We start from the raw sequence: 91,421 nt of genomic DNA, 5'->3' as shown, positions 1-91,421 counted from the left end.
GTTGGAGTATCGCCAAGCGGTAAGGCAGCGGGTTTTGATCCCGCCATTCCCAGGTTCAAATCCTGGTACTCCAGCCAACATGCGGAAGTGGCGGAATTGGTAGACGCGCTGGATTTAGGTTCCAGTATCTTCGGATGTGAGAGTTCAAGTCTCTCCTTCCGCACCATGTTCTTCAAGTTAGAACTAAAACACTTGATTACGCTTTTTATTTCTGTAGTATCAAGCGTTAAGAAGAAGGATATTATCGATTTAGATTTATCTGGATTCAAGATTTGAATTATTGCTGGAGTATCGCCAAGCGGTAAGGCAGCGGGTTTTGATCCCGCCATTCCCAGGTTCAAATCCTGGTACTCCAGCCATCTCTTCATGAGATGAAAATTCAGTTAAATATACGATGCGGAAGTGGCGGAATTGGTAGACGCGCAGGATTCAGGTTTCTGTAACTTCGGTTGTGAGAGTTCAAGTCTCTCTTTCCGCACCATTTAACTCTCTTTTCTTGATATCTCCCTTCTTTCTTAAATCTAATATAATCAATGCAAAATTTCGAAATTCTCAGAATTGTTTGTTGTCGAATGAGATTCAGGTTTCTTTTTCATTGATGAACTAAATATACGATGCGGAAGTGGCGGAATTGGTAGACGCGCAGGATTCAGGTTTCTGTAACTTCGGTTGTGAGAGTTCAAGTCTCTCCTTCCGCACCATTTAGTTCTAATACACCCAAAATTCCATTTTTATTCCTCCGAAACATCCTAATTATTTTTCCATTTTCACTATAACTTCCATTTAGATTTAGTTTTATTGCTTTGTTATCGGTTGTTCCTATTATGAATGACGTCTAAACGACGCCACCCATTGCATGTTTCAATACTTCACGTTTAATTGGACCGGCATGATTAGCCACTTTTAACACCAGGTTGCGTAAATGCTTTAATGGTGCAATTTCGTTAGAGAAGCCAAAGTAACACGCATCCATCATGCTCATCATCATCAGATTATCGTTACGACGGCTCTGCTCATAGCGGCGCAGCAAGGCGGCGTTACCAATGTCGTCAGCGCCTTCCAGTACGCTTGCCAGCGCAGCCACATCTTTGAATCCTAAATTCACCCCCTGCCCAGCCAGTGGATTGATGGTATGTGCTGAGTCGCCAATCAAGACAACGCGCCCCTGATGGTATTGATTAGCATGTTGTCTGGCTAACGGAAATACCGCACTTTGCAACACCTCAAACTCACCGGGTAAATCGAAAAAGTGATTTTGTATTTCCTGCTTTAACTGTGCATTCGATAACGTCTTTATCTGCGCCAGCTCATTGCCATGGTGATACCAGATCAGATTGGCATACGGGTATTGCATAGGCAAAAAGGCAATTGGTCCGGACGGCTTAAACTGCTGCCAGGTTTTTACCTGCTGCGGCGCATCCAGTTTGATCAGCACACCCATACAATGCTGCTGATATTGCCAACCGGTCACCCCAATGCCAGCCAGTTTGCGTACCACAGAGCGTCCTCCGTCAGCTGCTAAGAGTAAATCGGCCTGATAACTTTGCTCCGGGTAAATCAACTCAACCGAATCAGTATCTTGCTTGATTGCCTGCGGCGTACCTGACACCTGCTCGACCTGAACGCCAAGGCGTTCGAATTGTGCCCATAAACTGGCCTGGATAAGACGATTTTCGACAATGTGGCCTAAATGCGTTGCAGCCAGCTCCTCGCAATCAAATAACAGGCTGTTATTTTCCTGCTCATACGCTTCGAGTTGTTGATACGGTGCCAGCCTGGCATTGCGAAGCAACGGCATTGCCTGTAGCTCATCCAGCAAGGCTTCTGAAAAGCGATTAATGGCAGAGACTCGAATATCAATGGTGTCGTCTGTCAGCACCTGCATGGCATCCAATGGGTGCGTTTCGAGTACTGTGACTGCCAGACCTTGCTGTGCGAGCTTCACAGCAGCTGCTGCGCCAACCATGCCACCACCGACTATCAGCACTTTGTTTTTCATACCCTTTTTCCTTAGTTCAGCTTGCTAAGTTATATCCCGCTATTGTAACCCAATTCGTTCTGAAAGGTTTATTGCCCTGCATATTGTAGCTGAGCAAATACAAGATGCCTTGATCTTGGTTTTTAAAGTTAAAAACTATACTTGGCTAGTGTCATTAGGTCATATAAAATACGCGTCCTTTAAACTAATTTCACGCAAGATCCTGGCAAGGATACAGACTATGCTCTGTATTGATTCAGGAGATGAGCGGGTCGGCTTAGTGACATTAGTTGTTTTAGCGTCGCACATCGTGCTATTCACCGAGTTGAAAACGAGGCATTATTTCAATGAGTAAAAAGTTGCATATCAAAACCTGGGGCTGTCAGATGAACGAGTATGACTCCCAGAAAATGGCGGATCTGCTTGACTCCACCAATGGCTATCAGCTAACAGAAGAAGCTGAACAAGCGGATGTGATCCTACTCAATACCTGTTCAATTCGTGAAAAAGCACAGGAAAAAGTATTTCACCAACTGGGTCGCTGGAAGTTGCTAAAAGACGATAATCCAGATCTGGTCATTGGTGTCGGTGGCTGTGTGGCCTCTCAGGAAGGCGACACAATCCGCCAGCGTGCGCCATTTGTCGATATCGTTTTCGGCCCGCAAACTTTGCACCGCCTGCCTGAAATGATTAAACAGGTCCAAAGCAAGCAAGGCTCTGTGGTTGATATTTCATTCCCGGAAATCGAAAAGTTCGATCGCCTGCCAGAACCAAAAGCAGAAGGCCCGAGTGCGTTTGTATCCATTATGGAAGGCTGCTCTAAATACTGTACTTTCTGCGTTGTACCTTACACGCGTGGTGAAGAAGTGAGCCGTCCTCTTGATGATGTTTTACTTGAAGTTGCGCAACTGGCAGAGCAAGGTGTGCGTGAAGTGAACCTGCTGGGTCAAAACGTAAACGCCTATCGCGGTGAAATGCATGATGGCGAAATTTGCTATTTCTCTGATCTGCTGCGCTTTGTCGCGGCCATCGACGGCATCGACCGCATTCGTTACACCACCTCACACCCGGTTGAGTTTACACCTGACATCATCGATGCATACGCAGACGTACCAGAACTGGTCGATCACCTGCACTTACCGGTTCAAAGTGGCTCAGATCGCATTCTGAACCTGATGAAGCGTGGCCATACGGCGCTGGAGTACAAGTCTACGATCCGTAAACTGCGTAAGATCCGCCCGAACCTGAGCATGAGCTCAGACTTCATCATTGGCTTCCCGGGAGAAAGCAAAGCGGATTTCGAAGCGACCATGAACCTAATCAACGACATTGGCTTTGATATGAGCTTCAGCTTTATCTATTCAGCTCGTCCAGGTACGCCGGCATCCGACCTACCTGATGACGTAACCGAGCAAGAAAAGAAAGAGCGTTTGTACTTGCTGCAAAACCGCATTAATCAGATGGCACAGGACATCAGCCGTAAAATGCATGATACTGAGCAACGCATCCTGGTTGAAGGTCCTTCGAAAAAGAACCCAATGGAATTACGTGGCCGCACCGAGAATAACCGAGTTGTGAATTTTGAAGGTCCACACTCAGTGATCGGTCAGTTCGTTGACGTACGTATCACTGAGGCGCTGCCCAATTCATTGCGTGGTGAACTGATCAGAACTGAAGCTGAGATGGACTTGCGCCGGGATGTTGCACCTTCGGATATCTTAAATCGTGCACCAGCAGAACCAGAAGCCAATGAACTGGGTGTTGCGACCTTTACACCTTAGTCTTGGAATTTCGACGCCAGCTGATGCTGGCGTCTTGTTATTAGGAAGTTGTTTTGAGTAACCAAGTCAAGAATATCGAATTTTATCTGGAACCCTCCGACAATCACCGCCTATCTTCTTTATGCGGGCCTTTTGATGACAACCTGAAGCAAATCGAACGTCGTCTGGGCATTGAAATTACCCACAGAGATAACTGGTTCAAAGTCACCGGACAACCGGTTGTGGCTAAGGCTGCGGTCGACATTTTGAAATCTCTGTATGTAGAAACTCAGCCCGTACGCGGCAAATTTGTCGATATTGAGCCGGATCAGGTTCATTTGGCTATCACAGAGGCCAACTGCCTGGAGCAAGAAGCCCCTGATGTGTGGGAAAAAGAAGTCTTTATCAAAACACGCCGTGGTGTGGTTAAGCCTCGTAACCCCAACCAGAGCCAGTATGTGGCCAATATTCTGACCCATGACATCTGTTTTGGTATCGGTCCGGCAGGGACAGGTAAAACCTACCTGGCAGTAGCGGCGGCGGTAGATGCCCTGGAACGTCAGGAAATTCGTCGTATTCTATTGACTCGTCCAGCTGTTGAAGCGGGTGAAAAGCTGGGTTTCTTACCTGGCGACCTGACACAAAAAATAGACCCTTACTTACGTCCGCTTTACGATGCTCTGTTTGAGATGTTGGGCTTTGAAAAGGTCGAGCGTCTGATCGAAAAGAACGTGATAGAAGTTGCACCATTGGCGTACATGCGTGGCCGAACACTAAACGATGCCTTTATTATTCTGGATGAAAGTCAGAATACCACCACAGAGCAGATGAAGATGTTCCTGACCCGGATTGGCTTTAACTCGAAAGCCGTGATCACCGGTGACATCACTCAGGTGGACTTACCACGCGGTGCGCGCTCTGGTCTGCGCCATGCCATTGACGTGTTGGGTGAGGTAGACGAGATTTCGTTTAACTTCTTTAAATCTCACGATGTTGTACGTCACCCCGTTGTGGCACGCATTGTTGAAGCCTACGAGAAAAAAGAAGAAGCCGAGCGAAAGGAAAAGTTTAATAAACAACAGGCAAGATCACAGGCACAAGCCAATTCAGCGCCTGCCAATACGCGATCAGACGCCAACAATGAGGAGCGCTCCTAATGTCGCTTGAGGTAGATCTACAAGTCGCCTGTGAATTCACCAACTTACCCTCTGCTGAGCAATTTCAGCTGTGGGCTGAAAAAGCATTGCTTGCGTATAAGGAAGAGGCCGAAGTCACTATTCGTATTGCAGATGAAGCGGAAAGCCAGGAGCTGAATAGCCAATACCGTGGCAAAGACAAGCCCACTAATGTGCTGTCATTCCCTTTCGAAGCACCGCCTGGGATTGAGTTGCCACTGGTTGGCGACCTAATTATTTGTCCTCAGGTTGTTTTTCGAGAGGCCGAAGAACAGGAAAAAACTTTCCACGATCATTTTGCCCATATGGTGGTACACGGGTGCTTGCATTTGTTGGGCTTTGACCATATAAATGAACAGGACGCCGATGAAATGGAAAGTCTTGAAAAAGAATTCTTAGCCGATCTGGGCATTGCTGACCCATATCGAGATGACGTTTAACCGACTGGAGTAACACACCGCAATGAGCGACGAAAACTCGCAAAGTAGTCAGGGTTCTTCTAGCAAGACCTGGCTGGGACGCATCACACAGATGCTGCAAGGGGAACCCCAAAACAAAGAAGAGTTGGTAGAGGTAATTGCCGACGCACAGGAAAGAGCCCTGATCGATCCTGAAACCAAAGACATGATGGAAGGCGTACTCAGTGTTTCTGAATTAAAAGTCCGAGACATCATGATCCCACGTTCACAAATGGTGACGCTGGATATTGATCAGGACCTGGAGTCGCAGTTACCCGCAATGGTTGAATCCAGCCATTCGCGTTTCCCGGTCATTTGCGAAGACAAAGATCATGTCGAAGGCATTTTGCTGGCCAAAGATCTGTTACCCCTGATTGTTCAGCGTGACAGTGAATTACCAACTATCCGCGAGTACCTGCGTCCGGCGGTTGTGGTTCCCGAAAGTAAACGTGTTGATGCACTGCTCAATGAGTTCCGGCAAAAGCGCTACCACATGGCCATAGTCATTGATGAGTACGGAGGCGTTTCAGGCCTGGTGACCATTGAAGACATTCTTGAGACCATTGTCGGTGAAATCGAAGATGAACACGATAATGAAGACGAGCAACAAGCTATTCGTCAATTATCTAAGCACGTGTTTAACGTTCAGGCTCTGACGCCTTTAGATGAGTTTAACGAGTACTTCAAAACAGAATATGACACGCAGGAAGCAGACACCATAGGCGGGATCATCTTGCATGCATTTGGCCATATGCCAAGCCGGGGCGAAACCATTGACATTGCGCCATTGCAGTTCAAAGTCACCAATTCGGACAATCGCCGCATTTTGCAGTTACAGGTGACGATGCCAAAAACCGAACATGTTGAAGACGTTCTCGAATAAACTCATCACCCTATTTACTGACAAGTTTGCGTGGCTGGCACTGCTTAGCGGTGCCGCACTGACTTTCAGTTATGCCCCGTTTGGGCTCTGGCCCATCACCTTTGCTGCGCTTGCAGTTGCGTGTTTTGTCACGGATCAACCATCTACTCAACAATCCGCTAAATATGGTTTTTTATTTGGCTTTGGCTGGTTTGCGGCCGGGATAAGCTGGGTGCATGTGTCCATTGCGCAGTTCGGTGGGTTGCCCTTACTTGCTTCGCTGTTATTAATGGGCCTGCTCTGTGCCTATCTGGCTATTTATCCTGCGCTGGCTTTTGCGCTGGCGACACGCTTCTCAGATAAATCCTGGCAACGTGTCGCATTGCTGCTCAGCGGGTTTGCGATATTTGAATATCTACGTGGCACTTTACTGACCGGGTTTCCCTGGCTCAGTTTTGGCTATAGTCAGACCGATTCACCACTGAACATGCTTGCCCCCTGGATTGGTGAGTTTGGCCTGACTCTGGTGTGTGTGTTGTTTGGTGCGCTGCTATATTATCTGCTCCGGCATAAGTGCTATCAATTAACTGTGTTCGCCCTGCTGCCTCTGTTAGTACTCTCTGTTGTGACTCGCACGACAAACAACCCGGTTGAATATACGGGCGAGCAAACCCGCATCTTATTGGTTCAGGGCAATATTCAACAAAGTCTGCGCTGGGAGCCAGAGCAATTCTGGCCGACCATGTCAAAATACCAGGATATGACCCGGCCACTGTGGCAACAAGCCGATCTGGTTGTCTGGCCCGAAGCGGCTATTCCGGAGCTTGAAGACTTAGCCTTCGACTTTTTACACAACCTGGATAAAGCGGCTGCTTTCAATCAGAGCGCGTTAATCACGGGCATTCCTGATTATCAGTTCGACACTCGCAATGTTTACAACACCCTGATTGTCGTGGGTAAGCAACAAGCAGACGACGAGCAGGGTCATTATCAGTACCTGCACACAAACCGCTATCAAAAACATCAACTGCTCCCCATCGGAGAGTTTGTTCCTTTTGAAAAGTGGTTGCGGCCGATTGCCCCCCTATTCAATCTCGCCATGTCTTCCTTCTCCCGGGGTGACGCACAGCAAGCGAACCTGATAGCCAATGGGTTACATGTTCTGCCTGCTATCTGCTACGAAATTGCCTTCAGTGAACTGGTCAGAAACAACTACACCAGTCAGTCTGACATTCTCTTTACCGTCAGCAATGACGCCTGGTTTGGGGATTCGCACGGACCGCATCAGCATATGCAAATAGCCCGCATGCGCGCGCTGGAACTACAACGCCCTCTGGTTCGGGTAACCAATAATGGGATCAGTGGGATTTATGATCCACTCAGTCAGACACAGCACACCTTGCCTCAGTTTGTTGAGGAGACAATGTTACTAGACGTGAAACTGATGCGTGGGGACAGCTTTTATAGTCAACATGGGAATAAGTGGGCTTGGCTCTTGGTAGCCACTTTGGTGGGGCTGGTGTTGCTTAAAAATAGTACCATCTGGCTAAAATTAAGAATGGAGCGTAATTACTTGTAGTTAGCGCACGCTCCGGGCAACGACCAGGGGATTACTGATTTACACGTAAATGATAAAGACCATGTCTGTGAAAGCTACTCCAGTTTGTGGCAGTACAACTATTAAACTCACCATCCTTAAACCACAGAGTGACTGTTTTATCGGCCATGCTTGCCGCCAACATTTGACTAAAAATGACACGACATGCTTCAGGTGTAAATGAGCCCGATTTTTGTGTCACGTTACATACATAGTTCGCTTCACCTAAGCCTGTCACACTCAGATAAACCGATCCGCCAGGCGTAATATCGACCGCTTTAACTTTTCCCCAACAGTCGTATGCCTGAGCAGATAAGCTTGCAACGGATAACGCTAGCGTTGTTATTATTTTTTTCATCTATGAACTCCTTGTTCTGATTTTTAGGGTTGCTGTAATAGCGAGCACATATTACCACACCTATCATGGAAACAAGCACACTCTGTTTGCTGACAAACCGACCGAAGATGACACCACACAAACTCAGCTCAGAAAACGCATCGAGAGACCAAAAGGTAAAGCAAGTCCGTCAGCTCCATGTGATTTGAATATCAGAATCAAACGCCACTATCACTCAGTACGATAAGGGCCTGCACCTTAACAAGAACCGATTGAGGCGTTTTCAATAAATCTGCGCCAGATAGGAAAGCGTGTGCATCTTTTCGGTGCAACCCAGCAATTTTTCATCCTAATAAAAAACCCAACCCTCTAATTTATAAGGAATTTAATTCTTGGCATGTAACTTTCTTACCCCTGTGCAAACAAGCGTAATAGGAGCATATGAAATGAAGTCCTGGTTAGACACACTCACCCTTATCTGGCGGATAGACTACAGCGTATGGCCACCCAGTGACTCTGTGTTCAATCACCGTTCGGAGCGTTAACATGGCAACTAAACTTTCCCCCACTCACCCCAGTGTCCAACGGGCTGTTCATATGGTGCAGAGTCAGCAGCTAACCATTCACGAAGCAGCTAGCCAGTTTGCCTTGTCGCAGCGAACACTCTATGCTGCACTGCGAAGCAAACAGCCCCAAAATCAGTCGCACTATGCGCTGCTTTTAGAACAAAAACAACGTCTGGAATCTCAGCTAAGCCAGATATGTGATGAGCTAGCAAGCATGAAGGAGTGTGACTATGCCACTCATAATTGAACCCCTTGCCGAGCTCACCCCCAAGCTGCAACAAGCACTTGCATGTCAGCTACAGGCCTGTGTTGCCGAGGGCGCATCGCTTGGGTTCTATCACCCAATCTCAGAACCGCAAATGGCCAACTACTGGTCCCAGGTGAACACTGAGCTGTCCGCCCACACACGCGTCTTACTGGGCGCTTATATAGATCAACAGCTGGTTGCTTCTGTACAACTGGTGCCTTGTCAGAAACAAAATGGCCGACACCGGGGCGAAGTTGAAAAGCTGCTGGTACACCCTGACTATCAACGCCAGGGGATTGCCCGTCAACTCATGCAATATCTTGAGGCATACGCAAGCCAGGCCGGCATTTCATTGTTAGTGCTGGATACGCAAAGTGGCGATAAGTCGGAGCAGTTTTATCAGGCCACTGGATTCAACAAAACCGGGGAAATTCCGTTTTACGTCAGCAACCAGCGGGGTGAAAAATTCGCTACAAGTTACTATTACAAGCAACTGTGTTAATGCGATAGAGTTTTGACATTTAGGTGTTTTGCCTAACCAGGTAACGGTTATCAGTCGCTCAGGCAAAGCCGGTGTCTTTCGAGGTTCCCATAAAAAATGCCCCTGTTAACAGAGGCATTTTTAGTTTCGCTAAGTGTACTCAATCAGCGGTAAGTATGTGTACTTGCGTACCTAGTGCTCAAGCGGAATGCCCATGCCAATGATCAGTCGCTCTTGATCAACAGATGGATAGATACTCCGCCATGACTGTTTATTCACCGCCAGAATATGCTTGTTATGCTTATCTATATACACATTCAGTATGTTCGGCGGCTCAGGTGAGTCAACTAAGGCAACAATCTCCATTAACTTATCGCTAAATTCGTCACCGCACAAAGGCTGCTTGTAAATTTCCGATATGCTTGTAAGCAAAACATTGAAGCTCCCCTTCCCCTTGCTGGAAAAAGGGGCCGGACTCACTGAATAGCTCAGCTCATATTTCGGGTGTGCATAGATACTGGATTTATAGACTTCCTCAGCAACCGAGATCTCTTCTGATTCCTGTAAGTCTGCCTTCGCCATTAAGACTTCTTTTCCAAACAGTCTGGCTCTGACAGTCTCAACCCCAAGTTGCTGATAGGGAAATGCCTGCTCGCTCACATAATGAAAGCGAATATATTCCAGTTGATTTAGTTTTTCCTGGCAGGCTACGCTTTGGAACGCAGCCATGCCAATCAGAAAAGTAATGCTTCTTACCAGCATCGCATGGTTTCCCCACATTTCGGTGCGACTTCATTGATATAAGACGTTTCGATATCGTGAATCACCTGCATGAAACCATTCGACTTATTGTAGTATTGATCAGCAGTCAACGTTGCATCCCAGACACCCAGTATACCTCTTGCTTGTCCAAAGAAACCCGCTTGTGGGGCAACCGGACCAACAGCCGTTGCAAGGGTACCCAATGGGTCTCCTGTCATAGTCGTTCCTCCACTGATGATTTTCGTAGCGTACGGCATCATTTCCTTTATCAATCCAGGTTCAAGCGCTTTCATCATAGCCAGTTTGTGAATGTTTGCAGTACTTGCACTACGAATAGTTTGTGCACCATCGCCTTTGATGTAGCCAAACTCTTTTGCAAGTGCCGCAATGCGCGCTCTATCAACTCGATCCTTAGTATTAAGGTTGCCTATATGCTCCCTGAGGGCCCGAGCATTCTTTTTGGCCTCTTCAATTAAGCCACCTTTCTCAGCATTGTACCACCACTGCATAGCTGAAGTGACCGCACCGTTAGCAAACTTACCACCGGTTAGTTCAGACACTGTGCCCCCTACCAAGCCTGCGATGATGGTACGGGTATAAGCATTACCAAAATTCGAGGTCTTAGGGTTCATAAAGCCTTTCATACTCGCCGTGACCATTGAGCTGACAAAACCATGACCAAATTTCCCACCTTGCAGAACAGAGGTGATACCACCAACCATGGCATGGGAAGCCACATTGGCCAATGAGGTTAGCCCTCCCGTCTCAAATGGCAGGGCAGTACCTATGGCCTCAGAAATCCCAATCGTAACACTAGAGATAACATAGGCCTTGAGTGCCGCACCAAAACTCCCCGTTACTGCATAGGTTTTCAGTCCCTGATATAACGGCAATGCCCAGGGCGCATATATCCCCAACGCAATACTGACTGCCGCATCCAGAATTGGGATCTTCGCGATGGCCTTGAGCAGAGAGCTCAGCCCCGTGATCTTCATTAACTTCTTCAGGAAGTAACCGCTTGGGTCGTTGTAAGTCAATGGGTTATTCAACACATAGCTGTAACGGTTATGGCTTTGCGTTACGCCCGGAAACTGAATAAACGGATCGGCCTGCAGGAATCGACCCAGATTGGCATCATAGATACGTCCGTTCATATGTATGATATCGAGCTGATCTACCTGCTCGTGCCCGGTAAAGGCGCGCATCTGTGTCAGTGGTAGCAGGCTGCTGCCCATTTCAGAGGCCGCATACACCCGCTGCTGTTTACCCCAGGGGTCATAAATATACTGCGCAATTGCACTGCCGCTGTCATTGGTCACCAGCACGGTTGAGCCCAGCATATCGCTGTGTGCAACCTGGGTTTTTTGTGCCTGACCCTCAACCTGACTGATCACCACACCACCAGCATACCAACGATGCTCAATTTGTGATGGCAAAGCACTACCACTGCTGTTTTTACCGCCTGACTGTTTGATCAGCTCATAGACCTTACCAACATAGTACACCTGTTTCGTTTGTGAACTGCCATTCACCAGTTGTACGTCTTTACGGTAATAGCGATGACCCGCTTCGTCATACCGGAATTCAGTAAAGGTATTATTGTCCTTTGTGATCTTATAAGGCTTATCAAACTGGGTGTAGTAAAAACGACGCTGACCATCATTAACAATGTTGCCATGGCTATCATAAGACATACTGTAGCTGCGCTTACCACTTGCCCCGGAAACAGACGTCAGCTGATACGGATTATTGGTATTCGTATAGTTGTAAGTGCCTACATTGGTGTTGGTTTTGATATTGCCATAGGCATCATAGCTGTAGGTTTGATTGGCCAGGCGCAATGAAACACCATAACGGGTGCTGGCATGGCTTACCGTACGGGTTTCGAGACGCTGCAGACCGTTATTTTCATAACCAAAAGACTCGGTAAATTTGAACGAATCATTGCCGACGCCCGGCTCATAATACTGACTGATACGATGGCGTGTGGTGCCACGGATATCATGCTTATAATTCACCGTATACAGCGTCTGAGTCGTATTTGAAATAGAAATTGAGTCAATAAAGGCACTGTCGTTTTCAAACGACTGAGTCCGGGATACCCCACCTGCAAACGTCTGCTGTGTCACCCGACCTTGTGCATCAACGCGCTCAATTTTACTCAACAACTTATTAGTGGCGGCATCATAGTTACTGCGCAACTGACCATTTGTGTAATACGATTTCACAAACATGCCGTTTGGCAATGCCATCTGACTAACCTGACCCAGGCTGTTATAGCTGGAAACAGTCTTAAACTCACCACCGGCATTTTTAGTTACACTGCTTTCAGGGCGACCTAAGTCATCAAAGGTATAGTGCTTACTGATACTCGCCGTGTTGTTGGCAATTAAGTTTTCGCAGCTTGCCGCTGAGCCTGTCATACGAAACTGATAAGCGTCGGTCAGTTTACCAATGTTATGCGCAGATTTGCTGTTGCCATACACATTACAGCTGACCAGTGAGCGGCCAGATACGGTTTTATCCAGCTGAACAGTGCGTGATACCTGGCCCAGCTTAGTATAGAAAGTCTCTTTTGTTTCAGAGCGACCATTGACCTCTTTAACCACTTCCCCAAAGCCGTTGTAATACAACTGCCAGGTCCCCCGGCTGGGATCTTCCACCTTGATTTTTCTACCATAACGGTCGTAGTGCGTTGTGGTTACGGTGTTTTTAAACTGCCGAGTGCTGCTATTGTAGACCGCATTCGTCGTGCTCACGATATCGCCAAACGCGTTATAGTCAAATTTGACACGATTTACGTTGTCAGAGCTGGAACCTGTATAAGGATCTGTATTATATAGCGTTCTGCCTAATACATCTTGTAACTCATCACGTTTATAGCTAACTGCGCTGTAGCCATCATTACTGCCGCCCACGTCCGTGGTACGAGTTAAATGACCCAGATATTCAACATTTGTTACTTTACCACTGGGCATAGTGGTTTTTTCTAACCGGTTGTAACCATCAAATGCGTATCTGATCGTGTACTTAGTCTCTCCCGATTTATATGGCAATGTCTTGGTTATCGGGTTGTTGTGCTTATCGTAGGTAATATCCTCGTACGCCACACTGCCATCGACCAGTGCTTTGGTATTACGTACATTGCGGCCATATCTATCAAACACCTGATACTGCGCAGCAATGCCAGACTGAGTTGATTTTGTATAGTAGTGTCCACTCACCGATGAGCACAGCGAGCTGCTGCCACAGGATAAGGTTTCACTCTTCTGATAAGTCCCGTTCGCAAAACGGGTCTCTGCCGCTTCTCCCCACTGGTTCAGAAGCTGTGTTTTAGATACACCGTTAGCGCTGGTTTCTGTGACAGACTCAATGCGCCCATCCGGATTACTGACACCGTTATACAGATACGTAACAGCCTGATTCAGCGCATTCGTCTTTCTGACTACCAGCTCGCCCGTGCTGTCATACTGGGTATAACTAGAGCGAGTCTCTGAGCCCACAGTGACATCAATTTGCTTCACATTACCAAACGCATCGTAGTGCTTTGTTTTGGTGTACTTATTACTGGCATCACAGTGGTTTACATTATTACGGCTAGTGGAGCTGCCAGAACAGTCAGGCGCAACGGTTTCGCTTTTCAGCATCAAGTTATCGTAGTAAGTAAACTCCGTTTTACGAGTCAAATTAGAATAAGACAGACCCTGCTTAGCATATTGCAACTGTCTCACCGAGCTCGACTTTAAGCGCCCATATCTCAGATAGTCCGCTCCTGTGTAATAGGCATTGGATGAACTGGTGATGTGCGCCACGGTCCAGCTATCCTGGCCACTTCCCGTTGGCATATAGGTCGCCGTAGTATTGCTCGTCAGGTTACCCCACTTGTCAGTCAGTCCTGAGTCATAACTGTTGGTTACCATAATACGCTTGATGGGACGGCGAGTACCGTCAGAGCCTACCTGCCAGCCCTTTTCATCACTGTGGCGAAGGTACACAAATAGTGACCCCAGCTTATCGGTATGCTGTCTCCAGGTCGAGGTTGCATGCGTGATCAGATTGTCGCCGGCATAAGATTTGGTGAACTGAGGTTTGCCCGTCAGTGGCCAGCTCTGATGATAGCGCGTCGTCGTTTTGATGTTCGTTTGTGGATCGGTGGTTTCTATTTCATAGAAGCCCTGAGGCCCGCGCCCCAGTTTATCAATCTTAAACCCTGAGTATTTATAGTTAACACCCACTTGCTGGGCCGATGAGCCACTGCCATTAGAATCTGAATAGACACTGCTAACCAGCCACATACCAAATTTTGGTGAGAAGAAGTTCGCATTCACCTTACCTAAGGTATTAAACGCCGGTAAATGGGTGTACACCGCGTCGTCTGATATTTTCTTATAGTTAATATCGGTTTCAACACCGAAACCTGTGGTGACTTTAGTCAACTTATGCGAGGCGACACTGGCGCTCAGCATTGTATTACGATAGTGCGCAAAGGTTGCATTGGACGTGGCAGCTGTACTACTGCGCAACACATCAACCAGACCATCACCATCTATGTCACCAATTTTAAGCGTATGGCCAGTGCCTTTTAATTCACCACCCAGTTTGATTGCAGTGTAGCCAATACTCGTGGCGCTGGTTGTTTTCCCTGTCCAGACGGTGGCCTGCACCCCATCGGTATAGGTTGTATCGACCCAGACATAGCCCGTACCACAATTTTGCCACGAAGAAGTTCCCACCTCCTCTGCCAATGCCGGTACTTCAGGTTCAATGCCATGGGGAAGACCATCCCCTACCCAGCGGCAATATCCTTCACGATCCACCACTTGAGCATGGTTAAGCGCGATGATATCAGCAATATTATCCTGGTTTACATCAGCAAAGTGGACATTCCCACGGTAACTCTCAGTGCCCATTTTTGCAGAGAGGATCGACAAGCTTTTTGCCGACTGTAGTGGTGCGGTCGCATTACCAGTACCCAGGCGATATTGCCAGCCACTGTTTTTAGCAAACACCAGATCAGACAGACCATCACCATTTAAGTCTGCAAACCGAATGTCTTCAACATCACTGAAGTCATAGTCGAACTTACTATATTCATCCGTGCCTTTACTCAGCAGCAGCTTATATTTATATGCCTCACGAGAACCCGGACACCCAGCCTGACTGTGCATAGGGTTATAACTGGTTTTCAGCCTGACAATAAAGTCTGACACACCATCTGCGTTAATATCCGCACTTTTGGTAAATTTACGCTCTATTGAATGAGATGAGTAGCACCCTTCGTTGTTCCGATCAGGAGAAAAGTCTGCGGTACTAAACTCATAGAAATAATCAAGTGCACCGTAATCCCGGCCCAGGGCGTTATTGGATTCTATGTTCTTGCGGTAAGCCAGCTTTCTACCGGAGCTAGATAGCCAGTCAGACAAGCCATCACCGTCAATATCAACAAACATCGTGGAGCTTGAATATCCCGGAGTCAGTGCTACAGCCGAGCTGAACGAAAGCCTTTCTACATACTCATGTGGATAACAAATGCCTCTGCCTTGCAATTGCGTAGGGCTCAGGCTGGCTGACTGGGAAAACGCTTCGCTACTTACGGTATCTGCCGACTGGACTTGCTCCAAATAATCGTCATGCATCAGATCTGCGCTGTAAGGCTGTACCCCATCATCACAGATCATATCCGACACCGTTTGCGTAGCAGGCTGATAGGCCTTTGCATACCACTTAGTTGTCGAGCCCGACGTTTGTGCGTAGATAATATCGGTATAACCATCCCCGTTCACATCCGTCAGTTTAAAATCATTAACCGACTTCAGGTTTGAGGTGATCACGTCTGTATCATGACCTGCGATCTTAACGCTCAGTACTTTCCCCGTACTGTTGGTATATAAGAAGTCTGAGCGACCATCGCCATTAAAGTCGGTCAGTAAGGTCGTTGTTCTTATTCCTGAAGTTTGATTTGCTGCCACAGCAAACCCAACATCGCTGGTGTCTTTTTTATAGTCGAAGGTAAGTGCATACTTACATGATTTATCTGAACTGCTTGAGGTACATTCCTGAATGTTGTCAATATAATCATGCTTACTGCCATCACCGTTGATATTGTAGTAACGATATGCCTCACCGCCGCGTGTGACCTCAATCCCAGAGATACGTTTTACATTCGCCACCTTACCCCCATGGGCGTAACCATACTGGCGGGTATTACGGTCGGTGTAATCAAAGTCAACTTTGACCTTTCCGTAAGAAATGTAGTTCAGCAGGTGATAGCCAAGGCTGGTATTAGTGGTGTAGTGATAAGTAATTTTATTGCCGAAAATATCACTGACCTGCTTCAGTGCCCAGGTGTGTGCACCTTTCGCTGAGCTGCCAGCCGGTTTAACAAACGCATCACTGTCATTGCTTAACGACGTGTCGCCGTAATATTTTGTATCACCATCTTTGGATTCAACAACAAAACCTTTAGGTCCGGTGTTACTGCTATCTGCACCGATTGCTTTAATCGTCATAAAATTAGACAACTCGGTGCGATAGGTACTGTTTGCCGCACCATAACTGCCACTGACCAGGATCAGGCGATTACCATCTAAACAATAACCGTCGCTCTTTTGCATTCTGACTGCTTGCTGTTTACCGTCTGTTGCAATGTTTTTTGTACATCGAGTGATGGCTGAAGCGGCTGCGACATTCCATCCATACCCGGCGTTGCCGACGCCTGCAGCTGAGCTATAAGAGATAGAAACCGACGGTTTAATGCCACCAGGTCCCTTAGGTAAAGTCACGGGTACTGTGTAGGTTGCCTGGCCCGTCTCATCAACTCTAAAGCTGCCTGCAGTTGTATCTATTTTGCTGGCCGGCTCTACAACACCTTGCCCGGTATATAAGAAAGTACCATTTGCCGATGCCAGGAAGACCTCAGAGCCCGACTTTACATCTAGTCGGCCGTCACCGTTAACATCTGTAAGTTGATAGTTGTTAGCCAGATTAGTACCCGACGGCAACTTAAGTGCACGGATCGCGCCCGACTTAGTGCCAATCGAAATGAGGCTCGCATCATGATAAGAGGATGCATCAGTGAAGAGGACATAATCTCTGATCCCATCACCATCTATGTCTTGCCAGCGCAGACGCTCTGTTAGCGAGGCACTCAGCTGCAGCTGAGATTCTATGGCTCTAAACTGTGATTCAGAGAGAACTTCACGGGTCCACTGACCGTTACTGTATCTCAGTTTGAGTAGCCCCAATGTGGGGTAGACATGCAAAGGCACATTTATCTCACCGGCAATTAAAACAAACTGCTTAGGTGATTCTATATAGATATTTCCCGAGTTATCCTCATAGACACTGGGCGACTGTGCAACATTCGCCTGTGCCAGTGAGGAAAACAGAAATAATAAACTTATTATTTGTATTATCGTTTTCATGTTTTCAAAATCCCTGACTGATTTTATTTGCCTTAGCGCAACAAAAGACAATCTCTCTGAACAAAATTCAGGCTGAGATTATACCTAAACCGGGAAAATGAACAAATGATTAATAACAGATTAAACTTCACCTATAGAAGTACACGAGAACTAAACCTAACAGACACAAAGCGGTAATGTGTTTGTCATGAAGCGCTTCCGGCTTCCAAAAGCTGAGAAACAGAACCCACAAAACCAGCAGAACAATGTACACACTCGTTTTATCCCTTTGTTATCCGGGCTTTTAAGTTACTCACTGCCCCGGCTGTCGCTTTACGCTACTTCCCACCGGCTAAATCAATAAAGGTGCCTGTCGCATAGCTTGCCTGTTCACTCAGCAACCAGGTAATCGCATTCGCAACTTCTTCAGGTTTACCCCCTCGTTGCAGTGGCAAGTAAGAAGCCAGCCTGTCGACTCTGTCAGGTTCACCGCCATCAGCATGAATGTCGGTGTAAATACACCCCGGACGAACACAATTCACACGGATCCCATCTGACGCGAGCTCCAAAGACAGGCCACGCGTGAAGCTGTCAATGGCGCCTTTTGCTGCCGCATAGTCAACATACTCATTTGCGCTCCCAAGATACGAAGCCGCCGATGACACATTCACAATGGCACACTTGTCTACCTGATGATATGCACGGATCTGTTTAAGCACCTCTCTGGCGCAGATAAAATAAGGCGTTACATTGGCGCACAACATCTGGTTAATACGTTCAGCGGTCATGTCTTCCACGCGCATTTGGGTAGCCAGCACCCCGGCATTGTTGACCAGGTGTGAGATAGGCCCCAATTGCGATTTGATGTCTTCGCACAGCTGAATCACCTGTGCCTCGTCGCAAATATCAGCGGCAAAGCTATCTGCAATCCCCCCTTGTGCGCGGATCTGCGCAACCACTTGTGCAGCGGCAGCATGGTTAGATTTATAATTAACGGCTACCTGATAGCCCTGCCTGGCAAGCTGAATAGCGCTTGCGGCGCCAATTCCCCGGCTGCCTCCCGTGATTAAAACGACTTTTTTCATTGTTATTATTTCCCATATAAAAAGGGGCGCTTTGCACCCCTTTAAATTCATTTTTAACGGCCTGGACAGTTGTCCAGACCTGGTAAGTGCAGCCGTTACTGACCAAATTCAGTTGGCGCTGGCGGCACAGTGAGTGGCTTCTTCGGGTTTGCTTTCATTTCTTTTAGCAATTCCTCAACAGCACGCTCTACTGACGGATCTTTACCCGCATGGATCAGCTCTGGACGATCTATGACTTCGATATCCGGACTCACACCCACATCTTCAATGATCCAGTTACCCTCATTGTCCAGAATACGGAAAGTCGCAGCAATCACCTGACCACCGTCGACCAAACGTGGATTACCTGATATACCGATCAGGCCACCCCAGGTACGCGTACCAATGAGTTTACCTAACCCCGCCTGACGGAAGTAGTAAGGTAACGCGTCCCCGCCCGAACTCGAGTAACCATTGATCAGCATGGCTTTCGGTCCATCATGGGCGAACTGTGGTGTTTTGGTTGGCTCAACACCACGGCGTTTCCAATAGTTGAGAGGCTTACGAGCCAGCCAGGTGATCATGTGCTCAGGTATAAAGCCACCACCATTGTAACGGTCGTCAATGATCAGGGCATCTTTGGTAGTTTGTGGCATAAAGTGCTTAAACATGGCACGGTTACCTTCAAACAAAGTATTTGGCAGATGCACGTAACCGATACGGCCGCCAGACAGTTTATCGACATATGCCATGCGAGAGTGAACCCACTCAAGGTAACGCAGGCCACCTTCACTGGCACTTGGCTTCACTGTTACCTGCCACGCACCATCCAGGCTTGGTGTGTTGTTAAGACGCAACTCAACCTGAGTCCCTTGGGTATTTTCCAGCAGCTCGTAGAAGTTACTCACGGAATTAACCGCGCGACCATTCACCGATACAATGTAATCGCCCACGCTGGCGTTCACACCCGGCTCATCTAACGGCGAGCGGAATTCTTCATGCCAGTTCTCACCCTGATAGATTTTTTCAATGCGTACAAAGCCTGAGCTGTGGGCACTGATCTGAGCCCCTAACAAACCATGCTTCTTACGTTTGGCTTTCGGCTCATCACCAGACTGAACATAAATGTGACCCGCATTGATTTCACCGGCGATTTCACTCAAAACGTAGTCCAGATCGTTGCGATGCGCCACGGCGTCGGCCATTGGCTGATAACGTTTCAGGATCGCATCCCAATCCTGGCCATGGTGATTTTCATCATAGAACCAGTCTCTGAGCGTCCGCCAGCCCTCAACATACATTTGTTGCCACTCAACTTTCGGATCAATCTTGAGCATCATGTTGCTCAGGTCAAGTTGTGTCGCTTTCAGATCTTGCTTGGCTTTAGGCTTAATCACACTGTACTTGCCACCAGCACGGACAATCAGGTGTTCACCACCAGCAGCCAGCTTGTATGCCTGCACACCCTTAGCAACCGTTTGTACTTTGCCATCTTGTTTGTTAGGGATCAGCTTTAGTGTGCCTTCAGAAAGTGTCAATACGCCGTCCTTAACGCCACTCAGGTCAGCATAGCTACCCGCTTTCGCCGGTAATGCAACAACCCGTGACATAAAGCCTTCAACCTGCAGTTGATTATCCGCCTTACTGTTGTCGGCCTGCTCGTCTTTCTCTTCACTGACGATTGCCGCTTCATCACTGTTAAACGCACTCAGTGAAGCAACCTGGTCGTTCACAGCTACAGCATACAAACGGGTTGCATTGTTGTATAAATAAGCAAATTCATACGAGCTGAATGTCAGATTGAAATCGCGCTCTGACGTAAAATACAGGTATTGGCCATCCGGTGAGAATGCCGGGTTCTGCTCGCTGGTCATGTCATCTGTCAGGCGACTGAGTTTTTTACTCTGCGTGTTGTAATGCCAAAGCGATGCATACCTGTTGGCATTGTTCTTCACAAAGATCAGATCTTCGCTGTTTGGAGACCAGGTATACTGAGTGATGCCATCGTCATCATATTTACCGGTATCGATTTTATGCAGTTCACCCGATTTGGCATCCAGCCACCACATAGTGTGGTTTTTATCCGCAAATAACAGCTTTGAACTGTCGGCAGACCAGATTGGGTCAAATCGCCAGATAGTCCCGTTACTGGTAAGTTGTGTTACCTCATTATTATTGGCGCGATCTTTAAGATAGATCTCATATTCGCCCGACACATCGCTCATGTAAGCAATATAACGGCCGTTTGGCGACCAGCTGGCTGCAATTTCACGACCCTTGTCCGTCATGCTCAGGTTGCGGGTCGTACCTTGCTCAACTGGCACCGAAAAAACTTCACCACGTGCAGTAAATAAGGCACGTTTACCATCATGAGATACATCCATTGAATCAATGAATTTGCTAACATTTTTGGTATAAGGCATAGCGTACTTGCGTACCCCGGGCACATTAATGGTCAGCTTTTCAGTGGCTTTGGTTGCCTCATCAAAACGATACAGATAACCGCCATTTTCATACACGATGGCATCAGGACCAGCTGATGGCCACAGCACATCATAATCACTGTGGTTGGTCATTTTAACCGGCGCTTTCCCTTCACGATACTTATATAAGTTCAGGGTGTAATCGCGGTCAGAGACAAAATAAATGCTATCATTCACCCAGGTTGGCTGCTGATCTGTTGCTCTGTGCTCAGTGAGCTGCTTAGAAGTATTATTCTCTAAATCATACACCCAGACATCCTGCGCACGACCGCCCCGGCTGCGTTTCCAGGTTCTGAATTCACGATCTATCGGAGTATAAACAAACTGCTTGCCATCGGGTGACAGCATACCACCACCACTTTCAGGGATTGCCAGCGGCTGCTCCAGGCCACCATCCGCCGGGATCATGAAAGGGCGACCCATACGTTTACCCCAGGGAGTACGATTGGCACGGAATACGATGTGTTTGCCATCCGGCGTCCAGTCAAAAACCCGGTAGTCAAAACCGCCGCGCGGTGGCATTGGGCCCACATCATTGTAATACGTCAGCTGCTTAAGATTGGAACCATCCGCATCAATCACATAGATTTGTCGACTACCGTTGTACTCGGCAGCAAAGGCGATGCGCTTGCCATCGGGAGAGAATTTGGGAAACGTTTCAAAGCCAACGTGGTCAGTCAGACGCGTGCTGTTACCTGATTTTGTGTCGGCAATGTAGATATCGCCGCCATATACGAAAGTGACTTTGTCCTGGTGAATATCAGGAAAACGCAGTAAACGCGTGTCCTCTGTCTGGTAGGCAGCGGCCAGCGGCGCTGCCACAGCCGCAATGGCGGCAACTAGGTGCTTGAGTTTCATAAGCCTCACAAGATAGTTTTGTTATTTTATCGCATAATAACAACTCTGTTCCTAATTACAGCTAACTTGCGGCCAAAAGCTTGTTACAAAATATGAAACCCCAATGATATGGTCCAATTCAGCGAGTATCACTGAAAGTTCAGTACCTCAACCCCCATGTCTTCTTTAACATGTTCAATCACCATATAGGTATGATTGGTGCCAACACCGGGGATCTCAACTATCTGCCCCAATACTTCACGATACTGGCGCATATCCTGTACCCGAATCTTTAATAGGTAATCGAACCCACCAGCCACCATGTCACAGGCCACCACATTGGGGAGCTCCAGTACATGCTCTTTGAACGTTTCAAAGACCGATTCTGTCGAGCTTTTCAGTGTGATCTCGACATGGGCCACCAGGTGCTGACCCAGCTTGGCGGCATTTAACCTGGCAACATAGCCCTCAATATAACCTTCGGCTTCCAGTTTCTTCACTCTATCGAGACACGGACTGGGACTCAGATTAACCGCTTTGGCCAGGTTTACATTGGAAATACGGGCATTCTTTTGCAGGATATCCAGGATAGCTAAATCAATCCTGTCGAGCACCCGCGTTTTAATTGAAGTGGTCATTCAGCATAAAATTCTGCACAGCTTGGCAATTACCCGCAAATTTACCGTAATCCCAAAAAATAAGACAGCATATTCTGCTGTCTTTTCGATAGAATGTCCCCGAAATTTGACGTAATCGCCACACCAGAGACTTAACCGTGGCAAACCATTTTTTAGAACGCGAGATTGGCTAAAAGTTGAACACCCCTAAAGGTGTGTTAAGGTTAGCACTATGACCGCATCATATTGTCGTAATTGACGCTTTATGCAATGGCCTACCGATATTAAAAGGCCAAACACATAGCAAGCACTTACACACCACTTGCTATCCCTGCTCTAAGCTGTTCAATTTACAATCATTTTTGACTCTTATTTTATGAGGCTGAGTTATGCTTTATAACGGCGATTTGACAACCACCTGTCCTATCAGACAGAAGATCCGCGATTTTTACCGCATCGATGAAAACGAAGTTATCGACCATATTTTGCCTCTGGCAGAAGTTGGCGTAACGGCCCGTAGCCGTGCCTGGGAAAGAGCCCGCCAGATAGTCGTGAACATCCGTCGCGATCAGGATGGTCAAAATGGGGTAGACGCGCTGCTTAACGAGTTCTCTCTGTCATCAGAAGAAGGCGTGGTCTTGATGTGTCTGGCAGAGGCCTTATTGCGTGTGCCAGATAAAGAAACTCAGGACCAGCTGATCCGCGATAAACTCGCTAAAGGTGACTGGAGCTCTCACTTAGGTAGCAGCGACTCTCTGTTTGTAAACGCGTCGAGCTGGGGTTTGCTGGTCACCGGTAAAATGGTCAACTACAGTGACAAACAACAAGAAGAACAATTTGGCGTCCTGAAGCGCACCATTGGTCGCTTAGGCGAGCCTGTGATCCGTAAGTCTGTTAACTTCGCTATGAAGATCATGGGTAAACAGTTCGTCATGGGTGAAACCATTCAGGATGCGATTACCCGCGCAGCAGAAAAAGAACAAAAAGGCTACGTTTACTCGTACGATATGCTGGGCGAAGGTGCCCGTACCATGGCAGATGCCGAGCGTTACTACCAAAGCTACATGAATGCAATCCACGCCATCGGTAAAGCAGCAGCCGGTCGTGGTCCAATTAAGAGCCCGGGTATTTCTGTTAAGCTTTCTGCAATCCACCCGCGTTATGAGTTTTCTCACAGCGACCGTGTGATGGAAGAGTTGGTGCCCAAGCTAAAAGAGCTGGCGATAGCAGCAAAGCAGTATGATATTGGCTTTACAGTAGATGCTGAAGAAGCGGATCGCCTGGATATCTCTTTAGACGTGATTGAAGCGGTCTTCTCAGCACCGGAGCTGGATGGCTGGAATGGCTTTGGTCTGGCAGTACAAGCATATCAGAAACGCGCTATTTTTGTGGTGGAATGGGTTGCTGATCTGGCTCGTCGCGTAGGTCGCAAGCTGATGGTCCGCCTGGTAAAAGGTGCTTACTGGGATACCGAAATCAAGACCACACAGCAAGACGGTTTAGACCACTTTCCGGTATTTACTCGTAAAGCGACCACAGACGTCTCTTACAAAGCCTGTGCAATCAAACTACTGGAAGCACGTGATGTGCTGTTTCCGCAGTTTGCAACACACAATGCCTATACCGCCGCTACCATTCTCGAAGTGGCTAAAGGCGACAACACAGGGTTCGAATTCCAGCGTCTGCATGGTATGGGTGAATCTCTGTTTGACCAAATCGTAGAAAGCGAAGGGATCCAGTGTCGTGTTTATGCGCCGGTTGGTCATCACGAAGACTTACTTGCCTACCTGGTGCGTCGTCTGCTTGAAAACGGTGCCAACTCATCGTTCGTTAATGCCATTGTCGATACCACTAAGCCAGTAGAATCTCTGCTGCCTGATCCGGTTGAAACCTTGCAAGGCCTGCGTAACAAATATAACAAGCAGATCAACCTGCCTATCGAGTTGTACGGCGATGAGCGTCCGAACTCAAAAGGGATGGACCTGACTGACATTAATGTACTCACCCCGTTCAAAGAGAACCTGGATAACTGGTTCAACGAACATCGCATTGAAGAAAGCGCTGTGCCTGAGGGTCGCATGGCGGTACGCAACCCGGCTAATCACACAGAGATTGTGGGCCATGTACCTGTGCATGACGAAACGTACATGCAAAGCATTCTGAGCAACGCAGAAAACGCCTTTGCCGAGTGGTCTCAAACGCCGGTTAAAGAGCGTGCTGACCTGCTGCGCCGTGTGGGTGATATTCTTGAGCGCCACCACGACGAACTGGTTGCAATCTGTATTAAAGAAGCCGGTAAAATCACCCAAGATGGTATTGATGAAGTACGCGAGGCCGTAGATTTCTGTCGTTACTACGCTGCACGCGCCGAAGAGCTGTCTAAAGACGAGCGTTTTGAAGCCCGTGGTGTGATTTTGTGTATCAGCCCGTGGAACTTCCCACTGGCGATCTTCCTGGGTCAGGTTGCCGCAGCCATTGTGACGGGCAATACCGTTATCGCTAAGCCAGCTGAGCAGACAAGTATGATTGCCGTTCGTTGTATCGAACTGATGCGTACCGTTGGTCTGCCTGAGCACGTTGTTCAACCGGTTATTGCGCGCGGTAGTGAAGTGGGCAAGCACATTGTTCCAGATGAGCGTATTCAGGCCGTGATGTTCACCGGTTCAACTGAAACCGGCACATTGATTTCACAAATTCTGGCTGAGCGCAACGACATCCAGGTCCCGCTGATCGCAGAGACAGGTGGCCAAAACTGTATGGTTGTGGACTCAACAGCCCTGCCTGAGCAAGTTGTTGACGACGTCATTTCTTCTGGTTTCCAAAGTGCTGGTCAGCGCTGTTCAGCCCTGCGGGTACTGTTCCTGCAAGAAGACGTCGCGGATGGCATTATCAAGATGCTGCAAGGCGCGCTGCAAGAACTACATGTTGGTGATCCGGCGTTGCTGTCTACAGACGTAGGCCCAGTGATCGATGAGAAAGCACTCAATGCCCTGACTAAACACGTTGAGTTTATGAAAGGCAATGGCAAATTGTTGTTTGAAGCTAAGATCCCGGACAACAGCGAAAATGGTGCTTACTTCTTTGCACCGCGCTTGTATGAGATCTCTGACTTGTCAGTACTGAAACGCGAAGTGTTTGGCCCGGTTGTTCACGTCATCCGCTTCAAGGGCGAAGACCTGGACAACGTCATTGACCAAATCAATGGCACGGGATATGGCCTGACTATGGGTGTTCACTCTCGTATCGAAGCGCGTTGTGAATATCTGGCGAAAATGTCTCGCGCAGGTAACGTCTACGTCAACCGTAATATGATTGGTGCCATCGTAGGTGTGCAACCGTTCGGTGGTCGTGGTTTATCAGGCACAGGTCCTAAAGCCGGTGGTCCAAACTACTTGTTGCGCCTGGTGAAAGAAAAAGCGTCTCCGGACAACGTGCAGATGACTAACCTGACACCAGATGAGTTAGAAACACACCACTTCCCGGGTGCGGTTGAGCAAGTTGAAGCCCTGATGCAAAACTCGCTTCGCGATGAAAAAATCTGGCGTGCAACTCCGCTTAATGACCGTGTGTCTGCGGTACGTCAGCTACTTGCCAAAGTGGCGACGGTTGAAATCATCGATGACCTGGCGGACGATTTAGCCCTGACACTGGCAGATGCCCGTGCCCAGCTTAACCGCCTTGAAAAGCGCATGCGTTCACACATTGTGTTACCTGGGCCAACAGGTGAATCTAACACCTTGCACCTGGAAGCGCGTGGTTGTGTTGTATGCTACGCCGATAAGAGTACCTCGTTTAACTTCTGGGCGCTGTCAGTCATCACCGCATTGGCAGCAGGTAATACCGTGATCACTGTGGCATCTGAGTTATTCTATGAAGAAGCACAGGCATTCCGTGACAAGTTCATCGCCACTGGCGTTGCCGAAGGCGTATTCCAGGTTGCTAAACCAAACCAGCTACAAGCTATTCTGGCGCACCCGCACCTGTCGGGAGCTGTGGTTGCTGCACGTTCGTCACGTCTGGGCTACTTCAGTCAGCAGCTGGCTGCACGTAAAGGTGCGATCCTGCCAGTGATCAGTGCTGAATACTACGACACACTGATCAGCCGTCTCGTTACGGAGAAAACAATCAGTATTGATACCACCGCATCGGGTGGTAATACATCACTGATGACTCTGGTAGAAGATGACGAATAACCGAATGTGTTAAATCTCATTCAATCTAAGCCGGCATTCGCCGGCTTTTTTTATGCAATTTCAATCACCTTAAACAGTGCTGTAATGCACAAATTACAAGCCTGTACCTTGATTTGTAGCAAAACTATTTCATTTTTTATTGAACCGTTATATTGTGCCTGCTTCTCTCACAAAGTTAGGGGCTATGTGTGCAAAAGAACAAAACTATCGGCAGCATGTTAATTGTCGCCGGCACCACCATCGGAGCAGGTATGCTGGCGCTGCCGATTGCTTCTGCAGGACTAGGATTCACCACCGCGTTACTCTTAATACTGGCAACCTGGGCCTTGATGACCTATACCGCCTTACTGATGCTAGAACTGCATCAATACGCCAACAAAGAAGCCACTCTCAATACGCTGGCTAAACGCATATTAGGTAAAAAAGGCCAGTATGTGGCAAACTTTTCCATGGTATTTTTGTTTTATGCACTCTGTGCGGCCTACATAGCAGGCGGCGGTGCGCAACTCCAGGAAAAGCTGACGGCTTTAACCAGTATGGATATTGCCCCTCAGGCAGGCTCAGTACTGCTGGCCATCATGGTCGCAACCATTGTGACTTTGGGTACCAGCACCGTCGATAAGCTCAATCGCGTTCTGTTCACGATCAAAATCCTGGTACTGGCCAGTTTATTCTTTGTTCTTACACCCTATGTACGCGGTCAACACTTGCTGGATATGCCCGTCGAGCAAGGACTCATCATCTCTGCACTGCCGGTCATCTTCACTTCATTTGGCTTTCATGGCTCTATTCCTTCTATCGTTAAGTACGTTGGTCTTGATATCCGTACGCTAAGAAAAGTAATGATAGTAGGTGCTTCACTCCCTTTAGTGATCTACATAGGCTGGCAGTTGCTCAGTCAGGGTGTGATGGCACAAAGTGCGTTACTAAATAGCGAAGGGCTGCCTGGGTTTGTAGCCAGTATCTCCAGTATTGCGCATAGCCCGCAGGTAAGTACCTTTGTGACACTGTTTGCCGATCTGGCACTGGCGACCTCATTTTTAGGTGTCAGCCTGGGCCTGTTTGACTTTTTTGCAGATGCCTTTAAAAAGCGTAATACCGTGTCAGAGCGGGTAATCACGGCACTCATTACCTTTTTACCGCCGCTGGGGTTTGCCCTGTTTTACCCGCAAGGGTTTATTATGGCGCTGGGATATGCGGCTATTGCACTCGTCGTACTAGCAATTTTCCTGCCTGTCACTATGGTTTGGCAGCAGCGTAAAACGCAACAAACGGACGGCTACCAGGTCGTTGGTGGTAACCTGGGTCTGGTGTGCGCAGGGCTTTGCGGCGTGCTAATCATTTCAGCACAATGTTTGCAGATGCTCGGAGTGATCCCGCCACTTTAACAAATCACCACACTTTTTGCCTCGATTTAACTACGGCTGGCGATATAATGCCCGTATGAAGACATTATCAGCCGTAGTTAAGAAGGACCGTATGAAGCACCTGATCCCCCTTATTCTTCCAGCCACTTTACTTATCGCCTGTGGCGGAGAGAATAGTGAACCATTAAAAGCAAACCCGGACTCTTCCACAGATAATAATACCCAGGATACCAGCAACCTCACACCTAGCTGTGGCAATAATTTCAACGCACAACGGTCGCTGAACAAGTTTGAAAGCACCGCGGTCTTTTGGCAGATTGAAGGAGCCCGCTTGCAGTCCAAGCCCCAACTCACGATATTGGCCGACAAGTTCTCTCTCTCTGCGTCCCATGAACTCAGCTCAGATGACACCTTATGCCTGCTGGCCGCAAATATTTTTGGTTCCAGTGGTGCACAGACCTGGCAAGGGGATGACAATGGCTCGGTAAAACCGGGTGAGCTTTACTATTACAGCCCCGCAATTACCTTTACAGGGGCTTTACCATCGCTCACGTCACTGGATGACTGGCGCAGCCAGGGGGCCCCGGCACAAACCGCTATCACGACCCCAAGCAGCGAGATCACCATTTGGTATCGCAACCGGGATGAAAACCGCTTTACTTTAGGAACGGCACAAAGCAATCAAAATCCGGTCACCCTGAGTTGTGACCAAAACGGATTTGCATTGTCTTACTCTTTGTCTCAGGTGGCGCAAAGCCAGGTAGATACCCTCAACCCCAGCTTCTGTGAAACTCAAGGCACCGGAGAGAACGCCGTTACTCAATGCCTGAGTGTGGCACTCACCACCACAGACAAACTGGAATCCTGTACATTTGGCACAACCAGCGTGGCTTTACCTGACAACACAGGCAACAAGACATCAGTCAAAGTGGCAGGTGAACTAAATATAATGACAGCGAACGCTGAACTGAAGATCACTCAGATTGATATTCGCTAGCAAAGGGGTCCTGCCAGCGGTGGGGCCAGAAGAAAGATTCTTTACCCTAAATCTTGATTGGTTTGCGAAGGTGGACTGCCTTTCGCTTTGCGGCCAATTACGTAAATTAAGGGAGCAAAGCACAAAAAAACGGTCGCATAATTAACCAATGGCAGAATTGTTTTATACAAATAGCCAGAATAGCTTAGATCCATCAAATGTCGGTCAACCAACCGGAATAACTGAAGTAAGGGTGCAGGGATAACAACCAACTGACAGATAATGCTCTGCCACATATACATTTTATCTTTCAATGCCCAGTAAGCCACTATGGCAATAAAGAGAATGTCTGCAGCAGCCCAATAAATGTAGCGATAAACCTTGCCGCTATCCAATTCCCTTACTAGTTCATGGGTCAAATAGCCATTAACGAAAAAGATAAGGCACAATAACGAATATCGCAACGCTTGCCTGTCTTTCAAAAAATAAAACAGAACAACAGCAAAAGCGACCATCACCATCTGACTGTCAAAAATAGCATTAAGGACAGGTCGAAGACTGGAGCTGTTGATATCGATATTCGTCATGATATTTAGTCGAGATGCCTACTTAACTTTCTCGTCACCATCGTCACCGCCACCATTAGACCCTGGCATATAAGCATATTTATTAAGCATTGTTTTCTCCATTAACATTGTCAGATTAAATTCCGCTGAATAGCCTAGCCCAAGAATCGGTACCACGCAATACTTCTAGTTGTTTCCGCGTACATTAATTGGGTCAGATTCCTTAGCCTTACCTTGCATAATAGATATTTCGACACGCCGGTTGCGACGACGGTCTTCATCAGTTTCATTAGGCACCAGAGGGCGGGTATCCGCATGCCCAACCACCACCATACGGTTTTTGTCAAATCCAGTGACCGTCTGCATTTCTGACGCGACGGCAACCGCCCGGGTCGCTGACAAATCCCAGTTATTGCTATATAGCTCATTCGAAAACTGGAAGTCATCCGTATGCCCGGACACCGTTATTTCACCAGGCACATCTTTGAGTAGCTGAGCAATATCCTGGATCACGGGCTTAAACTTAGGTTGTAAGAATGCACTGCCAGAAGGAAATGAGCCATTCTCCTGGATCCGTATAATAATTTGCTGTCCCAATGACTCCAGTTCAATCGCACCATCCATGATTTGCTTTTCGAGCTGCTGGGCGATTTTCTTCACCAGCTCATTAACCTGTTCCTGCTCCGCAGCCGCAATGGCCTGTGTCATCGACTGTTCCTGTGCTGTGCTGGAAGACTCACCACCACGCTTGTTACCGCGCTGCTCCTGTCGTCCACCCGCAGAGCTCTCATCACCCGCCTGAAATTCCAGCATCTGTTGCGTCATTTCAACCGTCTGCTGCTGAATAGTTTCTATCGGAGTAGGCTCAGGCTTACCCGGCGTGAACTCCATGGCAATCACACTGGTGCCTTTAGGAATATCTTTTACCTCAATCTTGTTTTGCACACCGAATGCAAACTTCATCGAGCCCGCGATCTGCTTAAATTTGAGTACATCCATTTCTGAAAACGCCAGCAGCAGTACGAAGAAACACATCAGCAGAGACATCAGATCGGCAAAAGTCCCCATCCAGGCTGGTAAGCCTGGGGGGGGACATTTGCATTCGTTCTCGTCAGACATAATTACTCCTCGGCCTCAGCACCCCGTTTGGATTCAGGCAGGTAGTTTTTCAGGATACCTTCTATCACTTTCGGGTTCTGGCCGTCCTGAATGCCCAAAATGGCGTCCAGGATCAAACGTTGGTTGCGTTCTTCTTCATCTTTACGCAACTCCAGTTTTACCTGAATAGGGATAGCCACAACGTTGGCCAGGAACGCACCATACAATGTCGTCAATAGCGCAACGGCCATCGCAGGTCCAATCGCTTTTGGGTCATCCATGTTTGATAACATGGCTACCAGACCAATTAAGGTACCAATCATCCCCATTGCAGGGGCAATGTCCGCCAGAGACTTAAACAACCCAGCACCCATTTCGTGACGCGTTGAGGTCAGCGCAATGTCTTTTTGCAGGGTTGCCCTGACCACATCCGCATCGTGACCATCCACCAGCATGTCAACGCCTTTACGCATAAAGGAATTGGGAATTTCAGCCTCTTCTAATGCCAGGAAGCCACCTTTACGCGCAGAATCTGCCAGTTCAACCGCTTTTTCAATCAGCTCTTCCGGGGTCTCCAGCTTAAACATAAAGGCCTTACCGGCCACTTTACCAATGCCAAAAAACTGGCTCATGGTAAAGTTCGATAGCACGATAAAAATCGAGCCACCAAATACAATAACCACTGATGGAGTGTTGTAAAACATGGCAATCTGGCCATCACTACTAAGTACCATGGACATCACAATCAAGCCTATGGCCCCTAAGATACCAATTACGGTTGCTAAATCCACACACCCTCCAAAGGAAATTACCCGTTATCTATCACGCAGTTATTATTATCGACAGAGTTATCGGCCAGTTTTGCAATAACTTAACTCAATTATATTAAATTGCCTTGAAATTGCGAATCCATAAACCAATGGCAAGCCATTCAGACTGTATAACGCAAAAATTCTGAGAGATCTTTGACCTCAATCTGTAATACTCATAAAATTAGGCGTTTTTTAATTTAGCTCAAAGTGAATACTGCACATGGCGACAAAAAAACCGGAAAACATGAGCTTTGAAGAAGCTGTTGATGAGCTTGAAAGCATTGTACAGGGCATGGAACGGGGCGAACTCACCCTGGAACAGTCGCTCAAGCAATTTGAACGCGGGATAAAGCTGGCCAATGCTTCCTCGCAAAAGCTGCAACAGGCAGAACAGAAAGTGGCGATTTTGCTCGGTAATGACGAGCAAAGCCCGCTAAATGAATTTACGGACGAGCTGGAATAAACTTTGGATTTACAAGCACAACTTGCCCATGCCAGAGCGCAGGTCGAAGAAACTGTAGCGGCGTATTTCGCTCAGGAACTGGACAGTGACGACACAGCCATTGCTGCAGCGCGTTACAGCATTAGTAATGGTGGTAAGCGATTACGCCCGTTTCTGGTCTATGCAACCGGACAAATCTTTGGTGCCGCGCATCGCGATCTCAATATCGCCGCAGCGGCCGTCGAATGTATCCACAGTTATTCGTTGGTTCATGATGATCTTCCGGCCATGGACGATGATGACCTGCGTCGCGGTAAACCAACGTGCCACATTGCATTTGATGAAGCACAGGCAATCCTGGCTGGCGATGCACTGCAAACTCTGGCTTTTGAGCTGTTATCAGCACATACGTTTTCCGTTGCGGCAGCAAATCAGATTGCGATGATCAAAACCCTTGCAAAGGCATCTGGCTTACAAGGTATGGTTGGTGGTCAGGCACTGGATTTGGCAGCAACGGATAAGTCTGTCAGCCTGGCTGAGCTGGAACGGATCCACCGCTTAAAGACAGGCGCACTGCTGACTTGTGCTATTGAGCTCGGCGCGCTGTGTGCCCCTGATGTGTCACCACATACCCTTGCCCGACTGCGTGACTATGGTCAGAGTATTGGCCTGGCATTCCAGGTTCAGGATGACATTCTCGACATAGAAGGTAACACTGAGGTACTGGGCAAACCTCAGGGGTCTGATCTGGAACACAATAAATCTACGTATCCAGCACTATTAGGATTATCAGGTGCAAAGCAAAAAGCGCAGGCACTCGTAGAAGAAGCTAAGCGGGCACTCAAGGATATTGATGCAGACACACAAACCCTGGCTTTGCTGGCTGATTATATTATTGCCAGAGACCATTAATGGCTGTAAACCGACTAGCAATCAACTGATAAGTCGCTAAATTAATAACTAGTTAAGTTATACTGTGGTGCATTGCACACTGCACGCCGAACAAAGCGCCGAGCACCCAGCACAGAATTTATAAATTTAATGGCGGACAACAATGACAACCAAGTCAGCGAACTCTGCCCAGGATAACGTAATCAATATGAGTCTTGATAACAGCAAGTATCCCCTTTTGGCATTGATAGAGCAGCCTGAGCAGCTGCGCACTTTGCCACAACATAAACTGACCGAGTTCAGCGATGAGCTTCGTGACTATCTGCTCAATTCGGTCTCACAAAGTAGCGGTCACCTTGCCTCCGGCCTAGGCACGGTTGAGCTGACGGTGGCGCTGCATTATGTGTACAATACGCCGGACGATCGTCTGGTGTGGGATGTAGGCCATCAGGCCTATCCGCATAAAATACTCACGGGTCGCCGCGATCAAATGCATACCATACGACAAAAAGATGGCCTGCACCCCTTCCCATTCCGTGAAGAGAGCGAGTACGATACATTCAGTGTTGGCCACTCCAGTACCTCTATCTCAGCAGCACTGGCTATGGCGATTGCCGCAGAAAAAGAACAGCAAGGGCGTAAAGTCGTCGCTGTTATAGGTGATGGCGCAATGACCGCAGGTATGGCTTTTGAAGCCATGAACCATGCCGGTGATGTAAAATCAGATATGCTGGTGATCCTCAACGACAATGAAATGTCTATTTCAGAGAACGTGGGCGCACTGAACAACCACTTTGCACGGATCTTATCAGGCAGCTTCTATACCAATATCCGCGAAGGCGGTAAAAAACTCCTTTCCGGTGTCCCCCCTGTTAAAGAGCTGGCGAGCAAAGTTGAAGAACACCTTAAAGGCATGGTTATCCCAGGCACCTTCTTTGAAGAACTCGGCTTTAACTACATAGGCCCAATCGACGGCCATGATGTCAATATGCTGGTGGATACGCTCAGAAACATGCGCAACCTCAAAGGTCCGCAGTTGCTGCATGTTAAGACCCAAAAAGGTAAAGGTTACCAACCCGCTGAAGCTGATCCAATTGGCTATCATGGCGTGCCAAAGTTCGATCCTAGCGTGCATAGCCTGCCCAAATCAAAACCTGCCGCGCCAACATTTTCTAAAGTATTTGGTGACTGGTTATGTGACATGGCAGAACAAGACAATAAGCTGATGGCCATCACGCCAGCCATGCGCGAAGGCTCAGGCATGGTGCGCTTCTCAAAAGAGCACCCAAACCAGTATTTTGATGTAGCAATTGCTGAACAGCATGCCGTCACTTTAGGTGCCGGTTTTGCCTGTGAAGGGCTCAACCCCGTCGTCGCCATTTACTCCAGCTTTTTGCAACGGGGTTACGATCAGCTGATCCACGATGTGGCATTACAGAATCTGCCTGTATTGTTTGCCATAGACCGCGCAGGCATTGTCGGGGCTGATGGCGAAACGCACCAGGGTGCATACGATCTAAGCTTTATGCGCTGTATTCCCAACATGGTGATTATGGCGCCGAGCGATCTGAATGAATGTCGCCAGATGCTCTATACCGGTCATCGTCTGCAACAACCTGCCGCCGTGCGCTATCCGCGAGGCTCGGCAGGTGAAGCAGAGATTGAGGCACAGATGACTGAGCTGGAGGTAGGCAAAGCTAACTTGCTACGCACCGGTAAAAAAGTCGCCATTCTTAACTTTGGTACCTTGCTGCACAATGCAAAGCCGGTCGCAGAGGCACTGGATGCAACTTTAGTTGATATGCGCTTTGTGAAGCCACTTGATAGCGACATGGTTACTAAGCTGGCAGCCGAGCATGACCTGCTGGTGACATTGGAAGACAATGCCATTGCAGGCGGTGCAGGCAGTGCGGTCAGCGAGCACCTGGCCGCTGCGCAGATCCTCAAACCCATTTTGCATCTCGGTATCCCGGATGAGTTCATCAAGCATGGTACGCAAGACCAGATGCACACCGAAATGGGCCTGGATGCTGCCGGTATCCAGCAACGGATCGAAGCTGTACTTTAATTTTTGAACCACCTTCCTTAAGCCACTGTCATCACAGTGGCTTTTTTATTTCACTCTATTCTGATGGTCACATCAAAACGCCGCGCCTTGCGCCATATCAAGAGACAGCGCTTTTGTACTGGTCAATCACCATCAACTCACGGACAATACAGGGGTGATTAAATGGAATTAGCTTGCCCCGCCGGGTCAAGTCTTCACGGAACCAAGTCCACTCGAGTACCCAAAGCAAGAGTGAATACTGCTCTATCAAAGTCCTCTCTTCGTTTTTCGGGTTAGTGGTTCTTTGCTGCCTGACCACACCATACCGGCAGCACAACAGGAGTTTCCTATGTCTTCAATAACACGCAAAGAAGCCGCACAGCTGGCACTGAATTGTATGGATTTGACCAGCCTGAGCGGCACAGAATGCGACCAAGATATCATCCAGCTTTGCCAGCAGGCCAGCTCAGCGGTGGGCAATGTAGCTGCGATTTGTATTTACCCCCGGTACATTCCATTAGCCAGACAACATCTGGCGGCTGGGATCCGCGTTGCGACCGTCGCAAATTTTCCACACGGCAACGACAATATAGCCAGAGCGGTTGAAGAAACCCGCACGGCTGTTGCACTTGGCGCCGATGAAGTAGATGTGGTCTTTCCCTACAGCGCCCTGATGGCAGGTAACCCTGACATCGGCCAGCAGCTTATTGAACAATGCAAGCAAGCTTGTGGTGCACAAGTACAACTCAAAGTGATCATTGAATCCGGTGTACTGGCAACCCCCAAATTAATTGAACAGGCGTCGCGCATCGCAATCAACGCTGGCGCGGACTTTATCAAAACCAGTACCGGTAAAGTTGCCGTGAATGCCTCCTTAGAAGCCGCACAGGTGATGCTCAATGCCATCAAAAGCAGTGGTAAACAGGTTGGTTTTAAAGCCGCGGGGGGTGTGCGCACGGTTGCCGATGCCCAAGCCTACCTGATGCAAGCCAGGCAAATTATGGGTCCGGACTGGATGAACAAGCAACACTTCAGATTTGGTGCGTCTGGTTTGCTCAGTGATGTACTCGCAACTCTGACAGGCTCTGTCTATGACGCTCAGGGAGGGTACTGAGAATGCAGGCCAACCATCATGGTACAGTCCACATCAATGCGCCTGACGATGCCTTCGCCGATACCGTATTACTGCCGGGCGACCCACTGCGCGCCAAGTTCATTGCGGAGCACTTCCTGGATGATGTTACTGTTGTCAATACGGTGCGCAATATGCTTGGCTACACTGGCTTTTTCCAGGGCCGCAGACTCTCGGTGATGGGCACTGGCATGGGGATCCCCAGCTGCTCAATTTATGCCAAAGAGTTAATCACAGAGTACAAAGTGAAAAACCTGATCCGTGTGGGCAGCTGTGGGGCCGTTTCCAAACACGTGCAACTGCGCGATATTATTATTGCCATGGGTGCCTGTACCGACTCAAAAGTAAATCGAATGCGCTTTAAAGATCATGACTTTGCGGCCATTGCCGACTTCAGCCTGCTCAACGCCTGTGTTCACACAGCCTCAGCACTCGCCCTAAAAGTACAGATTGGCAATGTTTTTTCATCCGACCTGTTTTATACGCCACAGCCAGAGATGTTTGAGCTGATGGATAACATGGGGATCCTGGGAGTAGAAATGGAAGCAGCCGGGTTATATGGTGTTGCTGCACAATATGGTGCCAGGGCACTGACCATTTTAACGGTTGCTGACCACATCACTCTGGACACGCATCTGAGCAGTGACGCCCGGCAATCTTCCTTCGAAGAGATGATCCAACTAGCACTTCTGACAGCAAAAACAATGTAACCCCCTTCCATTACCGGGTGTGCCAAAGGCACACCCTGACAGCCTGCTCGTTGCCATAACTTTTTGTGTAACGTTAAACGGTTCAACGGCTATTTTCCCGGTAAAGATAAAGCCCGAGCCAACGGCTCAGATACCATCCATTGCGAACTACTATTCGCGCTGTTACTATCCCCGTGTAAGGAACAAACACAACCACAATTTGGGAGTATTACCATGAGAACACTTTTACCCATTGCCGCCTTACTCTTCTCAGGCTCAGCATTGGCTAGTTTCGAAATGAGCGGCAAAATCATCAGACTTTTTGCCAGTGAAACAGGCAGTATTGCTGTCAGACTAGACAAAAATTACAATGACTCTGCCAGACAAGAGTGCCCTGGATTTAATGGCTGGGCAGGTAATGTATCGGCAGATCCAATTCTTAAGTCCACCTTGCTTGCCGCACATGCAGCTAAAACGAATGTCACACTCTCGATATCGGGATGCACAGCAGGCGGAGCCTGGGTAAAAATTGCCGCCGTTTATTCTGACTAGTAAAATACGATGTACTTCAGGAAGCCTGCTGCGGCAAGCTTCTTTGACTAAAAACAGCAGACTTCGGAGTGTTTGATAACCAGATCATGATACTTTTTTACCCCGACCTGTTTTATACTCTCCCCCCTGAGCCGGGGCTTTATCGCTGATATCTAAAATGCACCGCGCTAGCATAAAACTTAAGAGCCCGTTTTTTCTTTAATTACATACTTTTAAAATTATGACCAAAACCCGACAGATCATTTATGCGGTTGTACTCAACCGGGGATTTTTATTGTTTCCACTGGTGCTGATCAGCCTGCTGGTTGGCAGTATCACCGCTGAAGACATTCGCTATCTGCTGGGTCATATGGACCAGCACGGCTATCAAAAAGTCATAGATAACGAATCGACCATCACCATTTTGCTGATTGGGTTTGGGGCCATCATGGATGGCCGGAAAATTTTTTCAAAGCGCATGCTGGAAAGTAAGAACGACCCCACACTGGAACAACACAGCGCCCTGAATGCTACGTCTGAATACTATGGCTTTATGCTGATTGTGATAGGCATTGCTATCGAGATTGTTGATCAAATCACAAGGTATTTGAGCACATTCAATATCGATATTTTGGCATTTGAAGCCATCTTCAGCCTGGTATTTAATGTGATTGCACTCATTGTGATGCTCAAAGCAGCCTACAGAATCGCGGCCATTGACATCGAAAAGCACCAGCTTTAGGCCGCTTAACACCGCGTCGAGTTCTGTTTTAGCGCTGCTCGTATGGCCGCTGTAATATAAAGTAATATACTTGCAGCGTTCGAACATGTAGGATAAAAGCTGGAGTAATTATTTAATATCAATGAGCTAAGGGCTGCTTTATGTCAACACAATCGTATATAGGCGAACTCACCCCCTTTTTAGGCAACTTTGTTATGCGCGAATATCTGAGGTGTCACGGTCAGGTTGAGTCCATTAACCTGTACAGCTCCCTTTTCTCAATATTAGGTACAAATTATGGCGGTGATGGCCGTATCACATTTGCCACCCCCGAACTACGTGGCCGCAGTATGGTCGGTCGGGGACAGGCACCTGGTTTTGTATATAACTACCTGTTAGGCATGGAATATAACGTGGAAACACACACTCTGAACTATAACCTGTTACCACAGCACCATCATACGGCATCGCTACAAATGCCAGATCAAACGTCAACAGTCTTTTCCACTTTGTCTGTTGCGCAAAACAACGCGAACCAGCCAGTACCAAGCAATAACGCCCATATTGCCGCACCCAGTTATGACAACTTCTTTACACAATCACCCACCAGCGGGGCCGTAACCCCCGTAGCCATCAAAGGGCTTAGCGCTGATGTTCAAAGTACAAGCCAGGCAAACATTAGGCTCAATGTCACCAATAATAATACGCAGCCCTTTGATTCACGCAACCCGCTTCAGGCAGTGAACGTGCTCATTAATGCAGAAGGTCTCTACCCGCCACGCTCCTAGTCTCGTCTCAGCCAGGTTAAGAAAACATAAAGCAGTATCTGGCTGCTTTATGTTCATACACATGATGGAATCATGTGCCACACACCTCATTCTCAATCGCCCAATTGGCTTCTCTGGCACTAAGATCCAGCATCACTTGATCACGTTTACACGGTGTACTGAGCTGTAATATAAAGTAATATACTTCTGAGCCGGGATCAGGTATGGTTCAGATAACTATAACGTTTTTCACAACAATATTTTAGGGAGTGAGTATAATGGCTGCCGATTCGTTTCTCGGTGAAATGATGCCGTTTACAGGCAATTTTGCAGTACGCAATTTCGCAGAGTGTATAGGACAAACAATCTCAATCTCACAAAATACGGCATTGTATTCCCTTACAAGCACTTTCTATGGTGGCGATGGCAGAAGCAACTTTGCTTTACCTGATTTGCGCGGCAGAACCCCTGTAAGTTACGGTCAAAGTCCGGGCCAATCCAACTATACAATCGGTCAAAAAGCAGGAAGTGAATTAATCACACTGACCACTGAGCACCTGCCTGCGCACTCACATTCAGCAACGGCCACTGTTGCAATAGATCATTCTGTCACACCCACCTTGCAAGTCGCCTCCAATACTGCCAACACACGCGTACCTAACGTAGGCAGCTTTATTGGCTCACCGCAAGGACAGGATAGCTTCTTTTTACCCAACGGGTTTGAGTCCGCACAACTGACAGACATCCAGGGACCAGAAATTGAGGTAACAGCAAAGCAAACCTCTGCGACAGTGACAGTAGACGACGCAGGTGCAGGCCAGCCGCTTTCACTACTGAGCCCACTCACTGTCGTCAACTGGCAAACGTGTATACAAGGACTATATCCTTCACGTGCATAATGCGTGCATAATGCGTGCATAATGCGTGCACAATCATGATTAGGCAACGTCAGGAGCCTCCCTCCTGACGCAAATCGCAGTGAGTAAATGCCTGTACCATATTGCCGCGTATTGACGGACGGCCTGACAACCCCTTTATGTCAGCATAGATAGCGGGTTAATTTTAAACACGTCACCCGCCACTCATGCCCTGATCCCGTCGTTCATACCAGTTCTGATTTAATAAATATCGCAATTTTAACAAGACTTTACTGTGAGGTAGAAACATGCAAGTTGTAGCATATCAAGGTGACATGATGCCGTTTGGCGGCGATTTCAGTGTAGAAGGTTACGCGCCGTGCAACGGTACACCTATGTCAATCAACCAAAATCAGGCACTGTTTACCCTGCTGGGAACCAAATATGGCGGTGATGGACGCACCATATTTGCGCTCCCGGATCTGCGGGGCAGATCCCCAATAGGATATGGGCATGGACCTGGACTGAATTATCATCCATTAGGTATGCATGGCGGGGAAGAACATATGACACTTAAAGAGAAACATGTGCCACAACACACACATACCGGGACCTTGACTGTTGCAAGTAATAAAAGTAACGAACTTTACCCTTCAAAGGAAACGTACTTTGGCCAATACGCCATTCCGGGTGGCACGTACTTCGAACCCAATGACTTTGAAAAATTACGGCCGAAAGAAATCAAGGGAGTGACCACAGATTACGGCCCTCTGGACGGGGGCCATAGCTTCTCTATTCGTGACCCCTATTTAGCTATCGGCTGGCTGATCTGTCACCTGGGTGCCTACCCCAGACGCGCTTAACTCATACTACCGGGTGCAACGCACCCGGGTTGACTTACCAGTTGTATTACTCTCCTGCTCTCTCAGCATCTTCAACCAGCGGGCTTACTCACTGACCCACCTTGTTGCTTAACAGTCGCACGGCAAAGACGCCATCAGCGCCACAAAATACATACTAAATAATGATAGATAATATTTATAGCAATCATTAATCCGTAATCCTGTACAATATTCATCGTACATTAATTCAACTCTACTCTTACTCAGGAAAAAACATGAAAAAACAAGTGCTACCTGCCATGCTCGCCACATTATGCTGGCACGCATCGGGAACTGAACTGGTACAGGATGGCCAGTTCGAGCAACAAACACTGGCTGAAGCACAGTTAAGCCACACCTCTGATGTCTGGACATTTTCCGATAGTCAGGCAGGGATCATTAACCTCTCCGCAGCTCATTATGCCGATCATCAGGCTGTAAATAACGTCGCCTTCATTGGCCAGGGTGCATCCCTGAGTCAGGCCCTGCCTGTGCCATTGAGTTTAACCAGCAACTACATGATCCAGGCTAAATTAGGCGTGCGCGCCAGTGTTAACCCGGCCAACTTTAGAATTGGCTTTCGCATTGCAGAGCACTTTATCGATATCACCCCTGATCTCACGTTAGTCGAAGGGGCATTTGTCCAGCTCGCTGTGACATTTGAGCCGACCGAGGCGCATCGTGCGCTTGCTGAGTTAACTGATACCATGGCACTGGAAATACACAATACCAGCATTGATGCCAATACCCTTGACGTAGATGCCATCTCTGTTGTCAGCCTGGCTAAGCCTCTGGATGATGATGGCGATGGCATGACCAATGATTGGGAAATTCGCTACGGATTCAATCCGGCAGATGCAACTGATGCAGGTACAGATGTAGATCAGGATAGCGCCAGTAATCTAGCTGAGTTTCTGGCCAATACCGATCCAACCGACTCCAGCAGTTACCCGGCATTATTTGAACCACTGGCGCAGGCCAACCTGGAAATACCAGGCGCCCTGAGATTAACGCCCAATGCCAGTGCACCAGTCCCTTGCAACCCAGAGCACACAGGCTCGATATACTACAGCAGCGTAGATAAGCAGATTTTTAGCTGTGATGGCACACTCTGGCGCGAATTACAAGGTGAACAGGGTTTACAGGGTGAGCAAGGGCTTCAGGGACCACAAGGTGAACAAGGTTTGCAAGGGCCGCAAGGTGAGCGCGGCCAACAAGGAGAACCGGGCATACAGGGGCCACAAGGTGAACAAGGCGTGCAAGGTCCCAAAGGGGATCAGGGTCTGCCTGGCACCACACACTGGCGTGATGGCGCGACAACCGTATCAACCACCGTTTCCGTAGGTGTTGGCACTCAATCGCCCAGTGCTGCACTGGAAGTCATTGGTAATGCCATCGCTAACGACCCTATCGCGCCAAACCACCTGGTCACCAAGCGCTATGTTGATAATGCCAGCCAATCTCTGGAAGCCAAATACGCCCGTCTGCTGGACATGGTCAACGTCCTCAATCAGGAAGTCTATCCCAGCGATGGGATCAGCTGTGAAAGCATTGCCCTCAGTGACCCAACCGCAACATCCAACTTGTATCTGATTGATGCGGATGGTCCCGGTGGCGCACCTGCGATCCAGTACTTTTGTCACTTTGAAGACTTGACACTCTCCCGACCGGTTGTCACCGATGGTGATACCACTGGCGCCAATAATAACATTGCCCTGGTCTATACGAATTCACTATCACCGGGTAATTACACCGCCAGTGGCACCGTTAACCAGTTCAGCCCGGCTGGCGCATTTGACGGCCACCTGTATTACACAGATCCAAACCCGAAAATTAACCCTCAGGCAGGTGAACTGCTGACGCACGGGATCTGGCTTGGTCCAACCAACAGCAACGAGTGGTTGCAGGTCTCCTTTGCCAGAAAAGCCGTGATCACCGGTTTTAGCACTCAGGTGTCAATGAAACACGCAGAGTTTTCACCCCGGACACCCAAAGAGGTCATTTTTCAGGTGTCTGACGATGGCATCACTTTCACCGATCATGAAACCATTACGATGGAAAAAGGAACCAGTCAGGTTAAGCTCTCTAAAGCAGCTCTAGGTAGCAGCTTCCGGCTGCTGGTGCTGAGCACCCATGGCTCTGGCGACTATACTCAAATCGATGAAATGGAATATTACGGCTTTTTTATCGACGAATTTGCCGATAACAGCCCGCAGGCACAGGGTAAAACCTGCCATGATATTCAACAAACCAACCCAACCAGCCAGTCAGGCTATTACACCATAGACCCGGATGGCGCTGGCAGTGTCGCCCCGTTTGTGGCGTATTGTGATATGGAAACCCTGGGCGGTGGCTGGACACTGTTTGCCAACCATGCCGATGGTATTGACAGAAAACTGATCCGTGAGCCGGTCAGAGTCGATCAATATGGTGTGCTTGAGTCTTCGAGGTGGCAGGCACTGCGCGCGGCTATGACGGAAGGATTGATGTTTGTTGATGAGCACAGCAAAGTATCGATGATCTCAGCCTTCAATGTCACCAATCCAACTGGTGTAGGATGTCAGGGACTACTGGACGACACCGCAGCTGATCTGACAGCGACATTTGACAATACCCCTCATATTGAAGGGTTGAACATATTCAGAACAGAGCCCACCGGAGTGCCCTGTAGTTATGTCGATAGCGGGACATTTACCATGGCAACTTTGGCAGATAATACCGGATATTATCAGTGGGATATTGCCGGTGCGTCGATTTTTAATGGTAATCCGGAACGACAATTTACCATCTGGCCGTACTCAACTCTGTATTCTCACACAGAGCAGGATGTGCTGAAGTACTATATTAAATAACGCAACAGGTGCTGTTTAATAAACACATTAGACAGCACCGTTATCCTCTCAACTAATCTTCAGATCCATGCAGAAAAACACACAAGGTAATAACGGCTGCTCAAATCCAGTCGCCTTCCAACCCTTTGTCATCAATGCAATGCACTCAGCATCTTGATTTCTCTCATCACGGTGCACACCCATCAAGCTTCCATACAATACATTGGATCAGCCGACAGGTAATGAAAACCATGCTTACTTAACACTCTTTCGGCACATCAGAGAGACCTGATGATGAATGATTTCATAACCTAAAAAAAAGTTGCACATTATTATTTTTTTCATTGCAATCTGAGTTACAAATTACCCATTGCAGGAAATAGCAATAGGCGTCCGGGCAGGTGTCTTTTAGATCATCCGCAAAACAGCATCAAACACACCCGGCTTTACCTTTAAAACAATAATCAAAGGAACTAACAATATGGAATTTTTTTCCCGCTACATTACCGGTGATGACCTCAGGAAATTAAGAAAAAATAAAGGTGTGACAACACAGGCAATGGCGACTCAGCTTGGCGTGTGTCGTAAAACTTATGAAAACTGGGAGCGCGATGTGGGTCAGCCAAAACTCAACCAGTTTTTTGCTATGGTCACTTTTTGTTCTGTCGATGTCTCAGACTTTCTGACTAAAATACGCCAGCACGGCCAGGCCTGATATGCTGCCCTCAGAGTACTCCGCGCGAATGGCTCTGAGGGTTTTTGATTATACTCATCTCTTCATCAAGCCTGTGCCAGCGGCTCAGGTAGTTCATTTAGCCAACGCACTTCCCTGATCCAACTCGTCATTTTAGGAAAGCCCTCATCCGGGCAAGTCATATCCCATGCCGTCAGCAAGGGATCACCAAACACCCCACCATTTTCGAAACTTTCTTTTAGTGCCTGATTCATGCCCTGATAACTGTTTTCCGGAAAGACCAGATCTATGGGTAGTCCAAGGTGCCAAATTGCGGCAACAGACCAGGCTGTCGCGGCCATTTCCTCCCCGTCCATCGCTTGTTTTTCGCGTCCATTTTTAAGCCCGTTTTTATATACATCTTCATGTAGCTGAGGCCTAAAAATGGGCTCACATACCGCAATGTGCCCCGCTTCATGCAGTATATCCCCGGGACAAACCAGCTGATCAATGTCTATGTGGAGTACGCCATGAACAATTTGTAACCCAGGCAAGAACATCTGACCCTCTACGGGACAAAGCGCATGGGGCAAGTTAATGTCGCTCAGGAAGTTACAAATGCGTTGAGTATCTTGATCCATTATCGGCTCCTTGCACTGACCCCGGAACGACCCGGTTCAGTCTAATTACGTTATTTGCGAGTGTAATGTTTTTCAAACAGTTTTTATATTACATAAGATTACTGCATAAGTGCCCATTTCGCCGCCATTGAGGGTCACATTTTTAGATAAAAATCACGACACAGATCAATAAACGCTGCACTGTATGCGCCATCCTGCGTTCTCACACACAGGGTTTCCTGAACCAGATCAGTCTCCGTCCGACACCATTCCATCATCAGCCTGCTAACGGGCTTGTCAGGCGTCATAGTGACATCACAGCGGCGAGCAAGGTACAAACCATATTGCTGTGCCAGTGCGATAAAGGCGAGCCCTTCCTGAGCCGGTAAAATGACCGCCAGCCGACCTTGTGCGTAGCTGTGCAGCTTAAACGCCTCAATCAGGTGCGTAAAACTCAGACTGTCGGTGTGGCGCGCGGTATTTCGGGCAACATCCGGCCCTTTTAAGCTGTGATTAAAATATGGCGGATTGCTGATCACCAAATCATAGAGCTGATCGGCAGCAAATGTCTGAATGGGAGTCTGGTGCACCCGAATACCCTGCCAGGGGCTGCCATGGATGTTGTCTCTGGCATCCAGACAGGCCTGCGTATCAATTTCAACCGCATCGATCATCAGGGATGGGGCGCGCTGTTTGCACATCAGACTCAGTAACCCAGTGCCAGCACCAATGTCCAGCATGCGCTGTGCGCCCGTCACGCGAACCCAGGCGCCGAATAACACCCCATCGGTCGACACCTTCATTGCACTGCGCGATTGTGCCACCGTAAATTGCTTAAATGCAAAGCCTGCCATTTTGCTCCTTTGAGAAACCCGGATTGCCAAGTATAATTCCGCTATTGTCCTTTATTTGTGATGCACTATGCAATTTACTGAATTCGATCTCGACGGCACGCTTCTGACTGCCATAAAAAAAATGGGCTTTGAGCAGGCCACCAGCATTCAACAGCTAGCCATTCCGGAGGCTCTGATGGGCCGTGATATACTGGCGTCTGCGCCAACGGGCACAGGTAAAACAGCCGCCTTCCTGATCCCGGCAATTCAGTATTTGATGGATTTTCCGCGTCGCGATCCCGGTTTTGCCCGTGTGCTGATCATGACGCCCACCCGTGAGCTGGCCTATCAGGTGTTTGAGCAATGCGAAGCGCTGGCAGCAGGCACGCATCTGAAAATCGGTGTGGTAACCGGTGGTATTAACTATGGCAGCCACAAAGAAATCTTCGAAAAGAACAACGACATTCTGATAGCCACACCGGGCCGTCTGATGGAATACCTTGAGACCGAAAACTTCCACGCCGACAATGTTGAGCTGCTGATCCTCGATGAAGCCGACCGCATGCTGGATCTGGGCTTTAAAAAAGAAATGCTCAAGATCTGTAACGAAGCAAAGAACCGCCGCCAGTGTTTCCTGTTTTCCGCCACACTGGAAGGCGACAGCGTCGAGCTGTTTGCTGAGCGCATCTTAAAAGATCCGGCACTGCTTGAAGCCGAATCATCGCGTAAAGAAAAAGGCAAAATTCATCAGTGGATCCATCTGGCTGATGATTACGAGCATAAACTGGCGATGCTGGCCAACCTGCTACAAAGCGAAGAAGTGACCAAGGCCATCGTGTTTGTGAAGACCCGTGAGCGTCTGGAAAAACTGGTCGGCGAACTGTACACCCAGGACATTAAAACCACCTGGCTGCGCGGAGAAATGCCGCAGGACAAGCGCATGGCCGCCATGGCCAGCTTCCACAGTGGGCGCACCCGCATTCTGATCGCCACCGATGTGGCGGCGCGTGGTATCGACGTTGCGGATATCAGCCATGTGATTAACTTTGATATGCCGCGTACCGCCGACATTTACGTGCATCGTATTGGCCGTACCGGACGTGCCGGAAAAAAAGGCACCGCCATTTCACTGGTTGAGGCCCATGATGCCGAGATCCTGGGTAAGGTTGAGCGCTACACAGAGCAGAAACTAAAACGCCGTGTGATTGAAGGGCTGGAACCAAAACACAAAGAAGCCAAGTTACCGAAAAAGAAAAAAGATCCGGTTAAAATCAAAGCCAAGAAAAAAGCCGCTAAGGCCAAAACAAAAAAGAAAAAGTAACCCATAAGCCACAGGACGTCTGAGACGTCCTTTTTCTTTTTGCTCAGGCCTCACCCTTTATATTCAGGCCCCTTTTCTCACATGGAGCAAGCCGTTACACTTGCGTATAAACATGCTCTATCGCAGGAAGCTCAATGCTCACACCCGACCAAGTTATCGCCCTGGAAGTCTATCTGGCCCATTTGCGCCTTAATATCGATCCCACATTAGCACAGAAATACCCGACCTTTGCAGGCAAGCCCTACCCTCTGGGACGGTGCAAAGAAGTCCGTAATGCCATTCATGATGCACTCAAAACGGCGCTGGCCAAACCGCAGGTCGACGTGGCACTGCAACCGCTTAAAGCGCTGCTGGACGGTGGCCTGACGCTCGAACCGGTATGGGGATCTCTGCGCGATGAATACTTTCAGAATGCGCTGGTGGTTGGGCCCTGGTACATAGATGCAGCCAATGACACCGTTAACCCCAATAAGCCACGGGCGGAGATCCGCTTACTCGCAGAGTCAGGGTTTGGTGCCATCACCAGTTTTGAGCAATTTATCAAAATTGCCCGCAGCTACTGGGAGGTCGATATCTATCGCAATGATATTTTCCCGGCATTGGCCCCTTTTATCCCTTTAGTATGTGTGAACAAAGCAGGTGTTAGCTGGTTTGCCGCCGCCAACGACGACATGATACTTGTTGCCCAGGACAGTGGCTTTGAGCTGGTAGAGCAAGTGCTGCCCTCTTTACCCTCTCCTCCTTGCGAATTAACGGAGAAATGGCATCGTGCCGCACTTCGCGTTGATATGCCCAGTCCATTATTGAAAGCACAGACACGGGATGCAGCGGCCATGTGCCGACATTATCGCAACGAAAGTAAACATCAGGATATCGGCTTTCGCGATGAAGTGGTGCTTGCTTATCTCAGTCTGCCGGTAAACGTGTAAGTAGCGTAGCCCCTCTGGACAATAAAACGGTCGCAACTAAGGCGACCAACACCACCGGCATGCGCCACACATTTAACGCCTGCCACACAGCCTCAACCTGCCGGTGAACGTGTCAGTGGCCTGGCTCCTCTGGATAACAAAACGGTCGCAATCAGAGCGATCAACACCACTGGCATACTCCACACATTTAACGCCTGCCAACCAACGGTGGCTTCCAAAAACCCGGCGCTGAGTGATGATGCCACCACCATGCTGAAGACCAAAAACTCGTTGCAGGCTTGTGTTTTGGCGCGCTCCTGCGGCGCATAAGTCTGACTCACCAGTTGTGTGGCGCTGATAAACATAAAGTTCCAACCCACGCCTAGGGCGAATAAAGCCAACAAAAAGTGCCAGTGCGTCAACCCCAACAGATTGATTCCGGCGCAGATCAGATACAGCACACAGCCCGCAAGGATCATGGCTCGTGCGCCAAAGCGCTCAATGAGCTTGCCGGTAAAGAAAGATGGCAGAAACATCCCCAATACATGCCATTCAATGACCAGTGCGGAGTCTGCCAGGTCAAATCCATGGCGATGCATGGCCAGCGGCGTTGCGGTCATCAAAAAATTCATGACGGAATAACTGATCATGGCCACCAGCACCGCCAGCTGAAACTGCTTCTGTGCCATAATTTCTTTCAATGTCCGGGCCGGCGCTTGGGCGGTGTGTGTGTCGACCTCAGTAAAGCGTACGCCCTGCAACAATAGCAAAGCCAGAATGTACAACCCACTGAGTGCCACAAAGGAATTGGCATAATTCAATGCCGGGTACACCTCATTCACCCAGACGGCCAGGTTCGGCCCCAAAACAGCTGCAACAACACCACTGGCCATAATGATCGAAATGGCCGTGGCGGGCTTATCACTGGCTTCTATGGCCGCAAATCGATACAAGGTGGCAAAGCCAATCCCAATCCCTATCAAAGTGGTCGCCACACAAAAAAGTGCAAAGTCGCTTTCTCTAAGCGCCCAGACCCCTAGTAAAGTGCCACTGATACCAATCAGATTGCCTAAGGAGAAGCCTAGTCTGCGACCAGTTTTCGCCATGATCAGCGACGCCGGAATGGTCGCCATTAATAGCCCAGCCATCTGCATTGCCACCGGCAAAGTGGTCAGCGCCGCCGACGGGCTCAACAACTGACCCACCAGCGCAGAAATGGTCACAAGCAGGATGTTCCCTGTGGTGATCAGACCCTGACAACAGGCCAGCAGCAAGACATTTTTATTCAATGAGGCATACTCCAAAGATTAGAGGTAGGGTGTTTAGACACCAAAGCAGAGGGGCTCACTCCCACTCAGGCATGTTTGTTCTGGGTTCAGCAGGCTTACTCAAACGACATTGATTCGTCTGCTCATAACAGCGCTGAATACACTGTGTTTGCAATGGATCCGCACTGATATAATCTTCCTGGCAATGTTGTAAGCAGGCGCGTTCTTTGTGCTCACACTCGACCTGGACACTGCCAACACGCGTATTAAGCTGGCCCTGACACCCTGCCAACCCCCCTATTACAGCAAGCATACCTAAGCCTCTGATTATCCCTACCCCGCTCATCGTCTCAGACTCCGAATTAGTTTTGCTCTGCGCGCAGAAATACCGGCTCACTGGCTTTTTGCGTTGCTTCTTCGCTGTAATAATAGCCAGCAACATCAAACGCTTTCAGTGCCTCGGATGAGTCTACCTGATTATCCAGAATATACCGTGCCATCATGCCCCGGGCTTTTTTGGCATAGAAACTAATGACCTTGAACTGCCCATTTTTGCAGTCTTTGAACACAGGCGAAATAATCTCAGCTTTAAGTGCCTTTTTATCTACCGCTTTGAAATACTCATTGGATGCCAGATTAATCAGTACCTGACTGTCGGCCGCTTCCAGCGCTTCGTTGAGCTTCTCGGCAATAATACTGCCCCAGAATTCATAGAGGTTTTTACCGCGCGGATTATCCAACTTAGTGCCCATTTCCAGACGATACGCCTGCATCAAGTCCAGTGGCTTCAGTACCCCATAAAGGCCAGACAAAATACGCAAATGTTGCTGCGCGTAGTCCAATGTGGTGTCGTCCATACTGGTTGCATCCAGACCTGTGTACACATCACCATTAAAGGCCAGCACAGCCTGTTTGGCATTATCAGAGGTGAAAGGTTGTGACCACTCGGCGAAGCGCGCGGCATTGAGGCCCGCCAGCTTGTCACTGATCTTCATTAAGGTGCCAATCTGTTGCGGCGACAAATCACGACACACGCGGATCAATTCTTCACTGTGTGTGAGCAACTCGGGCTGGGTAAAACGCGCGGTGTGCGCCGGGGTATCATAATCGAGATTTTTTGCCGGGGAAACGAGAGTGATCATGGCCTGCCTATTGACTTAACTATTGATAAATGTCAATTTCAACACTATCCCCCGGTGAGCGCAAGCGCAATATTTTTCGGGGGCTCGACACTGCTTGCCCAGTTGCTGGCAGACCAGCCTGTTTGCAGTTCGTCACGCAGACCCCCCGACTGACGAAGTGCGCCCCCGCATCACGCATTCGGACTTTCTCGTGGCACGACCTCGCAGATAAGGACATATGACCTATTCACACAGGTCACGGTAATGCAACATAGGGACAGTAGACTTTTTGACACGCTGCAATGAATTGGAATGAGGACAGCATGACTTCAGCATTAGATAGGCTAAAACAGCATTCATCTATCGTCGCCGACACCGGAGATATCGAGGCAATCCGTAAACACCAACCGGAAGATGCCACCACTAACCCGTCTCTGCTATTAAAAGCAGCCGAGATGCCTGCTTATCAGGATTACCTGAAAGCAGCCTGGGACTACGCTAAGAGCCAGCATGACGATGCGGCACAACAACTGGAACTGGCTTGTGATTACTTTGCCGTTCTGCTTGGTAAAGAGATTGCTAACATTGTACCGGGTTATATCTCAACCGAAGTCGATGCACGCTTATCGTTCGATACCGAAGCGACCATTGCTAAAGCGCAGCAATTATTGGCGCTGTATGAGCAGCTGGGTGTCAGCAAAGACAAAATTTTAATCAAAATCGCCTCTACCTGGGAAGGCATTAAAGCCGCAGAAGCTTTGGAAAAGCAAGGCGTTAAATGTAACCTGACTTTACTATTCAGCCAGGCTCAGGCACGCGCATGTGCTGACGCAAATGTATTCCTTATCTCACCCTTTGTAGGTCGGATCCTCGACTGGCACGTGGCCAATGGTCTGGAAAAGCCGACTGATCCACTACAAGACCCGGGTGTGCAGTCAGTACGCAGCATTTACGAATTCTACAAACGCCACGGTTATAACACCGTTGTGATGGGTGCCAGCTTCCGTAACACCGGTGAAATTGTTGCCCTGACAGGGTGTGACAAGTTGACTATCAGCCCTGCATTGCTAGAGGAACTGGGTGAATTGCCAGCCACTGAAGCGTACCTGCTGAACAACAACTATGAAGTTGTGGCTAAACCTGCTCCGCTGAGCGAAAGCGAATTCCGCTGGTTACACAACCAGGATGCCATGGCCACCGAAAAGCTGGCTGAAGGTATTCGTGCATTTGCAGCTGCCCAGGAAACGCTGGAAACACGCTTTAAAGCGCTGTAAGCAAACACTGCACTAAGCATATTAATTGAAAAACGCCACTTGAAGTGGCGTTTTTTTATGCCCTGAAATTGACGACTCAATTCATCCACCTCCCCGCTCGCAGCGCTCTGTTCCTCTGGCCTCGGCAAAACTTGAAGCAAATTTGAGCTTCATCAAACTGTCACCTGCTTTTAACCTAACGGACACATTTTTATTTTACTTTTCTCCTGTCTGTGGTATACCAGCATTACTTGAAGTGTGTTTTTCATTCAAATTGAGTAATGCGTAAACACAAATCTTTGAGGTTAGTACATCAATAGGAGAAATTCATGGATAGCCTAGACGATTTTATTTCAACACTAGAAAGTCCTGCACCAAAGAAAAGAACCTCATCTAAAGGCAAAAAAAGAAAGTGGCGCGAAATTGAAGCGCTGAAGGACAAACAACGCCTGCGTAAGGAATTGGAAGAACTGGACATATTCGCAGACAGCATCGATCTGGACGAGCTTGACTTTATTTAACTGAAAAGGCGCATTGAGCGCCTTTTTTGTTTTTTAAACCTAAACTCAGACTTGCCAGTTGATGGGCGTTTTGTCCATGCTTTGCAATAGCGTGTTGGTTTGCGAAAAGTGCTGACAACCGAAAAAGCCGCGGTGTGCTGAAAGCGGAGAAGGGTGTGGTGCGTGCAATACGTGATGACGTTGTGTGTCGATCGCTTTGCCTTTCTTTTGTGCATGTGCACCCCATAGCAGGAAGATTACGCCCTCTGTGTGTTGATTGAGCTGCTCGATCACGGCGTCGGTAAAGCGTTCCCAACCGAGGTGTTTGTGGGAGTGTGCCTGTCCCTGCTCGACCGTTAACACGGTATTGAGCAGCAGTACGCCTTGCTCAGCCCAGGGTAGCAGATAGCCATGATTGGGGATCTGGAAACCCGCGATGTCCTGTGCCAATTCTTTATACATGTTGGCCAATGACGGGGGCACCTTAACACCTGGCAGTACAGAGAAACACAACCCGTGTGCCTGGTTTGGCCCGTGGTAGGGATCCTGTCCCAGGATCACAACCTTGACCTGATCGAACGGTGTGGCCTTGAACGCCTCAAACATCATATCCTCAGGAGGATAAACGGTGACGTCCTGCGCCCGACGCTCAGCGACATAGTTCAGGGTGTCCTGAAAATACGTTTGTTGTTTTTCGTGCCCGAGCACGTCATTCCAGGTTGTCATATTTATTTTCCAGCTAGTTTAAGTTGCTGATAGTAAGTTCGCGAAGCATCCAGTTTATCACATAACTGAGTTAACCCTTCAAGCACACGGGTCGTATAACGATGTAACAGATCCGCATTCACCTCAATATATTGTGCATGTTTGGCCGCCGGAATTTCTGGCCACTTATGCCAGTCTATGGTGGGCTGGACTTGTTTAGATTTTTCCTGCGGGATCACTATCACCTGCGGGTGTTTCAGGAGCACATTTTCGATACTGATCTGCGGATAAGATGTCGTTGCATCGGCAAACACATTACTGGCCCCACACACCTCGAGCGTCTGATGGATCCAGGTGGTGCCATTGACCGTCATCATCGGAGCTGGCCACAACTGATAAAACACGGACAAAGGTGTTGCAGCCCGATACTCCTTGTGCAGTTCAGCCATGCCTTGTTCAAACTGCCGCGCCACTTGCTCAGCGTTCTCTTCCAGCCCGGTTAACTGGCCCAGCCAGCGCAGAGAATGCGGGATCTGTTGCAGGGCTTTGGTTTCGCTATACACCACGTTCACACCGAGCTGCTCAAGCTTATCCAGCTCAGTTTGTTGATTGCCGCCCTGCCAGGCAATCACCAGATCGGGGGACAGCGCCAGTAACTTTTCCAGCGCAATGCCATGAAAGCCACCAATACGGGGAATGTGATTGGCTTCAGCCGGGAAGTCCGCATACTCAACTGTTCCGACAATCCGCTCGCCAGCCCCTATAGCATATAAGTTCTCAACAATATGCGGCGCCAGGGCCACGATCCGTTTAGCCGGCCGTTCAGAGGCCTGAGCTGCACAGACCTGACTTGCAATCAGACACACCAGCATACCCAGCCAGATATTCAGGACTGCTTTCATCAGAAATCGAACCCTTTTTGCGCTTTGATCCCCGCTTCAAACGCGTGTTTCACGTTGCGCACTTCACTGACCGTATCAGCCAACTCTGTCAGGCGACGATGTGCCCCGCGACCCGTAATGATCACCGACTGCATCGCTGGACGATTTTCCAACGCCGTAATCACTTCATCCAGATCAAGATAGTCGTAGCTGACCATATAGGTGAGTTCGTCCAGCAAGACCAGATCGATACTGTCATCCTGCAACCACTGCTTTGCCTGTTGCCAGGTGGCCTGCGCTGCCTGGGTATCTGTCTCGCGGTTTTGTGTTTCCCAGGTGAAGCCCGTTTTCATCACAGCAAACGGCACACCCGCGCGTTCCAACAAATTACGCTCACCGCATTCCCACATACCTTTAATAAACTGTACTACAGCAGCATTCATGCCATGGCCCACACACCGTGCAACGGTGCCAAAGCCTGAGGTAGACTTGCCTTTGCCATTGCCCGTGATCACCTGCAAGATGCCTTTTTCTTGCTGTGCCTGCTCGATTTTGGCATCGACCTGCTCTTTCACTTTTTGCTGTCTTGCCTTATGTTTATCCTGATTATGTTCGCTCATGCTGTCCTCTGTTCACTGATTGCCAGAATTTTATCTATGTCTAAATGGGTTTCGCACATATCGGCCAGCCGTTCCAGTTGCTGCTCACGGTGTTCTGCCAGGTTGAATCCACTACCACTGTAGCGGCCATCGCTGGCCCAGCTCAGCACACAGGTCAACCCCTCGGGACTATCAAACAGTCCGTGCAGATAGGTGCCAGCCAGCTGGTTATCCTCACTGATAAAACCATCAACTTGCCACCCTGATGGGTGCGCGTCAAACTGTAAAAAGGGTCGCGCTAATGCAGCCCCCTGAGTGATCCCACAATGGATCTCATAACCGCTCAGATGGGTCTGCTGACCGTTCAACAAACAGCTTGCCTGCACCTGAGTCAGGGTTTTATTTGTTGTCAGTTGGGTTTCAAAATCGGCCATCGCCAGGCCTTGAATACTGCCTTGTGTTGACTCGACCTGCTGTGGGTCACAAATGGTATTCCCCAGCATCTGATACCCTCCACAGATCCCAAGCACTTTACCGCCGTAGCGTACATGGCGTCGCAGCTCACTGTCCCACCCCTCTGCGCGTAAAAAAGCCAGGTCGTTAAGCACATTTTTACTGCCCGGGATGATCACTAAGTCAGCTGCACCTATGGTTTCGGTGTGGCGCACATAACGCAAGTCAACTTTAGGGTCTAACCGCAAGGTATCAAAATCGGTGTGATTGCTAATATGCGGCAGCAGCAATACGGCCACTTTAATTTCGGGGTCGTCCATGCGATTTGCTATCGTCACGGCATCTTCCGCATCCAACGCCAGATCGTGTAAGTAAGGCAATACGCCCAGCACAGGTTTGCCGGTATGCTGCTCCAGCCAGTCCAGCCCGCTCTGTAACAACGCAATATCGCCCCGAAAACGGTTGATCACGAAGCCTTTCACTAAAGATTGCTCGTAGTCGCTGAGCAGCGACAGGGTCCCAACCAGGTGAGCAAACACACCGCCTTTGTCGATGTCGGCAATGATGATCACCGGGCAATCAACCTCACAGGCAAACCCCATATTCGCAATGTCGTTCTCTCGCAGGTTAATTTCCGCGGGGCTGCCGGCCCCTTCGACCACGCAGAGGTCATACTGTTCGCTGAGCCTTTGATGTGAGGTCAGTACCGCCTGCATCGCAACTTTTTTGTAGTCATGATACCCCGCGGCTTCCATGTTACTGAGTGCACGGCCATGCACAATAACCTGGGCACCCGTATCTGAATTAGGCTTGAGTAAAATCGGGTTTAGATCTGTGCTCAACGGTACTTTGGCAGCCATGGCCTGTAATGCCTGAGCCCGGCCTATTTCTCCGCCATCTGGGGTAACCGCACTATTGAGCGCCATATTCTGCGGTTTGAACGGTACGACCTCGATACCACGGCGCCGCAATGCCCGGCACAAGCCCGCTACTAACGTGCTTTTTCCGGCATCTGACGTTGTGCCCTGTACCATTAACGTATTCATACTCAATTGTCTCCTTTAAGCGTCAGTGGCAAACCCGCCATCACAAAATCGACTCGGTCTGCCAAAGCGGCGATGTCCTGATGCAGCCAGCCCGATTCGTCAACGAAGCGACGACTGAGTTCGCCAAGCGGCACTATGCCGTGGCCCACCTCATTGCTGATCAGAATCACCCGGGCACGAGTGGCTCGCAGAGCACTCAGCAGCGCCGCGCGCTTGTGTTGAAATGCTGAGTCAGAGTAGTCACATAATGCCGTGGTTAACCACAACGTGAGACAATCAATCACCACACAATCATCGGACGCAAGGCTGGCTAACACTTGATCCAGCGCCCAGGTCTCTTCTATGAGCTGCCAGTATGCCGGGCGCGATGCCTGATGATGCGCGATCCGCGCGACCATCTCCTCATCCCCGGGTCGTGCAGTCGCGAGATAAATTAACCGGGCCACTTTACCGTCGCTGAGCCAGCGCTCGGCTCTTTGCTCACCTAACCGACTCTTTCCACAGCGCGCACCACCCAGAATAAGTTCAACCCGACCCGTCATAACCAGACCACCAGACAAAATAAATACACCGTGACTTCCGCAAGTTGCTGTGCCGCGCCCAGACAGTCTCCCGTATAACCGCCAAGCTGGCGTTTAAACCAATAAACACAGCCTGTACGGCACAACCACAGTGCGACAACCAGCGCAACGCACTGCCATAGGGTAAACAATCCGGCAAACCAGCTCACTATTAGTAAAACTAAACCACAGAGATAAAGTAACTGCTTACTTTGTGTAGAAAGAAACTGGGCAACGGGCTTAACTTTACTTTGCGCATCCGCCTGAACATAATTCAGTTTACCAATTATACTGGTGGCCATAACCCGGCTCAGACCATGACCAAGCAGGATAGCTGCACATACATAAGCAAGTTGCTCACTTAAGGAGAGTAAAGCCTGAAACTTGGTAAGCAGTAGCAGAACCAATGCCGCCGCACCATAGGTGCCCAGTCGGCTGTCTTTCATGATGGTGAGCTTATCGGTCACACTCCAGCCACCGCCAAAACCATCCCAGACATCCGCAAAGCCATCTTCATGAAATGCACCTGTTATGATCAGCCCGGCACTCAGCGTTATTATTACCGCAATGCCAGCAGGCAACACACTGGCCAGCGCACAGTAAAGCAGTGCTAACAGAGTACCCAAGAGCACGCCGACCCAGGCAAAGTAACCGCTGGCCTGATTAATGTCCTGATCGCTGACCTCGCCCGACACTTTAACGGGAATGCGCGTCAGAAAGATCACCGCCAGCTTAAATTGCCTCAGCTCACTCATGAGTGTCTACCACCTGAGTGACAGCCGCCGACTCAAAGCTGGCCATCTGATAGTAAAATGCCAGCGCACTTTGACACAGGGGCAATGCCATTGCCGCACCTGAGCCCTCACCCAGACGCATATTCAGATCCAATAATGGCTCGGCATTTAGCTCATTCAGCATGCGTCGGTGTCCCTGCTCACCTGAGCAATGGGCAAACACCATATAATCCTGACTGACAGGTTCAATGCGACACGCCAGCATAGCTGCAGCTGTTGCAATAAAGCCATCCACCAGAATTACCTTTTGTGCACGGGCAATTTCCAGCATGGCACCGACCATCTGACAGATCTCAAACCCGCCGAGACGACGCAACACCTCTCGAGGATCATCAAGAGCATCACCATGTAACAGCAAAGCCTGATCGATCAGTTGTTGTTTTTTCTCCACCACTTCTGCACTCACGCCGGTGCCACGTCCAACCGTTTCAGCGCCAGTCAACCCACTTAGAGCCGAGAAAATCGCCGCTGCGGCAGTAGTATTGCCGATCCCCATTTCGCCCAACGCAAACACGTTTGACCCCGAGTCCAATGCCGTCTGCACGGCTTCTTGACCATATAACAAACCTTGATCAAGCTGTGCTTCACTCAGGGCAGGCTCAATATGCAATGGCCGGGTGATATGACCAAGGCGTTGTGACACAATACCCAATTCCGGAGCTGGCGCTGTCAAAATACCACAGTCAATCACACTCAGTTGCCAGCCAAGCTGAGCACACAAGACATTAATGGCTGCACCACCCGTGGCAAAGTTAGCCACCATCTGACCGGTCACCTCGCTGGGTGCAATAGACACGCCCTCGGCAGCAATGCCATGATCTCCGGCAAATATCATCATCTGCGGCTGCACGATGGCGGGTTTTTCGGCTTCAAGTTGGGCGCGACTCATGCCCTGACTCAAAATGCTCACCAGCTGATGTGCCAATGTCTCAAGCTTACCCAGCGCGCCCTGAGGCTTGGTCTTCATATCTATGGTGTGCTGAATATAAGCGTCATGCTGGCGATTGAGTGGTGGGATCATAAAGTCTCCTGTTAGGTCAGATGCTGGCTGCGCGCTTTTTGGCAATTAACAGCGATAAGAAAAACACACTGCCGATGGCGGAGGTGATCACCCCAATCGGAAGCTCCTGATTGTCTATCAGGGTGCGGGCCAGCACATCGACCCACAGCATCATGAGCCCACCTGATAAAGCGGTCGCCAACATACCCAATGTACGAACCTGCGAAATAAAAAAGCGCACAATATGGGGGATCATCAAGCCAACAAACCCGACCCCACCGCAGGCAGCGACAATCACGGCTGTCAACATAGATGCCAGGATCAACATGCCCAGTCTTAGCCTGTGTACATTCACACCTAAGGTTACCGCGCTCTCATCACCGACTAACAACGCATTCAGGCTGCGGCGCATCAGTAGCATCACTGTACAACCTATCGACACGACCAGAGCGGGTAACCACAGCCATTGCCAGTCTGCACGGCTGAAACTGCCCAGGCTCCAGAATATAATGGCACTAATGGCCTGTGGGTCGCTCCAATAGAGTAATAAGCTGGTAAAGGCAGAAAATAAAAATGTCAGCGCGACACCTGATAACAACATGTTCTCGACCAGTGCAGTGCCTTTGTGAAACGCAATGAGCAACAACAGGCTCATGGCCACTGCGCTGCCGGCAAACGCCGCGCCAGATAAGGCCAGTGCGCTTTGCACCCCAAATAATGCAACCAACAACACCACACCAAATGACGCCCCGGAGGAAATGCCAAATAAATACGGATCGGCGAGCGGATTGCGGGTCACGGTTTGCAAAATAAGCCCGGCAATGGCCAGGCCGGCCCCCGCAAAAAAAGCCAGCAAAGTACGTGGCAATCGCAGCTCAACCACAATCTTTTGATTCAATATACCATTGTCGTAGTTGCTCAAAGCCTGCCAGACCTCGCTCCAACTGAGTGAAACCGCCCCGACAGACAGTGCGGTGAGCATGCTGGCTAAACAGGCACAGAGCAACCCGGGTATTAGCAAGGCCTTCATTGTTGATACCCGTAGTGATAACGAATGTGTGGCACACCCGACGCATTGCGACGAGGCCCGGAGACTGTCTCAACGTCAGCACAGACGCCAAAAACATCACTCAGTAAACCCGGCGTTATGATCTCTAATGGGGCTCCCTGAGCAATCAGCTGACCTTGCTCCAGTACCAGCAGCTCGTCGCTGAGTGCCGCAGCAAGATTAAGATCATGGAATGAGGCAATCACGGTCACCCCCATGGCCTTAGCCAACTCCATGATCTGGATCTGATACTTTACATCCAGATGACTGGTGGGCTCATCCATGATCAGCAGTTCAGGCTGCTGTACCATGGCTCTGGCGATCATTGCCCGTTGCTTTTCGCCGCCCGACAGGGCATCAAATTGCTGTTGTGCTTTGTGGCTCAGACCCACCCGCTCAAGGGCTTCCAGGATCAGTTTTTTATCCGTTTCATTAACAGCAGAAAACAGGGTTTTATGTGGCGTCACGCCCATGGCAACCACCTCGAACAGCGCCAGATTAAACTGACTGGGGATCTCCTGCAATACCACCGCCACCTGGCGTGCATAAGCGCGGCGAGGATAATCAGATAAAGGTTTACCGGCATAGCGTATTTCCCCCGCCCCGGGATGCCAGTAACGGTACAGGCAACGTAACAAGCTGGACTTTCCTGCCCCGTTAGGTCCAATCAGACCAATAAACTGCCCGCGTTGAACGGTAAAATTGAGCGCCGTCAAAATAGGTTTGTCACCCAGAGTCAGGCTCAGGTTATGCACGGAGATTTGTGGTGAAGTCATACCGCCTCAAATGCAGGCAGCAGCGCAGAGCCAGCTATTCGCGTTGTCACGACTGGTTTTCTGTACTGACTTAAGTGCGCCCGCTTAAGTGTAGGTATTGGCCTTGGTATCTGGCTTCAGACTCTCAGTCTATTACAGTTGCGGGGACAGCTGAGGATTTACACCTCATTCCCAATGACTGCCAATACAATACGATGCTAAATTTAGGCCTTATTATGAAGTCCAGACGTCTAAAACACAACTTTCGGCCAAACCTGACCATGCTCATCAAAGTACACGGAGACTTGGATCATCCCGCCATAGCCAATCTCGAGGCGCGATAAATGCGTATCATAGCCCTCAGGCAAAGCCAACCAGATAGCCAGTAACTGCTTAATGACCCCAGCATGTGTCACAATCGCTGCGTTTATGGGAGAGGGAGTTGCAGTGAACTGCTGCCACCAATCATATAAACGTAGGTGGAATGCCGACATGGACTCCCCATTTGGCGGGGTATGCTGCCAGGGACTTTGCCAAAAGTCGCCAATGCCAGGTACTCGTGCTGACTGCCAGAGCGTGTCGTAGCGTTCACCATCCCAGTCGCCAAAATGCATTTCACTAAGTCGGGGTTCTATCTGCAGTGGCAAACCGGTGGTTTCACAAAACGCACGGGCCACCGCCTGGCATCGCTGCAATGGAGAAGCAATCACCTGTGCAATCCCATCACACGCCTCAAGTTGGACATGCACTTGTTCATTGCCCGACGCGCTTGCGGGCATATCAGTACTTCCAAGCAAACGGCCGGTTTCCCGGGGTTCACCATGGCGAATAAAATACAGGGTTCGTTGCATTAGGCTATGGCACTGTTACTAGGAGCCAGAAACGTAAAAACGCAAGCCAGGGCTTGCGTTTTCGATGATGTCAGTGGATTAGAGAATTTGGTTTTCTTTCCACATTTGCTCTTTTGCGAGACGCTTCTTACGTTTGTCGCACGGGTCGTCACAATCACAGATCTTGTCGATACCCATAGAGCCCAGACCGCCACAACTACTGGCCATTGATTTCTTTTGTACTATGACCCCGACAGCCATCGCAACGGCGATCAATAACAACAACCCAAAGGTAAGTAAAAATAGTGACATCTCAGGCCTCTTTTGCATATCCATCCGCTATCGCGGACTGGTGACGGTTAATTGTGCTCATTATATAACTAAACGCACCTAAGTTAAAACGTTCGCGATGCAGATCTCATTATAAATACGGTTTGAACGCACTGCTTGCGTAAACCTTCAGACCTTCATCACTTTTACTGATCAAATAGACTGGCAGATTGTGTAACTCAGCGTACGCTCTCGCTCGTTCAGTCCCCATCACTGTTAGGGCCGTAGCGAGGCCATCGGCGGTCATCGCAGATGGGTGCAATACTGTTACCGACACCAAGTCGTGTTTAACCGGCTTACCCGTGCCCGGATCGATCAGATGGGTGAAGGTCTCACCGTCCATTTCATAGAAAATACGATAGTCGCCTGAAGTCGCAACACTGTTCTTACCTGGCTCAATCACTTTATGGATTTGTCGTTGCCCAACCGGTGCATCCGGCTTTTCAATGGCAATACGCCAGGGCTCATCATCAGGTTTGGTGCCCGACAACCTCAGCTCACCACCAATTTCAACCATATAGTTGCTGATACCGTGCGACTCGATCAGTTCTGCCACTTTATCTATGCCATAGCCTTTTGCCGTGGCAGAGAAAGACAATTCCAGATGATCCAACGTTTTTGCCAAACCATTCTCTGTCAGAGTCAGTTTATCGAGGCCAATTTGCTCACGCATCTGCGCCAGCTGCTGCTCAGAGGGACGCTTGGTCGGGCGCTTGTCAGGGCCAAATCCCCACAAATCAATTAGAGGTCCCATGGTCACATCCAGTGTCTGAGTTGACAAACCCAGCCGGATTGACTCAGCAATCACCTTCCTGAAATCATCACTGATCGGCATGACCTGGTTGGCAACCAGGCGATTAAACTGGTTGATCTCTGAATCCGGAATATAGGTCGACATAGATTGATTCACCGCTTTAAGCGCGGCCTCAACCTCAGTATGTAACTGCTCTTTAGTCAGTGTGCTTTGCTGTGGAAAAGCCTTAATGTTATAGGTTGTGCCCATTGTACTGCCCTGTAGCACAATAGGTTCAGCTGATTTGTTTGCCTGGCCACATGCCACAAGCAGCATGCTCAATAAAAAAACTAAACAAAACTGGCTCTTTGCTAGCATCAGTGTCATCCCTTGTAATTCAATTGCCAGTAACCCCCCGCTCTGTACGGAGCATTACCCATAAAAAAAGCCCCTCAGCAAGACTGCTAAGGGGCTTCTATTTTATCTTAAAAACCACTTTAAGATCATATGTATTTCAGCTTAACCACCGAAGTCATCAAGCAGGATGTTTTCATCTTCAACACCCAGGTCTTTCAGCATGTTGATAACCGCCGCGTTCATCATCGGTGGTCCACACATGTAGAATTCACAGTCTTCTGGTGCTTCATGATCTTTCAGGTAGTTTTCATAAAGTACGTTGTGGATGAAGCCTGTGTAGCCTTCCCAGTTGTCCTCTGGCTGAGGATCGGAAAGTGCAACATGCCACTGGAAGTTATCATTGTCAGCCTGCAGGCCGTCAAAGTCTTCCACGTAGAACATTTCACGCTTAGAACGTGCACCGTACCAGAATGACATCTTACGATCAGAGTTAAGACGCTTAAGCTGGTCGAAAATGTGTGAACGCATTGGTGCCATACCCGCACCACCACCAACGAAGACCATTTCTGCATCCGTGTCTTTGGCGAAGAACTCACCGAACGGACCAGAAATTGTGACTTTGTCGCCTTCTTTCAGAGACCAGATGTACGATGACATCTTACCACAAGGCAGGCTCAGATTATTAGGCGGCGGCGTCGCAATACGTACGTTCAGCATGATGATGCCGTACTCTTCCGGGTAGTTCGCCATTGAGTATGCACGGATTGTTTCGTCGTCAACTTTAGACTCCAGGTTAAAGAAGCCAAAGCGCTCCCAGTCCGGACGATATTCATCAGGAATATCAAAGTCTGCGTACTTAACATGGTGTGCAGGTGCTTCAATCTGGATGTAACCACCCGCGCGGAAAGGTACTACCTCACCGTCAGGGATACCCAGTTTAAGCTCCTTGATGAAGGTTGCTTTGTTATCGTTAGAGATAACTGTACATTCCCACTTCTTCACACCGAAGATTGAGTCTTCAACTTCAATCTCCATGTCTGTTTTCACTGCAACCTGACACGCCAGACGACAGCCTTCACGGGCTTCACCTTTAGTGATGTGATCAAGTTCAGTTGGCAAAATGTCACCACCACCAGAGTGTACGTGGACGCGACACTGGCCGCATGAACCACCACCACCACAGGCAGATGAAATGAAGATGCCAGCATCAGCCAGTGAGCTCAACAGCTTACCGCCTGGTGCAGATTTAATTGCTTTTTCAGGATCGCCATTAATGCCGATCATGATGTCACCGCTAGGTACCAGCTTCGATTTCGCTGCAATGATGATAAGTACCAACACCACAACGATAGCGATGAACATACTTACACCTAATACAATAGTTTCCATCGTATAGTTTCCTCGCTACCTTAAAGTGAAATACCAGAGAATGACAGGAAGCCGAAGCCCATCAGACCTACCGTGATAAAGGTAATACCCAGACCACGCAGACCATCAGGAATATCAGCATACTTCATTTTCTCGCGAAGACCTGCTAGCAATACGATAGCAAGTGCCCAGCCCACACCAGAACCTAAGCCAAAGACCACTGACTCACCGAAGTTCAGGTTACGCTCAACCATGAAGGATACCGCACCAAAGATTGCACAGTTAACTGTGATCAGAGGCAGGAAGATACCCAGAGCGTTGTAAAGTGCCGGGAAGAACTTGTCCAGAGTCATCTCAAGGATCTGCACAAGTGCCGCGATTACACCGATAAATGTCAGGAACTTCAGGAAGCTTAAGTCAGCTTCAGGGAAACCTAACCACTCAAGTGCGCCTGGTGCCAAAATGGCGTGATAAACCACGTTGTTGACTGGTACAGCAACGCCCAGTACGAAGATTACCGCAACACCCAGACCGAATGAGGTAGTGACTTTCTTAGATACAGCCAGGAAAGTACACATCCCCAGGAAGAAAGATAGCGCTAAGTTTTCAACGAAAACCGCTTTTACAAATAAACTCAGATAATGTTCCATCTCTCTCCCCTTATGCCTTAGCTTCTACTTGGTCTTTCTTCCAGGTACGCAGTACCCAGATAAAGATACCTACTAAGAAGAACGAGCTAAATGGCATAACCAACAGACCCATAGGCTGGTACCAACCACCGTTAGAGATTAGCGGCAGAATTTCAACACCGAACAGTGCACCGGCACCGAACAGTTCACGTACGAAGCCAATTGCGATCAGTACAACTGAGTAGCCCAGACCGTTACCGATACCATCCAGGAATGACATCAGAGGTGGCGACTTCATTGCGTATGCTTCGGCACGACCCATTACGATACAGTTGGTAATGATCAGACCAACGAATACCGTCAGTTCTTTCGCCGTAGCATAAACAAATGCCTGCAGCACCTGGTCTACAACGATAACCAGAGACGCGATGATGGTCATCTGAACAATGATCCGTACACTTGACGGAATGTGGTTACGGATCATAGAGATGAACAAGCTTGAGAACGCAGTTACCACAGTCAATGCAATTGACATGATCAATGCGTTTTTCAGGCTTGAAGTTACTGCCAGCGCAGAACAGATACCCAGTACTTGCAGTGCAATTGGGTTATTTGCAAAGACAGGTCCGAACAGGACTTGCTTCATTTCTTTTGAGTTAGCCATTAGTTCAATGCCCCTTCACGTACTTTCGCAAGGAATGGACCAAACGCATCGTCGCCTGTCCAGAACGTAAATGTATTTTCAACACCGTTAGACGTTAACGTTGCACCAGACAGACCATCTACTTTATGTACATCACTACCTGCAGTGCCTTTTACTACGTCGATTGGTAGCTTTTTGCCCTGCCAGGTTGCAGTCCATCTTGGGTTTTGGATTTCGCCACCCAGACCCGCAGTTTCAGTGTGCTGGTAGAATTTGATTGCCTGAATGGTTTCACCGTCCAGGTCCAATGCTACGAAGCCGTACATGATACCCCAAAGACCGTAACCCTGAATTGGCAGGATCACAGACTCAAATTTACCATTGCTGTTCTTAGCAAGGTAAACCGGAGACTCAGTCGTCATACGCTGAACGCCCGCAACGTCTTTTGCTTTTGGTAAAGCAACACTGCGCGCCGCATCGAACTTAGTCATAGTGAAATCGAATGAGTTAGGATCTGTGTCTACAAACTCACCGGTCTTCATATCTACAACGCGTGCGTCAATCACTTGCTTGTAGGTTTCTGACACGTTGTCAACGTTCTCAACGCCAGCAGCCGCCAAAATGTTGCGCTGCACGTCTTCGATTTTGTTTGCCTGTTGCAGTGGGCGAAGCTGTACTGCCGCAAAAGATACGACAACCGCACACACTAAACATAAGCCAACAACAACGCCTAGCGTTTTGCCGATAGATTCATTGTTACTAGACACGTGCTAATCTCCTCTTCACATTAGACTGCACAACCATGTGGTCGAAAAGTGGTGCGAACAGGTTTGCGAACAGAATTGCTAACATCATACCTTCTGGGTATGCCGGGTTAACAACACGGATAAGCACAACCATTACACCAATCAATGCACCATATGCCCACTTACCTTTGTCTGTGAAAGACGCAGATACCGGGTCGGTTGCCATGAAGAACATACCGAATGCAAAACCACCCAGTACTAAGTGCCAGTGCCAAGGCATAGCGAATACTGTGTTAGTGTCAGAACCGATCATGTTCAGCAGCATAGACATCACTACCATACCCAGGAAAGTACCCAGTACGATGCGCCACGATGCGATACGAACGTAAATCAGGAACAAACCACCAATCATGATAGCCAGTGTAGAGGTTTCACCTACTGAGCCTTGAATAAAGCCGTAGAATGCGTTCCACCACAGTACCATGTTGTCATAATCAAGCGCACCTGTTGCAGCCTGACCCAGGTAAGTTGCACCTGAGAAAGAGTCTACCGCTGTCCACACTGTGTCACCTGAGATGTCACCTGGGTATGCGAAGAACAGGAATGCACGACCAGCCAGTGCCGGGTTCAGGAAGTTACGGCCTGTACCACCGAAGACTTCTTTTGCCACCACAACACCGAAGGTGATACCCAACGCAACTTGCCATAGCGGGATCGTGGCAGGCAGGATCAGGGCGAACAGTACTGATGTTACGAAGAAACCTTCATTTACTTCGTGCTTACGCACTGAAGCAAATAATACTTCCCAGAAACCACCGACAATAAACACTGTCGCGTAAATCGGTAGGAAGAAACAAGCCCCGTAGAACATCTTCGCGCCCCAGCCAGAATCGGCCGTAAGCTCACCGCCAAACAGCTGGAATAGCGCCGCCTGCCAAGTGTTTGCGATTTCAAAACCATTGCCAATCGCAATCGCTGCCTGATGGCCAATGTTGAACATACCGAAGAACATAGCTGGGAATGTCGCCATCCAAACTAAGATCATGATACGTTTCAGGTCGATATTATCACGTACGTGAGTGCCGCCTTTGTTGACATAACCTGGCGTGTAGAAAACAGTTGCTACTGCTTCGTACAGGGCATACCACTTCTCGTGTTTACCGCCAGGTTCAAAGTGAGGTTCAATGTCTTCTAAAAATTTCTTTAAGGCCATTTTAACCTTCCTTCTCGATTGTAGTCAGGCAATCACGCAAGATTGATCCATAGTCGTATTTGCCTGGACAAACGAAAGTACACAACGCCAGATCTTCTTCATCCAGCTCTAGCGCACCCAGTGAAATCGCGCTGTCCAAATCACCAGAGATCAGGTCACGCAACAACAGAGTTGGCAGGATATCAAGCGGCATTACACGCTCATAGTTACCAATTGGCACCATCGCACGCTTTGAGCCACCGGTAGAGGTGGTCATCTTGAACAGACGACTTGGCGCAAAGTGAGAGATGAAAGTACGCGTTACAGAGAACTTAGTACTACCAGGTGCGATCCAGCCAAACAGCTCTTTCTCACGACCTTCAGACAGCACAGAAACCTGTACATGATAACGACCCAGGTAAGCATGAGGACCAGCGGCTGTTTTACCAGCTAACACAGAGCCAGAAATGACCCGGTTTTCACCATCTTCAGTTTCACCTGCAACTAAATCGGTTAACGACGCACCAACTTGAGTTTTAACAAGACGTGGGTTCTTCACGCTCGGACCGGCCAAAGCAACAACACGGTCTGAGTAGATTTCACCACTTAGGAATAGCTTACCGAAAGCAATTACGTCCTGGTAACCCAGGTGCCATACTTGCTTGCTTGGACCGACAGCGTCAAGATTGTGAATGTGTGTACCAACCAGACCAGCAGGGTGAACACCCGCAAACTCATGTACTTCTACCTGAGAAAGCGAAGAGCTCGGCACCTTACTGCCAGATTGCTTACAAACAAACACTTTACCGTCAGTCAGACGCGAAACCACAGCCAGACCAGCTTCAAACGCTTCCACGTTTTCAGCGATCACAACGGCAGGATCCGCAGCTAGAGGGTTAGTGTCGATTGCGGTAACAAAGATCGAGCTTGGCGACGCGCTAGGTACGGCTACACGACTGAAAGGACGTGCACGCAACGCTGGCCATTGACCCGATTCGATCAGCACTTCTTTCACTTTTTCACGATCCAGGTTGCCGAGTTCAGCAGCCGGGAACTTGTCAAAAGTGATTTGCTCATCGCCCTGTACTTCAATCACAACGGACTGAAGAACACGCTTGGCTCCACGGTTGATTTCTTTAACTACACCAGAGGCTGGCGCAGTAAACTTGACGCCAGGATTCTTTTTGTCTTCAAAAAGAACTTGGCCTTTCTTGACTTGGTCATCCACACGCACTCGCATGGTTGGACGCATACCAATAAACTCTTCACCCAACACAGCTACTCGTTTGACAGCAGAACCATCATGAATAACTTGCTGTGGTGCGCCCTCTATGGGTAAGTCCAGACCTTTTTTTATGTTGATCATACGCACTTGCATTACATTAACGGAAAGAAATTGATAAATCTTTACTTACCACGGCACTATTCTCTGAGTTGTATTGGAGTCAAAGAGCTGGCACAACATACACAAAGTCGGGCCAACCTGTCCGCAACGGGAACCAGCACCGTGGTATATAGTCCTTACATATTTCCGCAATTTTAACATTAATCGTACTGACTATGCGAGTGGAAATATGAAAATAATACGACTTAACAATGGATTTAGTTCATCAGGTGTCACTGCAAGAATCTAAATATAGACCAAAGTGGTATTGATGAGAAATTGACAGTCCTGCTGGGGGGCGTTTTCTTAATGAGGCGCGCGCAATGAAACGGACGAAATCAGTGATTTCGCCCGTCTGACGACTAGATTAGGTGGTTAATCTTAACCGCCGTATCCACGTCTGCATCATAGTCAACTGACTCGATGCCAAAACCAAATAGCTTCAGGAATTCATTGTGATAACCGGCGTAATCAGTCAGCTCATCGATACTGTCTGTGTCGACTTTATCCCAGATCACTTTAATGCGCGCCTGAACTCCGTCTTCCAGCTCTTTGTAGTTCTGGAACAGGTGACCACCGTCATCAAAGCGTGGAGTCTCTCCGTACAGGTTTTCACTGAACAATCCTTGGATCTGCTCAATTGTCCCTTCATAGGTACCGTCTTCTTTGGTCACTTTGAACAAAGTAGAGATATACAGAGGCATAATTGGGATAGCAGAGCTTGCCTGAGTCACTACCGCATTCAATGAAGCAACATAGGCTTCACCGTTTAAGTGCGCAGTTGACGCTTTAATTGCATCTGTCGCACGATCCAGGTCTTCTTTGGCTTTGCCTATGGTCGCATGACCATAGATAGGCCAGGTCAGCTCTTTACCGATGTAAGTGTATGCCGTGGTTTTGAACCCTTCAGCAAGCACATCCGCTTCTTTCAGTGCCTCCAGCCACAACTCCCAATCTTCACCGCCCATCACTTTCACGGTATTAGCGATTTCTTCTTCATTGGCCGCTTCAACGGTCACTTCATCGATGACCCGCTTAGAGGTATTCAGATTCTTGGTTGTGATGGTTTGACCAATTGGCTTAAGCACCGATGAAAAAGTCTCGCCCGATTTAGGATCAGTACGACGCGGTGATGCCAGACTGTAGATGATCAAATCAACTTTGCCCATTTCAGCCTTGATGGTCTCAATCGCTTTGGCTTTAAGCTCATCCGAGAATGCATCACCATTGATGTTCTTTGACCACAGGCCAGCCTCATCGGCAGCTTGCTGAAATGCAGCGGTATTATACCAACCCGCTGACGCCGGCTTTTTCTCTGTGCCTTCTTTTTCGAAGAAGATACCCAGTGTTTTTGCACCAGCGCCAAAAGCAGCGGTGATACGAGAAGCCAGGCCATAACCGGTAGAGGCACCGATCACCAGGACATTTTTAGGGCCATTATTAATTGGACCCTGAGCCTTAACATAAGCAATTTGTTCTTTTACGTGCTCAGCACAGCCCACCGGGTGAGCATTGGTACAGATGAAACCACGGATCTTAGGTTTGATGACCATGTCTATTCCTACATATTCTGTATTATGAAAACTGCGTTAGTTTAAATGCAGATCCTGCAAACACAGGTCTGATCACTCACTATCAAATTTCGAGCCGCCCAGACAGCTCGGTGAATCAGGGACTTCGCCATGCTGTTCGGCATATTCTTCCGGGGTATAAGTGTGAATGGCTAGCGCATGAATATGATGTGCCAACTCCTCCTTTAATACCTCATTAATCAAGCGATGGCGTTGTAATAAACGCTGTCCCGCGAATTTTTCGCTGACAGCAATCACTTTGAAATGTGACTCGCTACCCCGGCTGTGCATATGACTTTCGTTGATAACATTGAGATGTTTGCACGCGATGGCGTCTGCAAGCTTACTGTAGATTTGTTGTTGCATTGACATAACTCACTCCCGATGCGGAGAAAATTTAGCGCATACTATACGCACTTATGCACCATTAACCAACTGTTCTGAATGTCAGGTTGATCCGTCCCTGGGTGACGCGCGCTTGTTTCGGCAGTGCATGCTGATAGTCATGCTGGCTGCGTCCCGTCATCAGTAACCCACTTCCCGTCGGCAAAGGCAGAGTCAGGGTTTCCTGTGTCTGCTTATGACGAATTTTGAAATTGCGCGTCGCCCCCAGCGACATAGAGAAAATCGTCGGATTCAGTCCAAGCTCAGCTTCATCGTCACTGTGCCAGCCCATGCTGTCCTGCCCATCCCGATACCAGTTAACAAGCAGTGCATTAAAGTCGTGCCCAAACTGGCGACTCAGGCGTGCGCGCATTGCGCTGAGTACATCCGGCCAGAGGGTGTTCTCAAGCAGAGTGCCGGAATAACCATATGACACAGACTTATCGGCAATAAAACACTGTAACCTGGGGATCGGTGCAGTTCGACCAAACAAGGTGATGGTGGGCTGTTGCCAATCCAAGGAGGATGCCAGGTAGGTATAAAGCGCAAGGCTTTTTTCAAAGCTCAGACAGGCTGGCAGATATTCAAAACCCGGCGGCAATTGTGGTGTTTGCCCGGGCAAACATTCTTTGTTCAGTCTCGACATGCTATATTACGTGTTCTGTTAGTTCTGCTGCGCTTTGCTAGTGTGCAAGGTGATAGCACCAACCTTGAGTGAGATTCACCCCATCATGATCACCGACGCTGTATTGGCTGGCACGGCTCTGACCCTGCATCGTTTTCCCCTTGAGCAAAAAAACCGTAGTCTGCAAGCCTGGGATGCGGCCGACGAATATCTACTGGATCATATTACCACAGCCTATCCGGATGCACGCGATATCCTAATCCTGAATGATGCCTTTGGCGCATTAAGCTGTACGCTGGCTGCACGGCTAAAAGATCACGCACAGTGGCATATTACTCAGGTCAGTGATTCTTTTGTGGCGCAACAGGCAACCCGCTACAATCTGGCAGAAAACCAGCTGGATTGGGCACTGGATGAAACCAAACTCACTCAGCTAGATAGTCTTGCAGCCTTGCCGAAACAGTGCGACCTGATCCTCATAAAGGTGCCAAAAAATGCCGGGCTGCTGCAACATCAGTTATCCCAACTCAGCCACCTCGCTGCAGATATCCCTATTGTGGCAGCGGGTAAAGCCAAAGAGATTCATACCTCGACGCTAAAGAGTTTCAGTCACTTTATGCAACCGCCTACCACCAGCCTGGCGGTTAAAAAGTCCCGATTAATCTTTTGTACCACCACCGGCAAACCCGTGACAGATAAGTTTCCGGTCAGCTGGGCGCTGGAGAACACCCCTTTCACAATACATAACCATGCCAATGTATTCTCCCGTGACTCTCTGGATATCGGCGCCCGGTTCTTTATGAACTATCTGCCGGCAGGTAAAAAACCACTGCGGGTGATAGATTTGGGCTGTGGAAACGGTGTAATTGGCTTGCAAACCCTGGCGCGAATGCCAAATGCACAGGTAACATTTGTCGATGAATCCGCCATGGCCGTTGCCAGTGCTCGCGAAAACGTCACTCACAACCTTCCGGACAGAGTAGATGACTGCCAGTTTATGCAAAATGATTGTCTCAGTGATTTTTCGCCTAACTCCACCGATCTGGTGTTATGCAACCCGCCGTTTCATCAGGCACAGGCCATTACCGATCACATTGCCTGGCAAATGTTCTTACAAGCTAAACACACCCTGAGAAATGGCGGAGAATTGCGGATCATTGGCAATCGCCACCTTGATTACCTCGATAAGTTGCAGCGCCTGTTCGGGAATTGTAAGGTGATAGGCAATAATAAAAAGTTTACCGTATTAAGTTCTATTAAAAGGAGCTAATCATGCGCTTAGCAATTTCTGCATCTCTCTTTGGTGCAGCCCTCAGTTTACTCGCGGGGTGCAGCAGTGCACCTAAAACTGTGATCCTCAACCCCAGCTATCAGGGTGGAAATATCAGCCAGTTATCGCAAACTCTGGCAATTAAGGTGATCGACAATCGAACAACCAAGTTCACCATCAAAGTACTGGAGCAAGAACCTGCGGTTTATCTGCCAAATGCAGAGTTACCAGTCACCTTAAACAAGTTATTGGCTCAGGCACTTGAGGCCAACGGGGTGACACTGTCACCGCAAAGCGATACTCAGCTGACACTGCGCATTCGCACCTTTATTGCCAAAGTCGATGAAACGCTCAGTCGCCACGAAAGTACAGCACAGGCCGAATTTGTTATAGAGGCAAGTAAAGGGCAACGCACATTTACCAAGCCCTTCACCGGCGAAGCAACATTCAGTAAACCACTAAAACATGACCAATCTCAGGTAGAGGGGCAATTAAACCGCCTTGCTGAGCAGGTGGTCACTCGCATGCTGTCGGATAAAGAATTAATCAATTTTTTGCAACAATAAAAGGCTAAGCTATGCTCCGTATCCTGATCCTGTTGACTTTACTACTGACAAGTAGTTTCTCATTTGCGAACAATAAAGAAGGGCGCTTTGTCCAAAAAGATAACCTGTTTCCTAAAGTTCAGCTCAATACCTCACTAGGCAAAGTGATCGTAGAACTGGATCGCTCCCGTGCACCGATCACAGTCAATAACTTTCTCACTTACGTAATCAACGGTGACTATAAAGGATCTGTCTTTCACCGGGTAGAGCGGGACGAAGCCAACGAACGTGATTTCGTGATCCAGGGCGGTGGCTATGACAAAGACTATGATGGCATGTTCGAGCGCCCCGCAATCTTTAACGAGAGCGGTAACGGCCTGAAAAATAATATGTACACCATTGCCATGGCTTATCAGGACAACAAACCACATTCAGGAACTCGTCAGTTCTTTTTCAATATGGATGACAATGACCACCTTAATCCCGGACGCGGATGGGGTTTTGCAGTATTTGGTAGCGTCGCGGATGGCTTCGATACACTCGACAAAATCATGCAAGTCGAAACAGACTACAACAAAAAGCTGGGCTATACCTTTATCCCCAAAACACCTGTGATCATCCACAGCATAGAAATGCTGCCGGAAGAGACCTTCGAGTAATCGCTTATCAGTATCGCCTTGCCTCATAACAGGGCGATACTGGATTGGAAAACACTATGATCATTTCATCCAGCCTGCGTGACTATGTCAGCTACTATCGCGATAAACGCCTGCTCACGGTCTTTGCCTTTGGGGTCAGCCAGGGCTTTCCCTGGGTTTTAATTGGCTCAGTGATGTCTGCCTGGCTTAAAGACGAAGGGCTTAGCCGCAGCATGATAGGGTTATTCGGCATTGTATTCAGTGCCTACACTATCAACTTTTTGTGGTCCCCGCTGCTGGACCGGGTTCGCTTGCCATTGCTGACAAATTGGCTGGGGCAAAGACGCAGCTGGATCGCAGCCGGACAACTGATTGTTGCGCTGTCAGCACTGGCTTTAAGTCAGGTTGACCTCAAAGCCGATCTTTATCAGGCTGCATTATTGTGTTTCATTATTGCTCTGAGTGCAGCTACCCATGATATTGCAATAGACGCCTACCGGATTGATATCCTGCCAGCAGAAGAAAGTGAAAAATCCACCGCTGCTGCTGCCATGGCCACATCGGGATGGTGGAGTGGCTACGCCCTGCTTGGTGCCATACCGTTTTTTGCGGCAGACTTACCGGGTGTCAGCTGGCCCGAGATATATACACTGCTCGCAGCGATCATGCTGGCACTATTTCTGGTCACGCTCAGTGCCCATGAACCCCAGTCTCACCGGGAGCACACACAACAACAACTACAAGCGCAATATCAGTCCCAGCTTGGCGGGCTGGAACACAATCGACTACAGCTCATTCTGGCCTGGCTGGCTGTCACCCTGGTTGAGCCGTTTCGCAGCTTCTTTAACCGCAATGGCGTCAAAACGGCCCTGGCCCTGTTGGCCTTTATTTTTCTGTTTAAAATTGGAGAGGCCTTTCTGGCACGCATGTCTATCGTGTTTTACAAAGAGATTGGCTTTAGCAACAGTCAGATAGCTCAGTATTCAAAACTGGGAACCGGTCTTATCACAATTATTTTTGCGTTTCTGGGCAGCATCTTTAATCACAAATACGGCATTGTAAAAGGCCTGTTTATCAGTGGTGTTGCCATGGCAGCATCTAACCTGATGTTTTCCTGGATAGCCGTTGCAGGCCCCAAGGAACATCTGTATGCCCTCGCTATCGTCATAGATGGATTTACCCAGGCCTGGTCGCTGGTCGCCATGGTGGCCTTCATTTCGATGTTATGTGATCGCGCTTTCAGCGCAACCCATTATGCACTGCTCGCCTCGCTCGGCAGTCTCGGTCGTACCGTGCTCTCCAGCTACAGTGGCGTCGTAATAGATGACTGGTTGGGGGGAAACTGGGCGGTATTCTTCGCGCTGACAGCACTGATGGTCGTGCCTTCTTTGATATTCTTGTACGCAATCCGTCATAAACTCTATCAAATAGAGCAGAACTATCACAATCAGGGAGAAAAACGCTAAGAACAAAGCGTGGCGTATCTGGTCCATGTTAAAGGGATAGAGGTGCAGCTCCTTGCACCTTCACTCATACTGGCAACGCCAGTGGTTTACATCTGCTCTTCTTTGATCAGAGCCAGACCTTCATATGGGTCGACTTCCAGCGCTTCACAGTAACGCAGAAATTCAATCACGTCTAAACGACGTTCCTGATTCTCAATTTTGCCAATGAAAGAATGTGGTGTACCTAACACCTGGGCCAGACTGCGCATTGTATGACCTTTCTCGTGACGTTTTGATTTTAGCCACTTAGTCAACTTACTGTTTTCCTCAGAAGAAACCGTTTTCCCCATCATAATAAAACATCTCCTACTCGATGATTAATTAATGCTGCCTTACGAAATTTGCCCGTCTCGACCGGCAGCTTGTTTTATAACAGGACATATAAGCTGGGCATAAAACACCCAATTTGCCTGCCCTGTTCCTATGTACCAAATTAGGTATAGACGATCTTTTCTCTAACACCTAATTAAATTTGCAACTTTCTTACCTAAAATAGAGAGGTAAGATTACTGTGACACTTTAACAAAAATTTTATATCTTGTACCAGTATACGAAATAATTTATTTTTTCTTTAAAAAATAGTGGTTTAGCGCTAATCTGTCATAAAGTAACAAATTTTGGGAGAATTTTTGATGATCCGGCTCATATTTTTGCTACCCATTTTGCTCTGTCTGGGTTGGTATTACTTTTTACGTGTAAATGGCGTACCACTCAAACAAGGCAAACGCGGATTCATCTATATTCTCGCTTTTTCCACTCTGGTGCTGGGATTTTTTGTTCTGATGATCCACCTTACCAACCCGGGATAGCCGGCATCGTGCTGACTTAAACACCCGTGTTTTAGTCATATACAGGTACTTTAGCAAACTGTACAGAAAAAAGATGGTCGCTTTTGGTCTAATTTTAGATACAAAAAGGCCATGCTTGTGCATGGCCTTTGAAAATAAAAATACTACATCGGGATGACTTTATACGCTGAAGCTCGCACCACAACCACAGGTGGTGGTTGCGTTAGGGTTGCTAACAAAAAAGCGCGCACCTTCCAGGCCTTCAGTGTAATCAACCTCACCATCGACCAGATACTGAATGCTCATTGGATCTACCACCATGGACACCCCGTTTTTCTCAATTTCCAGGTCACCCGGATTGGTTTTTTCGTCAAAGGTAAATCCGTACTGGAACCCAGAGCACCCACCGCCGGTCACATACACTCGCAGCTTAAGGTTAGGGTTTTCTTCTTCTGAGATAAGTTCTTTCACACGGCTGGCCGCCGCGTCGGAAAATTTAATTGGTATCTGATCAGACATGTGTATTCGACCCCTGTACATTTAATAGCGGAATTATCTAATACCTGACTATTTTAATCAAGTATAGACTGGCACTCATCCAGCAACGATCTCCATATTCCCTCATCTGCGTTACCTAGTCGTTTGATTTACTTAATTACAAGGACTTAGATTATTTGATACACTTATCCACCAAGTGTACTATGCTACTTCTGCTGTCTGCCCGGAAATCAAACACCACAGCGCTGACTTTGGCGAGTGTTCGGGCATTATGAAAAGCCTAAGGGTTGAGCTAGTACAGGCAGCTAGGCAGGACAACTGCACTCGCAACAAATCAGATTCTCAACAGGCCAATATTGTATGTCGTTCGATAATGTACGCCGTCGCTTAGCGAAACCCAAAACTTCCATCCAGCTTTGCTTACTGGGAATTGGCGCCGGCTTAATTGCAGCAATATTGATCATCTTGTTTCGTCTCACCATCATGCTGGTACAAAGCACTTTTTTAGACAGTCCAGATGATTTCACCACCTTGCCGGAACATCAGCGGGTACTGCTGCCTGTCGGTGCCGCTTTACTGATCGCCCTGTTTGCCAGTCTGACGGGGTTTAAACACTATCGCCTCGGCATCCCGTTTGTGATCTATCGTATCAAACAGCATTATGGACAAATGCCCATCTGGAACTCGGTCAATCAATTTTTCGGTGGCGCTGTGGCACTCATCAGTGGCTTTTCAGTCGGACGCGAGGGTCCATCTGTACACATGGGCGCGACGGGTGCCAGCATTCTGGCCGAGCGCCTGCATTTGCCCATGAACGCAGCCCGGACATTGGCCGGATGTGGTGTTGCAGCGGGCATTGCAGCTTCGTTTAATACCCCTCTGGCCGCCGTCATCTTTGTTATGGAAGTGGTACTGCGGGAATACAAAATTCACATTTTCGTGCCAATCATGCTGGCAGCGGTGACCGGTGCCCTGGCAACGCAATACGTGTTTGGCCACGACCTGGAGTTATCACTCATCAGCGTCTCGGCATTGTCGTTCTGGCATTATCCGTTTTTGATTCTGTGTGGCTTTGTGCTGGGTGCCATTGCTTTTGCATTTAATCAGAACCTGATGATGATCATTAAAACCTTTAAGCCTATCAGCATGTTTCCGCGCCTGATGCTGGCCGGATTACTGGCCGGACTGATAGGCTACCTGGTTCCGGAAGCCATGGGCTCAGGTATGAGCGCAATTAAAATTGCCGTTGAAACGCCTGGCGAGCTGCAACTGCTGACCACCATTCTGATTGCCAAACTGCTGGCAACCATCTTTGCCATTGGCCTGGGGATCCCCGGCGGGATCATTGGCCCGGTCATCGGACTGGGAGTTTTGATTGGTACCTTAATGGCGTATTTTGCTCAGTATATTTCTCCTGACGTCAGTGTCGCAGGGACCTACGGCGTTCTGGGCATGGCCGGGTTGCTGGCAGCAACACTGCATGCTCCCCTTGCGGCCCTCACCGCAGTAATGGAACTGACCTCCAGTCCTCAGATTGTCGTACCCGCTATGATTGTGATTTCCTGCGCCTATGTTACTGCATTACAAGTCTTTGGAAATCGCTCGATTTTCTTACAGCAGCTGGATTTTCAGGCGCTGCCCTATCAAGTTTCTCCAGCCAAAGAGGCGCTGCAAAAGGTTGGGATTATGGAAGAAATGGACGAGGGCTTTAAACTCCTCTACTCGGATGACAAAGACCAAATCAAAGAGACCTTGTCAGCCATCGACAGTCAGACGCCACTGATAGTGTACGACGAGGAACATGGATATCGGCTGGCCGAGTATGACCTCAGCCTGATCTCAGAGCAGAGCATGACCATCACGTATATCGAATTGCAAGGGCTGAGCACACAAGCCACGCTGGCAGACGCATTTGATATCCTCAAAGACAAGCGCTCAGGCGCCGTCTATGTGTATAATCAGAAAAATAACGAACAAATTATGGGCCTGCTCAGGTGGGATCAGATCCGCCATATTCTCACTATGAGAAACAGCTTGCTGTAATTGTGATTTTAGACAACCCAGAGGTTTTATGACGACGATACTTGTGTACAAAGCGCTACACATCTTTTTTATGGTTGCCTGGTTTGCCGGGATATTCTATCTGCCAAGACTGTTTGTTTATCATGCGATGACTGACGAAAAGCCCTGCTCCGCGATGCTTAAAATCATGGAGCGACGCCTGCTCTATTTTGTCACACCTTTTGCGATACTCACCGCAGTATTTGGCGTATTACTCATCACCAGTTATGGTCGAGAGTGGTTTCGTGCCAACCTGTGGCTGCACTACAAATTAATACCGGTCATCATGCTCTATTTGTATCACGCTTATTGCTTCAAGCTGCTGGCAGATTTTAAACATGACCGCAATCAACGCAGTGACCGATTCTATCGCATCTTTAACGAGTTTCCGGTGATATTACTGCTGATCATCATCCTGCTCGCCATCTTGAAACCAGTTTTCTGATATCAGTCTGTGACGGCGACTTAGCCGTCATTTTCCACGCCTAAAAAACAGAATTGTGCTATTATGTCGCTCCAGTTACTCAACGCAGCGTGCCTGATGCGCCCTGTTTTGCGAGCTCGGTTAGGAGTGCTCCCCGCCTCCTGTTGTCAATCTGTGATTAGGAATCGCCGCATGTTAAGTTTCCAAGGTGAAAACATCCTCTCCGTCAACGAACTCGACAGAGAAGCCATTGAGCTGATTTTCAATGTTGCTAAGAAAATGGAACCCTACGCTAAAAAGTACAAGCGCACCAATGTGCTGGAAGGTGCTGTCTTAGCCAATCTGTTTTTTGAACCCAGTACCAGAACGCGTGTCAGTTTCGGAACTGCTTTTAACCTGCTGGGTGGTACGGTCCGTGAGACCACAGGAATGCAAAGTTCCGCTTTAGCAAAAGGGGAATCCCTGTATGACACCGCCCGCGTGATCTCCGCTTATGCTGATGCCGTCGCAATGCGCCATCCGGATGCTGGCTCAGTTGCGGAATTTGCCACAGGCTCAGACGTCCCGGTGATCAACGGTGGAGATGGTCCAAATGAACACCCAACCCAGGCATTGCTGGATCTGTTAACCATTGAGCGTGAACTGGGTCGCTTCGAACGCGGCATTGATGGGATGCACATCGCCCTGGTTGGCGACCTGAAATATGGCCGTACCGTTCACTCACTGTCTAAGCTACTATGCCACTATAAAAATGTGCGCTTTTCTATGGTCGCCCCGGACGGTTTGCAAATGCCGGACTATATTCTGGATGCCGTCAGCAACGCTGGTCACCGCATTGAACTGGTCTCAAAAATGGAAGGCAACCTGGCAGCGGACATCGTCTATCAAACCCGTATTCAGGAAGAACGCTTCCCGTCACAAGAAGAAGCCAATAAATATCGCGGTGGTTTTCGTATCAGCCAGGCCATTTACGATGCGCACTGTAAGCCGGAGTCCGTATTGATGCACCCGCTGCCCCGTGATAGCCGTGGCGATGCCAATGAACTGGATAACGACTTAAATAATAATGACAATCTGGCCATCTTCCGTCAGGTTCAAAATGGCGTGTTGATCCGCATGGCGTTGTTTGCACTGACACTGGGCGTTGCCGACAAGGTTGAGCAATACGAAGTAGACGTGCCCTGGTTCAGCCGCAAACGCGAAGCCTAATCTACTAAATTCGTTTCATGACCTGAGGTATCTGACTTACTTAAAGATACCTTATGTACATAACAAAGGACACATTATGACAATCAGTCAAGACCTCTTCTCTCGTGCCCAGGAATCTATCCCGGGTGGCGTCAACTCACCGGTCCGCGCGTTTAATGGCGTCGGTGGTACGCCGCTGTTCATTAACAAAGCAGAAGGCCCACACACATTTGACGCCGATGGTAAACGCTACATTGATTATGTTGGCTCCTGGGGTCCGATGATCCTTGGCCATAACCATCCTCAAATTAAGCAGGCTGTGCTGGATGCGGTAGAAAATGGTCTGAGCTATGGTGCGCCGACTGAAAGCGAAATTTTGATGGCTGAAAAAGTCAAAGCGCTGGTTCCTTCTATCGACAAAGTACGTATGGTCAGCTCAGGTACCGAAGCCACCATGAGTGCGATCCGCCTGGCACGTGGCTACACAGGCAGAGATAAAATCCTGAAGTTTGAAGGCTGCTACCATGGTCATGCCGATTCACTGCTGGTTAAAGCAGGTTCTGGTGCGCTGACTATGGGTGTACCAAACTCACCGGGCATTCCGGCAGACTTTGCGAAACACACGCTCACCGTGTCATTCAATAATCTGGACGAAGTGAAAGCCATTTTTGCCCAATACCCTGACCAGATTGCCTGTATTATCGTCGAGCCAGTGGCTGGTAACATGAACTGTATCCCACCCGTTGAAGGCTTCCTGGAAGGTCTGCGCGAGATCTGCGATACGCATCAATCCGTGCTTATTTTCGATGAAGTCATGACAGGCTTCCGAGTGGCACTGGGTGGCGCTCAGGCCTATTACAATATCGAGCCAGACCTGACCTGCCTGGGTAAGGTTATTGGTGGCGGTATGCCAGTAGGTGCCTTTGGTGGTAAACGTGCCATTATGGACCACATTGCACCGGTAGGCCCGGTTTATCAGGCAGGCACCCTGTCTGGTAACCCAATCGCTATGGCAGCTGGCCTTAAGGCACTTGAGCTATTGTCAGAACCTGGTCTGCACGATGCACTTGAAAGTAAGAGTAAGCAACTGTGTGATGGATTCCAGCGTGCTGCAGATGCCGCAGGCATTGCCCTGACTACCAACTATGCCGGTGGCATGTTCGGTTTCTTCTTCACCGATGCCGAACGTGTTGATACCTATCAGCAGGCAACTGAGTGCGACCTGGAACGCTTCAAACGCTTTTTCCATCTGATGCTGGAAGAAGGCGTGTATCTGGCACCATCCGCATTCGAAGCCGGATTTGTCAGCACCATGCACAGTGATGCAGACATTGCTGAGACAATCAAAGCGGCTGAGCGCGCATTTGCTAAGCTGGTAGCTTAAACAAACTTGCTCAGTTCAGTGATATAAAAGAGCCCTGCGGGGCTTTTTTTGTTTTTGGCAGTAAAAACTTTCAGGGCTTTGAACTATTCTTTGTTTATACCCGGTCTATTACAAATGACTTATAAACAAAGATAAAATTATGACAGGACTCAGATCAGCCGCTAGCCCCGCGATTGCCTTTATGGCACAGCTAAAATACAAAACCAAAATCAGCCTGGTATTTGGTATTCTTTTAGTACCACTCAGCCTGAGCTTATTTTTTCTTAACTCAACCCTGACTCAGTCAATTCAGGTGAGTCAGCAACAACGTGCTGGCTTACAATTTTATCCGCCCATTTTAGAAAATCTGTTAAACCAGCAAGCTCAGCGCAATGCTCAGGTTTTGGCACGTAGCCCATTTGCTAAAGGCGTTAAGCCAGGTGACGAGTTAGAGCATTTATCCATTGCTTCTAAGCTGGCGATAGACAATGACCTGAGCCGCTCTTACCTCAACCGCTCTTTGGTGGAATCACTGCCTAATGTGATCACTCAGGTGAATGGCATCGCTGAACAGGCAAATAAGATCATCAGCAGTGGCCGTTTCACACCCGATACCTTCATCGCGCTGTCAAATCTGAATAAAGTACTCCCGCTGGTAAAAATGCAATTGAACAACAAGCTGGAAGTCGCTACGGCCAACAACAAACAAGTTACCAAGCGACTTCAGGATAAGATTACAGCGTTAAACCGTGCGCTGGATAACTATCACCGCACCATTAACGATAAACTGCTGGAGCCCGACGACATCGAACTGACCAGCGGCGCCTTTAGCAGCGTGCATCGCGAAGTACTTACCCAGCTGACTGGCCTTATCAATGCAGCTACACCCACTCTGAAAACCTTACTCGATGAAAAGCTCACCAATGAGCGTCGGATCCGAAATCTGGTCGCACTGGCATCCATACTCAGCTTGCTGCTCGCCTTGTATCTGATGTTAGGTTTCTATTTTGCAGTTGTAGACACCATTGCGGAATTTTCGACCTCAGCGCAGCAGGCATCTGGTGGTGATTTAACGGCACGGGCACAGCCACGTGGCAAAGATGAGCTCAGCGACATCCTGCGCCAGTACAACGCCGTGCTGGACGCCTTCGTCCATTTACTAGGCAATGTAAGAACGACCTCAACTGATTTATATGGCGCCACCGATAAACTGCGCCAGATAAGCCAGGACACCCGAGAAGATGTGGCACAACAGCAAGCCAAGATCCAGACCGTGCATCAGGCACTCAGTGAAATGGCCAATGCCGCCGATGCCGTTGAAACCTCCGCACACCATGCCACTGAGCTTGCAGCAACCGCAGCACAACAAGTCAAACAAGGGAGTGAAAATACCACCCGACTGGCAGAGCACATGACGGTGTTACAACGTGAATTCGAAGAAAGTCGCATTGCACTGGATAAGCTTGCGCAAGACAGCCAGGACATCAGTAAAGTCAGTCTGGGGATCAGTGAAATTGCCGAACAAACTAATTTGCTGGCGCTTAATGCTGCTATTGAGGCTGCCCGGGCTGGAGAGCAGGGCCGAGGCTTCGCGGTTGTCGCGGATGAAGTCCGTACACTGGCGCAAAGAACGCAGCAACAGACCGAAGAGATCCACTCTATTATCCACTCACTACAACAAGCCTCTAACGACACTCAGAAGAAAATGCTCAGTAGTGTTGAAAAAATGGAGCAAGGTGTCAGTGCAGCCACGGAGACTAACCAGGTGCTGAGTGCCGCAGAGCAAAGTATGGCTGACATCGACCAGCAAGGTCATGTCATCAGTGATCAGGTAAAACGTCAGGCTGTCGCCACCCAACAGGCGCTGGTAGAGTCGAGTGAAATCAGTCACCTGGCCGATCATACACTGAGTTCAGCAGAGGCCACACGGGGCGATGCTCAGCAACTCAGCGATATGGCTGCAACCTTAAAGCAACTCATCGCCAAATTCAGAACTTAACTGACTGCACCCCGGCCTGTGGCTCAGCCACATCCCGGCCGGGGGTTAAATTCCTCAATGCGAATAGGCAGCTGAATCGTTGGCCCACAATGCGGCGCGGCCTGTTCACCCGTTTGCTCATTTACAAACGCCCAGCGCACACCCGCGGGTCGCTGATCCGCAATCGCCTGCGGATTCAGAGGTTTTAAATAACGGATATAGAGCTCCAGCGCACCGCGCCCACCGGTCAATTTGGCAGGTTTATTGTCGTCCCGGCCAATCCAGGTAACCGTCACAGTATTGTGATCAAACCCGGCAAACCAGCTGTCTCTCAATTCATTACTCGTGCCCGTTTTACCCGCCAACTGAATAGAGGGAAAATGCTGATTTAACCGCTTAGCGGTGCCACTTTTGGTGACTCGCTTCAGCCCATAGCGGGTCATGTACATGGCTTCCTGAGAAAACCTGGGTTGCCTTGCTACACGATGCTGATACAGACGCTTACCTGTGGTATTCGTAATAGCCGAAATACTCGTCAATGGCGCATATTGGCCGTTGGCTGCCAATGTGGTGTACATCTGAGCCACATCAAAACTCGATAACTCCACTGCCCCCAATAGCATAGAGGGATACAAAGGAATATCACTGTCGACACCAAGCTGTCCTATGGTTTGAGCAACAGAGTCGACGCCGACATCCAGACCCAGGTTAACCGCTGGAATATTGATACTCTCACTGAACGCCCGATACAAAGGTACCGATCCCCGGAATCGATGATCGAAGTTTTCCGGTTGCCAGGTTTTTCCCGCCGCGTTAGTCACCTGTAACGGGGCATCCTCCAGCAAGGTCCCCAGGTTATAGCCTGGCTGCTCAAGTGCTGACAAGTAAATCGCGGGCTTTACCAGAGAGCCCACATTACGACGTGTGTCCAGCACCCGATTAAACCCGGAATAACGAAGCTGGCGCCCCGCCACCAAAGCTGATACGCCGCTTTTTTCGGTGTTCACAGAAATCATCCCCACTTCCAACTGAGCGGTCGAAAAGCGCCGTTCCAGGTAGGGCAAACCTTCACTGACTGCCTCTTCCATGGCAGATTGCTTTTGCAAGTCAAAATAAGTAAATATCCTAATCCCCGCATTCACGACGTTTTCATCTGGCAACAATTGCTGAAGTTCGCGATTCACCAGCTCCAGATAACCCGGGTAAGTTTGCAGCAGACTTTCTTTCAGAGGCTGAATTGCAATAGGCCGCTCCAACGCCAGGCGGTACTCATTGGTGGTAATGAGACCATTTTCTGCCATCAACCTGAGCACCAGGTCGCGTCGTTCCATGGTCCGCTCCGGATATCGACGCGGGTTGTAATAAGACGGGCCTTTCACCATAGCCACCAGCATGGCTATCTGATCAAACTCCAGCTCATCGACGGGTTTCGCAAAGTAGAACTCGGCTGCCAGACCCATGCCGTGGACGCCCTGATTGTAAGCCTGACCGAGGTAAACTTCGTTGAGATAAGCTTCAAGAATTTCATCTTTGCTGTAGCGAAAATCAAGAATGAGGGCAATAAAAGCTTCATTGATCTTGCGCAGCAAAGAGCGCTCCCGGGTTAAATAAAAGTTCTTTGCCAGCTGCTGGGTCAGGGTGCTCCCCCCCTGTACAGTGCGTCCTGCGCGAACATTGTAGTACAAGGCACGCATAATCGACCACACAGATACCCCGTGATGTTCGTAAAACGCCCGATCTTCAACCACCAGCAAGGTGTTTTTTAGAATATCCGGTATTTTGTCCAGCGGCACAAACTCCCGATCCTGACGACTTTCATTGCCTATCCGGGCAATTTGTACCGGCTCAAGTCTGGCACTCTCAACTCGTCGGCCCTGATCATTGACAATACTAGCCAGCTTTTTACCTGCAAAATTGAGCGTAAAGATACGCGCCTGCTCAACCCCGTCATAAAACTCAAAGGAGCGCCGATACACGGTAATCGTACGACCCTGCACCACAAACTGGCCCGTATGTTTAATGCGGTTTACCCGGGAGTAATTGAGCCGCTCCAGTTCCCAGATCACTTCCTGCTCAGCCAGATATTGATCCGGATAAAACGACATAGCGCGGGCATACACCTGTACAGGTAACTGCCACTTGTTCCCTTCAAACTGTCGGCTGACTTTGGCATCGAGATAAACCACATACCCTGCAACCGCAAATACCATGGCCAAACTCAGCTTCCAGCACAACGACCACAGCGTGCTCAGTGTCCGGTTACGCAATGCCCGTAAGCGTTGCTTAAATGAGGAAGTGGAGTTAGCGGTCTTTTTCTTGCCTGATTTGGCCGGTGATTTACGGGTGGGCTTGCGAGGTTTGCCTGCTGCTTTTTTGTTGTCTGCCATTGACCGTGGAATGCTTACTGAGAGTGAATAGATGCTAGATTATCTCAGATTAACTGCCGCTTAAACCAAAAAGCGCGATAAGCCGCGCTTTTTGGTGAATTCTTGCTTACTTATTGCGAATGGTCACAAATTCAGGATACGCATCTATGCCACAGTCATGCTGATCCATACCACTGAGCTCTTCTTCTTCACCCACCCGGATCCCCATCAGGGTTTTAATGATCCCCCAGACGATGTAAGACGCGATAAACACAAAGCCCAGTATGGTCACCAGGCCGATAGCCTGAGTCATAAAGCTGGCATCGCTGTTCGAGAAAGGTACCATCATAATGCCCAGCGCCCCACACACACCATGCACGGAAATAGCACCAACCGGATCATCAATACGCAGTTTATCCAGTGCCACGATGCTGAATACCACCAAAGAACCACCCAGCATCCCCAGAATACAGGCCAGCATAGGCGTCGGTGACGCAGGCTCTGCAGTAATGGTCACCAGACCAGCCAATGCACCGTTCAGGATCATAGTCAGGTCCGCTTTTTTCCACATCAGCTTACACACCACCAGTGCTGCAATCGCACCCGCTGCCGCCGCAGCATTGGTGTTTACCATGATCTGACTGACAGCGATGGCATTGCTTTTGTCTGCAAGAAATAGCTGAGAGCCACCGTTAAACCCAAACCATCCCATCCATAAAATAAAGGTTCCCAATGTCGCCAGAGGCAGGTTTGAACCGGGGATAGGATAGATTTCACCGTTTCTTCCATACTTGCCCTTACGTGCACCGAGTAACAAAACGCCAGCCAGGGCGGCAGCGGCGCCTGCACCATGCACTATCGCAGAGCCTGCAAAGTCGACAAAGCCCAGCTCAGACAAGAATCCAGCACCCCAAGTCCAGTATCCTTCAATAGGATAAATCAACCCAGTCAGGACGACAGTAAACAACAAGAACGCCCAAAGCTTCATTCGCTCTGCAACCGCCCCGGAGACAATAGACATGGCGGTTGCCACAAACACAACCTGAAAAAAGAAGTCTGATTCCAGCGCATGGTCAGCATCGTCGGCAGCACTGCCAATGAGTGCACCAAAGTTAGGCACTACCCCACCCTCAACGTTATCCACATACATGATGTTATATCCAACCAATAGAAACATCGTACAGGCGATGGCATAGAGGGCGACATTTTTAGTGAGAATTTCGGTGGTGTTCTTTGAGCGTACCAGCCCGGCTTCAAGCATCGCGAAGCCAGCGGCCATCCACATCACCAGAATACCAGACACCAGAAAGTAAAAGGTGTTCAGAGAGAATTGTAATTCAATTACCGTGTTTTCCATTATTTCACCCCTTAAATCGCTTCTTCGTCGAGTTCACCGGTACGAATCCGGACAATTTGCTCAAGGTCGTAGACAAATATTTTGCCGTCGCCAATTTTGCCAGTACTGGCAATCTCGGTAATCGCCTCCACGACACGCTGGGTATTTTCACTGCGGGTCGCTATTTCAAGCTTAATTTTGGGAATAAAGTCGACCTGATATTCAGCTCCTCGATATAGCTCGGTATGACCCCTCTGACGACCAAAACCCTTCACATCGACCACAGTCATGCCCTCGATACCCAGCTCAGCAAGAGCTTCGCGGACTTCGTCCAGCTTAAACGGTTTAATTATTGCGCTTATCATTTTCATTATTTGCCCCCCCAGGGCAGATGATCCTGTCGGGGGAGGTAATCCAACCTTTATGCCAATAATAAAAGTAATTATTTTACATGTGGTTAGATTAATTCAGAGATATAGAGTGAACATCAAACGCACCGTGCTGGTGCGCCTGTTTATTGTCTGACTTGAAATGGTGCAATGCAGAGAGGGGTTAACTGAGGGTTAGCTTTCACTGACCATGACGCAATTACGCTGAGCTTCTTTGGCACGATACAAAGCGCTGTCTGCCGCACGCATGACGTCACTGAGAGTCGCTTTGTCACACCGGGCAATCCCCACACTGAGTGTGCAGTGTAATGACTGCTCCTGGATCATAAACTGCGTGTTGGCAAAGCGTTCTTTGAAATCCTGGCAACTATTTTTAGCCACAGCCAGGTCATTACCCGGCATTAGCACGGCAAACTCCTCTCCACCGACACGCGCCACCAGGCAGTGATTGAAAGAACTATTAAGCAGCTCAGCCACTTGAGACAAAACTTTGTCCCCGCCAAGATGGCCGTACTGGTCATTGATTGCCTTAAAATGATCCAGATCCAGTAACGCCAACGTGAACTGATCCGGCTTATTCTTGAGCACTTTATCCATGTGCTGGCAAAAATAACGACGATTATAAAGACCCGTCAGGAAATCTCTGTGTGCGTACTCTTTAATATCTGCGATCAGATTCAACTGATCCATGGTTTGCATCACCCGGCAATGAAACTCTTCATTCATAAAAGGTTTCGTCAAAAAGTCATTGGCGCCATATTTGATGAACTTGGCAGACAAACCATGACTGCCAGCACCAGAGAGACCAATAATAGCGAGATCATCGCGCCCACGACTGTTACGCACCGCTTTCACCAGTTCAAAGCCGTCCATGGTCGGCATCGCATAATCCGTCAGCAATAATTTAATGTCCGACTTGGCATTGAGCATATTCAAAGCTTGCTCACCATCTTGCGCCTCAAAGACAGTAAACAACTGCTTTTCCAGCATCTGTCTCATCACTGCCCGACTGATCATCGAATCATCAGCGATCAGTGCCTGGCACCCTTCATTGCGCAGTAAGCGTGATACGAGTTTAATGGCGTAGAGATAAGAATCCCGATTGTCCTTAATCACATAATCAACGACGCCCATCTCGAGCATTTGCTGACGGCTATATTCATCAATTTTAGACGTCAATACCACAGTGGGGACGTTGCGGCTTAGCGTTAGCTGCACGACCTCTCCGTCAGGGGCGTCTGGTAAGGTCAGGTCGACCAAAGCCAGAGTGTAATGTTGGCTCTCGAGTAATGCCTGGGTCTCTTTCAGTGACCAGGCATAATCAATTTCCACATCCAGGTGTTGTGATGCAAGGTGGCGAAGGATCTGTTGCACTACCTTACTGTCTTCGACGACTAATACTCTTTGCATTACGATGCTCTACTAAAACTACGAGAAAAGGGAAGAGATACAAGAATTTAACAGCGCTAAATACTTTCATACTACAGACATAAGGATTAAATATACGCGATTTCTGTGACAAAAAAAACTCACCGGCAAATAAAATTGTAAACAGACCGCAACAAAAGCCCGCTTAGCCTCGGATGCCTCAGGCAATTGAAAACACAAAAAACAAACCAAAACCACCATAAAAATTAACATCCATTGTGCATAGCCTATTTTTTGGCAATTAGTCTCAAGTTTTTTGAATTCTGCTCTGGATGCGTCTTAAATAAGCAGATCGATTTCACCCAAAAAATAAAAACATGTTGTTGAAGCCATTACTGTTCGCTCTTTCTGCGACTTTTATTACCACACTCCCTCACACCGCATCGGCACAAGCCGATACTCAAGGTCAGTTGACCCAGCAAATTGATGCTCAGGTCATCACCGAACACAAAGGAACCTTTAACGGGGAGCGGATCGCCTACACTGCCACCACAGGTACTCAGCCAGTGTGGGATAAAACGGGCCACCCGATAGCGACACTCCACTATACCTACTATAAAAAGAACAAAGTCAAAGATCCCGCCACCCGTCCGCTGCTGATCTCATTTAACGGTGGCCCAGGCTCTGCCTCTGTATGGATGCATATTGCTTACACCGGGCCTCGGGTACTGAAGATTGACGATGAAGGTTACCCGATGCAGCCTTATGGCTTAAAAGATAACCCGGATTCTGTACTGGATGTCGCCGACATTCTATTCGTCAACCCAGTCAACACTGGTTACTCTCGTGTGCTGCCAGAGCAAGACGGCTCAATGGCTGACAAGCAAACCCTGCAATCACGCTTTTTCGGTGTGAATGCTGATATCAAATATCTGGCTGGGTGGCTCAATACCTTTATCAATCGACATGGTCGTGCACTGTCACCGAAATTTTTGATTGGTGAAAGCTATGGTACAACTCGCGTTTCTGGCCTGGCCCATGAGCTACAAAACAAGCAATGGTTATTCTTAAACGGCGTAGTACTGGTTTCTCCGACAGATATTGGCATAAAACGTCAGGGGCCGGTAAAAAGTGCCAATCGCCTACCCTATTTCGCAGCAACCGCCTGGTATCACAAGGCGCTCCCCGATGCTTTGCAAAATCAAGATCTACTTAATGTACTTGAGCAGGTGGAAGCCTACACCTTAGATCATTATCTGCCTGCATTAGCCAAAGGCGCCATGTTGAGTGAGCAAGAGCGTCTGGCTGTGGCAAAGCAAGTCGCACACTTCAGCGGGCTATCAGAGCAGTTCGTATTGCAGAATAACCTCGACATACCCAACCGCAGTTTCTGGAAAGAGCTGTTACGCGAGCGAGGCTATACCGTCGGCCGTCTTGACTCCCGCTATTTGGGCATTGATAAACGAGACGCCGGTGAAGGCCCCGACTATTGGCCTGAACTGGATGCCTGGCTGCATGCCTTTACGCCGGCAATTAATCATTACTTCCGCCACGAGCTGAACTATAAAACGGACATCAAATACAACATGTTTGGCGATGTACGCCCCTGGGATCGCAGCAAAAACGAGGTGGGTGAACAACTTCGCTTGTCGATGGCAAAAAATCCTTACCTGAACGTGATGGTGCAATCAGGTTACTATGACGGTGCTACCAACTACTTTGATGGCAAGTATAACCTCTGGCACCTCGACCCCAGTGGTAAAATGCAGGACCGGTTGCGTTTTAAAGGCTACCGCTCTGGCCACATGATGTACTTGCGTCGTCCGGACCTGACCCAGGCCAATCAGGACCTGCGAGCATTCATTACAGACGCATTAAAATACAATCAACCTGCTAAATACTGATCTCCCAAACCTCTCTCACGGCGCTGTAATGCGGCGCCGTTTCTTATCTCTTACTAACCATTAAGATTACTTCACACACTGAGCTTAAAAGTTAGGTATACTCAAAACAACAATTGACGATATCCATATTTTTTATTCCACTTACCCAGCAATAAGTTAACGACAATTCACAGGGGCGCGGAGTATATAATGGACCCGAAGTAACAATTTTGAGGAATCCTCATGAGCGAACATTTTCGCGTGGTGTTTTCCGGCTTCAAGCCCGACACTGACAGCCAGGCAGCCACAGAGCAACTCGCAGCCAAGTTAAAAGTACCGACGCAGAAAGTCGTCGACTTCACCGCCGGCAAACCCTTATTTGGCCCTGGTGATAAGCAAAAATGTCTAAAGCAGGCCAAATTACTCGCCGTGTACGGGATCCAGAGTAAACTACAATCACAGGCCTCTGACCCCGCAGATACCATGCAAAATGCAGCCAATGAACGTGTGTTTGATGCCCTGGATTACATCACCAGCAGCCTCATCCGCATCGAGGAAAAGCTTGATGAACTGGAACAACGCATCGATGGCAAGCAGACGCAGGATGAGCAACATGAAGAAGATGAGTGGGAAGATGAAGCTTTGTTTAGCGAACTGGAACTCGACAATGAGCCCCCCAAACGCTCTAAGAAGCTGCTGTATATTCTCCTGTCATTATTAGTGTTGTTACTGATTGTGTTAGGGATCAGTCTTGCTTTCCCTGAATTGGTACCTATGTAATGAAAACACCCTCACCAAAAAATGAAAAAATTGCATCTTCAAGAAAGGTTATTAGAAAAAGCATTAGAAAATTGCGTAACAGCCTCACTGATGAGCAACAATCAGCGGCAGAGAAAAGCCTAACTATTAATTTTTTTCAACATGTAAAACCCGCTAAAAACGCCCGTATCGGGGTCTACCTTGAGAACGATGGCGAACTAAGAACTAACCTTTTAATTCAATCACTTTGGTCCGAAGGTGTGGACCTTTACCTGCCTGTAATACACCCCTTCAGCGGCGTCACTTTGCTCTTTCAGAAGTATGAAAAAAACTCACCCATGAAGCAGAATCGCTATGCTATCTTAGAGCCAGAATTGAATTGTAGCCAAATTTGTCCACTGGCGCAGCTAAACTACTTGCTGCTCCCATTAGTGGCATTTGACGATTCAGGAAACCGCCTTGGTATGGGTGGTGGCTATTATGATCGTACGCTGGCGCGTTATT

The 91,421-nt window shown here is 48.8% G+C and carries 81 protein-coding genes, 5 tRNA genes and 1 riboswitch (1 of these 87 cut by a window edge); of the genes, 44 read left to right on the top strand and 42 right to left on the bottom strand.

Annotated elements, in window-relative coordinates; all coding sequences use genetic code 11:
* Positions 1–2: 2 nt before the first annotated feature.
* The 5 genes from QNM19_RS13225 (at position 3) to QNM19_RS13205 (ending at position 701) form a co-directional block, all read left to right on the top strand.
* A tRNA-Gln gene (locus QNM19_RS13225) sits at positions 3–77 on the top strand.
* Between the two features lie 4 nt (positions 78–81).
* Positions 82–166 (top strand) — tRNA-Leu (locus QNM19_RS13220).
* Between the two features lie 118 nt (positions 167–284).
* Positions 285–359 (top strand) — tRNA-Gln (locus tag QNM19_RS13215).
* 37 nt (positions 360–396) lie between these two features.
* Positions 397–481: transfer RNA gene (locus QNM19_RS13210), tRNA-Leu, on the top strand.
* Positions 482–616: 135 nt separating this feature from the next.
* A tRNA-Leu gene (locus QNM19_RS13205) sits at positions 617–701 on the top strand.
* A gap of 134 nt (positions 702–835) precedes the next feature.
* Here the strand turns inward: QNM19_RS13205 and QNM19_RS13200 are convergent.
* Entirely contained in the window at positions 836–1,999 is a 1,164-nt protein-coding gene (locus QNM19_RS13200; RefSeq protein ID WP_049864748.1) for an FAD-dependent oxidoreductase, read from the bottom strand.
* Positions 2,000–2,325: 326 nt separating this feature from the next.
* Between QNM19_RS13200 and miaB the strand changes: the two genes are divergently transcribed.
* The 5 genes from miaB to lnt are packed head-to-tail and all read left to right on the top strand — an operon-like array spanning position 2,326 to position 7,812.
* Positions 2,326–3,759: a tRNA (N6-isopentenyl adenosine(37)-C2)-methylthiotransferase MiaB gene (gene miaB, locus QNM19_RS13195; protein ID WP_010386551.1), complete on the top strand. Its 1,434-nt coding sequence runs from the start codon at positions 2,326–2,328 to the stop codon at positions 3,757–3,759.
* A 53-nt stretch (positions 3,760–3,812) separates the two neighbouring features.
* Positions 3,813–4,895: a PhoH family protein gene (locus QNM19_RS13190; RefSeq protein ID WP_049864747.1), complete on the top strand. Its 1,083-nt coding sequence runs from the start codon at positions 3,813–3,815 to the stop codon at positions 4,893–4,895.
* Positions 4,895–5,353, top strand: coding sequence for an rRNA maturation RNase YbeY (ybeY, locus tag QNM19_RS13185; RefSeq protein WP_049864746.1), 459 nt, complete (start codon positions 4,895–4,897; stop codon positions 5,351–5,353). Before QNM19_RS13190 ends, ybeY begins: the two co-directional genes overlap by 1 nt.
* A gap of 22 nt (positions 5,354–5,375) precedes the next feature.
* On the top strand, positions 5,376–6,254 hold the full coding sequence (gene corC / locus QNM19_RS13180; protein ID WP_058797374.1) for a CNNM family magnesium/cobalt transport protein CorC: 879 nt from the start codon (positions 5,376–5,378) through the stop codon (positions 6,252–6,254).
* Positions 6,232–7,812 (top strand): apolipoprotein N-acyltransferase, encoded by a 1,581-nt coding sequence (gene lnt / locus QNM19_RS13175; RefSeq protein WP_284026784.1) that lies wholly within the window; start codon positions 6,232–6,234, stop codon positions 7,810–7,812. The genes corC and lnt overlap by 23 nt, the downstream gene beginning before the upstream one ends.
* A 31-nt stretch (positions 7,813–7,843) precedes the next feature.
* On the opposite strand, the gene QNM19_RS13170 is transcribed toward lnt, so the two are convergent.
* On the bottom strand, positions 7,844–8,188 hold the full coding sequence (locus tag QNM19_RS13170) for a lysozyme inhibitor LprI family protein (RefSeq protein ID WP_049864745.1): 345 nt from the start codon (positions 8,186–8,188) through the stop codon (positions 7,844–7,846).
* Between the two features lie 525 nt (positions 8,189–8,713).
* On the opposite strand from QNM19_RS13170, the gene QNM19_RS13165 reads away from it, so the two are divergent.
* Together QNM19_RS13165 and QNM19_RS13160 are read left to right on the top strand one after the other, a co-directional pair.
* Positions 8,714–8,980, top strand: coding sequence for a helix-turn-helix domain-containing protein (locus QNM19_RS13165; RefSeq protein WP_049864744.1), 267 nt, complete (start codon positions 8,714–8,716; stop codon positions 8,978–8,980).
* Positions 8,964–9,482 (top strand): GNAT family N-acetyltransferase, encoded by a 519-nt coding sequence (locus QNM19_RS13160; RefSeq protein ID WP_049864743.1) that lies wholly within the window; start codon positions 8,964–8,966, stop codon positions 9,480–9,482. Before QNM19_RS13165 ends, QNM19_RS13160 begins: the two co-directional genes overlap by 17 nt.
* Before the next feature lie 171 nt (positions 9,483–9,653).
* Here the strand turns inward: QNM19_RS13160 and QNM19_RS13155 are convergent, their stop codons facing one another.
* The 5 genes from QNM19_RS13155 to QNM19_RS13135 all read right to left on the bottom strand — a co-directional run bounded on the left by QNM19_RS13155 (position 9,654) and on the right by QNM19_RS13135 (position 22,648).
* Complete coding sequence (locus QNM19_RS13155; RefSeq protein WP_049864742.1) at positions 9,654–10,223, bottom strand: hypothetical protein; 570 nt, start codon at positions 10,221–10,223, stop codon at positions 9,654–9,656.
* A complete protein-coding gene (locus QNM19_RS13150; protein WP_284026783.1) occupies positions 10,214–17,647 on the bottom strand; it encodes an FG-GAP-like repeat-containing protein in 7,434 nt (2,477 codons plus the stop codon). The genes QNM19_RS13155 and QNM19_RS13150 overlap by 10 nt, the downstream gene beginning before the upstream one ends.
* A 317-nt stretch (positions 17,648–17,964) precedes the next feature.
* Positions 17,965–18,711 (bottom strand): SDR family oxidoreductase, encoded by a 747-nt coding sequence (locus QNM19_RS13145; protein ID WP_049865538.1) that lies wholly within the window; start codon positions 18,709–18,711, stop codon positions 17,965–17,967.
* Positions 18,712–18,806: 95 nt separating this feature from the next.
* Positions 18,807–22,031, bottom strand: coding sequence for a S41 family peptidase (locus QNM19_RS13140; RefSeq protein WP_049865537.1), 3,225 nt, complete (start codon positions 22,029–22,031; stop codon positions 18,807–18,809).
* 128 nt (positions 22,032–22,159) lie between these two features.
* On the bottom strand, positions 22,160–22,648 hold the full coding sequence (locus tag QNM19_RS13135; RefSeq protein WP_010382851.1) for a winged helix-turn-helix transcriptional regulator: 489 nt from the start codon (positions 22,646–22,648) through the stop codon (positions 22,160–22,162).
* A 368-nt stretch (positions 22,649–23,016) separates the two neighbouring features.
* On the opposite strand from QNM19_RS13135, the gene putA reads away from it, so the two are divergent.
* The 3 genes from putA to QNM19_RS13120 all read left to right on the top strand — a co-directional run bounded on the left by putA (position 23,017) and on the right by QNM19_RS13120 (position 29,184).
* On the top strand, positions 23,017–26,820 hold the full coding sequence (putA, locus tag QNM19_RS13130; protein ID WP_284026782.1) for a bifunctional proline dehydrogenase/L-glutamate gamma-semialdehyde dehydrogenase PutA: 3,804 nt from the start codon (positions 23,017–23,019) through the stop codon (positions 26,818–26,820).
* Positions 26,821–27,008: 188 nt separating this feature from the next.
* Positions 27,009–28,208 carry an aromatic amino acid transport family protein gene (locus QNM19_RS13125; RefSeq protein WP_049865536.1) on the top strand — a complete coding sequence of 400 codons (1,200 nt, stop codon included), beginning with the start codon at positions 27,009–27,011 and terminating at the stop codon, positions 28,206–28,208.
* A gap of 91 nt (positions 28,209–28,299) precedes the next feature.
* The gene (locus QNM19_RS13120) at positions 28,300–29,184 is read left to right on the top strand and encodes a hypothetical protein (RefSeq protein ID WP_049865535.1); all 885 of its coding nucleotides are present in this window, start codon (positions 28,300–28,302) and stop codon (positions 29,182–29,184) included.
* Positions 29,185–29,225: 41 nt separating this feature from the next.
* Here QNM19_RS13120 and QNM19_RS13115 read toward each other — a convergent pair whose 3' ends face one another.
* The 3 genes from QNM19_RS13115 to pomA all read right to left on the bottom strand — a co-directional run bounded on the left by QNM19_RS13115 (position 29,226) and on the right by pomA (position 31,618).
* Positions 29,226–29,750 (bottom strand): hypothetical protein, encoded by a 525-nt coding sequence (locus tag QNM19_RS13115; RefSeq protein WP_284026781.1) that lies wholly within the window; start codon positions 29,748–29,750, stop codon positions 29,226–29,228.
* A gap of 165 nt (positions 29,751–29,915) precedes the next feature.
* The gene (locus QNM19_RS13110; protein ID WP_058797359.1) at positions 29,916–30,848 is read right to left on the bottom strand and encodes a flagellar motor protein MotB; all 933 of its coding nucleotides are present in this window, start codon (positions 30,846–30,848) and stop codon (positions 29,916–29,918) included.
* Between the two features lie 2 nt (positions 30,849–30,850).
* Positions 30,851–31,618: a flagellar motor protein PomA gene (gene pomA / locus QNM19_RS13105; RefSeq protein WP_049865534.1), complete on the bottom strand. Its 768-nt coding sequence runs from the start codon at positions 31,616–31,618 to the stop codon at positions 30,851–30,853.
* 241 nt (positions 31,619–31,859) lie between these two features.
* Here pomA and xseB point away from each other — a divergent pair, with 241 nt between their 5' ends.
* From xseB to QNM19_RS13045, 12 genes are all read left to right on the top strand, one after another.
* Positions 31,860–32,102: an exodeoxyribonuclease VII small subunit gene (gene xseB, locus QNM19_RS13100; protein ID WP_058797357.1), complete on the top strand. Its 243-nt coding sequence runs from the start codon at positions 31,860–31,862 to the stop codon at positions 32,100–32,102.
* A gap of 3 nt (positions 32,103–32,105) precedes the next feature.
* Entirely contained in the window at positions 32,106–32,993 is an 888-nt protein-coding gene (gene ispA, locus QNM19_RS13095; RefSeq protein ID WP_284026780.1) for a (2E,6E)-farnesyl diphosphate synthase, read from the top strand.
* 187 nt (positions 32,994–33,180) lie between these two features.
* Positions 33,181–35,040: a 1-deoxy-D-xylulose-5-phosphate synthase gene (gene dxs / locus QNM19_RS13090; RefSeq protein WP_284026812.1), complete on the top strand. Its 1,860-nt coding sequence runs from the start codon at positions 33,181–33,183 to the stop codon at positions 35,038–35,040.
* Between the two features lie 328 nt (positions 35,041–35,368).
* Positions 35,369–36,133 carry a deoxyribose-phosphate aldolase gene (gene deoC, locus QNM19_RS13085; RefSeq protein WP_284026779.1) on the top strand — a complete coding sequence of 255 codons (765 nt, stop codon included), beginning with the start codon at positions 35,369–35,371 and terminating at the stop codon, positions 36,131–36,133.
* 2 nt (positions 36,134–36,135) lie between these two features.
* Positions 36,136–36,861, top strand: a complete 726-nt coding sequence (deoD, locus tag QNM19_RS13080; protein ID WP_049865738.1) for a purine-nucleoside phosphorylase — start codon at positions 36,136–36,138, stop codon at positions 36,859–36,861.
* A 213-nt stretch (positions 36,862–37,074) separates the two neighbouring features.
* Positions 37,075–37,392 (top strand): hypothetical protein, encoded by a 318-nt coding sequence (locus QNM19_RS13075; RefSeq protein ID WP_049865739.1) that lies wholly within the window; start codon positions 37,075–37,077, stop codon positions 37,390–37,392.
* A gap of 220 nt (positions 37,393–37,612) precedes the next feature.
* On the top strand, positions 37,613–38,113 hold the full coding sequence (locus QNM19_RS13070; protein WP_049865740.1) for a hypothetical protein: 501 nt from the start codon (positions 37,613–37,615) through the stop codon (positions 38,111–38,113).
* A gap of 140 nt (positions 38,114–38,253) precedes the next feature.
* The gene (locus QNM19_RS13065; protein WP_284026778.1) at positions 38,254–38,880 is read left to right on the top strand and encodes a phage tail protein; all 627 of its coding nucleotides are present in this window, start codon (positions 38,254–38,256) and stop codon (positions 38,878–38,880) included.
* Between the two features lie 257 nt (positions 38,881–39,137).
* Complete coding sequence (locus QNM19_RS13060; RefSeq protein ID WP_049865742.1) at positions 39,138–39,758, top strand: phage tail protein; 621 nt, start codon at positions 39,138–39,140, stop codon at positions 39,756–39,758.
* Positions 39,759–40,024: 266 nt separating this feature from the next.
* Complete coding sequence (locus QNM19_RS13055) at positions 40,025–40,579, top strand: phage tail protein (RefSeq protein ID WP_049865743.1); 555 nt, start codon at positions 40,025–40,027, stop codon at positions 40,577–40,579.
* Positions 40,580–40,833: 254 nt separating this feature from the next.
* On the top strand, positions 40,834–43,449 hold the full coding sequence (locus QNM19_RS13050) for a fibrinogen-like YCDxxxxGGGW domain-containing protein (RefSeq protein WP_049865744.1): 2,616 nt from the start codon (positions 40,834–40,836) through the stop codon (positions 43,447–43,449).
* 460 nt (positions 43,450–43,909) lie between these two features.
* The gene (locus tag QNM19_RS13045; protein ID WP_010382895.1) at positions 43,910–44,143 is read left to right on the top strand and encodes a helix-turn-helix domain-containing protein; all 234 of its coding nucleotides are present in this window, start codon (positions 43,910–43,912) and stop codon (positions 44,141–44,143) included.
* 65 nt (positions 44,144–44,208) lie between these two features.
* Here the strand turns inward: QNM19_RS13045 and QNM19_RS13040 are convergent, their stop codons facing one another.
* Positions 44,209–44,742 carry a hypothetical protein gene (locus tag QNM19_RS13040; protein WP_049865745.1) on the bottom strand — a complete coding sequence of 178 codons (534 nt, stop codon included), beginning with the start codon at positions 44,740–44,742 and terminating at the stop codon, positions 44,209–44,211.
* Between the two features lie 134 nt (positions 44,743–44,876).
* Positions 44,877–45,575, bottom strand: coding sequence for a tRNA1(Val) (adenine(37)-N6)-methyltransferase (locus QNM19_RS13035; protein WP_049865746.1), 699 nt, complete (start codon positions 45,573–45,575; stop codon positions 44,877–44,879).
* Between the two features lie 67 nt (positions 45,576–45,642).
* Here QNM19_RS13035 and srmB point away from each other — a divergent pair, with 67 nt between their 5' ends.
* Both srmB and QNM19_RS13025 read left to right on the top strand, forming a co-directional pair.
* Positions 45,643–46,875, top strand: a complete 1,233-nt coding sequence (gene srmB / locus QNM19_RS13030) for an ATP-dependent RNA helicase SrmB (RefSeq protein ID WP_284026777.1) — start codon at positions 45,643–45,645, stop codon at positions 46,873–46,875.
* Positions 46,876–47,009: 134 nt separating this feature from the next.
* Positions 47,010–47,804, top strand: a complete 795-nt coding sequence (locus QNM19_RS13025) for a hypothetical protein (protein WP_049864577.1) — start codon at positions 47,010–47,012, stop codon at positions 47,802–47,804.
* A gap of 92 nt (positions 47,805–47,896) precedes the next feature.
* Here QNM19_RS13025 and QNM19_RS13020 read toward each other — a convergent pair whose 3' ends face one another.
* Genes QNM19_RS13020 through yaaA form a run of 3 tightly spaced genes read right to left on the bottom strand, consistent with a single transcriptional unit; the run spans position 47,897 to position 50,193 of the window.
* Positions 47,897–49,072: an MFS transporter gene (locus QNM19_RS13020; RefSeq protein WP_284026776.1), complete on the bottom strand. Its 1,176-nt coding sequence runs from the start codon at positions 49,070–49,072 to the stop codon at positions 47,897–47,899.
* Between the two features lie 55 nt (positions 49,073–49,127).
* Positions 49,128–49,364, bottom strand: coding sequence for a hypothetical protein (locus QNM19_RS13015; RefSeq protein ID WP_284026775.1), 237 nt, complete (start codon positions 49,362–49,364; stop codon positions 49,128–49,130).
* Between the two features lie 49 nt (positions 49,365–49,413).
* Positions 49,414–50,193, bottom strand: a complete 780-nt coding sequence (gene yaaA, locus QNM19_RS13010) for a peroxide stress protein YaaA (RefSeq protein WP_049864579.1) — start codon at positions 50,191–50,193, stop codon at positions 49,414–49,416.
* Between the two features lie 302 nt (positions 50,194–50,495).
* Here yaaA and tal point away from each other — a divergent pair, with 302 nt between their 5' ends.
* Together tal and QNM19_RS13000 are read left to right on the top strand one after the other, a co-directional pair.
* The gene (gene tal, locus QNM19_RS13005; protein ID WP_049864580.1) at positions 50,496–51,446 is read left to right on the top strand and encodes a transaldolase; all 951 of its coding nucleotides are present in this window, start codon (positions 50,496–50,498) and stop codon (positions 51,444–51,446) included.
* Positions 51,447–51,754: 308 nt separating this feature from the next.
* Positions 51,755–51,946 carry a DUF3545 family protein gene (locus QNM19_RS13000; RefSeq protein WP_010382909.1) on the top strand — a complete coding sequence of 64 codons (192 nt, stop codon included), beginning with the start codon at positions 51,755–51,757 and terminating at the stop codon, positions 51,944–51,946.
* A gap of 45 nt (positions 51,947–51,991) precedes the next feature.
* Here the strand turns inward: QNM19_RS13000 and ung are convergent, their stop codons facing one another.
* The 21 genes from ung to QNM19_RS12895 form a co-directional block, all read right to left on the bottom strand.
* On the bottom strand, positions 51,992–52,651 hold the full coding sequence (gene ung / locus QNM19_RS12995; protein ID WP_284026774.1) for a uracil-DNA glycosylase: 660 nt from the start codon (positions 52,649–52,651) through the stop codon (positions 51,992–51,994).
* 2 nt (positions 52,652–52,653) lie between these two features.
* Positions 52,654–53,532: a cobalamin-binding protein gene (locus QNM19_RS12990; protein ID WP_197094292.1), complete on the bottom strand. Its 879-nt coding sequence runs from the start codon at positions 53,530–53,532 to the stop codon at positions 52,654–52,656.
* Positions 53,532–54,131, bottom strand: coding sequence for a cob(I)yrinic acid a,c-diamide adenosyltransferase (gene cobO / locus QNM19_RS12985; protein ID WP_049864581.1), 600 nt, complete (start codon positions 54,129–54,131; stop codon positions 53,532–53,534). The genes QNM19_RS12990 and cobO overlap by 1 nt, the downstream gene beginning before the upstream one ends.
* Complete coding sequence (locus tag QNM19_RS12980; protein WP_049864582.1) at positions 54,128–55,609, bottom strand: cobyric acid synthase; 1,482 nt, start codon at positions 55,607–55,609, stop codon at positions 54,128–54,130. The genes cobO and QNM19_RS12980 overlap by 4 nt, the downstream gene beginning before the upstream one ends.
* Before the next feature lie 2 nt (positions 55,610–55,611).
* Positions 55,612–56,151 (bottom strand): bifunctional adenosylcobinamide kinase/adenosylcobinamide-phosphate guanylyltransferase, encoded by a 540-nt coding sequence (gene cobU, locus QNM19_RS12975; protein ID WP_284026773.1) that lies wholly within the window; start codon positions 56,149–56,151, stop codon positions 55,612–55,614.
* A complete protein-coding gene (locus QNM19_RS12970) occupies positions 56,148–56,924 on the bottom strand; it encodes an adenosylcobinamide-GDP ribazoletransferase (RefSeq protein ID WP_049864583.1) in 777 nt (258 codons plus the stop codon). Before QNM19_RS12970 ends, cobU begins: the two co-directional genes overlap by 4 nt.
* Entirely contained in the window at positions 56,917–57,984 is a 1,068-nt protein-coding gene (cobT, locus tag QNM19_RS12965; RefSeq protein WP_049864584.1) for a nicotinate-nucleotide--dimethylbenzimidazole phosphoribosyltransferase, read from the bottom strand. Before cobT ends, QNM19_RS12970 begins: the two co-directional genes overlap by 8 nt.
* Positions 57,985–58,000: 16 nt before the next feature.
* Complete coding sequence (locus QNM19_RS12960) at positions 58,001–58,993, bottom strand: FecCD family ABC transporter permease (protein ID WP_049864585.1); 993 nt, start codon at positions 58,991–58,993, stop codon at positions 58,001–58,003.
* Positions 58,990–59,787 carry an ABC transporter ATP-binding protein gene (locus QNM19_RS12955; protein ID WP_049864586.1) on the bottom strand — a complete coding sequence of 266 codons (798 nt, stop codon included), beginning with the start codon at positions 59,785–59,787 and terminating at the stop codon, positions 58,990–58,992. The genes QNM19_RS12960 and QNM19_RS12955 overlap by 4 nt, the downstream gene beginning before the upstream one ends.
* A gap of 82 nt (positions 59,788–59,869) precedes the next feature.
* A riboswitch (cobalamin riboswitch) is annotated at positions 59,870–59,988 on the bottom strand.
* A 29-nt stretch (positions 59,989–60,017) separates the two neighbouring features.
* Positions 60,018–60,617, bottom strand: coding sequence for a histidine phosphatase family protein (locus tag QNM19_RS12950; RefSeq protein ID WP_082225438.1), 600 nt, complete (start codon positions 60,615–60,617; stop codon positions 60,018–60,020).
* Between the two features lie 78 nt (positions 60,618–60,695).
* A complete protein-coding gene (nqrM, locus tag QNM19_RS12945; protein ID WP_010382924.1) occupies positions 60,696–60,908 on the bottom strand; it encodes a (Na+)-NQR maturation NqrM in 213 nt (70 codons plus the stop codon).
* Positions 60,909–61,017: 109 nt separating this feature from the next.
* The gene (locus tag QNM19_RS12940) at positions 61,018–61,995 is read right to left on the bottom strand and encodes an FAD:protein FMN transferase (protein WP_284026811.1); all 978 of its coding nucleotides are present in this window, start codon (positions 61,993–61,995) and stop codon (positions 61,018–61,020) included.
* Between the two features lie 183 nt (positions 61,996–62,178).
* A complete protein-coding gene (gene nqrF / locus QNM19_RS12935; protein WP_284026772.1) occupies positions 62,179–63,405 on the bottom strand; it encodes an NADH:ubiquinone reductase (Na(+)-transporting) subunit F in 1,227 nt (408 codons plus the stop codon).
* A gap of 20 nt (positions 63,406–63,425) precedes the next feature.
* Positions 63,426–64,034 (bottom strand): NADH:ubiquinone reductase (Na(+)-transporting) subunit E, encoded by a 609-nt coding sequence (nqrE, locus tag QNM19_RS12930; RefSeq protein WP_049864589.1) that lies wholly within the window; start codon positions 64,032–64,034, stop codon positions 63,426–63,428.
* A gap of 10 nt (positions 64,035–64,044) precedes the next feature.
* Positions 64,045–64,677, bottom strand: a complete 633-nt coding sequence (locus tag QNM19_RS12925; RefSeq protein WP_010382928.1) for an NADH:ubiquinone reductase (Na(+)-transporting) subunit D — start codon at positions 64,675–64,677, stop codon at positions 64,045–64,047.
* Positions 64,677–65,423, bottom strand: a complete 747-nt coding sequence (locus QNM19_RS12920; protein WP_049864590.1) for a Na(+)-translocating NADH-quinone reductase subunit C — start codon at positions 65,421–65,423, stop codon at positions 64,677–64,679. Before QNM19_RS12920 ends, QNM19_RS12925 begins: the two co-directional genes overlap by 1 nt.
* Positions 65,416–66,615, bottom strand: coding sequence for an NADH:ubiquinone reductase (Na(+)-transporting) subunit B (locus tag QNM19_RS12915; RefSeq protein WP_049864591.1), 1,200 nt, complete (start codon positions 66,613–66,615; stop codon positions 65,416–65,418). Before QNM19_RS12915 ends, QNM19_RS12920 begins: the two co-directional genes overlap by 8 nt.
* A gap of 1 nt (position 66,616) precedes the next feature.
* Positions 66,617–67,960 carry a Na(+)-translocating NADH-quinone reductase subunit A gene (locus QNM19_RS12910; RefSeq protein WP_049864592.1) on the bottom strand — a complete coding sequence of 448 codons (1,344 nt, stop codon included), beginning with the start codon at positions 67,958–67,960 and terminating at the stop codon, positions 66,617–66,619.
* Positions 67,961–68,340: 380 nt separating this feature from the next.
* Positions 68,341–69,531, bottom strand: coding sequence for an enoyl-ACP reductase FabV (gene fabV, locus QNM19_RS12905; protein ID WP_284026771.1), 1,191 nt, complete (start codon positions 69,529–69,531; stop codon positions 68,341–68,343).
* A 72-nt stretch (positions 69,532–69,603) separates the two neighbouring features.
* On the bottom strand, positions 69,604–69,921 hold the full coding sequence (locus QNM19_RS12900; RefSeq protein WP_010382937.1) for a BolA family protein: 318 nt from the start codon (positions 69,919–69,921) through the stop codon (positions 69,604–69,606).
* 55 nt (positions 69,922–69,976) lie between these two features.
* On the bottom strand, positions 69,977–70,579 hold the full coding sequence (locus QNM19_RS12895; protein WP_284026770.1) for an alpha-ketoglutarate-dependent dioxygenase AlkB family protein: 603 nt from the start codon (positions 70,577–70,579) through the stop codon (positions 69,977–69,979).
* Between the two features lie 85 nt (positions 70,580–70,664).
* On the opposite strand from QNM19_RS12895, the gene QNM19_RS12890 reads away from it, so the two are divergent.
* Genes QNM19_RS12890 through QNM19_RS12875 form a run of 4 tightly spaced genes read left to right on the top strand, consistent with a single transcriptional unit; the run spans position 70,665 to position 74,477 of the window.
* Positions 70,665–71,828: a methyltransferase gene (locus QNM19_RS12890; protein ID WP_049865125.1), complete on the top strand. Its 1,164-nt coding sequence runs from the start codon at positions 70,665–70,667 to the stop codon at positions 71,826–71,828.
* A 2-nt stretch (positions 71,829–71,830) separates the two neighbouring features.
* A complete protein-coding gene (locus QNM19_RS12885) occupies positions 71,831–72,394 on the top strand; it encodes a YajG family lipoprotein (RefSeq protein ID WP_049865124.1) in 564 nt (187 codons plus the stop codon).
* An 11-nt stretch (positions 72,395–72,405) separates the two neighbouring features.
* Positions 72,406–73,032: a peptidylprolyl isomerase gene (locus tag QNM19_RS12880; RefSeq protein ID WP_049865123.1), complete on the top strand. Its 627-nt coding sequence runs from the start codon at positions 72,406–72,408 to the stop codon at positions 73,030–73,032.
* Positions 73,033–73,088: 56 nt separating this feature from the next.
* Entirely contained in the window at positions 73,089–74,477 is a 1,389-nt protein-coding gene (locus QNM19_RS12875; protein WP_049865122.1) for an AmpG family muropeptide MFS transporter, read from the top strand.
* Positions 74,478–74,563: 86 nt separating this feature from the next.
* Here QNM19_RS12875 and QNM19_RS12870 read toward each other — a convergent pair whose 3' ends face one another.
* Positions 74,564–74,809: a helix-turn-helix domain-containing protein gene (locus QNM19_RS12870; RefSeq protein ID WP_010382949.1), complete on the bottom strand. Its 246-nt coding sequence runs from the start codon at positions 74,807–74,809 to the stop codon at positions 74,564–74,566.
* A gap of 339 nt (positions 74,810–75,148) precedes the next feature.
* On the opposite strand from QNM19_RS12870, the gene QNM19_RS12865 reads away from it, so the two are divergent.
* Positions 75,149–75,325, top strand: coding sequence for a hypothetical protein (locus QNM19_RS12865; RefSeq protein WP_010382951.1), 177 nt, complete (start codon positions 75,149–75,151; stop codon positions 75,323–75,325).
* A 159-nt stretch (positions 75,326–75,484) separates the two neighbouring features.
* Here QNM19_RS12865 and erpA read toward each other — a convergent pair whose 3' ends face one another.
* Positions 75,485–75,823 (bottom strand): iron-sulfur cluster insertion protein ErpA, encoded by a 339-nt coding sequence (erpA, locus tag QNM19_RS12860; protein ID WP_010382953.1) that lies wholly within the window; start codon positions 75,821–75,823, stop codon positions 75,485–75,487.
* 339 nt (positions 75,824–76,162) lie between these two features.
* Here erpA and QNM19_RS12855 point away from each other — a divergent pair, with 339 nt between their 5' ends.
* The 5 genes from QNM19_RS12855 (at position 76,163) to QNM19_RS12835 (ending at position 82,837) form a co-directional block, all read left to right on the top strand.
* Positions 76,163–77,845, top strand: a complete 1,683-nt coding sequence (locus tag QNM19_RS12855) for a chloride channel protein (protein ID WP_049865120.1) — start codon at positions 76,163–76,165, stop codon at positions 77,843–77,845.
* 28 nt (positions 77,846–77,873) lie between these two features.
* Positions 77,874–78,308 (top strand): CopD family protein, encoded by a 435-nt coding sequence (locus QNM19_RS12850; RefSeq protein WP_010382958.1) that lies wholly within the window; start codon positions 77,874–77,876, stop codon positions 78,306–78,308.
* 171 nt (positions 78,309–78,479) lie between these two features.
* Positions 78,480–79,496 (top strand): aspartate carbamoyltransferase, encoded by a 1,017-nt coding sequence (locus tag QNM19_RS12845; protein WP_010382960.1) that lies wholly within the window; start codon positions 78,480–78,482, stop codon positions 79,494–79,496.
* A gap of 76 nt (positions 79,497–79,572) precedes the next feature.
* Entirely contained in the window at positions 79,573–80,859 is a 1,287-nt protein-coding gene (gene hemL / locus QNM19_RS12840) for a glutamate-1-semialdehyde 2,1-aminomutase (protein WP_284026769.1), read from the top strand.
* Between the two features lie 139 nt (positions 80,860–80,998).
* Positions 80,999–82,837 carry a methyl-accepting chemotaxis protein gene (locus QNM19_RS12835; protein ID WP_284026768.1) on the top strand — a complete coding sequence of 613 codons (1,839 nt, stop codon included), beginning with the start codon at positions 80,999–81,001 and terminating at the stop codon, positions 82,835–82,837.
* A 23-nt stretch (positions 82,838–82,860) separates the two neighbouring features.
* Here QNM19_RS12835 and mrcB read toward each other — a convergent pair whose 3' ends face one another.
* The 4 genes from mrcB to QNM19_RS12815 all read right to left on the bottom strand — a co-directional run bounded on the left by mrcB (position 82,861) and on the right by QNM19_RS12815 (position 88,317).
* On the bottom strand, positions 82,861–85,203 hold the full coding sequence (gene mrcB, locus QNM19_RS12830; protein ID WP_284026767.1) for a penicillin-binding protein 1B: 2,343 nt from the start codon (positions 85,201–85,203) through the stop codon (positions 82,861–82,863).
* Positions 85,204–85,309: 106 nt separating this feature from the next.
* A complete protein-coding gene (locus tag QNM19_RS12825; protein ID WP_049863929.1) occupies positions 85,310–86,539 on the bottom strand; it encodes an ammonium transporter in 1,230 nt (409 codons plus the stop codon).
* Between the two features lie 11 nt (positions 86,540–86,550).
* The gene (locus QNM19_RS12820) at positions 86,551–86,889 is read right to left on the bottom strand and encodes a P-II family nitrogen regulator (protein ID WP_010382970.1); all 339 of its coding nucleotides are present in this window, start codon (positions 86,887–86,889) and stop codon (positions 86,551–86,553) included.
* A 192-nt stretch (positions 86,890–87,081) separates the two neighbouring features.
* Positions 87,082–88,317 carry a GGDEF domain-containing response regulator gene (locus QNM19_RS12815; protein ID WP_049863930.1) on the bottom strand — a complete coding sequence of 412 codons (1,236 nt, stop codon included), beginning with the start codon at positions 88,315–88,317 and terminating at the stop codon, positions 87,082–87,084.
* A 335-nt stretch (positions 88,318–88,652) separates the two neighbouring features.
* Between QNM19_RS12815 and QNM19_RS12810 the strand changes: the two genes are divergently transcribed.
* From QNM19_RS12810 to QNM19_RS12800, 3 genes are all read left to right on the top strand, one after another.
* Positions 88,653–90,179 (top strand): S10 family peptidase, encoded by a 1,527-nt coding sequence (locus QNM19_RS12810; protein WP_284026766.1) that lies wholly within the window; start codon positions 88,653–88,655, stop codon positions 90,177–90,179.
* A 222-nt stretch (positions 90,180–90,401) separates the two neighbouring features.
* Complete coding sequence (locus QNM19_RS12805) at positions 90,402–90,938, top strand: hypothetical protein (protein ID WP_049863931.1); 537 nt, start codon at positions 90,402–90,404, stop codon at positions 90,936–90,938.
* Positions 90,938–91,421 carry the 5' portion of a 5-formyltetrahydrofolate cyclo-ligase gene (locus QNM19_RS12800; protein WP_049863932.1) on the top strand. Its footprint extends 134 nt past the window's final position, so 484 of the gene's 618 nt are visible here — the first part of the coding sequence; its start codon is at positions 90,938–90,940; its stop codon lies beyond the right edge, outside the window. Before QNM19_RS12805 ends, QNM19_RS12800 begins: the two co-directional genes overlap by 1 nt.

The organism is Pseudoalteromonas ardens (assembly GCF_030125445.1).
Lineage (GTDB): Bacteria > Pseudomonadota > Gammaproteobacteria > Enterobacterales > Alteromonadaceae > Pseudoalteromonas > Pseudoalteromonas ardens.
Note: the sequence above shows the minus strand (reverse complement) of the source record. Positions and strands in the feature narration are given on the sequence as shown.

Bases quoted from the DNA above. Each gene is read 5' to 3' on its own strand.
- QNM19_RS13200 (WP_049864748.1), bottom strand. From the start codon at position 1,999: ATGAAAAACAAAGTGCTGATAGTCGGTGGTGGCATGGTTGGCGCAGCA.
- miaB (WP_010386551.1), top strand. From the start codon at position 2,326: ATGAGTAAAAAGTTGCATATCAAAACCTGGGGCTGTCAGATGAACGAG.
- ybeY (WP_049864746.1), top strand. From the start codon at position 4,895: ATGTCGCTTGAGGTAGATCTACAAGTCGCCTGTGAATTCACCAACTTA.
- corC (WP_058797374.1), top strand. From the start codon at position 5,376: ATGAGCGACGAAAACTCGCAAAGTAGTCAGGGTTCTTCTAGCAAGACC.
- lnt (WP_284026784.1), top strand. From the start codon at position 6,232: ATGTTGAAGACGTTCTCGAATAAACTCATCACCCTATTTACTGACAAG.
- QNM19_RS13170 (WP_049864745.1), bottom strand. From the start codon at position 8,188: ATGAAAAAAATAATAACAACGCTAGCGTTATCCGTTGCAAGCTTATCT.
- QNM19_RS13165 (WP_049864744.1), top strand. From the start codon at position 8,714: ATGGCAACTAAACTTTCCCCCACTCACCCCAGTGTCCAACGGGCTGTT.
- QNM19_RS13160 (WP_049864743.1), top strand. From the start codon at position 8,964: ATGCCACTCATAATTGAACCCCTTGCCGAGCTCACCCCCAAGCTGCAA.
- QNM19_RS13155 (WP_049864742.1), bottom strand. From the start codon at position 10,223: ATGCTGGTAAGAAGCATTACTTTTCTGATTGGCATGGCTGCGTTCCAA.
- QNM19_RS13150 (WP_284026783.1), bottom strand. From the start codon at position 17,647: ATGAAAACGATAATACAAATAATAAGTTTATTATTTCTGTTTTCCTCA.
- QNM19_RS13145 (WP_049865538.1), bottom strand. From the start codon at position 18,711: ATGAAAAAAGTCGTTTTAATCACGGGAGGCAGCCGGGGAATTGGCGCC.
- QNM19_RS13140 (WP_049865537.1), bottom strand. From the start codon at position 22,031: ATGAAACTCAAGCACCTAGTTGCCGCCATTGCGGCTGTGGCAGCGCCG.
- QNM19_RS13135 (WP_010382851.1), bottom strand. From the start codon at position 22,648: ATGACCACTTCAATTAAAACGCGGGTGCTCGACAGGATTGATTTAGCT.
- putA (WP_284026782.1), top strand. From the start codon at position 23,017: ATGCTTTATAACGGCGATTTGACAACCACCTGTCCTATCAGACAGAAG.
- QNM19_RS13120 (WP_049865535.1), top strand. From the start codon at position 28,300: ATGAAGCACCTGATCCCCCTTATTCTTCCAGCCACTTTACTTATCGCC.
- QNM19_RS13115 (WP_284026781.1), bottom strand. From the start codon at position 29,750: ATGACGAATATCGATATCAACAGCTCCAGTCTTCGACCTGTCCTTAAT.
- QNM19_RS13110 (WP_058797359.1), bottom strand. From the start codon at position 30,848: ATGTCTGACGAGAACGAATGCAAATGTCCCCCCCCAGGCTTACCAGCC.
- xseB (WP_058797357.1), top strand. From the start codon at position 31,860: ATGGCGACAAAAAAACCGGAAAACATGAGCTTTGAAGAAGCTGTTGAT.
- dxs (WP_284026812.1), top strand. From the start codon at position 33,181: ATGAGTCTTGATAACAGCAAGTATCCCCTTTTGGCATTGATAGAGCAG.
- deoC (WP_284026779.1), top strand. From the start codon at position 35,369: ATGTCTTCAATAACACGCAAAGAAGCCGCACAGCTGGCACTGAATTGT.
- deoD (WP_049865738.1), top strand. From the start codon at position 36,136: ATGCAGGCCAACCATCATGGTACAGTCCACATCAATGCGCCTGACGAT.
- QNM19_RS13075 (WP_049865739.1), top strand. From the start codon at position 37,075: ATGAGAACACTTTTACCCATTGCCGCCTTACTCTTCTCAGGCTCAGCA.
- QNM19_RS13070 (WP_049865740.1), top strand. From the start codon at position 37,613: ATGACCAAAACCCGACAGATCATTTATGCGGTTGTACTCAACCGGGGA.
- QNM19_RS13065 (WP_284026778.1), top strand. From the start codon at position 38,254: ATGTCAACACAATCGTATATAGGCGAACTCACCCCCTTTTTAGGCAAC.
- QNM19_RS13060 (WP_049865742.1), top strand. From the start codon at position 39,138: ATGGCTGCCGATTCGTTTCTCGGTGAAATGATGCCGTTTACAGGCAAT.
- QNM19_RS13055 (WP_049865743.1), top strand. From the start codon at position 40,025: ATGCAAGTTGTAGCATATCAAGGTGACATGATGCCGTTTGGCGGCGAT.
- QNM19_RS13050 (WP_049865744.1), top strand. From the start codon at position 40,834: ATGAAAAAACAAGTGCTACCTGCCATGCTCGCCACATTATGCTGGCAC.
- QNM19_RS13045 (WP_010382895.1), top strand. From the start codon at position 43,910: ATGGAATTTTTTTCCCGCTACATTACCGGTGATGACCTCAGGAAATTA.
- QNM19_RS13040 (WP_049865745.1), bottom strand. From the start codon at position 44,742: ATGGATCAAGATACTCAACGCATTTGTAACTTCCTGAGCGACATTAAC.
- QNM19_RS13035 (WP_049865746.1), bottom strand. From the start codon at position 45,575: ATGGCAGGCTTTGCATTTAAGCAATTTACGGTGGCACAATCGCGCAGT.
- srmB (WP_284026777.1), top strand. From the start codon at position 45,643: ATGCAATTTACTGAATTCGATCTCGACGGCACGCTTCTGACTGCCATA.
- QNM19_RS13025 (WP_049864577.1), top strand. From the start codon at position 47,010: ATGCTCACACCCGACCAAGTTATCGCCCTGGAAGTCTATCTGGCCCAT.
- QNM19_RS13015 (WP_284026775.1), bottom strand. From the start codon at position 49,364: ATGCTTGCTGTAATAGGGGGGTTGGCAGGGTGTCAGGGCCAGCTTAAT.
- yaaA (WP_049864579.1), bottom strand. From the start codon at position 50,193: ATGATCACTCTCGTTTCCCCGGCAAAAAATCTCGATTATGATACCCCG.
- tal (WP_049864580.1), top strand. From the start codon at position 50,496: ATGACTTCAGCATTAGATAGGCTAAAACAGCATTCATCTATCGTCGCC.
- QNM19_RS13000 (WP_010382909.1), top strand. From the start codon at position 51,755: ATGGATAGCCTAGACGATTTTATTTCAACACTAGAAAGTCCTGCACCA.
- ung (WP_284026774.1), bottom strand. From the start codon at position 52,651: ATGACAACCTGGAATGACGTGCTCGGGCACGAAAAACAACAAACGTAT.
- QNM19_RS12990 (WP_197094292.1), bottom strand. From the start codon at position 53,532: ATGAAAGCAGTCCTGAATATCTGGCTGGGTATGCTGGTGTGTCTGATT.
- cobO (WP_049864581.1), bottom strand. From the start codon at position 54,131: ATGAGCGAACATAATCAGGATAAACATAAGGCAAGACAGCAAAAAGTG.
- QNM19_RS12980 (WP_049864582.1), bottom strand. From the start codon at position 55,609: ATGAATACGTTAATGGTACAGGGCACAACGTCAGATGCCGGAAAAAGC.
- cobU (WP_284026773.1), bottom strand. From the start codon at position 56,151: ATGACGGGTCGGGTTGAACTTATTCTGGGTGGTGCGCGCTGTGGAAAG.
- QNM19_RS12970 (WP_049864583.1), bottom strand. From the start codon at position 56,924: ATGAGTGAGCTGAGGCAATTTAAGCTGGCGGTGATCTTTCTGACGCGC.
- cobT (WP_049864584.1), bottom strand. From the start codon at position 57,984: ATGATCCCACCACTCAATCGCCAGCATGACGCTTATATTCAGCACACC.
- QNM19_RS12960 (WP_049864585.1), bottom strand. From the start codon at position 58,993: ATGAAGGCCTTGCTAATACCCGGGTTGCTCTGTGCCTGTTTAGCCAGC.
- QNM19_RS12955 (WP_049864586.1), bottom strand. From the start codon at position 59,787: ATGACTTCACCACAAATCTCCGTGCATAACCTGAGCCTGACTCTGGGT.
- QNM19_RS12950 (WP_082225438.1), bottom strand. From the start codon at position 60,617: ATGCAACGAACCCTGTATTTTATTCGCCATGGTGAACCCCGGGAAACC.
- nqrM (WP_010382924.1), bottom strand. From the start codon at position 60,908: ATGTCACTATTTTTACTTACCTTTGGGTTGTTGTTATTGATCGCCGTT.
- QNM19_RS12940 (WP_284026811.1), bottom strand. From the start codon at position 61,995: ATGCTGCTTGTGGCATGTGGCCAGGCAAACAAATCAGCTGAACCTATT.
- nqrF (WP_284026772.1), bottom strand. From the start codon at position 63,405: ATGGAAACTATTGTATTAGGTGTAAGTATGTTCATCGCTATCGTTGTG.
- nqrE (WP_049864589.1), bottom strand. From the start codon at position 64,034: ATGGAACATTATCTGAGTTTATTTGTAAAAGCGGTTTTCGTTGAAAAC.
- QNM19_RS12925 (WP_010382928.1), bottom strand. From the start codon at position 64,677: ATGGCTAACTCAAAAGAAATGAAGCAAGTCCTGTTCGGACCTGTCTTT.
- QNM19_RS12915 (WP_049864591.1), bottom strand. From the start codon at position 66,615: ATGGCCTTAAAGAAATTTTTAGAAGACATTGAACCTCACTTTGAACCT.
- QNM19_RS12910 (WP_049864592.1), bottom strand. From the start codon at position 67,960: ATGATCAACATAAAAAAAGGTCTGGACTTACCCATAGAGGGCGCACCA.
- fabV (WP_284026771.1), bottom strand. From the start codon at position 69,531: ATGGTCATCAAACCTAAGATCCGTGGTTTCATCTGTACCAATGCTCAC.
- QNM19_RS12900 (WP_010382937.1), bottom strand. From the start codon at position 69,921: ATGTCAATGCAACAACAAATCTACAGTAAGCTTGCAGACGCCATCGCG.
- QNM19_RS12895 (WP_284026770.1), bottom strand. From the start codon at position 70,579: ATGTCGAGACTGAACAAAGAATGTTTGCCCGGGCAAACACCACAATTG.
- QNM19_RS12890 (WP_049865125.1), top strand. From the start codon at position 70,665: ATGATCACCGACGCTGTATTGGCTGGCACGGCTCTGACCCTGCATCGT.
- QNM19_RS12885 (WP_049865124.1), top strand. From the start codon at position 71,831: ATGCGCTTAGCAATTTCTGCATCTCTCTTTGGTGCAGCCCTCAGTTTA.
- QNM19_RS12880 (WP_049865123.1), top strand. From the start codon at position 72,406: ATGCTCCGTATCCTGATCCTGTTGACTTTACTACTGACAAGTAGTTTC.
- QNM19_RS12875 (WP_049865122.1), top strand. From the start codon at position 73,089: ATGATCATTTCATCCAGCCTGCGTGACTATGTCAGCTACTATCGCGAT.
- QNM19_RS12870 (WP_010382949.1), bottom strand. From the start codon at position 74,809: ATGATGGGGAAAACGGTTTCTTCTGAGGAAAACAGTAAGTTGACTAAG.
- QNM19_RS12865 (WP_010382951.1), top strand. From the start codon at position 75,149: ATGATCCGGCTCATATTTTTGCTACCCATTTTGCTCTGTCTGGGTTGG.
- erpA (WP_010382953.1), bottom strand. From the start codon at position 75,823: ATGTCTGATCAGATACCAATTAAATTTTCCGACGCGGCGGCCAGCCGT.
- QNM19_RS12855 (WP_049865120.1), top strand. From the start codon at position 76,163: ATGTCGTTCGATAATGTACGCCGTCGCTTAGCGAAACCCAAAACTTCC.
- QNM19_RS12850 (WP_010382958.1), top strand. From the start codon at position 77,874: ATGACGACGATACTTGTGTACAAAGCGCTACACATCTTTTTTATGGTT.
- QNM19_RS12845 (WP_010382960.1), top strand. From the start codon at position 78,480: ATGTTAAGTTTCCAAGGTGAAAACATCCTCTCCGTCAACGAACTCGAC.
- hemL (WP_284026769.1), top strand. From the start codon at position 79,573: ATGACAATCAGTCAAGACCTCTTCTCTCGTGCCCAGGAATCTATCCCG.
- QNM19_RS12835 (WP_284026768.1), top strand. From the start codon at position 80,999: ATGACAGGACTCAGATCAGCCGCTAGCCCCGCGATTGCCTTTATGGCA.
- mrcB (WP_284026767.1), bottom strand. From the start codon at position 85,203: ATGGCAGACAACAAAAAAGCAGCAGGCAAACCTCGCAAGCCCACCCGT.
- QNM19_RS12825 (WP_049863929.1), bottom strand. From the start codon at position 86,539: ATGGAAAACACGGTAATTGAATTACAATTCTCTCTGAACACCTTTTAC.
- QNM19_RS12820 (WP_010382970.1), bottom strand. From the start codon at position 86,889: ATGAAAATGATAAGCGCAATAATTAAACCGTTTAAGCTGGACGAAGTC.
- QNM19_RS12815 (WP_049863930.1), bottom strand. From the start codon at position 88,317: ATGCAAAGAGTATTAGTCGTCGAAGACAGTAAGGTAGTGCAACAGATC.
- QNM19_RS12810 (WP_284026766.1), top strand. From the start codon at position 88,653: ATGTTGTTGAAGCCATTACTGTTCGCTCTTTCTGCGACTTTTATTACC.
- QNM19_RS12805 (WP_049863931.1), top strand. From the start codon at position 90,402: ATGAGCGAACATTTTCGCGTGGTGTTTTCCGGCTTCAAGCCCGACACT.